The sequence below is a fragment of the Streptomyces sp. NPDC053069 genome (assembly GCF_044546895.1).
Classification (GTDB): Bacteria; Actinomycetota; Actinomycetes; order Streptomycetales; family Streptomycetaceae; genus Streptomyces.
Genome location: NZ_JBITZN010000013.1, coordinates 170,060 through 284,189, shown reverse-complemented (window position 1 = coordinate 284,189; position 114,130 = coordinate 170,060). Strand labels below are relative to the sequence as shown.

Sequence of the window (114,130 nt, the reverse complement as noted above, 5' to 3'; positions counted from 1 at the left end):
ACACCTCCCTCAACGGCACGGGAGCCCTGTCCGTTGCGCACCCCGACCTCACACCGCCCCCGTCACTCGATCAGTGGCCGCACTGAAAACGCTCACTGACGGGAAAGTCCTCCAGGACCAGAGTGCCGTCGTGATACAGCCGGGTACGCGTCACCATGGCCCGAGGCTAGTGTCTTACACCCCTGTCATGCCGCTTCGCCCCGATTTCAGCGCGGCAGGTTCATCGACAGCAGCCACCCTCTGTGGGGGCCTTACGTCAAAGCCCGCGACATCCGGAGCTCCGACCGACGAGCATCGGGTGCCGGTCCGAAGGCAGGGATGTGGGTACCCGGCTGCCGCATCGCATCCGGCGTGCACCGCCCGACCGGATGCGGCCCGTCAGCCGGGAAGGACACACCGAGACCATGACCACGCACACCCCGCCCCGTCGCCCGCCTCCCCCCGCAGGCGGCAGTGATTTCGCCCGCCTGTCGAAGAAGATCGCCGAGGCCGGCCTGATGAACAGGCGACCCGGCTACTACACCGTCCGGTCCATCGCCGTGGCCGTCGCCTACGCCGGGGGCTGGAGCGCGTTCGTCGTCATCGGCGCCGGCTGGTGGACCCTGGCGGTCGCCGCGTTCCTCGCCGTGATGTTCGGGCAGGTGGCTCTGCTCGCCCACGACGTCGCGCACCGCCAGGTCTTCCGCCGGCGCCGGCCCAGCGAGACGGCCGGCCGCATCGCCAGGGCCGCGATCGGGATGGGCTACGGATGGTGGCAGGACAAACACACCCGCCACCACGCCAACCCCAACCACGAGGACCTCGACCCCGACATCGCCCCGGACCTGCTGGTGTGGTCCCAGGACCAGGCCCGTGCCGCGACCGGACTGCCGAGGATCATCGGCCGTCGGCAGGCGTTCCTCTTCTTTCCCCTGCTCCTGCTCGAAGGGGTCAACCTTCATGTCTCCAGCGCGCGAGCACTGGGCAACCGCACCCTGAAGAACCGCGCCCTGGACGGCACGCTGCTCTACGGGCACACCGCCGCCTACCTGACCGCACTGTTCCTCGTCCTCCAATGGCGATCGCGTTCCTGGCCGTCAACCAGGGCCTGTTCGGCCTCTACCTCGGCTGCCTCTTCGCCCCCAACTACAAGGGCATGCCGACCCTGACCGGCAACGACCGCCCCGACTTCCTGCGCCGTCAGGTCCTCACCGCACGCAACGTACGCGGCAGCTGGTTCACCGACCTCGCCCTGGGCGGCCTGAACCACCAGATCGAACACCACCTGTTCCCCAGCATGCCCAGCCCCCACCTGCGCAGGGCCCGGCCCCTCGTCCGCCACTACTGCCAGGACTTGGGAGTCGACTATCTGGAAACCGGACTGATCGCCTCCTGCCGGCAAGCACTCGCCAGTCTCCACCGAGCAGGAGCGCCACGGCGAGCCCGTATCAGCAGCGCCCGAGCATGACGCACCGGCGCCGACGGTAGATGATCTCGCCGCCCTGTCTGAACCAGGAGGCAATCCCGTCGAACCGCTTGCACGAGTCGGCAGCTGTAACGCATCCAGATGCCCTTGCCGTACTCCAGCGCCTTTTCCCGGTGCCCGGCTGAAGTGATCCGGTGAGACCCAGCGGCTGGAACAGCCCCGTCGGCTTCCCGGCGCGGCTGCGTCGTCTTACGGCTCCCCTCCCAGATGGGCGCAATCGCAAATCCAGCGTCCCGCGAGCATCGCAGGAGCGCGCACTGTGTGCGGAGCCGAACGCGGTCATGCGCGCAAGCACAGTCGAGATCACGGCGAAGCCCCGCCGGAGCGCTCCGGCGGGGCTTCGTCTCATGGCTCCGAGCAGAAGCCCCGTCGGGGGATGGTTCCCGGAAGGGCTTCACTGCTTCGCCCTCTCACACACCGCTGTCACGAACTGAGCGGACACCCGCGAACCATAGGGACCTGACCTGCAATTTTGTGCGCGCCCCGGAGCGGCTGGACACCCATGGACGATCGTTACGACCTGTGGCGGGTCGTGCCGAGGGACGGTCCCAGGACCAGGACCGGGGCGCCTTCCGGTCCGTCGAAGCCGTGTTCCAGGAGTTCAGTCGTCGTCGTGCTCACCCGTTCACGCTCGCACATCTCACGAGCGGAGCGGACAGCGGGGGCGCCCCGGCAGGAACCTGGGCGCCCCCGGCGTCAGGGGCGGACGGAGCGCTGACGTCCCTGGTCAGAGGGTATGAGGGAGACACGCGAAGGGAGTTCGGGACCGTACCGCCCGGCGGCTGGGGGCCGGCTGCGCGGCGAGCACCTCAGCGCCCGCGCCCTTCGAAGCGGTAGCCCATGCCGGGCTCGGTGATCAGATAGCGGGGGTGGGAGGGGTCCGTCTCCAGCTTGCGGCGCAACTGCGCCATGTAGACGCGCAGGTAGTTGGTCTTGTTGCGCTGCGAGACGCCCCACACCTCCTGCAGCAGGTGCTTCTGCGTGATCAGCCGGCCGGGGTGGGTCACCAGGATCTCCAGCAGATGCCACTCGGTCGGGGTGAGCCGTACGTCCCGCCCGTGGCGTACTGCCTTCTTGGCGAGCAGGTCGATGCTGAAGTCCGCCGTCTCGACCAGCGTCGACTCCGACACGAGCGGTGTGTCCTCGGTACGGCGGACGGCGGCCCGCAGCCGGGCCAGCAACTCGTCCATGCTGAACGGCTTGGTGACGTAGTCGTCGGCACCCGCATCGAGCGCGGCCACCTTCTCGTCGGACCCCTGCCGCGCGGACAGGACCATGACCGGGGCACGGGTCCAGCCGCGCAGTGCCTTGAGGACGTCGATGCCGTCCATGTCGGGCAGGCCGAGGTCGAGCAGGACCACGTCGGGCCGGCGCGCGGCGGCGAGCCGGAGGGCCGTGGCACCGTCGGGGGCGGCGTCCACGCCGTAGTGACGTGCCTGCAAGTTGATGACGAGGGCCCGCACGAGCTGCGGGTCGTCCTCCACCACGAGCACCCTGGTCATGGCGTGTGCCTCTCCTGTCATGCATAAGGCGGTCACGTGCGCGTCACAAGGTCCTTGAGCGCGATGTTGAGCTCCAGGACGTTCACGCGGGGTTCGCCCATGAAGCCGAGGGTGCGGCCGGTGGTGTGGTCCTTGACCAGCTTCTGCACGGCGGAGACGGACAGGCCGTTCCTCACGGCGACCCGGTGGACCTGAAGGTCCGCGTAGGCCGGGGAGATGTCCGGGTCCAGGCCGGAGCCGGAGGAGGTGACGGCGTCGGCGGGGACCCGGGACGGCTCGACCGTGTAGCCGGGTACGGAATTGTCCTTGACCACCTCGGCCTTCGCCTGCTCGACGGAGCCGACGAGCTTCTTGCTGTCGGCGGACAGGTTGGTGGCGCCGGACAGGATCAGCCTGTACTGCGTGTTGAGGCTGTTCGTACCGAGGCCGTCGGCCGGGCGGGGCTGGAAGTACGCGAGGTCGTACCCCTGTTGGCCGATCAGGGACGAGCCGGCGACCCTGCCGTCCGCCTTGATCTCCGAGCCGTTCGCCCGGTCGGCGAAGAGCGCCTGGGCCACACCTGTGACGGCCAGCGGATAGATGACGCCGGTGAGCACGGTCAGCACCAGCAGTGCCCTGAGGCCCGCGCCCAGCAACCGGACTGCGTTCGCAAGGGAGTTGTTCATGGTGGACTTCACCCGATCCCGGGGATGAGCGAGATGAGCAGGTCGATGATCTTGATGCCGATGAAGGGTGCGACCAGGCCGCCGATGCCGTAGATCCCGAGGTTGCGGCGGAGCATCCTGTCGGCGCTCATCGGCCGGTACCGCACACCCTTCAGGGACAGCGGCACCAGCGCGATGATGATCAGCGCGTTGAAGACGACGGCCGACAGGATCGCGGAGTCGGGCGAGGACAGGTGCATGATGTTCAGCTTGTCCAGGCCCGGGTGGACCGCCGCGAACAGCGCCGGGATGATCGCGAAGTACTTCGCGACGTCATTGGCGATGGAGAACGTCGTCAGCGCACCCCGGGTGATGAGGAGTTGCTTGCCGATCTCGACGATCTCGATCAGCTTGGTCGGGTTGGAGTCGAGGTCGACCATGTTGCCGGCCTCCTTGGCGGCCGACGTACCGGTGTTCATCGCCACGCCGACGTCCGCCTGGGCGAGGGCCGGGGCGTCGTTGGTGCCGTCACCGGTCATCGCGACCAGCTTGCCGCCCGCCTGCTCCCGCTTGATGAGGGCCATCTTGTCCTCGGGCGTGGCCTCGGCGAGGAAGTCGTCGACGCCCGCCTCCTCGGCGATCGCCTTCGCGGTCAGCGGGTTGTCACCCGTGATCATGACCGTTTTGATGCCCATGCGGCGCAGCTCCTCGAACCGCTCCCGCATGCCCTGCTTGACGACGTCCTTGAGGTGGACGACACCCAGCACCCGGGCGCCCCTGTCGTCGTGCACGGCGACCAGCAGCGGGGTGCCGCCCGCCGCCGAGATGCGGTTGGCTGTCGCGTCCGCGTCCTTGGCGACCGTGCCGCCCCGCTCCTCCACCCAGGCGAGGACGGAAGCAGTTGCACCCTTGCGGATCTTCCGGCCGTCGACGTCCACACCCGACATGCGGGTCTGGGCGGTGAACTCGATCCACTCGGCGCCGACCAGCTCGCCCTGGTGGCGCTCGCGCAGCCCGTACTTCTCCTTGGCGAGGACGACGACGGAACGGCCCTCGGGGGTCTCGTCGGCCAGCGAGGACAGCTGGGCCGCGTCGGCCACCTCCGCCTCGGTGGTGCCCTTGACCGGCACGAACTCGGCGGCCTGGCGGTTGCCGAGCGTGATGGTGCCCGTCTTGTCCAGCAGCAGGGTCGACACGTCACCGGCGGCCTCGACCGCACGCCCGGACATGGCCAGCACATTGCGCTGCACCAGCCGGTCCATGCCCGCGATACCGATCGCGGACAGCAGGGCGCCGATCGTGGTCGGGATCAGGCAGACCAGCAGGGCGACGAGCACGACCATGGTCAGGTGCGTGCCCGCGTAGGTCGCGAACGGCGGCAGGGTGGCGCAGGCCAGCAGGAAGACGATGGTCAGCGAAGCGAGCAGGATGTTCAGCGCGATCTCGTTGGGCGTCTTCTGCCGGGCGGCGCCCTCGACCAGGTTGATCATCCGGTCGATGAAGGTCTCGCCCGGCTTCGTCGTGATCCTGATGACGATCCGGTCGGACAGGACCTTCGTACCGCCCGTGACGGCGCAACGGTCACCGCCGGACTCCCGGATCACCGGAGCGGACTCACCCGTGATCGCCGACTCGTCCACCGAGGCGACACCCTCGACGACGTCACCGTCACCGGGAATGACATCGCCGGCCTCGCAGACCACCAGGTCGCCGATCCGCAGATCGGTGCCGGGAACCCGCTCTTCGAAGTCCCCGGTGATCCGGCGGGCGACCGTGTCGGTCCTGGCCTTGCGCAGGGTGTCCGCCTGCGCCTTGCCCCGGCCCTCGGCGACCGCCTCGGCGAGGTTGGCGAAGAGCACGGTCAGCCACAGCCAGACACTGATCGTCCAGCCGAACCAGTCGGTCGGGTCCTTGGCGGAGAAGACGGTGGTCAGGACCGAGCCGATCCACACCACGAACATCACGGGCGACTTGGCCATCACCCGCGGGTCGAGCTTGCGGAAGGCTTCCGGCAGGGACCTGACCAGCTGCTCGGGATCGAAGAGACCCGCTCCGACCCGGCCTTCGGCGGGCCTGTGCCCGGTGGGTGCGTCCTGGTGGGGCGCAAGGGTGGGGGTGGACATGGAGTCCTCGTGGTTTTCCGTTCGGGTGGTCATCACGCCAGTCCTTCGGCGAGCGGCCCCAGCGCGAGGGCCGGGAAGTACGTGAGACCGGTGATGATCAGGATCGCGCCGACCAGCAGGCCGGCGAACAGCGGTTTCTCGGTGCGCAGGGTGCCCGCGGTGACCGGGATCGGCCTCTGCCCGGCGAGCGAACCGGCCAGGGCCAGGACGAACACCATCGGCAGGAAGCGGCCGAGCAGCATCGCGAGTCCGGTCATGGTGTTGAACCAGTCGGTGTTCGCGTTCAGGCCGGCGAAGGCGGAGCCGTTGTTGTTCGACGCCGAGGTGAAGGCGTACAGCACCTCGGAGAACCCGTGCGCACCCGAGTTGAGCATCGAGTGCGGCGGGGTCGGCAGCGCCATCGAGGCCGCGGAGAAGACCAGCACCAGCGCCGGGGTGACCAGGATGTAGCAGGCGGCCAGCTTCATCTCCCGGCCGCCGATCTTCTTGCCCAGGTACTCGGGCGTACGGCCCACCATCAGGCCGGCGATGAACACCGCGATGACCGCCATGATCAGCATGCCGTAGAGGCCGGAGCCGGTGCCGCCGGGCGCGATCTCGCCCAGCATCATGCCGAGCATCGCGATCCCGCCGCCCAGGCCGGTGAAGGACGAGTGGAAGGAGTCCACCGCACCCGTCGAGGTGAGCGTCGTCGACGTCGCGAAGATCGACGAGGAGCCGACCCCGAAGCGGACCTCCTTGCCCTCCATCGCCCCGCCCGCGATCTGCAGCGCCGGGCCGTGGTGCGCGAACTCGGTCCACATCATCAGCGCGGTGAAGCCCAGCCAGATCGTGCCCATCGTGGCGAGGATCGCGTACCCCTGCTTCACCGAGCCGACCATCACGCCGAAGGTGCGGGTCAGCGAGACCGGGATCACCAGGATCAGGAAGATCTCCAGGAGGTTGGTGAACGGGGTCGGGTTCTCGAAGGGGTGGGCGGAGTTGGCGTTGAAGATGCCGCCGCCGTTCGTGCCCAGCTCCTTGACGGCCTCCGTCGAGGCGACCGCGCCGCCGTTCCACTGCTGGGCACCGCCCGTGAACTGCCCGACCTCATGGATGCCGGAGAAGTTCTGGACCACCCCGCACGCCACCAGTACGACGGCGGCGATCGCGGCGCCCGGCACCAGGATCCTCAGCGTGCCGCGCACCAAGTCGGACCAGAAGTTGCCGAGTTCGCCGCCGCGCGAGCAGGCGAACCCGCGCACCAGCGCCACGGCCACCGCCATGCCCACGGCCGCCGACACGAAGTTCTGCACGGCCAGACCGGCGACCTGGACGACATGCCCGATCGTCTGCTCACCGTAGTACGACTGCCAGTTGGTGTTGGTCACGAACGACACGGCCGTGTTGAACGACTGCGCCGGGCCGACCGAGGAGAAGCCGAGCGAACCGGGCAGCACGCCCTGGAGCCGCTGGAGGAGGTAGAGGAAGAGGACGCTGAGGGCGGAGAAGGCCAGCACACCGCGCAGGTACGCGGGCCAGGTCATCTCGGCGTCAGGGTTGGCACCGATGGCCCGGTGGATCCACTTCTCCACCCGCAGGTGCTTCTTCGAGGAGTAGACCTTGGCCATGTAGTTGCCGAGGGGGATGTGGGCGAGCGCCAGTGCGCCCATGAGGGCGAGCAGCTGGAGGAAGCCCGCGACTTCTGGACTCATGTGCTGTTCTCAGAACCTCTCCGGGAAGATCAGGGCGAGGACGAGATAGCCCAGCAGGGCGACGGCCACGACCAGGCCGGTGATGTTCTCGGCGGTCACAGCTTCGTCACCCCCTTGGCGACGAGGGCCACCAGCGCGAAACCCGCGAGCACGGTGACGACGAAGGCCAGATCGGCCATCGTGAACTCCTGGAGTGAGGTTCGGTGGAAACGGACGGTTAGAGAAAACCGCCTGTCCGGCCGGATCCGGTCGTCGTTGACGGCTCTCTTACGGCGGCCCGTACGGCTTTGACGGGACCCTTACGGCTCACGGCAGCCGGAAGCGCAGCCGGCAGATCACCGCGTCCGTCTCCCGGCGCACGGCATGGGCGACGACGGCACCCCGCTGGTTCTGCAGCAGCCGCTGCCACAGCCGTTCGGGCTCGGTCTCCGGGATCAGCACGGTGATCCGCGTGCCCGGCTCGGTGGCGGCCACCTCACGCACATAGGCGGCGATCGGACGGCCCAGACTGCGCCGCTCGGCGGCCAGCCGCACCAGCTCCACCCCCGGGTCCCACTCCGCCCAGGCCCGCTCCAGGGCGCACAGATGGGCCCGGTCCTCGGGGTCCGGGTAGCCCACGGTCACGGCCCGCACCTCGTCGCCGAGCGAGCCGGCCGCGGTCAGCGCCTCCGAGGTCAGCCGGGACAGGGACGACACCGGAACGACCACCAGCGAGCGTTCCCGGTGCGGGGCCTGCGGTATCCGGCCGAGGCCGAGCCGCTCACCGATCCGGCCATAGGCGCGGTGCACGGTCTCGAAGGCGACGACCAGCACCGGCAGCGCGATCACGATCAGCCACGCGCCCTCCTCGAACTTGCTCGCGGTCACGACCACGGTCGCGACACCGGTGAGCAGCGCGCCGAAGCCGTTGAGCAGCGCCTTCCCGCGCCACCTCCGCCCCCGTGCCCGACGCCAGTGCCGGACCATCCCGGTCTGCGCGATCGTGAAGCCGACGAAGACACCGACGGCGAACATCGGCACCAGGGTGTTGGTGTCACCGCCGGAGAAGACCAGCAGCGCGGCCGAGACCACCGCGAGCGCGAGGACGCCGTGCCGGTGGACCTGACGGTCGGCCTTCAGGGCGAAGACGTGCGGCGCGTAGTTGTCGCGGGCGAGCAGCTTCAGCAGGACCGGCAGCCCGCCGAAGGAGGTGTTCGCGGACAGCGCCAGCAGGATCATCGTCGCGAACTGGATGACGTAGAACGCCCCGTTGTGGCCGAGCGAGGCGTCCGCGAGCTGCGCGAGGACCGTGACGCCCTCGACCGGCTGCAGGTGGAAGCGGCCGATCAGCACCGACAGACCGATGAGCATCGGAGCGAGTACGGCACCGAGGCCGACCTCCGCGCGCTGGGCCCGGCGGACCCGCGGCACCCGGAAGGACGGAACGGCGTTCGCGATGGCCTCGACGCCGGTGAGTGCGGCACAGCCGGAAGCGAAGGCCTTCAGCAGGAGCAGGGCGCCCACGGCGGAGGCGTTGTCCGCGACGGCCGAGGCGTGCCCGGCCGCCGTCACCGTGCTCACCGGATGCGAACGGAACAGGCCGACGGCGACGAGGACGAGGACCGAGCCGACGAACACGGCCGTCGGCACGATGAACACCCGCGCCGACTCCGCGATCCCGCGCAGATTGACGCCGGTGATCAGCGCGAGCACCACGAGGCACAGCCACAGCCGGTCGTCGTACAGAGCGGGGAAGGCGGAAGTCAGGGCCGCCACGCCCGCCGTCACGGCGACGGCGACGTTGAGGACGTAGTCCAGCACCAGCGAGGCGGCGGCCACCAGACTCGTGCGCGCCCCCAGATGCGTCCTCGCCACGGCGTAGGAGCCGCCGCCGTCCGGGAAGGCCGCGATCACCTGCCGGTACGACGCCACCAGCACGGCCAGCAGGGCGGTGATGGCCAGCGTCACCGGCATCGTGAAGCCGAGGCCGTGGGCGCCCGCGCCGGCCAGCACGAGCACGATCGCTTCCGGGCCGTACGCCACCGAAGCCATCGCGTCCAGCGACAGCGCCGCGAGGCCCGTGATCGCGGTCAGGCGGTGGGGTTCGCCGGCATCAGGGGGCTCCTCGCCGGCGGGGACGGCATCCGGCTCGGCGGTCAGGACGGGCATGGGCGCGTGCTCCTTCTTGCTCCGGCTTCTTTCGCCGGCTTCTTGGTCCGAGCGCGCACGAGGGCTGACGTGTGCACGGATGCACTCAGGTTCTGACCGATTCCGACTGCATCCGGCTGTTCCTTGCGGCATCTTCGCACCCAGCCTGCGGATTCTGACGGGACCTTGACGGGCTCTCGGGTGCCGCGGGGCGGCTTCTCGGCGGCGGCCCGGACGACCTTGACACTGTCTTGACGTGGTCCGGGCCGCTAGGGTGAGAGCAGGTGTGCCGGGAAGTCTGGTCGGCCGGGGGCCAGGGTGGCTTCCGCTCTCCCAGGGGGACGGCATGCGCAGCGTCGGTACGGTTCTCGCCCTCGTGGTCCTCGCCACGATGGTCGCCACCTTCGCGCGCCGGTGGCGCATTCCCGCTCCCTCCCTGCTGGTGGTCGCCGGCCTGGCCGTGGCACTGCTGCCGGGCACCCCGCAGATCGAGATCAGCCCGCAGATCATCGGACTCGTGGTGCTGCCGCCCCTGCTGTACGCGAGCGCCGAGGACATGCCGTGGCGGGAGCTGCGGGCGGTGTGGAAACCGGTCGGTGTCCTCGCGATCGGTCTGGTCCTGGCCTCGGCGGCCGCCGTAGGGGCGGTGGCGGCGTTCGTGACTCCCCTGTCGTGGCAGATGGCATTCGTGCTCGGGGCCGTGCTGGCCAGCACCGACCCGGTGGCGGTCACCGCGCTCGGCCGCCGGCTCGCCCTGCCGCCCCGGGTACAGGTCCTGGTGCAGGCGGAGAGCCTCTTCAACGACGCGACCTCGCTGGTGCTGGTCCGGGTGGCGGCCGGTATCGCGGTGGCCTCGACGGCTGCCCACTGGAGTGCGGCGGGCGGCCAGTTCCTGCTGCTGGCCGGCGGTGGCACGGTGATCGGGACGGCGGTGGCCGGGGTGATCACCCTGATCCGGCGCCGCACCGAGGATCCGGTGCTGGAGACGGTGATCGCGCTGGTCACCCCGTACGCCGCCTATCTGCTGGCGGAAGTCGCGCACACCTCCGGTGTCACCTCGTGCGTGGTCGCCGGAGTGGTCCTGGGCGGCCGGGGCGACCGGCTCACCAACGCCCGTATCCGGCTCCAGCTGCACGCCGTGTACGGCACGGTGGTGTTCCTGCTGGAAAGCGTGGTGTTCAGCCTCATAGGGCTGGCGCTGCCCGCGCAGGTGCGGGCGCTGGCCGACGGCGACCGGACCTGGCCGCTGTACGCCCTCGCGGTCGCCGCCACGCTCATCGCCGTACGCCTGCTGTGGCTGGCGCCGCTGTCCGCGGTCGTGCAGCGCGAGGGCGGCCTCAGCCGTGGGAACTGGCGGCTGCCGATGGTGCTCACCTGGGCCGGCACCCGCGGGGTGATGCCGCTGGCCGCCGCCCTGTCCATCCCCGAGGTCACCGGGAACGGCACCCCGCTCGCCGACCGCCCGCTGGTGCTGGTCCTGACCACCTCGGTCGTGGTCGTCACCCTGGTCGGGCAGGGCTTCACCCTGGCCCCGGTCGTGCGCGCCTCCGGCATCGCCCTGGAGCCCGCCCACACCGCACGCGAGGAGGCCCGGGCCCGCGCCCACCTCGCACACGCCGGCCTGGCCCGACTGGAGGAACTCGCGGAGCTCGAGGTCGTACCCGACGTCGTTCTCGACCGGCTCCGCCGCGGCCTGACCGCCCGCCTCGACGACGCCCGCGACCGCCTGGCCGGGAGCGAGGGCACCGACGGCGCGGCCGCCGAGTCCGCCGACCTGGTCTACCGCCAGCTGCGGCGCGACCTGATCGCCGTCGAGGCGGGGGAACTCCAGCGGCTCTACGACGCCCACGCCATCAGCGACACCACCCGCCGCAGGCTGCAGCGCGCACTGGACCTGGAGGAGGCCCGGCTGACGGACGCCTAGGGCGTGCGGGCGTTGACACACCCCCGACCGTGCGGGCGGTTGACGCACTCGACGGGTGACGGGTGCTGCCGGATGCCGCGCCTGCGCAGGTGGCCGCGGACGGCGCGGGCCCGGCCGACGGCGTGGCCGGCCGGTTCGGCGTGGCGGGTCGGTTCGGCGGGCCGGAAGTGCGCCGGGCCCTACCGCTGGGCGGCGGCCGCGGCGGTGCGCTCCTCGCCTCTGCGGCGTGCCCGCTTGCCGTACAGCACCGTCCACAGGATGAGGCTGCCGAGGACGCCGTAGATCAGGACCGGGCTCAGGGCCACCATGGTGTCGATGCTCAGCGCGGAGGCCAGCGCAACGCGGACCACCGCCTCGGCGCAGTAGGCCACACCCCAGACCGCCGTCATCGTCCGCACGGTGGTGCGAAAGCCTTCGAACTCCCAGAGGCCGTTCCACCACGAGGTGCTCGCGGCGCTGCCGTCGGTGGCGAACTTGCGGCCGAAGTAGAACATGAGCGGTCGCGGCGCCAGCAGCGTCACCAGGCACAGCAGGCCGAAGAGCCCGGTGATGACCGAGTCCTTGACCAGCAGGGCCCGGGCCGAGTGGGCGCCGACGAGTGAGACGACAGCCGTGATGACCAGGAACACCAGGGTCACGATGGCGAACTCGTCGAGGCGGCGCCGCCAGGCAAGGTGCACGGCGCTGTCGAGCACCGGCCAGGCACCGCTCGCCAGCAGCGCGGCGAACTCGCTCCACCCCTGATCGCGCAGGGCGTTGTAGGTGAGGATCGGCGCCGCGACGTTCAGCGCGATGGTGAGGAACCAGCCGACCAGGGCACTGCCCCGGGACCGGGCGGGCGGCAGCGGGCGGTCCTCCGTCTGTGCCGCCCGCGCTTCCGACGTTATTGGCATGCCCATGGCATCCTGAGCAGACATGTATCCCCCGAAGTTCTTGCTGATGAAAGCGGTCGCCTCACGATGGGGCGGTGTGCGGCAGTGAGACAGAACAAAAGCCACCGTCAGCTCGGCACACCCCGCCGGGCGTGATCATTCACGAACAAGATCCGTTTTGGCAAGCGCCGGCGCCACCCGGTCCGGGGCGGCCGTTCGCCGGCAGGGAGGTGACCGCGCCCCTGGTTCCCGGTCAGGTGGCGTCCGGTGTGCCGAGGCCCGTCAGCGCGCCCACCGGGTCGAGGTCCGGGGTGCCGCGGGGCCACCAGTCGTCGTGGCCTGGCTCCGACTCGTAGGCGTACCACAGGCCGTCACGGCCCAGGCGGAGCTGGACATGGCCGCGCGGGTGCGTGAGGCGGTTGCGCCAGGGGCGGAACGCCGGCAGGTCGGCGGCGAGCAGCAACGGGCGGGCCCGGTCGAAGCGGCCGGCCGGCGGATCCCACGGCTCCTCCAGCACGGCCAGGCCCGCGAGCCCGCCCTGCCGCCAGGCGGCGACGGCACGCGCGAGGTCGGCCGGGGTGCGGCCTGCGGCCGCGGCGAGCGCGGCATAGAGGGTGCGGGTGGTGGCGGTGAGGCCGGAACCGGGGCGGGCGGCGGCCAGGCGCACCGCGTCCTGCCACAGCGTCAGCTCGCCCACCGGGTCACGTCCGGTGCCGAGCAGCGCATGGGCGCGGGCGGCGGCGTCGGTCGCCAGCTGGTCCAGCGCGAAGGGGTCCGGGCCGCCGGGTGCCGCCGGATACACCGGTGGCTGCTCGGGGTGCGGGGGTGCCGGCAACGGCGGCGGCAGCGGCGGGAGTGCGCGCGGAGCCAGGACATCGGTGGCCCGTACCCCGGGCAGGGACTGCGGCTGCCGCTCCTGGGCGGCGCGGGCCGCGCGGGCGGCGCTGCGCCGGGAGAGCGCGTCGAGCAGGTCCTTCTCACCCCGGCCCCGCAGCAGGAGCAGCACGAACGGGTCGGCGTCGAGCAGCCGTGCCGTCTGGTAGCAGAGCGCCGCCGCGTGCTTGCAGGGGTGCCCGGAGTCGGGGCAGCTGCACCGCGGGACGAGGTCACCGGGGCCGGGCAGCAGGGGAACCCCGCAGTCGGCGAGCGAGTGCGGCAGCTCCTTGTCGAGCAGTGCGGCGATGTGTCCCGGCCGGTCGGCGGCCACCTCCAGGAACCGCGCCCAGTCCTCGTCCTCCAGCGTCCGGACCCGCACCTGGACCCGGTACGGCCGGGGGCGGCTCCCGCGCACGTACGCCAGCACGAGCCCCGGGGTGACGGTGATCGCGTCCACGTGGCCCTGGTCCGCGTATCCGCGTCCGCGGGCCAGCCGCTTGGGATCCAACGCGCCCTGCTCCAGCGCCTCCACCCAGGCGTTGCCCCACCAGGTCGCCGCGAACGGCACCTCCCCGGCCCCGGCCTCACGCGCCCCGAACGCCGCGAAGGTGCGCCGCAGCTCGGTGTCGCGGTGGGGGCTGGCCATGGTGGGCGGCACGTGGGGGGAAGCGGGGGTGGAGCGGCTGGGCGTCGTGGGGTGCGGGGCGGTGGAGGGCGGGGCCGTCGGGTGCGGGGCGGTGGAAGACGGGGTCGTAGCGGGCAGGGTCGTAGTGGGCGGGGTGGCGGGATGCGGAGTCGTCAGGTGCGGGGTGGCGGGGGTGGCTGTCGCAGGAGGCGTGTGCGGGGTGGCCGACTCGGTGGCCGTGGGGTCCCCGGCGGGGGCGGCAGGCGTGCGGCGCGGCTCGGTGGAGTCGGTGAGCGGTGAGTGCGGCGACGCGGTCGACGCAGGCGTGCGGCGCGGCTCGGCGGAGTCGGTGTTCCCGGTGGTGTCGCCGGCTCCGACCGTGCTTGTGTCGTCCTCCGGGGTGTCCGACCACGTCGGCATCCGGAAGGCGTTCGCCAGGTAGTGCCGCATGTCCTGGGCGGCTTTGAGCCGGGCGGCCCGGGAGGCGGCGTCCGGCCCCGACCCGGCGCTCGGCACCGGCGAGCCGGGGTTTCCCGTGGCGCGTGTCTGGTGTCGGACCCGCGGCTCCGCCACCCGCGTACCCTGTCGCGCGGCCTCGTCCGCTTCCGCACGCAGCGCCTCGCGCCGGGCCGTACGCAGCGCTTCCCGAGCGACGTCGGCGGGGCGTCCGCCCGCCGAGCCCTCGGCACGGGCCTGCGGCACCGTCCCGACACCGTCCGGGGCGTCGTCCTGACGGGGGCTGCTCGCGCCGGCCGGCGCGGAAGCGGCGGTGGGGGAAGCGGAGGCCGGCTGTACCTCGTCGTCGCCCCGGCTCGGGGGCACCGCAGCAGCCGTCGGAGCTTCGCGCTCGTTCCGCCGCGCGGACACCGCGGCCCGGAGTGCCGCGCGCGCCGCGTCGCCGGGCCTCGGGCCGGTGGTCGCGGGGCGTCCCGGCGCCACCTCGCCCGGCACATCCGTAGCCCCCGCCGCGCCGGAGACGGTGGTCGCGGAGGCGTCCCCCGCTCGCCCGACGGCCCCCGACGAAGCTCCCGTCACTGGCGCCGCAGCACCCTCCGAAGCACCCACTGCTCGCCCGACGGCACCCACCGAAACAGCAGCCACTCGCTCAACAGCACGGTCGGAAACACCGGCCACCGGGCCAACAGCCCCCTCCGGCCCCTCCGACGCATGGGGCCCGGCCTGGAAAGACCCCTCCGAGGCGCCCGGTCCGCAGTGACCGCCCCGCTCGGCCGCGCCCGGACCGGCCTGAACCGAACCGCCGCTCACGCCGGGCCCGTGCTGAACTGCCGTCGACGACGCGTCCGGTGTGCCACCGGCCCGTTCCGCGGGCTCGGTCGCGGCCTGTTGCCGTGCTGCCCGCAGGGCGCGGCGGGCGGCGTCGCCGGGGCGGGGGGCGGGGGCTGTCATGCGGTCCTCCGCAGGGAGACGAGGTCGGACAGCTCGCGGTCGGTCAGTTCGGTGAGGGCCGCCTCGCCGGAGCCGAGGATGGCGTCGGCCAGGGCACGCTTGGCGGCGAGCATCTCGGCGATGCGGTCCTCGACCGTGCCCTCGGTGACCAGGCGGTGGACCTGGACCGGCTGGGTCTGGCCGATGCGGTACGCGCGGTCGGTGGCCTGTTCCTCGACGGCCGGGTTCCACCAGCGGTCGAAGTGGACGACATGGCCCGCGCGGGTGAGGTTCAGGCCGGTGCCCGCTGCCTTGAGGGAGAGGACGAGGACCGGGGTCTCGCCGTCCTGGAAGCGGTCGACCATGCGCTCGCGCTCGGGGACCGGTGTGCCGCCGTGCAGGAGGTCGACCGGGATCGCCCGGGCGGACAGGTGGGCGGTGATGAGGCGGGCCATGCCGACGTACTGGGTGAAGACGAGCGCCGAGCCGTCCTCGGCGAGGACGGTGTCCAACAGCTCGTCCAGCAGGGCGAGTTTGCCGGAGCGGGCCACGAGCCGGTCGGGGTGTGTCTCCTCCTTCAGGTACAGCGCCGGGTGGTCGCAGATCTGCTTCAGCGCGCCCAGCAGCTTCAGGACCAGGCCCCGGCGGGCGATGCCCTCGGCCGTCTCGATGGTGAGCATCGACTCGCGCACCACCGCCTCGTACAGCGCGGCCTGTTCACGGGTGAGCGGCACCGGGTGGTCCGTCTCGGTCTTGGGCGGCAGTTCGGGGACGATGCCGGGGTCGGACTTCTTGCGGCGCAGGAGGAACGGCCGCACCAGGCGGGCCAGGCGCTCGACCGCCGCCGGGTTCTCGTCGGCCTCGCCGTTCTCCACCGCTCGCGCGTGCCGGGCGCGGAAGGACTTCAGCGGGCCGAGGAGTCCCGGGGTGGTCCAGTCGAGCAGGGCCCACAGTTCGGAGAGGTTGTTCTCGACCGGGGTGCCGGTCAGCGCCACGCGCGCGGGGGCCGGGATGGTGCGCAGGGCCCTGGCGGTCGCGGAGTACGGGTTCTTCACGTGCTGGGCCTCGTCGGCGACGACCATGCCCCAGGTCTGTTCGGCCAGGCGGGCCGCGGTGGAGCGCATGGTGCCGTACGTGGTGAGGACGAAGCCGCCGTCCAGGCCGTCCAGGGTGCGTTCGGGGCCGTGGAAGCGGCGGACGGGCACACCGGGCGCGAACCGGGTGATCTCCCGCTGCCAGTTGCCGAGCAGGGAGGCCGGGCAGACCACGAGGGTCGGTTCGGTGCGGGCCCGCTTCAGGTGCAGGGCGATGAGGGTGACGGTCTTGCCGAGGCCCATGTCGTCGGCGAGGCAGCCGCCCAGGCCGAGGGAGGTCATCAGGTCCAGCCAGGCCAGACCGCGCAGTTGGTAGTCACGGAGGGTGGCGGCGAGGCCGGCGGGCGGCTCGGCGGGGCGCAGGCCCGCGGTGAGCCGGTCACGGAGGGCGGCCAGCGCACCGACCGGGACGGCCTCGACGGTCTCGCCGTCGACGTCGGCGGTGCCGGTGAGCGCGACGGACAGCGCGTCGACCGGGTCGAGCAGGCCCAGTTCGCGTTTGCGGGCCTTGCGGACGAGGGCCGGGTCGACCAGCACCCAGCGGTCCCGCAGTCGTACGACCGGACGGTGGGCCTCGGCGAGGGCGTCCATCTCGGCTTCGCTGAGCGGGTCCCCGCCCAGCGCCAGCTGCCAGCGGAACCGGAGCAGGTCCTCGCTCTCGAAGAAGCCGGTGCCGTCGGTCGCCGAGCCGGGCGCCGGGCGGACCACCGCGGTGGCCGTGAGGTCGCGGGCGAGGTCCCGGGGCCAGTGCACGGCGACCCCGGCTGCGGCCAGCCGGGTGGCCGCCACACCGAGCAGGTCGCCGAGCTCGTCCTCCGAGAGGGCGAGGACGTCGGGCACGTCCTGTTCTGCGAGCCGGTCCAGCGGCGGCCACACGCGTGCCGCGCGCCGCACGGCGAGGGCGGCGTCCACGCGCGCGCGGGGCCCGAACGCCGTGTCGGCCTCCCCTGCCCACAGGGCCGTCGCGTCGGCCACCAGGGTGGGGTCGGCGAGGCTGTGCACCTGCACGATGGCGGCGCCGGCGTTTCTCAGGTCGGTCGTCTGGGGGGTGTCGTCGCTCGCGCCGGCGTCGAAGACGTCGTACGCCGACAGATCCAGGCGGAGCGAGATGCGTACGCCCGCGTCCATGCCGGCGGCGACCTCGGCCGCCCACTCATGAGCCTGCGGCAGCGCCACCGGCTCCGGGGCGGCGAAGGGCCGCCCGCAGGTGAACGGGGCGGCCGGGGTGCGGGGCAGGGTGTCGGCGACCGCGTCCAGGAAGTGACGGACGAGCGCCTCCGGCTCGGGCAGCCGCAGCGGCCCCGGGTCCGGGAGGGGTACCGCATGGCCCTCGGGGGGAAGAGCCGCGGCGATCGCGCGGGCGTGGGCGATGTCGTCCGGCTCCAGCGGGCCGGCCCGCCAGGCGTCGTGCCCACCCGGGGTCAGGCCCGGCAGCAGGCGGCCGCGCGCGACCAGCCGCAGCGCGTGCAGCGCGGCGGCGCCCCAGCAGGCCGTGGCCGGATGGGCGGCCGGGTCGCGCCGGGCCCGGACCAGCAGCGGCAGGGCCTCGGTGAGCGGCAGGGTCAGCGCGGGTACCTGCCGGCGGCGCACACCGGCGCCGTGGCGTCGTACGACCGTGAGCTCGGCGGTGCCGCCCTCGACGGAGCCGCCGTCGGGGTCCCAGAAGGCGATGCGGCCCTCGCGCGGGAGGGGCGCGGGCAGATAGACGGAGGGGAGGCGCACCGGGGCCGGGTTCCCGGCCGGGCCGGAACCCCGCGTGCGGTCGGCCACCGCGGCCGTGCCGCCGTACATCCGTTCTGTCATACGTCCTGCCACCTCCCGCCCGTGTGTCGGATCAGATGTCTTCGACTCTACGGGCGGGGTCTGACAATCGGCCCCGGGCACCGGCCGGGGCCGGTGTTCACGGCACCGTGCGGGAGACGACGTAGACCATCGGGTTCTTCGGGTCGGACAGGTTCACCACGACGTCCTGGGTCGGCGCCGGGTTCTTCTGCTCATGGGTCAGTCCCCACCAGGGGCCGGGTCCGGTGAAGTGCCAGCCGCTGACCTTCTGGTCGCGGGTGCCGATGGCGATGTCGCCCTTCTTCAGCCGGTCCCGGCGGGTGCCCATGGTCTGCAGGAAGCTGTCCAGGCCGGCGGCGTTGGTGCGGAACTGCGCGTAGAGCCGGCTGGTCTTCCAGTTGTTCGTCTCGTAGGAGGCGGTGGCATCGGCCGGGTGCGGCACGGGCACCTGGTAGAGACGGCACTGCACCTTCGACGGCGCGCCCGGGGTCAGGCCGGTCGCCGAGTACTTCGCCTCCTTGTCCTTGCCGCTGTCGCGGCTCAGGTTGGCGGAGATCACCAGGTAGCGCGCGGGCACGCCGATCAGCAGGCCGATGATCAGCAGGGTGAGCGCGCGGCGCCGGGCCCTGTGCCGGGGGGTCTCGGCGGTGCGGTGCGGCTGGTCCGGCGGGGCGGCCTGGCGGGGCAGCGACGCGGTCATGCGGTGTCCCGGTCGCGCCGGGCCTGGGCGTACCGCTCGTAGCGCTCGTAGCGCTCCACCCGGCGGCGCTTGGCCCGGCGGAACCGGCGGGCGACCAGCCGGGCCAGATCGGCGGCGCCGACCATGCCGGCCTCGGGGCCGAGCTGGGCGCGGGTGATGCGGGCCTCGGGGCGGTAGCCCCGGCCGGTGAGATGGCGCTTGAAGGCGTCTCTGGCCGGGCCGATGAGCAGGTCGTCGGCGGCCGAGACGCCGCCGCCGATGACGAAGCAGGAGGGGTCGAGGGCGGCGGCGAGGTTGGCGATGCCGACGCCGAGCCACTGGCCGATGTCCTGGAGCAGTTCCACGCACATGGCGTCGCCCTCGCGGGCCAGCTCGGTGATCGTCGGGCCGGTGATGTCGTCGATGTTGCCCTTGACGTGTTCGATGATCCCGTAGGCCACCGGCGAGTCGGCGGCGGCCAGCTCCTTGGCCTCGCGGACGAGAGCGTTCCCGGAGCTGTACTGCTCCCAGCAGCCGCGGTTGCCGCACGGGCACCGGTGCCCTCCGGGGACGACCTGCATATGGCCGAACTCGCCGGCGACCCCGAACTTGCCGCGCTTGACCTGGCCGTCCTCCAGGATGGCGCCGCCGATGCCGGTGCCGAGCGTGATCATGACGAGGTGGTCCTCGCCCCTCCCTGCGCCGAAGCGCCACTCCGCCCAGGCGGCCGTGTTGGCGTCGTTGTCCACGAGGACCGGCACGGAGAGGCGGCCGCTCAGCCGGTCGCGCAGCGGTTCGTTGCGCCAGGACAGGTGGGGGGCGAACAGCACGCGGTTGCGGTCGGCGTCGACCCAGCCGGCCGCGCCGATGCCGACCGCGTGCACGTCGTGCCGGTCGGACAGGTCCAGGACCAGTTCGACGATGGTGTCCTCGACGACCTTCGGGCTCTTGGACTTGTCCGGGGTCTCCGTGCGGAGCTTCTCCAGGATGTTGCCGTCGGCGTCCACGACGCCCGCCATGACCTTGGTGCCGCCGATGTCGATGCCGACCGTGGGCACCCGGGGTGCGGTCAGGTGGGAGCGGCGTTCCCTGGTCCCGACCGTACGGAGGACCGGGGCTCGGCGGGAGCCGATGGGGGCGGTGAGGTCGCGGTAGGTGCTCATCGTTTGTCGATTCTGCCTCACCGCTGATGTGGGTGACGTACGGGACAGGGGGAGGGGAAGGCGCGAGCGTCGCCGGGTGCGGCATGCGTCGCGGTCACTCGCGCACTGCCCCGCGCCCCTCAACCTCGCTGCAGTTCATGGACCAGAGCGTCCAGGTCGGCTCCGCCCGCCATCTGCTTGGTCAGCTCGTCCAGTGTTGTTTCGTCCCGTGTGCAATTCCCCACCATGGTGCCCCTTCGCAGCAGCACGAACCTGTCCCCCACCAGGTGTGCGTGGTGCGGATTGTGGGTGATCAAGACAACGCCCAGGCCCTCGTCACGTGCCGCGGCCACATATTTCAGGACCACACCGGACTGCTTCACCCCCAGCGCCGCCGTCGGCTCGTCCAGGACCAGGACCTTCGCGCCGAAGTGGACGGCGCGGGCGATCGCCACGCACTGGCGTTCGCCGCCGGAGAGGGTACCGATGGGCTGGTCGACGTCGCGGAGGTCGATGCCCATGCGGAGCAGTGCCTCGCGGGTGGTGCGGCGCATGAGGTCGGTGTCCAGGCGCTTGAAGGGGCCGACGCCCTTGCGGGGCTCGGAGCCCAGGAAGAAGTTGCGCCAGACCGGCATCAGCGGGACGACGGCCAGGTCCTGGTAGACGGTGGCGATGCCCCGGTCCAGGGCCTCGCGCGGGGAGGTGAGGCGGGTCTCCTCGCCCTCGATGCGCAGGGTGCCGCCGTCGTGGCGGTGCAGGCCCGCAATGATCTTGATCAGGGTCGACTTGCCCGCGCCGTTGTCACCCAGGACGCAGGTGATCTCGCCCGCGTGGACCTCCAGGGAGACGCCTTCCAGGGCGCGGACGGTGCCGTAGCGCTTGCTGACGTCGGTCAGCTCCACGAGTGTCACTTGCTCGCCTCCGCGCGCTTGCGGACCCAGGCGTTGAGCAGGGTCGCGAGGAGCAGCATCGCTCCGAGGAAGAACTTGAACCAGTCGGGGTTCCACTCGGCGAAGACGATGCCCTTGCTGGTCATGCCGAACAGGAGGGCGCCCACGGCGGAGCCGATCGCGCTGCCGTAGCCGCCGGTGATCAGGCAGCCGCCGATGACGGCCGCGATGATGTAGATCAGCTCGTTGCCGACGCCCTCGCCGGACTGGACGGCGTCGAAGGAGAAGAGCAGGTGCTGGCCGGAGATCCAGGCGCCGAAGGCCACGCCCATATAGAGGGCGATCTTGGTTCTGGCGACCGGGACGCCGACGGCGCGGGCCGCGTCCTCGTTGCCGCCGACGGCGAAGATCCAGTTGCCGGCTCGGGTGCGCAGCAGGATCCAGGAGGCGAGGGCGACCAGGCCCAGCCACCACAGGATGGTGACCTTGAAGTCGACGCCGCCGAGGGTGAGGGCCGAGGCGAAGACGGCGTGGGCGCTCGGGAAGCCCTCCATGTCGGCGATGGTCTTGGTGGAGACCGTGCCGTCGATCAGCTTGGTGAAGCCGAGGTTCATGCCGGTCAGCATCAGGAAGGTGCCCAGCGTGACGATGAAGCTGGGCAGTTTCGTGCGGGTGAGCAGGAAGCCGTTGAAGGCGCCGACGGCCAGCGTCACGAGGAGGGACACGCCGGCGCCGACCCAGGTGTTCGCCGTCATCTGGTAGCTGAACATCGACGAGATCAGCGCGGACGACGTCACCAGGACGCCGGCCGACAGGTCGAACTCGCCGCCGATCATCAGCAGGGCCACGGGTACGGCCATGATGCCGATGGTCGAGGAGGCGTACAGGACCGTGCTGAGGCTGGCGGCGCGCAGGAAGCCGTCGGCTGCGAAGGCGAAGAAGACGAAGACGGCGAGTGCGCCGACCACCGAGCCCAGTTCGGGCCGGGAGAGCAGTCTTCTCAGCGGCGAGGTCTGCAGAATCCTTTCATCAGCGGATGTGCTCATCGGGTGCCCCGCTCGGTGTACGCGGCCAGCGCGGAGGCCTGGTCCTTGGTGATGATCTGCGGGCCGGTCAGGACCGGCTTGCCGCCGCCGAGGACGTCGCCGTTGTACTTGTAGGCCCACAGCAGGTCGACCGCCTCGTAGCCCTGGAGGTACGGCTGCTGGTCCACGGCGAAGCCGAGGGTGCCGCCCTTCAGGGAGGCAGCGACCTTGGCATTGAGGTCGAAGGTGTCGATCTCGGCCTTGCTGCCGGCGTCGGCCTTGGCCTTCACGGCGGTGTCCGCGTACGGCGCGCCGAGGGTGACGACGGAGTCGACGGAGCCGTCGGCCTGGAGCCTGGCCTCGATGGCGGACTGGACGTCGGGCATGTTGGTGCCGTTGACGTAGAGCTTCTGCAGCGTGCCGTGGAAGGTCTTGGCGATGCCGTCGCAGCGCTGTTCGTGGCCGACGTTGCCCTGCTCGTGCAGCACGCACAGGGCCTTCTTCTTCCCGCGCCCGTTCAGTTCGTCGCCGACGGCCTCGCCGGCGATCGTCTCGTCCTGCCCGATGTGGGTGAGGGCGCCGAAGGCCTTGGACTCGGCGGAGCCGGAGTTCACGGTGATGACCGGGATGCCGGCCTTCTCGGCGCGGGCCACCGCGGCCTTCATGGCGTCCGGCTTGGCGAGGGTGACGATGATGCCGTCGACCTTCTTGTCGACCGCCGCGTCCACCAGCTGCGCCTGCTGCTGGGCCTCGTCGTCGTGCGAGTAGAGGAAGTTGATGTTGTCCTTGACGGCGGCCTGCTTGGCGCCGCTCTGCACGATGTCCCAGAAGGTGTCGCCGTCTCCCGAGTGGGTGATCATCGCGAAGGTCCAGCGCGGGGTGTTCACCGCCGCCCTCCCCTGGGCCGCGGCGGCCTTGCGGGCGTCCTCGGCCCGCTTGCCTCCGGTGCTGCTGCAGGCCCCCAGGGACACCGAAAGTGCCCCTGTCAGCGCGATGACCGCCCAGATCCGAAACCGTGCCACGAGGCAGTGCCCCTTCTTGCTGTGTTCTTGCTCCGACGGACGAGAGGGACCGCCGATGGCCTCGGCAGCCCCAAACGCTCCAGTATCGAACACAGGTAACACTCATGACGCGGCAGGGAGCGCCCACCCCGTCCGATTGTCCGGACATTGCGACGAGCAGCGGGGTGCCGTCAGGGCCGGACGAGCAGCTGGAACTCGAAGGAGTAGCGCGTCGGGCGGTAGGTGTGGTCGCCGAACTCGACCGCGCGGCCGGTGTCGTCGAAGGTGGTGCGCTGCATGGTGAGCAGCGGGGCGCCCTCGGTCTCGCCGAGCCGCTCGGCCTCGGCGGCCGTGGCCCCGCGGGCGCCGATGGACTGGCGGGCGCTGTGCAGGGTGATGCCGGCGGAACGCATCAGCCGGTACAGGCCGGTGGCCTCCAGCTGGCCGGTGTCGAGGTCCAGCAGGCCGGGCGGGAGGTGGTTGACGAGGTACGCCATCGGCTCGCCGTGCGCGAGGCGCAGCCGCTCGATGCGGTGCACGTCGCTGCCCTCGGGGACGCCGAGCGCGGCGGCGACGGCGGCGGAGGCCGGCAGGACGCTGTTGACCAGGACCTTGGTCGCGGGGCGCTGGCCGGCCGCCTCCAGGTCGTCGTAGAGGCTGCTCAGCTCCAGCGGGCGCTTGACCTGGCTGTGCACCACCTGCGTACCGACACCGCGGCGGCGCACGAGGAGTCCCTTGTCGACCAGGGACTGGATGGCCTGGCGGACGGTCGGCCGGGACAGGCCGAGCCGTGCGGCCAGCTCGATCTCGTTGCCCAGCAGGCTGCCCGGGGTGAGGCTGCCGTGCTCGATGGCGGCCTCCAGCTGCTGGGAGAGCTGGAAGTACAGCGGCACCGGGGAGCTACGGTCCACGCGGAGGTCGAGCGACACGGTCGGGTCCACATCTGGTTTCGGCACGAGCCCGAGCGTAGCCCCGTGATCGGTTGACGGGAAGTTGTGTAGTCCGATTGTCAGGACATACGCATTGACAGGGTGCGGTCTCGGCCCTCACTTTGTTTCCATGCGCATCGGGGTCATCGGTACGGGCCGCATCGGCACCCTTCACGCGAGAACGCTCAGCCGCCACCGCGAAGTCGGATCGCTGATCCTGACGGACGCGGATCCGGCGCGGGCGCAGGCGCTGGCGCACCGGCTGGGCGAGACGGCGGCGCCGGGGGTGGACGAGATCTTCACATGGGGCGTGGACGCGGTGGTGATCACCACGGCGACGGCGGCCCATGCCGAACTGATCGGCCGGGCAGCCCGCTCGGGCCTGCCGGTGTTCTGCGAGAAGCCCATCGCGCTCGATCTGCCGGGCACGCTGCAGGCGCTCACCGAGGTGGAGGCGGCCAGGACGGTCCTGCAGATGGGGTTCCAGCGGCGCTTCGACGCGGGATACGCCGGCGCCCGCGAGGCCGTGCGCGCGGGACGGCTCGGCCGGCTGCACACCGTGCGCGCGATGACCTGCGACCAGTCCCCTCCCCCGGCCGAGTGGCTGCCGCTGTCCGGCGGGCTGTTCCGGGACACGCTGATCCACGACTTCGACGTGCTGCGCTGGGTGACGGGCCGCGAGGTGGCCGAGGTGTACGCCACCGGCTCGGACGGCGGCCCCGCCATGTTCCGCGAGGCCGGTGACGTGGACACCGGCGCGGTGCTGCTCACGCTGGACGACGGCACGCTCGCCACGGCGACGGCGACCCGGCTGAACGGCGCGGGCTACGACGTGCGCATGGAGCTGGCCGGGGAGCGGGACACGGTCGTGGTGGGGCTGGACGACCGTACGCCGCTCGCGTCCACCGAGCCGACCGGGCCGCCGCCCGCGGACAAGCCGTGGACCGGCTTCCTGGAACGGTTCGGGCCCGCGTACGAGGCGGAGCTGAACGCCTTCGTGGACGTGATCCGCGGCGAGCGGACCAATCCGTGCGACGGCCACGAGGCCCTGCAGGCCCTGCGGATCGCCGAGGCCTGCGAGGTCTCCCGGCGGGAGCGGCACCCGGTGCCCCTCACCGACATCCCGGACCGCCCACGCCCGTCCGACGGCTGACCACGACACGCCCACCGGCCGAGCGACGGCCGAGCGACGGCCCCGTGACGACGGCCACCACGCGAGCGGCCCCGGGCCACGCTGTGCCGGGGCGGAGCGGTGGCCGGCAGGTGCTTGCTGCAGGGACAACGCGTGGCGCGCGGGCTCAGTGACCGTCCTCCTCCAGGAGTCCGGCGTCGTAGGCGAGCAGCGCGATCTGCACGCGGTTGTCGAGGCCGAGTTTGGCGAGGATGCGGGAGACATGCGTCTTGACGGTGGCCACGCTCATGAACAGTTCGGCGGCGATCGCCGCGTTGGCGAGGCCGCGGCCGACGGCGACGGCGACCTCGCGTTCGCGGTCGTTGAGGGCGGCGAGCCGGTCACGCGCGCGTGCCTGGCGTGCGTCGGCGGCGCCGCCGGCCGCGTGCCGCATCAACTGCCGGGTGACGGCGGGCGACAGGACGGGGTCGCCGGCCGCGACCCGGCGCACGGCGTCGACGATCTCGGCGGGCGGGGTGTCCTTCAGGACGAATCCGGCGGCGCCCGCGCGCAGGGCGTGCAGCACCTGCTCGTCGGCGTGGAAGGTGGTGAGCACCACGACCTGCGGGGCATCGGCCCGTGCGCGCAGCCGCTCGGTCGCGGTGAGCCCGTCCACCGAGGGCATCCGCAGGTCCATGAGGACGACGTCCGGCCGGGTGCGCACGGCGAGTTCCTCGGCCTGGGCGCCGTCCGCGGCCTCCCCGACGATCTCGATGTCCTCGGCCCCGCCGATCATCAGGGCCAGTGCGGCGCGTACGAGCGGGTCGTCGTCGACGAGGAGGAGTCTGATCGGTGTCATGGGCCTTACGTAATCACGGTGCGGGCGGCGCATGGAGGCCCTGCCGGCGGACGACGGCATCGTCAGGACGTGGGTCCTGTCCGGGCCCATGGCAGCCAGGCCCGTACCGCGAACCCTCCGTCGGACGTGGTGCCGTGCTCCAGCCGGCCGCCGGCCAGGCTCGCGCGTTCGGTGAGGCCGATCAGGCCCTGCCCGGAGCCGGGGACGGGCGCGGGCTCGGTGGTGGGCGGCGGGTTGGTGACGGCCAGGGTGAGTCCGTCGCCGGGCGTGCCGGTGAGGCTGAGGGCGACCTCGGCGCCGGGGGCGTGTTTGCGGGCGTTGGTCAGGGCCTCCTGGGCGATGCGGTAGGCGGTGCGGCCGACGGAGGCGGGGACGGCGGCCGGGTCGGCGACGCGGTGGTCGAGGGTGACCTTCATGCCCGCATCGCGGCACTCGGCGACGAGGGCGTCCAGCGCGGCCAGCGTCGGGCGCCGCTCGCCGGCCGTCTCCTCGGACTCGCCGGCCCGCAGCACGCCGATGATCTCCCGCAGGTCCTGCAGCGCCTCGTGCGCGCTCTCCCGGATCACTCCGGCGGCCCGGGTGATCTCCTCGCGCGGTGCGTCCGGCCGGAACTCCAGGGCGCCCGCGTGCACGCTGAGCAGGGTGAGCCGGTGGGCGAGGACGTCGTGCATCTCGCGGGCGATGGCCTCGCGGGCCAGGCGCTGGGCCTGCTCGGCGCGCAGCCGTGCCTCGGTCTCCGCCCGGTGGGCCCGGTCCCTGAGGCTCAGCATCAGCATCCGCTTGGAGCGGACGAACATGCCCCAGCCGATGATCGACACGGTGAGCAGCGTGGTGAACGCGACCGTTCCGGCGTAGGGCAGGTCGGGGTCGGGCCGCAGCCAGTAGAAGAGCGGGACCAGCGCGAGGTCGACGCCGCCGATCCAGGCCACATAGCGGAAGGGCCGGTGCACGGCGAGCGTGAACGTGGCGACCATCGCCGCGCCGCCCGCGGTGTTCGACAGCAGGCCGACCGGGACCAGCGCGGCGGCGAGCCCGACCGGCCACCGGCGCCGCAGCCAGACCGCCGCACAGGCGACGGCGCCGAGCGCCTGGTCGAGGACGGCGAGGGAGTACGGCAGACCGGGTTCGTCGGACACGGACTGCGCGGCCGCCAGAGCGAGGACGGCGGCCAGCAGGAAGCACGAGAAGTCGACGACCCAGTCGCGCGCGGTGCGCCGCGGCCGCCGGCCGGAGGCGCGGGCGTCCGGGTCCAACTCGTACACCAGGGCCGAGGGAAACAGCCAGCGGCGGCCTGCGAACCCCTGTGTCACCCGTATCGGTTCGTCCTTGCTCACGGTCGCCAAATCTACGCAGGATCGGCCGCGGGAACCCTGCCGTGTGCCGGATCAGCGACCAAAGTCGCACGCGTGTGGACTTTCGGTGGCGTGACGCGGCGGAGCGGTCCTGTGGCGCCTCGACGCTCGCCCCGTGGCCGGCGTGGGGGCAGGTCGCGGGGCGGGCGTCGGGGCGGTGAACGGGACCGGTCGGCTCAGCAGCCGAAGTCGATCAGGGCGAACGTGGCGTAGTGGTCGGAGGTGTAGTAGTCCTCCTGGGACTCCTCACCGGTGACGATGCGCCGGGCACCGCGCGTCGGGGAACCGGGGGTGACCACCGTGTACTCGTGGTAGTAGCCGGACTGCTCGCTCGGCAGGACGCCTTCCTTGTTGGAGAAGACGGTGCCGTCCTGCGCGTACGGGTAGGGGCCGCCCTGGTCGATCAGGTCCAGGGTGTGGTGGGCCTGCGAGGGCAGGGCGCCGTAGCAGATGCTGCCGACCGACGCGGCGGCGGCGTCCGCCGTGGTGGCGGAGACGGTGCCGCCCACGAGGAGGGCGGACAGGAGGGCTGCTGCGGCGCCGATACGAGTGGCGCGTGGGGGGAATCTCATGCCTTCATGATGACGCGCGTAGATGTTGGCATGTCAACGACAAAGTTGAAAATTTTCCCGTCAAGTCCGAGGAGTTTTCGCGAAGTTAACCTGCCGCCCGGCGTCCCCACGCGGTCCCCGCAAGCACCAGCGCGCCACCCACGAGCCCCGGCGCGCCGAGCCGTTCCCCGCCGAGGGCGATACCGGCAGCGGCGGCCCACAGCGGCTCGGTGCCGAGCAGCAGTCCGACCCGGGACGGGGAGGTACGGCGGACCGCCCACATCTGCACGAAGAAGGCGAACACCGTGCACAGCCCCGACAGGAACAGCAGCCCGGCCCATTCCCGCGGGCCGAAGTGCGCCGCCGCCGTCCAGGGCGCAGGGCCACCGGAGACGGCGGACAGGAGGGCGAACACGGCGACGGACGCGCCGAGCTGGACCGTGGTGAGCGGCAGCGCGTCGGCGCCCTGTACGGCGCTGATCCGGGACATGGCGAGCACATGCAGCGTGCGGGCCAGCGCGGCGAGCAGCATCAGCAGGTCGCCGGTGCCCGGCCGGGTGAAGCCGCCGCCCTGGGTGAGCAGCACGACGCCCAGCACGGACAGCAGCGCCGCGCCGAGGAAGCCGGGGGCGGGCCGGGTGCGGGTGACGGCGGCCTCGGCGAGCGGGGTGAAGACCATGGTGAGGCTGATGATGAGGCCCGCGTTGGTCGCCGAGGTGTGCACCACCCCGTAGGTCTCCAGCAGGAAGATCCCGCTGAGGATCAGCCCCAGAAGGCAGGCGCCGCGCCACTGGGCGCCGGTGAGCGCGCGCAGCGCCCGACGGCCGGCCACCGCCAGGACGGGCACGGCGAGCGCGAAACGCAGGACCAGCACGGCGAGCACCGTACGGGCCGTGGTGATGTCCTTGGCCGCCAGGTAGCTGGCGCCCCAGCAGACCGCGACGAGCAGCACGGGCAGGTCGGTGTGCCAGGCGCGACGGGGCGCGGCGTCCCGCCGCCGGATTCCCGTCGTCCGCCCGGAGGGCGGGCCCGGCGGCGTCCGGTGGGTGCGATCGCAAGGCGCCGGAGCGCCTTCGTGACGGAGCCACGTGGGCGGTTCGGCAACGCGGCGAGCGGGCGTGCCGGACGCCGCCGGGCAGGCGGGTATCCGGCGACGGGGCGCGAGGGCGGCTCCCGGTGCGGCGATCGACGACATGGGTGCGGGTCTCCCGGTCTCCGGAGGGGGTGCGGAGACGTCGGCGGCTCGCACGGGGCGCGATCACCGTACCGGCGGGGACGAGCTCGGCCTACGGGTTTTCCGGGAGCTCGTAGGAGCCGTACCGCGGCCTCCCGGCCGGGTCGTAGGACTGGATGGAGACACCGGCGGCGGTGACGCGTCCGGCGGTGTGCGTGAAGGCGGTCGGTACGGCGCCCTCGGCGAACAGGCGGAGGCCGGTGCCGAGCACCACCGGGAAGGTGACCAGGTGGAGGGTGTCGACGAGCCCGAGGTCGAGCAGGGAGCGGACCAGGGCGCCGCTGCCGTGCACCTGGAGCTCGCCGTCGGTGCGCTCCTTGAGGGCGGTGACCTCCTTGGCGAGGTCGCCGCCGATCACGGTGGTGCCGGACCAGCCGGGGTCGGTGAGGGTGGACGAGGGGACGTACTTCGGCAGGGCGTTCAGCCTGGCGGCGATCGGGTCGGCGGGATCGGTCACCTTCGGCCAGTACGACGCGAAGATCTCGTACGTACGGCGGCCGAGCAGGAACGCGCCCGCGCGCTCGAAGACCTCGGTGACGAACCGGCCGAAGTCGTCGTCGCCGTACGTGAAGCTCCAGCCGCCGTGCTCGAAGCCGCCCCGGGTGTCCTCCTGGGGGCCGCCGGGCGCCTGGTACACGCCGTCGAGGGTGATGAAGACGGTGGAGACGAGCTTGCCCATGGCGGGTGCCTTCTTTCCGGGTGCGGGGTCCGTGTCATCGGCTCAGACCCCGCACGCACCCGTAACTCATCGGTTCAGCCGGCGTTGGTGGAGAACAGGCCGCCCGTCGGGCCCTGCTTGTCGCCGCCCTGGGCCTTCTTCAGGGCGTTGGCGAGGGACTCGATGGTGAGGGACTGCAGGATCACCCGGCCGTTGCCCTCCAAGGTGGCCAGGGACAGGCCCTCGCCGCCGAACACGGCGTTCATGATCCCCTGGCGGTTGAGGCCGCCGACGCGCTGGACGCCGTACTGGATGCCCTCCTCGAAGGCGACCACACAGCCGGTGTCCACCTCGATACGGCCGCCGAAGTCCGCCGGGTTGAGGTCGATGAAGTTGCCCGCGCCGGCGATGATCACCGTGCCGTACCCGGTGAACTTCTCCAGGATGAAGCCCTCGCCGCCGCTCATGCCCGTGCGGCCGCCGGCGAAGGCGATGCCGAAGTCGACGGTGGACTCCGCGGCCACGAAGGCGTCCTTCTCGGCGAACCACGCGCGGGTGCCGTCGAGTTCCAGGGCCCGCATCTCGCCCGGGAGCACGCCGGCGAAGCCGACCGTGCCCTCGCCGCCCTGGGAGGTGAAGTACTGGAACGCCAGGGACTCGCCCGCGAGCATGCGCTGGCCCACCTGCATGGCGGTGCCCATGGCCTGGCGCAGCAGACCGCCCATGCCGCCGCCCCCGCCGCTCTGCCCCTGCTGCCCGCCGTTCCCGGATGGTCCGGACAGCCGCGTCTCCATGGTCACGTTCGTGGTCTTGAACAGGAACTTTCCGGCCTCGCAGTACACGGTCTGGCCGGGCTGCAGGTTGACGACCGCCATCTGCATGGCGTTGCCGACGATCTCTTGCTGAAGGGTCACGCGAGAAGAACGCGCAAGCCGGACCCATAAATTCCAGGGAGCCGCGAACTGGGTCCGTACGGGTGACACGCGGGGCGCTCCGGTGCTGTCCGGGCCGGGGCGCCCCGCGCGCACAGGGGGTGGGGTCAGCCGCCCAGTTCCTGGTGCCGGGCGGCGAGGCCCGTCGCGCCCTGTTCGGTCAGGGAACCGTACAGGCGCAGGCGGGAGATGCCGCCGTCGGGAAAGATGTCGATCCGCGCGTGCGTGCCGACGGCCGGCTCGGGGAGCACGAAGCGGTGGTTGGTGTCGGGCTGCAGGCGGGTGCGCGGAAGGATCTCCGCCCAGTCGCCGTTCTCGCCGTCCTTCACGGACACCGACGCCCAGCCGGCGCTGTTGCCCTTCAGGTATGCGGTGTCGATCTCGATCGCGCGGATCCGGGACTGGGCGGCCAGCCCGTAGCGGATCCAGTCGTTGCCCTGGTCACGGCGGCGGCGGGTTTCCCAGCCGTCGTCCATCTTGCGGGAGCGGCCGGGCTGGATGGTGTTGGTGGCCGGGGAGTAGAAGAGGTTGGAGGCGTCCTCGACCCGGCCGCCGTTCTCCAGGGCGACCACGTCGAAGGTGCCGAGGACCGCCAGCCACTCGGGGTCGGGGACGACCTCGCCGTACACGCGCAGCCGGGCGATGCCGCCGTCGGGGTGCTGGTTGACCCGGAGGTGCGTGAAGCGCTGCTCCACCGATACGGAGAAACCATTCGCCGCGTGGCCGCCCACCGCCGTGCGCGGGACGATCGTCGTCCACTTCACGTCGTCGCCCAGCAGCTCCTCCGGAGACGGCGAGCCGGGTACGGAGGTGGCCTCGATCGAGACCGCCTGCGGGTAGTTGCCGCGGAAGTGGGCGGTGTCGACGACGATCCCGCGGATCACCCCGGGCGCGCCGAGGCGGACCAGCGCCCAGTCGTGGTCCTCGGCGGTCGGCCACGGGTGCTCGGCGGAGACTCCACGCCGGCGGCGGGTCTCCCAGCCGTCCATGACCTTGCCCTTGTGCCCGAAGTGCTCGGGGTCGAACTCGGCGGGCTCGGGCACCAGCAGGTTCTCCCGCTGGGCGAAGAACTCGTCGTTGGCGGCGATGACACCGGCGCCGAGCTGCCGGTCGGCGAGGTTGGCGTACTGGGTGAAGGGGAAATCGGCGGTGCGGTAGTCCGCGTACGGGTCGCCGCCTCCGTAGGGGTTCGCGTCGCCGGTGTAACTCGGTATCGCCGTCACGGTGATCAGGGGTTCCTTTCTGGGCGTCGGCCGGGTGCGGAGGTGGCTCACCGGGGGCGGCTGAGCAGCGTGCCCTTCGGCTCGCTGAACTCGCCGTCCGCGACGATGCGTTCGCCGCGCAGCCAGGTGGACTTCACGACGCCGTACAGGGTCTTGCCGGCGTACGCGGTGACCCGGTTGCGGTGCTGGAGACCGGCCGGGTCGACGGTGAAGGTCTCGTCCGGGGCGAGGACGGCGAAGTCGGCGTCGCGGCCGGGGGCGATCGCGCCCTTGGCGGCCTCCAGGCCGGCCAGGGCGGCCGTCCGCGTGGACATCCAGCGGACGACGTCCTCCAGGCCGTGACCCCGCCTACGGGCCTCGGTCCATACGGCGGACAGGCTGAGCTGGAGGCCGGAGATGCCGCCCCAGGCGGTGGCGAAGTCGTCGGTCTTCAGGTCCGCGGTGGAGGGCGAGTGGTCGGTGACGACACAGTCGACGGTGCCGTCGGCCAGCGCCTCCCAGAGCAGGTCCTGGTTGGCGGCCTCGCGGATGGGCGGGCAGCACTTGAACTCGCTGGCGCCGTCGGGGACTTCCTCGGCGGTCAGGGTGAGGTAGTGCGGGCAGGTCTCCACGGTGATCTGCACGCCCTCGGCGCGCGCGGCGCGGATCAGCGGCAGCGCGTCACTGGAGGACAGGTGCAGGACATGCACGCGCGCGTGGAGGCGGCGGGCCTGCGCGACGAGGTTCGCGATGGCCGTGTCCTCGGCGTCGCGCGGGCGGGAGGCGAGGAAGTCGGCGTACCTGGGGCCGCCGTGCTGCGGGGCGGCGGCGAGGTGGTGCGGGTCCTCGGCGTGCACGATCAGCAGGCCGCCGAAGCCGGCGATCTCCGCCAGGGACTGGGCCAGCTGGTCCTGGTCGAGGTGCGGGAACTCGTCCACGCCGGACGGGGACAGGAACGCCTTGAAGCCGAAGACACCGGCGTCGTGCAGCGGGCGCAGGTCCTTGACGTTGTCCGGCAGGGCGCCGCCCCAGAATCCGACGTCGATGTGCGCCTTGTCGGCGGCCACCTCCTGCTTGACCCGCAGGTTCTCGACGGTCGTGGTCGGCGGGAGGGAGTTGAGCGGCATGTCGATCAGCGTGGTGATGCCGCCGGCCGCCGCCGCGCGGGTGGCGGTCCAGAAGCCCTCCCACTCGGTGCGGCCAGGGTCGTTGACGTGCACGTGGGTGTCGACCAGGCCGGGCAGCAGGACGTGGTCGCCGAAGTCCTCCAGCCGCGCCCCGGCCGGGACCTGGGCGTCGTACGGCAGGACGGCCGTGATCTTCCCGGCGGACACGGTGACCGCGGCGGCCCGTGTCCCCTCCGGAGTGATGACGCGCGTCGAGCGCAGGACCAGTTCAGCGTCGGACACCCGAACCCCTCTCTGTATCGCCGTTTTACGCCCAGGAAACGGGATTTACACCCACGAAACGGATTTCAACGTTCTGTTGAAGGAGTCTTCACTCCCGCTCCCCCGCCGTCAAGGGGCACACTTCCGGGCAGCGCGCGGCCGCACACACTCTGGACTTTTCCACAAAGCGGAATTAGAATTCCAGCAAGCAGAACGTAGCTATGTACGAGCAGGGAGTCAACCGGCCGCCGGGTAGGCTTCTGCCCTCCTGTCAGCCCCGAAAGGAACGCGCCGTGCCGACGTCCAGCGCCAGCACCAACGACTCCGCCAAGTCCTCCGCCGGCGGGGTCCAGTCCCTCGAGCGCGCCTTCGACCTGCTGGAGCGGATGGCGGACGCCGGCGGCGAGGTCGGCCTGAGCGAGCTGTCCGCGACCAGCGGGCTGCCGCTGCCGACCATCCACCGGCTGATGCGCACGCTGGTCGCCTGCGGATACGTCCGCCAGCAGCCGAACCGGCGGTACGCGCTCGGCCCGCGCCTGATCCGGCTCGGCGAGTCGGCGTCCCGGCTGCTCGGCACGTGGGCGCGGCCCTACCTCGCGCGACTGGTCGAGGAGACCGGCGAGACCGCGAACATGGCGCTGCTGGACGGCGACGAGATCGTGTACGTGGCGCAGGTGCCGTCGAAGCATTCGATGCGGATGTTCACGGAAGTGGGCCGACGGGTCCTTCCTCACTCGACCGGTGTCGGCAAGGCACTCCTCGCCGGTGTGCCGGACGACGAGGTGCGGGCGCTGCTGTCCCGTACGGGGATGCCCGCCGCGACGGAGAAGACCATCACCACGCCGGACGGGTTCCTGGCGGCGCTGGAGGACGTACGGCGGGCCGGTTACGCCGTCGACGACAACGAGCAGGAGATAGGAGTCCGGTGCCTGGCGGTGTCGGTGCCGGAGTCTCCGACGGCCGCGGCGATCTCCATCTCCGGGCCTGCCGGGCGGGTCACCGAGGAGGCGACCGAAAAGATCGTGCCGGTGCTGCAGCAAGTGGCTCGGGAACTCGCCCAGGCCCTCGCGAGTTCGGGCGCCTGAAGCACCTGAGGGGCGCAGGGGACTGCGCGACGTACCGCGAGGGGCCCGCAGCCGCCGAACGCGCGTCGCGGCTTGTCGCGCCCACGCGGCGGAGCCGCATGTCGACACAGCTCCGCGCCCCTGGGGAACCGCACTCAGCTCCGCTGTGTCGGCCCCCCGAACAGATCCACCGCCTGACGCACCTCCCCCAGCCCCCTGGCCAGGGCACTCACCGAGCCGATGGCGCCGGCGATCAGTAACAGGGAGCTGCGCAGGCGCGGAATCTCCGGCGCACCGCCGGAGGCCATCGCCGCCAGCGCCGCCAGTTCGTCCTCGGCTATGGCGCGGTCGGGGAACTCGGAGGGGAGCGCGGCGAGTTCGCGGCGCAGCCGGGACACCGCGGTTCGCAGTTCCGCCACTCTCGGGTCCTCGCCGCTGCCGGTCACTGGCCTCTGCCCCAAGCTCCGCAACACAGCCCTCCCCCCCACACTCCGTCGTGCGCGGGCCAGTAAACGCCACCGCGTCCGGGAGCGCCACCGCGCGGACCGAAATTCAGCCCAAGGGAATCGGGCCGTCGTCCCTCGCGTCAGGTATGCAGGACGCATGACGGACAAGCATCGCGAGGAGGTCGCCGGGCTGCTGCTCGCCGCCGGCGGGGGCAGACGGCTCGGCGGGCGTCCCAAGGCGCTGCTGGAGCACCGGGGGCGCCCGCTGGTCGAGCACGCGGCCGGGGTGCTGCGCGCGGCCGGGTGCGCACGCGTGCACGTCGTCCTGGGCGCTCGCGCCGACGACGTACGGGCGCGTGCCGACCTGACCGGCTGTGTGCTCGTGGACAACCCCGACTGGGCCGGGGGCATGGGCTCCTCCCTGCGGGCGGGGCTGGCCTCACTCGCCGGTACGGGGGTGCACGCGGCCCTGGTGAGCCTCGTCGACCAGCCGGGCATCGGACCGGCGGCCATGGCGCGGGTACTCGGTGCGTACGAGGACGAGAAATCGCTGGTCTCGGCCGCTTACGACGGGACGCGCGGGCATCCGGTGCTGTTCGGCGCGGCCCACTGGCCGGGCATCGCGGCGACGGCCACCGGGGATCGCGGAGCCCGCGCCTACCTTCAGGAGCACGCCGGGCAGATCCGGCTCGTGGAGTGCGCGGACGTGGCCGAGCCGTACGACATCGACATCGAGGCCGACCTGCGCCACCTTGAGTGAAGGGGGTGGCACTGGGCGCCACCTTTCCTCGACTCAGAGAATCTCGACATCAACAAACCATTGAAGTTCCACAATGAGGAAACTACTATCCACTGTTCAGAAGCGCCTGACCGCACAGCGGGCGCTGTTTGCCCTATAAGTGCCACTAGGCACCCGGTGCCACCGCTGAAGGAAGTGACAGCTCATGTCCGCACCAGCGCCGTCCCCGCTGGCCATCGTCGACGCCGAGCCCCTGCCCCGGCAGGAAGAGGTCCTCACGGACGCGGCGCTCGCCTTCGTGGCGGAGCTGCACCGGCGGTTCACCCCGCGCCGTGACGCACTCCTCGCCCGCCGGGCCGAGCGCCGCGCCGAGATCGCCCGCACCTCCACGCTCGACTTCCTGCCCGAGACGGCCGCGATCCGCGCGGACGACTCCTGGCAGGTCGCCCCGGCCCCGCCCGCGCTGAACGACCGGCGCGTCGAGATCACCGGCCCGACCGACCGCAAGATGACCATCAACGCGCTCAACTCGGGCGCGAAGGTCTGGCTCGCCGACTTCGAGGACGCCTCCGCGCCCACCTGGGAGAACGTGGTCCTCGGCCAGATCAACCTGATCGACGCCTACACCAGGAACATCGACTTCACCGACCCGAAGTCCGGCAAGTCCTACGCCCTGCGCCCGAACGAGGAACTGGCGACCGTCGTCATGCGCCCGCGCGGCTGGCACCTGAACGAGCGGCACCTCGTCGACGCCGACGGCCGCGCCGTCCCCGGCGCCTTCGTCGACTTCGGCCTCTACTTCTTCCACAACGCCCAGCGGCTGCTGGACCTCGGCAAGGGCCCGTACTTCTACCTGCCCAAGACCGAGTCGCACCTCGAAGCCCGGCTGTGGAACGACGTGTTCGTCTTCGCGCAGGACTACGTCGGCATCCCGCAGGGGACCGTCCGCGCCACCGTCCTGATCGAGACGATCACGGCCGCGTACGAGATGGAGGAGATCCTCTACGAACTCCGCGAGCACGCCGCCGGGTTGAACGCGGGCCGCTGGGACTACCTGTTCTCCATCGTCAAGAACTTCCGTGACGGCGGCGCCCGGTTCGTCCTGCCGGACCGCAACGCGGTCACGATGACCGCCCCGTTCATGCGGGCGTACACCGAACTGCTCGTCCGCACCTGCCACAAGCGCGGCGCGCACGCCATCGGCGGCATGGCGGCGTTCATCCCGTCCCGCCGGGACGCGGAGGTCAACAAGATCGCCTTCGAGAAGGTCCGCGCCGACAAGGACCGCGAGGCGAACGACGGCTTCGACGGCTCCTGGGTCGCCCACCCCGACCTGGTCCCGATCGCCATGGAGTCCTTCGACAAGGTCCTCGGCGACAAGCCGAACCAGAAGGACCGGCTGCGCGAGGACGTGCACGTCGAGGCGGCCGACCTGATCGCGATCGACTCGCTGGACGCGAAGCCGACGTACGCCGGTCTGGTCAACGCCGTCCAGGTCGGCATCCGGTACATCGAGGCCTGGCTGCGCGGGCTCGGCGCGGTCGCCATCTTCAACCTGATGGAGGACGCGGCCACCGCCGAGATCTCCCGCTCCCAGATCTGGCAGTGGATCAACGCGGGCGTCGAGTTCGAGAACGGCGACAAGGCCACGCCCGAACTGGCCCGCAAGGTCGCCGCCGAGGAACTGGACGCCATCCGCAAGGAGATCGGCGAGGAGGCCTTCGCGGCCGGCCACTGGCAGGAGGCGCACGACCTGCTGCTGACGGTCTCCCTGGACGAGGATTACGCCGACTTCCTGACCCTGCCGGCGTACGAGCAGCTCAAGGGCTGACACCCCGGCCGCACAGGCGCACCGAGCGGCTCCGGACGGCGTCCGGGGCCGCTCGCGCACCTTCAGCCCAGGTGCGCCGACCAGTCCTGTTCCGCCGCCGGCTTGCCGTGCAGGTCGGGGACGCGCTTGAGCCAGTCCGGGCGGCCCGCCTGCGTCTTCTCGGCGCGGGCGGCCTCCTCGGCCGCGAGCTGTGCACGGCTCGGGAAGTCCGTGGGCAGCCACTCCGGCGAGCGGCGGACCCGGGCGAGGAGGTAGTCGACGTAGGCGGCGCGGACGTCGTCGGGCGTGGCGAAGCCGGCGTCCTCGGCCAGCCAGGCGTCCGGGACCTCGGCGACGATGCCGCGCAGCAGCTCCTCGGTCACCCGTGGCGCGAGTTCGGCGTCCGCGGCGCGGACATCGGGGCCGTAGTGGCCGAGGGCGTGGTGGCGGAAGTCGTACCTCTTGCCCGGCGTCGTGGTGTCCCAGCGGTGGTGGAAGACGAGGGCGGCGCCGTGGTCGATGAGCCACAGGCGCGGCGGCGTGGTGCCGAGTGTCGGCCAGACCATGAGGTTGGAGCTGTGGACCGTGCGGTCCACGTTGACGGTCAGTGCGTCCAGCCAGACGATGCGGCCGGCCTCCAGCGGGTCCACGGGGAAGGACTGCGCGATCCGAGGGGTGAAGTCCCGGGCGCCCGGCAGGTAGTCCATGCCGAGGTTCACGCCCGCGCTCGCGCCGTGCAGCTCGCGCACCTCCTGGTGCGGTTCGCCGGCGGCGATGGCGGGGTCGAAGTGGACGAGGACCAGCTCGGGGAAGCGCAGTCCGAGCGCGCGGGCGAGTTCGCCGACGATCACCTCGGCGACCAGCGCCTTGTGTCCCTGTGCCGAGCCGGTGAACTTGACGACGTACGTGCCGTCGTCGTCGGCCTCGACGACTCCCGGGACGGAGCCGCCCGACCGCAGCGGGGTCACGTATCGAACAGCAGTCACGTCGCGCAGCACACCAGCCACCCTAAAGCAGGGCGGCCGGGTGACATCCCTCACACCGGCGTCGGCGACTAAGCAGGCCGGGTAGTAGATGCCACCCGTGGGACAAAGAGGACTTGTCCGTCTTGCCACAGATTCGTTGCCGCTCCCGAGCGAGCTCCCGCCACCCGCCCAATGGCTTCCCCTATTCCTCGCCGGGCGCGCATGTCTGACGAGGCGACAGCAGCGAGCAAACGTCGCGGATGCGAAGTCGGCATCTCTCCGCCCGCCTGGCAAGACCCGCCCCACCCTACGAGGCGGGGTAGTAGAAGAGGCCTTTGCGCTCTCTGTGAGGCCGTCCTGAGAATGACCGCTCGGCGATCACCGAGTGAGGTTCACGCATGGGTAAGCACCGCAGGACGCAGCACTACCGGCGGATAGTCATCGCCGCCGTCACCATCGGCGCCGTCGGCGTACCGTCCGTCGCCCTGGCCTGTTCCACCTGGCCGTACGGCCCGGAGGACCCGTCCCAGGCCGCCGTGGCGACCGCGCCCCCGCAGCAGTGGCAGCACCCCCACCGGCATCACCACCATCACCACCGCAACGGGCACCACACCGGTACGCCGTCGGCCGCGGCGCCGCACACGCCCCGGGCCACCGCTCACCCGAGCGCCACGTCGAAGGCCGCCACCCCCAGGCCGGCGACGACCCCCGCTCCCCACTCCACCCCCGCCGCGTCCACGGCCCCGGCCGCGCCGAGCACCCCGAAGGCCACGCCGAGCACGCCCCAGGCCTCCGCCACGGCGTCCGGGGTCGTCGCGCGCATCGTGCAGCTCGTCAACGCCGAGCGCGCCAAGGCCGGTTGCCGGCCCCTGACGCTGAACACGGCGCTGACCAAGGCCGCGCAGGACCACAGCGCGGACATGGCGGCGCACCAGAACATGTCGCACACCGGGTCCGACGGGTCCGCCCCGGGCGACCGCATCACGGCCGCCGGCTACGACTGGAGCGCCTACGGCGAGAACGTCGCCTACGGTTACAGCACCGCGGACGAGGTCATGGCGGGCTGGATGTCCAGCCCCGGACACCGGGCCAACATCCTCAACTGCTCCTTCCAGCAGATCGGCGTCGGTCTCGCGCAGCCGGGCAGCTACTGGACCCAGGACTTCGGCACGGCCCGGTAGTCGGCAGGCAGGTCAACGCGCCGCCAGCGGGTTCGGCAGGGGCAGGTAGCGGGCGTCCGCGCCGTCCGCGCCGGTCCAGCGCAGCAGCAGGTTGGTCTTGCCGGGCAGGGTGGGCGCGGTGAGCAGGGCGGGGATCTCGGGCAGGCGGTGCCGGGCGAGTTCGCCGCGGGCGGCGGGCCAGGGGTCGAAGCCCGGGTGGTGTTCGGCGAGGGCTGCGGCGATCTCGGTGAGGTGGTTCACCACCAGGCAGTAGACCAGCCGTTCCCAGCCCGCGGCCCTGCTCACGTCCGGCAGCAGCTTGGCGCCCTCGGCGTCCCGGAACAGGGCCTGGACGGGCGTGCCGGCCGCGTCCACGGCGACGAGGGTGTTCTGGAGATGGGCCTCCAGGACGACTCCGTGCTCGTCGAAGGCCCTGAGGGCGGGCGGGACGACCTGCCGCAGATAGGCCTCCCACCAGGCCGCCGGATCGGCCGCACCGGCCAGCGGGCTGCCGTCGAAGCCCTCGGTGAGGCCGGCGGCGAGCAGCGGGGTGGCACCCGGCAGCAGATGGCCGCGCAGACCGTCCCGGACGAGGACGGCCAGCTCCTCGAAGGCGAAGGCGGCCGTGCGGTAGCCGCGGTCGCTCAGCCAGGCCGCGGGCGGGCCCAGCGCCGCGAAGGCCTGCCCGGCGGCCCGGTCGGTGCGGCGCATTCTGCGCAGGTCGTGGCGCCACAGCCGGCGGATGTCGTTGGTGATGCGGACGTCCAGGCTGAACTTCAGGAACACATCGCGCCGCGGCTCGTAGACCGTGCGGATCGCCGCCGTGGGCCAGGTGTCGAAGGCGGTGTCGCCGAGGCGGAGCAGGCGGCCGTCGGCGAAGGCCTCCGCCAGCTCCCGGCCGACCAGGTCCAGCTGCCAGGGATGGGCCGGCAGCAGCCGGTAGCCCGGCGGGGCCGTGCCGAGCGCGTCCAGGGCGCCGGTGTCGCCCTCCTCGGCCACCTGGTCCTCGCGCACCCCGAGCAGCACCAGCGGGAAACGGGCGTGCGCCTCGGGGGCGTAGGGCAGCCAGGACGCGACCGGGCCGCCGCCGCGCGCCTTCGGAGCGGGGTGGCAGGGGTGGCCGGTGATCAGGGACTGCTCGGAGAGCAGATACGGATCCGCGGGCGGCGTCGCCCGGGCGCGGGCCGTGAGCAGCGCGGCGACCGCGTCCCGGCTGTCGATCATCTCGGCGGGCAGGTCGCCGCCCGACAGCCCGGTGTGCCGGCGCAGTTCCTCGGCGACGAGTTTGACCAGTTCGGTGTGGACGACGTGGTGCCAGACCCCGGCCGAGCACACCTCGGGGTCGGTGGGGCGCCGGCCGGGGCGCACGCGCAGCAGCCGCCCGCTCGGCAGCCGGTGCACCCGTGGGTCAGCGGGGTCCGGCTCGGCCACCTCGCGCAGCAGGCAGTTCAGCACCGGAGCGGCCGCATAGGCGTCGGCGCGGCGGCCGACGGCGTCGGTGGGGGGTGTCAGGTCCACGCGATCCGTTCGTTTCGTCGGGGTCGTCGCGCTCAGTATGTCTGTCGTCCCCGACAATCGTCCTGCGTGCAGCGTGCGACCGTCCTGCGTGCAGCGTGCAACCGAGGAGCCGACCGTGCACCGTCCCGCCACCACCGAGGCCCGGGTCGCCGAGGAGCTGGCCGCCGTCCGGCCGGCGCTGCTGCCCCGCTACACGGCGGAGCTGCCGGGCGCCCGCGCCGCCGTGCTGACCCGGCTGTGGCGGGCGCTGGCCCACGAGCCGCTGCCATGGATCACCGGCCGGGCGCACGGTGCGCACGGCCTGGCGCTGCGGCTCGCCGACGGCCGGACGCTGTACGGGCCGCCCGCGGACCCGTACGCCACCAGCGAGTACGTCACCGGCGTCCGCCTGGACCGGGAGCGCCAGGTGGATCCGGCCGCGCTGATGACCGCCCTCGCGGTGCCGCACGGCGCGGCATTCGCCGCCGAACTGGCGGACAGTGTCGCCTCGTTGGCGCTGTCACGGGCCGGCGCGGATCACCCGAAGGAGTGGCCCGCGGGGGTCCCCACGACCGAAGGCTGGGGGAGGGACTGGGAGTGGGAGCAGCGGGTGACCGACGGGCATCCCTACCACCCGGGCTGCCGTTCCCGTCCCGGTTTCTCGGTGGCCGACCAGCTGGCGTACGGCCCGGAGCACAGGCCGGTGGTGGAGCTGGGGACGGTACCGGTGCCGGCGGCGGACTGCCTGGTGAACGGTGACTGGCCGGAGGAACTGCGCGACGGCGGACGGCTGCTGGTGCCCGTGCACCCCTGGCAGGCCGGCCACGTCCTGCAGCGGCCGTACGGCCCCTGGCGCCCGGGGCGTCCCCTGCTGTCCCTGCGCACCCTCGCACTCCCGGGCGGCACGCATGTGAAGACCGCGCTGAGCGCCCGGCTGACGTCCTCCGTGCGGGACATCTCCGCGTACTCGGTCCGGGCCGCCGCGCCGCTGACGGCCCTCGGCGAGGAGCTGGCGGCCCGCACCGACGGTCTGCTGCACCTCACCCGCACGCTGGGCGCGGTCTCGGCCGGATCCCCCGACCTGGCCGCGCTGCTGCGCGAGTCACCCGAGGTGTACACGGGCCCGGGGGAACGGGTCCTGCCGGTGGCCGCGCTCGCCACCACCTGCCTGCCGGACGCGCCCGCCTGGATGGCCGCGTTCACCCGCCTGACCCTGACCGTGGGGCTGCGCCTGCTCGACCTCGGCGTGGCCCTGGAGGCGCACGGCCAGAACCTGCTGGTGATCCTGGCGGCGGACGGCACCCCGCTGCGGCTGGTCTACCGCGACCTGGCCGACATCCGGATCAGCCCGGCCCGCCTGGCCCGGCACGGCATCGTCCCGCCCGCGCTCACCGGGCGCCTGGTCACCGACGACGAGACGGCCCTGCGCCGCAAGCTGTTCGGCTCCCTGGTGGCGGGCGCGCTGGCCGGTACGGCGGGCTCCGGCGCGGCGCTGGGGGCGGCCCTGTCCGCCGCCGTACCGGACCTCGCGGACACCCCCGACCTGCGCGCCCTGCGCGAAGGCCCGCTGCCGGCCAAGGCGTTGACCCTGATGCGCCTGTCCCCCGGGACCCCGGGCGACCAGTGGACGTCCCTGCCGAACCCGCTCGTTTTGGAGCCCGGCCCGTCCGCTCCATAAGATCCGGCGATGATCACAAGACAACGGCTGGCGGCGGGAGTCTGTGCTCTGCTCGCCGCCCTGGCGGCCGGGATCGCGTTGCCCGGCTCAGCCGTCGCCGACGAGACACAGGCGGCCGCCCCGAAGGTCGAACTCGTGCTGGACGTCAGCGGTTCGATGCGGGCGCGGGACATCGACGGCGGCTCCCGGATGGCCGCGGCGAAGCAGGCGTTCAACGAGGTGCTGGACGCGACGCCGCAGGAGGTACAGCTCGGCATACGCACCCTGGGCGCCAACTACCGCGGCAGCGACCGCAAGGAGGGCTGCAAGGACACCGCGCAGCTCTACCCGGTCGGCCCGCTGAACAGGACCGACGCCAAGACGGCGGTGGCCACGCTGCAGCCGACCGGCTGGACGCCGATCGGTCCCGCGCTGCTGAAGGCGGCGGACGATCTGAACGGCGGCGCGGGAAGCCGTCGTATCGTCCTGATCAGCGACGGCGAGGACACCTGCCAGCCGCTCGACCCCTGCGAGGTGGCGCGCGAGATAGCGGCCAAGGGCATCGGGCTGACCATCGACACCCTCGGTCTGGTGCCGGACGCCAAGACCCGCGACCAGCTCAGCTGTATCGCGGACGCGACCGGCGGCACCTACACCGACGTACGGCACAAGGAAGAACTGTCCGACCGGGTCGGGCAGTTGGTGGACCGGGCGGCCGATCCGGTGGTGACTCCGGTGGCCACCGAGGGCGCCGCGCAGTGCGAGAAGGCACCGACGCTGAAGTCGGGGCTGTACACGGACCGTGCGGAGTTCGGGCAGCAGCGCTGGTACAAGGTCGAGGTGGACCCCGGCAAGGAGCTGCGCGCCTCGGTGAGCGTGGCCGACGACCGGGCGGTGAACCCCGACTACGGGCTGCTGCTGCGGGCGGTGACCGTGCAGGGACGGGAGATCGTGCGCGGTGAGGCGGCGGGGACGGGCCGTACGGACGTGATCTCGACGGGTCTGCGCTACCCGAAGCAGGAGAGCGACGACAACGCGCCCGCGGAGACGGTGTGCCTGCAGGTCACCAACTCCTTCTCGGCCGCGGCCGGTGTCAAGACGACACCGGGTCTGCCGCTGGAGCTGACCGTCGACGTCGTGGACGGACCGTCCGGCCATCACGACGTGGCCTCCTTCGGTCTCGGCCGCGGCTGGTGGCTGCTGGGCGCGCTGGTGCTGGCCGGCTTCCTGGCGGGTCTGCTGTGGGGCTGGCTGTCGCGCTGGCGGGTCGCGGTCTGGAGGACGAACTGATGCGGATCACACGTGTGATGGGTGCGGCGCTGCTCGCGCTGGGGCTCGCGGCCGGACCGGCCACGGCCGACTCCTCCCCGTCTCCCGGCGCCTCCGCCGACGGCAAGGCGCCCACTCGGGCGGGCACCTCGTTCCGTACGGCGACGGAGATCCGGCAGGGGCAGCAGGCCACGGCGTCCGGTTCGACGGGTGACTACCTGTACTGGTCGTTCCCCGCGGACACCGGGCAGCGGCCCACCGTCAGGGCGAGCGTGAAGCTGCCTGCGGCGCACGGGGCGCAGACCTGGCAGATCGATGTGTACGACGGACTGCGGCGCCGTCAGGCCTGCCAGTACGGGGCGGCGACCCGTACGGCCGGGCAGGGGACGTCCTCCGTCGCACTGGCCTGTGTGCTGCGGACGGTGCGCGGGTGGTCGGAGCCGTGGGGCAACGACCCGCTGCCGGGTACGTACTACATCCGGCTGACCGTCGTGGACCTCGGCTCCGCCGACCTCGGCAAGCCGGTGAGCGTCGACGTCCGTGCCGACTCCGAGGACATCGGCGGCGCGGCGGCGGTGGACGGCTCGCTGGGCAAGCCGCTGGTTCCCGGCATCGCCGTCAAGTCCGGGGCGGACGGGAAGGGTTCGAAGCCGGCGGTGCTGTCGAGCTTCGGCTCCGACGACGGCTGGTCCTCCGGCTGGTGGTCCGACCGGTGGGTGTGGACCGCGGTCGGGGGTGCGCTGGCGGCTCTCGCCGGGGTCGGCGGGTACGCACTGACCCGGGGGTCCGGGCGGCCGTCCCGGGTGCCGCCGAACGTGTGAGCCCTCGCATCGGAAGGCCCGCCTGCCGGCGGGCCTTCCGTCTGTTCGGCCACCGGCCCACCCCGTGCGGCTGGTTTCACGCCTCCCGCAACGCCTTGGCGAGGGTGCCGTCACCCGTCACCGTCACCCGGCCGTCCCGCACCGCGTCCGGCAGGCTCAACTCGCCACGGGCAACGGCCTCACAGGTCACCGCGTCCAGCTCCAGCCGGGCGTCGGCCTCGCCGGGTGCGGAGCCGTCGCCGTACAGCGGGCCCTCCTCTGCGCCGAGGCGCAGATGGAACTCGCCTTCCGCCAGCCGTACTTCCACGGTCCCCTCCCCCTCCAGGGCCCGCAGCAGGGGCAGCGCGAACCAGTGGGCGCGGACCGCGTCGGTCGGCCGGCGCTCGCCCAGCTCGGTCTCGCCCCAGCTGCCCAGCGCCTGCAGCACGGGGAGCAACTCCCGGCCCCGCTGGGTGAGTTCGTAGACGTAGGCCGCTCCCGGCGGGGGCAGCCGGCGGCGGGTGGTGAGGCCGTCGCGCTCCATGTCCTTCAGCCGGGAGGCGAGCACGTCCGTGCTCACGCCGGGCAGGTCCGCGTGCAGGTCCGTGTAGCGACGGGGCCCGGCCAGCAGCTCCCGGACGATCAGCAGGGTCCAGCGGTCGCCGACGAGGTCGAGGGCGCGGGCTGCGGAGCAGTACTGGTCGTAGCTTCGGCGAGGTGACATGACCCGCAGTCTAGACATGTCATTGGACTTTCCAAGCTCCTACTTGGTAAAACCAAGCAACACGAGTTTCCGGAGGGGCGCATGGAGTTCCGGCAGTCGAACAAGCTCAGCGAGGTCTGTTACGAGATCCGCGGCCCGGTGATCGAACACGCCAACGCGCTGGAGGAGGCCGGGCACAGCGTCCTGCGCCTGAACACCGGCAACCCCGCGGCCTTCGGATTCGAGGCGCCCGAGGAGATCCTCCAGGACATGATCCGGATGCTGCCGCAGGCGCACGGCTACACCGATTCCCGCGGCATCCTCTCCGCCCGCCGGGCGGTCGCCCAGCGCTACCAGACCCTGGGCCTGGAGGTCGGCGTCGACGACGTGTTCCTCGGCAACGGCGTCTCCGAACTGGTCTCCATGGCCGTGACGGCGCTCGTCGAGGACGGCGACGAGATCCTCGTCCCCGCACCGGACTTCCCGCTCTGGACGGCCGCCACCACCCTGGCCGGCGGCAAGGCGGTCCACTACCTGTGCGACGAACAGGCCGACTGGAACCCGGACCTGGCCGACATGGCCTCGAAGATCACGGACCGGACGAAGGCCGTGGTCATCATCAACCCCAACAACCCGACGGGCGCGGTATATCCGAAGGAGGTCGTCGAGGGCATCCTGGACCTGGCCCGCCGGCACGGCCTGATGGTGTTCGCCGACGAGATCTACGACCAGATCCTCTACGACGACGCGGTCCACCACTCGGCCGCCGCCCTCGCCCCCGACCTGGTCGTGCTCACCTTCTGCGGCCTGTCGAAGACGTACCGGGTGGCGGGCTTCCGCTCCGGCTGGCTGGTGGTGACCGGTCCCCGGCAGCACGCGAAGGACTATCTGGAAGGCCTGACCATGCTGGCCTCCATGCGCCTGTGCGCCAACGCCCCCGCCCAGTACGCCATCCAGGCCGCGCTCGGCGGCCGCCAGTCCATCCGCGAACTGACGCTGCCCGGCGGCCGGCTGCACGAGCAGCGGAACGTGGCCTGGGAGAAACTCAACGAGATCCCCGGTGTGTCCTGCGTGAAGCCCAAGGGCGCCCTGTACGCGTTCCCGCGCATCGACCCCAAGGTGCACCCGATCCACGACGACGAGAAGTTCGTCCTCGACCTGCTGCTGCGCGAGAAGATCCAGGTGGTTCAGGGCACCGGCTTCAACTGGCCCTCCCCCGACCACTTCCGCATCCTCACCCTGCCGCACGCGGAGGATCTGGAGGCGGCGATCGGCAGGATCGGGCGGTTCCTCGGCGGGTACCGGCAGTAGCCCGTTTCGCGTATTCGCGCGCCTGTGCGAGGATCGCCCCGCACGAACCGGGGGGATCTTCGCGCCCGACCAGCGCCGCGCAGCCGTTCCCCCGGGCCGGTTTTGACAGACCCGCAGCAGACCAGGGGGAGCACCGTTGTCCTCGTCCAGAAGACCGTCCTCGTCGCGCATACGCCGGACGACCGTCGCCGTGGTGTGCGGCGCGGCCCTCGGGGGCGGGGTCGCGCCCGCGCAGGCCGGGTCCGCCGCGTCGCCGGCGCCTTCCACCGGGCAGGAGGCGCGGCAGGCCGCCCGCTTCTGGACCGCGCAGCGGATGGCGGACGCGGCGCCGCTGGACGGGGACCGGGCACGGCCGGAAGGGCCCGGTCCGGGGGCCGCGGCGGCGGGCCGCCCGCAGGGCACTCTCTTCCAAGGGACCCGTGTCGTCGGGACGTTCTTCGGGTCCGACGGGCCGGGCGGCACGACCTGGCACTGCACGGGCAGTGTGATCGACACCGCGGCACGGAACATCGTGCTCACCGCCGCCCACTGCGCGCTGAGCATGAGGGGCGACTACGTCTTCGTCCCCCGGTTCGTGAAGGGCGCGAGCCCCGACCAGCAGCCGTACGGCATCTTCCACATCCAGCGGGTCTTCACCGACCCCCGGTACGTGCCCGACAAGGGGTCGACGACCACCAAGAAGCCCGCGTCGGACCTGGACACCGCGTTCGCCAGGGTGTCGGCCAACCAGCGCGGCCAGAGCCTGCAGGACGCGGTCGGCGGCGGACTGACCTTCACCCGCGCGAACGGCTACACCCACACGAACGTGACCGTCGTCGGCTACCCCTCCTACGGGCACAACAGCGCCGGGCGCGCCGTCAAGTGCACCGTGCCGACGAAGCAACTGCCCGGCTACCGGCAGATGTCGATGACCTGCGGCGGCTACTACGGCGGCGTGTCCGGCAGCCCGTGGATCACCGACTACCGGGACGACGCGGGCACCGGCCACGTCATCGGCAACCTCGGCGGCTACAACGGCGGCGGCAACGACGCGAACGTCGACTACATCAGCTACGCCCCGGCATTCGGCGCCGACGCGGCCAACCTGCTCGCCCGAGCGGTCGCCAACCAGGACCCGCCCGCCGGTCTGCCCGCGTACCAGGGGCTCCAGCTGCCGGGCGGTGCCGCCCGCTGGCAGAAGGCCGCGCTGATGGCCTCCGCGGACTACACCGGCGACCACCTCGGCGACCTGCTCGTCGTCTGGTCCGACGGCGGGGTCACGCTGTACCCCGGGGACGGCAACGGCGCCTTCGGGGCCGAGAAGCGACTGCTGAAGGCCAACTCCACCTGGACGCACGCCCGGAACATCACCGCCGGTGCCTTCACCGGCGGACGGCCGGGCCTGCTGGTGCGCTGGTCGGACGGAGAGGCCACCCTGTACCCGGATCTCAGCCCTTCCGGAGTGGGCCGCGAGGTGCAGATGGCGAAGCCCAACTCCGTCTGGAAGAACGTCGTACAGCTCACTGCCGGGCAGTTCCACGGGGCCGAGGGCGCGACCGATGTGGTGGCGCGCCGCTCCGACGGCAGTCTGGTCCTCTACACCGCGGTCCGCGCCGGGTCCTTCGGCACGGGCAAGCAGCTCCTCGGGGCGAACGGCACCTGGACCAAGTCCGCGCTGCTCAGCGGCGGCGCCTTGCGGGGCACGGCCGGCGCGGACCTGCTCGTGCGCTGGTCCGACGGCTCGCTCGACAGCTACACCGGTGTCTCGGCCGGCGGGCTCGGCACCCGGTCCCGGCTGCGCGGCCCGAACGGCACCTGGCCGCACGCCCAGGTCATGACCACCGGCGACCTCACCTCCGACCACACGGGCAACGACCTGGTCGTGCGCTGGTCCGACGGCGAGACCACGCTGTACGCGAACAGCGGCGCCAAGGCCCTGGGCACCGAGAACACACTGGTCCCGCCGGGCACCTGAGCCACGGGAATGCCCGGCGCCCGCTGCCCGTTGACGATCCTTGTCGGCGATCAGCGAACAGGGGGAACGACGTATGGCGATCGACGTGCACGGCACGGTGGCGGACGGATTCGAGGGCGTACGCGAGGAGTTCGCGGCGGTGCTCGCCGGGGAACGGGACGATCCGGGCGCACAGCTCGTGGTGTACCGGCGCGGGCGGCGCGTGGTGGACCTGTGGGGCGGCGACGGCATCGACGGGGACTCGCTGACGACCCTGTACTCCATCGCCAAGGGAGCCGCGCACCTCGTCGTCGCGCTCCTGGTGCAGGACGGGGTGCTCGACCTCGACCGGGAAGTCGCCGCGTACTGGCCGGAGTTCGGCGTGCACGGCAAGGACCGGCTGACCCTGGGCGAGCTGCTGGAGCACCGGGCCGGACTCGTCGGTGACGCGGAACAGGCCTTCACCGTGGAGGAGTTGGCCGACGACCGGATCGTCGCGGCCCGCCTGGCGGCGCGCACACCGTTGTGGGAGCCGGGCAGCGCCTGGGGCTATCACGCCTTCGTCATCGGCGCCCTCACCGGTGAGGTGGTGCGCCGGGTGACCGGCCGGTCGATCCAGGAGCTGTACGAGGAGCGGATCCGGGCGCCGTACGGACTCGACTACTACCTGGGGCTGCCCGCGGCGGCCGAGAAGCGCTGGGTGGACGTGCAGCCGCTGGTGCCGACCCCGGAGGAGGCCGCGCTGCTGAAGGAGCGGGCGGCGGCTGCGGACAGCATCCGGGACATCGCCTTCAACGCGCACGGGCCGGCGCCGACCGACCTCGTGGCCTTCGGCAACCACCCCCGGGTGAAGGCGCTCGGGCCGACGTCCTCGGGCGGCGTGGGCAACGCGCGCGGGGTCGCCGGGATGTACGCGGCCGCCATCAGCACCGTGGACGGCAGGCCGCCGCTGCTCACGCCCGCGACGGCGGCCCTGTTCGGCGAGCTGCGCACCCCGGGCGGCCCTGACCTCGTCGTGGGCAGCGAGGACCACTTCGCGCGCGGCTTCGAGCACACCCCCGCGCTGTACCCGGTCCTGGACGCCGGCACCTTCGGGCACAGCGGTGCGACCGGCTCGCTGGGCTTCGCCGACCCGGCGAACGGCATCGCCTACGCCTACACCCGGCGCCGGTTCGCCTTCCCCTCAGGGGTGGGCGCCGCCCCGGAGAACGGCCGTCTGGCCGAGTCGGTCCTGCGGTCGGCCGCCTCCCTGTGACACGGTGCTCACAGGCGAGCGGGAAGGGCGCTGACGTGGGTGACCTCTTTCTCGTCCGGCACGGTGAGACCGAGTGGTCGCGGTCCGGACGGCACACCGGCTGGACCGACGTGCCCCTCACCGAGCACGGGCGGCAGGAGGCGCGCGGGCTGGTGCCGCTGATCCGCTCGCACCGGATCGGGGCGGCGTTCGTCAGCCCCCTGCAGCGGGCCCGGGAGACCGCCGAGCTCATCGGGATCCCGGACGCCCAGGTCGACGCCGACCTGCGCGAGTGGGACTACGGCGGCTACGAGGGCGTGACCACCGTGGAGATCCAGCGGAGCCGGCCGGGCTGGTTCCTCTTCACGGACGGGGTCGCGCCGGGGCCGCCGGAGCATCCCGGCGAGACCCCGGAGCAGGTCGGCGAGCGCGCCGACCGGGTGCTGGCCAAGGCCGACGCCGCCCTCGCCGGCACCGACGGCGCCGTCGTCCTGATCGCCCACGGCCACTTCCTGCGCGTACTGACCGCCCGCCGCCTCGGCCTTTCGCCCCGGCACGGGGCCCTGTTCCAGCTCGCGACGGGAACCCTGTGCCGCCTGGGCACGGAGCACGGGCGGCCGGTGGTGGCGGGGTGGAACATCCGGCCGCAGGAGTAGGCGCCGGATTCGGGCGCCCGGACACAGGCGCCGGACACAGGCGCCGGCCGCGTTGTCGGTCCCGGGCCGTACTCTGCGAAGCGGGCCGTGTGACGGGCGCGGCCCCGGACCGGGGACAGGACCGGAGGGAGTGCGCTGTGAGCCGACCGCCGACCGCCGCGCAGCGGCGTCTGATCGAGGCCGCCGATCCGGTGACCGGACGGCTGCACGGTACGGAGGCGCAACTGACGGCGCTGGTGCAGCGGGGGCTGGCCTTCCGGCATCCCCGGCCGCCGCACGAGCACTTCCTGACCCCGGCGGGACACCGCATACGGGAGGCGGTGCCCAAGACGCAAACGGCACAACCCGCGGCGGGCACCGGGGTGTTCGCGGCGCGGGCCGGCGGTGCGGAAGAGCCGCCCGCGGACGGTCCGGCGCGGCTGCGTGAGGTGCACGGCGCCTGGCAGGGGCTGCTGGAGCTGCGCCGGATGACCAACCCCGACGGCGCGGTGGACCGGCCGTGCGGCTGGGAGCGCACGCACCTGGTGCGGGCGGCGGCGCTGGCCCTGGAGGCGGCCGGGCACCGTCCGGCGAGCAGCAGCACGGACGGCTACCGGGTGCGTGCGACCCCGCAGCCGGAAGCGGTCGCCGTGTACGCGCCGGACGCACAGAGCCTGGCGGCCTGCGCGACCACGCTGGAGCGCGCGGGCTGGCAGCCCGGCGAGTACACCGAACCGCGGACGCGCGTGCGCTATCTGCTCGCCTCGCCGCGCCGGGTGTGAACGGCGTGCCAAGATCGACCGACCGGAGATTCGAACACGAGAAGGGCAAGCAGTGGCCGAACCGTTTTCCGTCCGGGTGACCGTCCGCGGCTACGAGACGGACACCCAGGGACACCTGAACCAGTCCGTGTATCTCAACTACGCGGAGCACGCCCGCTGGTCGCTGCTCCAGGCGGCCGGCATCAGCCAGGCCCGGCTGGTGGGCCGGGGTGTCGGTCCGGTGGCGCTGGAGACGACCATCCGTTTCCGGCGCGAACTGCTCGCCGGTGACGAGGTCGATGTGACCTGTGAGTTCGAGTGGAGCGGCGGCAAGACCTTCCGGATCGTGCAGGAGATACGCAGGACCGACGGCACCCTCGCGGCCGAGGTCAGCGGGGTGGGCGGTCTGCTGGATCTCCAGGAGCGCAAGCTGGTCGCCGACCCGCGCGAGGTGTTCGAGGAGCTGACGACGGACCTCGCCCTGTTCGGCCTGTAGTCCCCGCGTCCCCACCCGTCGAACAGCTCCGGCCGGTCAGCCGCTGGAGGGTGCGTTCACCTGGCGATCGGGGGCGGGAGCGGCGCTGTGACCGAGCCCCGCCTTCGGCTCCCGCCCTCCCGCCGGGCGGTTCAGCCCGCGCCGAAGGCCTCCTTGTGGTCCTCGGCCCACTCCCGGAAGGTCCGGGCCGGCCGGCCCAGCACCTCGGGCACGTCCTCGGTGACCGTCGCGTTGCCGCCGGCACGGACGTACCCGACGCCGGTCAGGATGGCGTCCGCCCGGACCTCGTCGAAGCCCCAGACGGTGCGCAGGAAGTCGCGGGTCTCGTCGGGCGACAGGTTCCGGACCGGGACCGGGCGGCCCAGGATCTGGGCGAGCACGACGGTCTGGCCGGGGACGCTGACGGCCTCGGGCCCGGTCAGAGTGTACGTGCGCCCCGCGTGCCCGGAGTCGACCAGGGCTGCCACCGCGACCTCGGCCACATCACGGGGATCGACGACACCCGACGCCCCCTCCCCGGTCATGTTGGGCACCGGCCCGCCCGCCCGGAGCGGCTCCGCCCAGCTCAGCGTGTTGGAGGCGAACGACGACGGCCGCAGCACCGTCCACTCGGCGCCGCTGTCGCGGACGGCACGCTCGCCGTCCAGGTGCCAGAGCCCGGAGGGGCCGACCGCGGGATCGCCGGTGCCGATGGCGGAGAGCTTCACCAGCCGTCGTACGCCCGCCGCACCGGCCGCCGCGACCAGCGCGGCGTCCTGGCCCTCGTCGGGGCCGGGCGGACGCAGCAGGAAGGCGGCCGTCACACCCTCCAGCGCCGCCTGCAAGGAGGCCGGTTCGCGAAGGTCCCCGCGCACCACCTCCACCCCGGAGGGCACCCGTGCCTTCGCCGGGTCGCGGGTGAGGGCGCGGACCTTCTCCCCGCGCGCTGCCAGCTGTCGTACGACGTCACTGCCGATGGTGCCCGTGGCACCCGTCACCAGAATCATGGGTCCACGGTGGGCCGGCCGAGGGGCCCGGCTCTTGGAAATTCCGGCACGGCCGGGCCGCCCGTCCCACGGCGCCGGGCGCTTACGGTGGAAGGGTGCCGAACACCACCGCCTGGCAGTCCCCCAGGACGCCCGAAGTACTGCGCCCGTGGCTCGCCGCTGTGCGGACCGTGTCCTTCGCCGAGCAGCCCGAGGAGGCGTTCGTCCATCTGCCCGACGCGGTGACCAAGGTGGTGCTGCGGGTGACGGCGGACGGACAGCGTGACGTGCTGGCCGTCGGACCGCGGGTGCGGGCCTCCTACCACGAGGGCAAGGCCGGCATTTCTTGTATGGAGTTGCACCTGGCTCCGGGTACGGCCCGGCCCCTGCTGGGTGTTCCGGCGGCCGCGCTGGTCGGCCGGGTGGTGTCGCTGGACGAGCTGCCGGGCGGGGCGGCGCGCCGGCTCGCGCGCGCGATGCGCCGGCTGCATCCTCGGGAGGCGCTGCCAGGGCTCGCCGAGGTGCTGCCCGGGCTGCTGCCGGACGCCGCGGTTGCGGACCGGACGGCGCTGCTGCGGGCGGGCGTGGCGGCGTTGTCGGTACGGCTGGACCGAGTGCCCGCGCAGGTCCGGGACGTCGCCCGGGAACTGGCCGTCAGTGAGCGTCAGTTGCGCAACCTGTTCGCCGACGGCGTCGGAGTCTCCCCCAAGCACTACGCCCGTATCGACCGCGTCCGTACGGTCGTCACCCGGGCCGGGAGCGCCCGCTGGTCCGAGCTCGCCGCCGCTACGGGCTACTTCGACCAGTCGCACATGACGTCCGACTTCCGAGCCCTGATGGGGGTGCCGCCCAGGTCGTACCTCACCGGCCGGCTGCCTGCGGTCACGCCCTGCCGGGTGGGCCCGCGCACCTGAACGCGGATGCGCGGCCGTGGCCGCTACAGCGGTGCCCGAGCCGTGAACGCCTCGACACGGCCGGACTCGTTCATGTCGCCGAGACTGCCGCATACGACGGCGCGGGGCACGGCCGCAGACGTGCCCCGCGCCGGTTTTCAGTGCGCGGACGTGAGTTCCTGGCCCGCCTCCATGGGATGGGTCACGTCCTCGGCGTCCTTGCCCGTGCCGATGTGGTTGAAGACAAGGTTGAGCAGAACGGCGGTGACGCAGCCGGTCGAGATGCCGGAGTCCAGGACGATCCTCGCGGTCTCGGGGAAGGCGTGGTAGAAGCCCGGCGCGGTGATGGGGATGATGCCGACCGCCAGGGAGACGGCGACGATCAGGATGTTGTTGTCCTTCTCCAGTCCGGCCCGGACCAGGGTCTGGATGCCGCTCGCGGCGACCGAGCCGAACAGGACGACACCGGCACCGCCGAGGACCGGCCGGGGTACGACCGCGATGAGCGAGGCGGCCATCGGGCACAGGCCCATCAGGACCAGGAAGCCGCCGCCCACGGCGACGACGTAGCGGCTGCGGATCTTCGTCATCGCGACGAGGCCGATGTTCTGGGCGAAGGCGCTGCACATGAAGCCGTTGAACAGGGGGCTGAGGGCGGAGCCGAGGGTGTCGGCGCGCAGTCCGGCGGCGATGGTCTTCTCGTCGGCGGGGCGTTCGACGACCTCGCCGAGCGCCAGCATGTCGGCCGTGGACTCCGTCATGGAGACGACCATGACCACGCACATCGACAGGATCGCCGCGATCTGGAACCGCGGTGCGCCGAAGTGGAACGGGACCGGGAAGCCGACGACGTCCGCGTGGGCGACGGGGCTGAAGTCCGTGACGCCGAAGGGTATCGCGATGAGCGTGCCGGTGATCAGGCCGAGCAGGACCGCGATCTGCTTGACGAAACCGCGGGTGAAGCGGCGCAGGACGAGGACGATGGCCAGGGTGATGCCGGCGATGGTGAGGTAGGTCGTCGAACCGTAGTCGCTCGCCCTGGGGTCGGGGCCCTGGGCCCAGCCGAATGCGACGGGGAGCAGTGAGACACCGATCAGGGTGATGACCGAGCCGGTGACGACGGGCGGGAAGAAGCGGATCGCCTTGCTGAAGAAGGGGGCGGCGAGGAAGCCGAGGAGACCGGCGACGATGACCGCGCCGAAGATGACCGGCAGCGCATCGGACTTGTCCTTGGCGGAGGCGACGATCGCCGTCATGGGGGCGACGCCGGCGAAGGTGACGCCGTTGACGAACGGCAGCCGGGCGCCGATCTTCCAGAAGCCGAGGGTCTGCAGGAAGGTGGCGAGCCCGGCGGTGAACAGACAGGCTCCGGTGAGGAAGGTGAGGTCGGTGGCGGAGAGGCCTACGGCCGCGCCGACGATCAGGGGTGGTGCGACGACTCCCGCGTACATGGCGGCCACGTGCTGCAGGCCGCTGGTCGCCATTTTGAGGGCGGGGAGTTTCTCGTCAACAGGATGGGCGGCCACGGCGGCTCCTCCGAGCGGCTGACACGTCGTTGTCGACGCGGGTTTCATGGAGGTGGTGCGTGTGGTCGTGCGGGACCAGGACGGGGTGGAGCTTGAGCGGGCCGAGCGCGGTGACCGTTCCGGGGCGCGTGCTTCCACACGCGCCCCGGAGACGGCTGCCGTGGACCCCGCTCGGGTCCACGGACCCCGGCCGGGAGCCGTCCCTCCCGGCCGGAGCGTTCCGGCGGGCCGCCCGCAGGGGCGACCGCCGCGTCTTCCGGCACGCTGCCCGTGCGGGGCAGCCTGCCAAGTCCTCCGGCGAGCCGGCCGCACAGGGCGACCGCCTGCTCCTCCGACGACCGGCCCGCACACCGGCCGACCGCCTGACCTGTCGACGGCCCGCCCGTACGGGGCGACCACCAGGTCTTCCGACCGACCGCCCACACGGGACGACCGTCCGGTCCTTCGGCGGACCGCCCGTACGGGGCGACCGCCAGGCCCTACGGCCGACCGCCAGGGCTCCCGGCCGCCCGCCCGCACGGGACGGCCGTCCAGACCTTCGGCGGACCGTCCGCACAGGACGACCGTCCAGACCCTCCGGCCGACCGCCCCTACGGGGCGACCGCCAGGTTTGTCGGCGGGGCGGCCGTAGGGGAGGCCGGCCGTCGGAGTGCGTGTGGATCAGGGCTGGGCGGCGATCCGGGCGAGGCGCTGGGCCTCCTGGCGGGTGCTGAGGGCGATGGCGTCCTCGTCGACCGCGACCAGGCGGCCGTTGTCGACGATCTGGCGGCCGTTGACGAAGGATGCCGTGACCGGGGCCGCCGCGCCGAAGACCAGCGCGGTCACCGGGTCCGCGATGGACGCGTGGGCCAGGGTGTCCATCTTCCACAGCACCACGTCCGCCAGCTTGCCCGGCTCCAGCGAGCCGATCTGCTCGGCCCGGCCGAGAACCTGGGCACCGCCGTAGGTGCCGAGCCGCAGCGCCTGGCGGGCGTTGAGCGCGGCCTCGCGGTGGGCGCCGAGGCGGTTGATCAGCAGGGCGTTGCGCAGCTCGGTGTGGAGTTCGCCGGACTCGTTGGAGGCGGTGCCGTCGACGCCGAGCCCGACCGGGACGCCGGACTTCAGCATGTCGGGGACGCGGGCGATACCGGCGGCGAGACGGGCGTTGGAGGACGGGCAGTGGGCGACGCCGGTCCTCGTGCGGGCGAACGCGGCGATGTCGGAGTCGGTCATGTGGACGCAGTGCGCCATCCACACGTCCTCACCGAGCCAGCCCGTGGATTCGAAGTAGTCGGTCGGGCCCATGCCGAACAGCTCGTGGCAGAACTTCTCCTCCTCCACGGTCTCCGAGCCGTGGGTGTGCAGCCGTACGCCGAGCCGGCGGGCCAACTGAGCGCCCTCGCGCATGAGTTCGGTGGAGACGGAGAACGGGGAGCAGGGGGCGACGGCCACCTGGGTCATGGCGTCGAAGGAGGCGTCGTGGTGCTGCTTGACGGTCGCCTCGGTCGCCGCGAGCGCGCCCTCCAGCGTCTCGACGGCGAAGTCCGGCGGCAGTCCGCCGTCCTTCTCACTGCGGTCCATCGAGCCGCGGGCCAGCGTGAAGCGGACGCCCATCTCGGCGGCGGCCCGGATGATCGAGCCGGACAGGTCGCCGGAGCCGTGCGGGAAGACGTAGTGGTGGTCCATGGCGGTGGTGACACCGCCGCGGGCCATCATCGCGAGGGACCCCTGCGCGGCCGCGTAGGTCATCTGCTCGTCGATGCGCGCCCAGGTGGGGTAGAGCGCGACGAGCCAGTTGAACAGGTTGTGGTCGGTGGCCAGACCCCGGGTGATCCACTGGTAGAAGTGGTGGTGGGTGTTGACCAGGCCGGGCGTGGCCAGATGACCGCTCGCGTCGATCCGGCGCACCACGTTCTCCAGGCCTTCGGGGGCCTGGCCCGCGCCGACCGACTCGATGCGGTTGCCGGCGACGACGAGGTACCCGGAGGCGTACTCGGTGTCGTCTGCGTCCACGGTCGCGATCGCGCAGTTCTCGATGACGATGCGCTGGGCTGCCGATGGTGCCATCGTGCTTCCTTGTCTTTCAGTGGCGGGCCCGTGAACAGGGGGAGGGGGAGCGTCCACGGGGAGGGCACGGCAGGACCCTAGGAGGATTTGAGTGCCGGAGCCGGGTGGCGGGTCCGGGTGCCGAGGTGATGGAAGAACAGGTTGAGCAGGACCGCGACGAGCGCCACGGCCACCAGGACGATGGTGGGACAGGGGGCTTCGGCGGGCCCCTGCGCAGGCTGTGCCATGGTGTTCCCTCCGGTGTGGCGTGCCCCCGGCCCGGGCGGGCGGGACCGGGGACACGCGTCCCGCGTCAGAGGTTGGTCATGTCGACCGGGATCTTCGGCTCACAGCCGTCCCGGAGGATGGTCGCCTCGATCAGGCCGTAGGGCCGGTCGGCGGCGTAGTAGACCTCGTTGTCGTTCTTGAGCCCGAAGGGCTCCAGGTCGACCAGGAAGTGGTGCTTGTTCGGCAGCGAGAAGCGGACCTCGTCGATCTCGCTGCGGTTGTTGATGATGCGCGCGCCCATCTGGTACAGCGTCTGCTGCAGGGAGAGGGAGTAGGTCTCGGCGAAGGCCTGGAGCATGTGCTTCTTGACCTGCTCGTAGGACTTCTCCCAGTTGGGCATCTTCTGCTCGTCGTCGGTCCAGTTGAACCGCCAGCGGCCGGAGACCTGGGTGGCCAGGATGCGGTCGTAGGCCTCCTGCAGGGTCGTGTACTTGTCCTTGACGTAACCCCAGAACTCGGAGTTCGTCGAGTTCATCACGACCAGGTCCTTCAGGCCGGAGACGACCTCCCACTTCTCGCCGTCGTAGGTGACCTGGGTGACGCGGATCTCCTGGCCCTTGCGGACGAAGGAGTGCTTGACCTCGTCGGCGCCGATGAACTTGGAGTTGGCGTCGGAGGTCTCGATCCGCTCCCAGGCGTACTCCTCGATCCGGATCCGGGCGCGGTGGATCGGCTCCTGCGAGGTGACGAAGTGGCGGGCGAGGTGGATGCCGAACTGCTCGGCGGACTCGATGCCGTACTCCTTGGCGAACGCGTACACCGTGTTCTTGGTGGTGTCGGTCGGCAGGCAGTTGGCGTTGGAGCCGGAGTAGTGGACCTCCTCCATGTCGCCGCTCAGCGCGACGGAGACGTTGAGGTCCTTGATGTGGTGGGTGGCGCCGTCCCGCGTGATCTTTACGACTCGGTTCTCGGCCTTGCCGTACTGGTTCTGTCCCAGGATGGTCGGCATTAGCTAGCTCCCTCGGTAAACGGAGTAGCCGAACGGGTTGAGCAGCAGCGGTACGTGGTAGTGCTCCCCCGGTACGACGGCGAACGTGATCGCCACCTCCGGGAAGAACACGGCCGGTCCGCTGTCCCGATTCGCGGGGGCGTCCTGCTGCGCATCGGCTTGCTTCTTCTCGAAATACGGCTCCACCGCGAAGTCGAGCCGTACGTGTGTGGTCCCCTCCGGCAGGGCCGGCAGGTCCTTGCACCGGCCGTCGGCGTCGGTCGCGGAGCCGCCGAGCGCCTGCCAGTCGCCTTTGCGCCCGGAGCGGGCGGCGAGCTGGACGGCGACGCCCTCGGCGGGGCGGCCGATCGAGGTGTCCAGGATGTGGGTGGACACGGAGGCGGTGGTGCTGGTGCTCATGGTGTCAGGCGTCCTCTTCGACGAGTCGGGCCAGTCGGATGCGGTTGATCCTGCCCAGCTCGGTGCGGACGATCTCCCGCTCCTGCTCCGGCGCATTCCCGATCCGCTCCTTGACCGCGTCCCGCATCTGCTCGCCGGTCCGGCCGGTGGCGCAGATGAGGAACACATGGCCGAACTTCTCCTGGTAGGCCAGGTTCAGTTCGAGCATCTCGGCCTTGAGCTCCTCCGAGGCGCCGGCCATGCCGCGCTGCTCGCGGGCGGAGGTCGGGTCGCCGGGCTTGGGCCGCCCGATCGGCGGGTGCCCGGCCATCGCCTCTTCGAGGTCCGCGGTGCTGAGCTCGGCCATGGCGGCGTCACTGGCGGCGTAGAGCTCCTCAGCGGTGGCGTAGGGGCGGGCGGCGAGCAGTCGCCGGGCCCACTCGGTGGAGGCGCACGCCTCGTGGAGGGCGGCGAGGGCCGCGCGCTCCTCCAGAGCGTTGAACCGGGCCAGGCCCGGGGGCGTGGAAGTCGAAGTCACGGGAGCCTCCGTGGCCGGATTCGGCCTTCGTGCTGAACGGGCTGCGAACAGCTAACGCCCTCCGAAACACGACGTCAACACTTTGTTGAAAATTCGGGGTAACGGCGCGGATTCCGTAGCGCCCGCCTGCCCCGGCGCCGTCAGCGCCCGCTCAGGCGCCCTTCTCCCGGTTGAGGTAGTTGTAGACGGTGAAGCGGCTCACCCCGAGCGCGCCGGCCACGGTCTCCACGCCGTGCCGCACGGCGAAGGCGCCACGGGCCTCGAGTATCCGTACGATCTCCTGCTTGGACTTGCGGTCCAGGTCGGCCAGCGGCATGCCGCGCCTGCGCTCCATGGCGGCCAGGATGTGGTCGAGGGAGTCGGCCAGCTGGGGCAGGCGTACGGCGACGACGTCGACGCCCTGCCAGGCGAGGACGACGTCCTCGGGGCCGGCCTCGTCCGGCGGGAGCATCTCCCCGCCCATGGCGTCGACCAGCGGTTTCACGGCCGTGATGAAGGGCTCGTCCCCGGTGCCGGTCATTCGCCCGCTCCGATCACGTTGACCTGCAGCGAGATCCGGGTGGCACCGGCCTGCAGGGTCTTGCGCAGCAGCGCGTCCACGGCGGTCAGCACCGCGTCGGCGCCGCCCTCGGCCGTGTTGCCGAACGGACCGACGTCCACCGCGTCCAGCTCCGCCGCCTCGATCACCTCGCGGGCCGCCAGCGCGTGCGCGGGCGCCTCGTCCAGGTCGAAGGGCTCGGTCGTGAACTCCACTCTCAGTCGCACTGTGCCCCCATGGCATCTGCTCCGGCCCGCGCGTTCCGCCAGGTCCGCGGCGACGGGGACCGGACCGCCCCGGCCGCCTGGGGAGACCTTAACGGAGATGTGTGCCGACCCGGCCTTGCCAGAGGGTCCGGTTTCCCGCCGTCTTCCTGCGATCTTCCCGCGACGGACGCACCGCCCGCCCGCGTAGAGCAGCAGAGCAGCAGAGAACGCGAGCGGCAGCAGACGCAGACCACAGGGAGGGGACCGCGAGGTGCGCACATGGGGCAGAGGTGTGTTCAGAGGTGCCGGCAGAACGGCGATCGCGGCGGCGACGATGGCCGCGCTGACCGCGTCGCAGGCGCCGGGGGCGGTGTCGGCCGAGGCCGCGGAGCCCGCGCGGAAGGCGGCACCCGTCGAGCACGGCCGCAGCGTGTCCGGTGACACCCCCTACCGCACGGATCTTCCTCCGCTGCGGACCCGCGAGAAGGCCTCGGCGCAGGAGGTGACGGGCGGCGTCCTCCCCGCGACCGTCTATGCCGCGTACCGGCGTGCCGAAGCCGAGCTGGCGCGCACCGCGCCGGGCTGCGGGCTGCGCTGGCAGCTGCTGGCCGCGATCGGCCAGGTGGAGTCCGGGCAGGCCCGGGGCGGCCGGGTGACCCCGGACGGTACGACCGTGACGCCCGTCCTCGGCCCCCGGCTGACCGGCGGCGCCTTCGCCGTCGTGACGGACACCGACGGCGGCGCGTACGACGGGGACCCGGTGTACGACCGGGCGGTCGGCCCGATGCAGTTCATCCCGTCGACCTGGGGCCGCTGGGGCGCGGACGGCAACGGCGACGGACACGCGGACCCGGACAACGTCTACGACGCGGCACTCGCCGCCGGCCGCTACCTGTGTGCGGACGGCCGGGATCTGTCGGACCCCGCCGACCTGGACCGGGCGATCCTCGGCTACAACCACTCGGAGGCCTATCTGCGCACGGTCAGGGCCTGGTACGCGTACTACCTGACCGGACACCGCGTGGTTCCGGACGCGGCCGCCGAGTCCCGGGACCGGCCCAGGCCGTCCCGCCCGAAGACGCCGAAGACCTCGGAGACACCGAAGGCCTCGCCGAAGCCGTCGGACGGCCGGAAGCCGGGCCCCGGGCCTTCGCGCACGCCGTCCACACCGCCCGCCGCACCCTCCCCCGCCCCGTCCCGTACGGCCGGCGCCCCCAAGGAGTCCCGGACCCCGCCGGTCCCCGCTCCGGAACCGACCCTCACCCTGCCCGGCGGCGGTGTGCTGCCCGGCACGGGGCCGCTGACCACCGGCAACAGCTGGAACACGATGGGCGTCTCCCCCTCCACAACCGCGGATACCCGGCGGTAATGTCGCCACCCGCCGGATGTACAGGACCGGTGGGTGAGCGCGAAGGGGCCCTCATGGCGACGGACATGCCCGCGGAGACGGAAGCCGCCGACGAGCGCTGGCAGCGCATGTGGAGCCACCGCGAGCAGTTGCTCAAGGTGGCCCGGCGCCGCTCGATGAGCCGGGAGGACGCCGAGGACGCCGTGCACGAGGCGATGCTGCGGGCCGCCGAGCGCCCGGACCTCGACGACGAGCGGCTCGGCGCCTGGCTGACGACGGTGACGATGCGGCTGTGCGTCGACCGGTACCGGCAGGTCAATCGCGAGGCCGAGGTCGGCAGCCGCCCCACGCTCGTCGCGCCGGGCCCGGTGCCCGTCGAGGAGGCGGTGTGCGACCGGGCCGAGGCGAAGTGGCTCGCCGTGCGCAGCGGGGAGCTGCCCGCCCGGCAGGCGGAGGCGCTGCGGCTGAAGTCCGAGGACCTGGACGTGAGCCAGGTCGCCGTGCGGATGGGGCTCAGCTACCGGACCGTCGAGTCGCTGCTCGCCCGGGCCCGGCGCACGCTGCGCGCCTCGCTGGCCGCGACGCTCGGCCTCGTGCTGTTCCTCGTCGGGCGCGGGCGGCCGCGCGGGGGCGGGAAGGTGCAGGCCGTGGCGGTCACCTCGACGGCGGCGACGCTGGCGGCGGCGGGCTTCGTGCTGCCGTACGCGCTGGACGGGGGCGGTGGCGCGGCGGCTCCGGCGCCGCAGCCGGCGGTGTCCAGCGGGGCGCGGGCCACCGGCAGCACCGGCAGCACCGGGCAGCCGCGCGCTCCCCGGACACCCGGGCCGTCGGCGGCCCCGGCTCGGGCGGGGACCCGACCGCCCTCCGGCACGGCCGTCCTGCCGCTCTCCGTGCCGCCTCTGCCGAAGGTCTCCTCCCCTTCACTTCCCCAGCTGCCGACGCAGTCCGCGGTGCCGTCGGTGCCGCCGCTCCCTTCGGCGCCGCACCTCGGGTCCGTTTCCCTCCCCGTTCCCACGCCGAGCGTGCCGTCCCCGAGCGTGCCTTCCGTGAAGCTGCCGTAGCAGGTCGAGCCGCCGTAGCACGCCGTACACACATCCGAAGAAAACTTCGCGGTCGCCGCGACGGACGCCCCGCCCCTCCCCGTAGAGCAGATGTCGGAGCTGCTCCACGGGCGAAGGGTGGAACCGGATGGGTGTCGAGATCTGTGTGGAAGGGCTGACCAAGTCCTTCGGTCACCAGGTCATCTGGCAGGACGTCTCGCTGACGCTGCCCGCCGGGGAGGTCTCGGTACTGCTCGGCCCCTCGGGGACGGGCAAGTCGGTGTTCCTCAAGACGCTCGTGGGGCTGCTGAAGCCGGAGCGCGGCTCGGTGAAGGTCGCGGGCCGGGACATCACCCGCTTGCGTGAGCGCGACCTGTACGAGGTCCGGAAGCTGTTCGGGGTGCTGTTCCAGGACGGCGCGCTGTTCGGCTCGATGAACCTGTACGACAACATCGCCTTCCCGCTGCGCGAGCACACCCGCAGGTCCGAGAGCGAGATCAAGCGGATCGTCCTGGAGAAGATGGACATGGTCGGGCTGATCGGCGCCGAGCAGAAGCTGCCCGGCGAGATATCCGGCGGGATGCGCAAGCGGGCCGGGCTCGCCCGCGCCCTGGTGCTCGACCCGGAGATCATCCTGTTCGACGAGCCGGACTCGGGCCTGGACCCGGTCCGCGTGGCCTACCTCAACCAGCTCATCGTCGACCTCAACGCACAGATCGACGCGACGTTCCTGATCGTCACCCATGACATCGCCTCGGCCCGCCAGGTCCCGGACAACATCGGGCTGCTCTTCCGGCGCGAGCTGGTGATGTTCGGGCCCCGCGAGCAGCTGCTGACCAGTGACGAGCCGGTCGTACGGCAGTTCCTGAACGGCCGGATGCAGGGGCCGATCGGGATGGCGGAGGAGAAGGACGCGGCCCAGGTCGAGCAGGAGCTGGCCCAGATCGGCGAGGGTCCGCCGGCACAGGAGCTGACTCCCCGTCTGCTGCCGAGCCCGGGCATCACCCGCCCACCCCGCTGGGAGGCGATCGCCCGACGGGAGGCCGAGCTGCACGGTACGGGGGTGACGGGCCTGTGAGCCTTTCCCCGACGGGCGCGCTCCGGCACTCGGGCAATCTGTTCGCGATGGCGCTGGACGTCGTCCGGACGCTGCCCCGACGCCCTTTTCAGGCACGGGAGTTCATCCAGCAGGCGTGGTTCGTCGCGAGCGTCACGATCCTGCCGACGGCGCTGGTCTCGATCCCCTTCGGGGCGGTCATCGCGCTGCAGATCGGCAGCCTCACCCGGCAGCTGGGCGCGCAGTCGTTCTCCGGTGCCGCGTCCGTGCTGGCCGTGCTGCGCGAGGCCTCACCGATCGTCACCGCGCTGCTGATCGCGGGCGCGGGCGGCACGGCGATCTGCGCGGACCTCGGGGCGCGCAAGATCCGCGACGAGATCGACGCGATGCAGGTGCTCGGCATCGACCCGATCCACCGGCTCGTCGTACCGCGTGTGCTCGCGTCGATGGTCGTGGCCGTCCTCCTCAACGGCCTCGTCTCGGTCGTCGGCGTCGCGGGCGGCTATTTCTTCAACGTCGTCCTTCAGCACGGCACACCCGGCGCCTACCTGGCGTCCTTCACCACCCTCGCCCAGCTGTCCGACCTGTGGGCGGCCGAGATCAAGGCGCTGGTGTTCGGGGCGATCGCGGCGATCGTCGCCTCGTACAAGGGACTGACCGCGAAGGGCGGTCCGAAGGGTGTCGGCGATGCCGTCAACCAGTCCGTGGTGATCACCTTCATGTTGCTGTTCGTGACCAACTTCGTGATGACCGCGGTGTACTTCCAGGTCGTCCCGCAGAGGGGGTAACCGATGAGACTTCTCGACCGCCCCTTGCGCTCCCTCGAAGAGCTGGGCACCCAACTCTCCTTCTACGGCCGTTCGCTGGCGTGGACGGGCCGCACCCTGCGCCGCTACAAGAAGGAGATCCTGCGGCTGCTCGCCGAGGTCAGCTTCGGGCGCGGTGCGCTCGCCGTCGTCGGCGGCACGGTCGGTGTGATCGCCTTCCTGTCCTTCTTCACCGGCACGGAGGTCGGCCTCCAGGGCTACGCGGCCCTCAACCAGCTCGGCACCTCCAACTTCGTGGCGTTCCTGTCGGCGTACTTCAACACCCGGGAGATCGCCCCGCTGGTGGCCGGGCTCGCCCTGTCCGCGACGGTCGGCGCCGGGTTCACCGCGCAGCTCGGCGCGATGCGGATCAGCGAGGAGACCGACGCGCTGGAGGTGATGGGCGTCCCGTCGCTGCCGTTCCTGGTGACGACCCGGATGATCGCCGGCTTCGTCGCGGTGATCCCGCTGTACGTGATCGGGCTGCTGTCCTCGTATCTCGCCGCCCGCACCATCACGACCGGCTACTACGGGCAGTCGACCGGCACGTACGACCACTACTTCCACCAGTACCTGCCGCCGGTGGACGTGCTCTGGTCCTTCGGCAAGGTGATCGTCTTCGCGGTGCTGATCATCCTGGTGCACTGCTACTACGGCTACCACGCGAGCGGCGGCCCGGCGGGCGTCGGCGTCGCGGTGGGCCGGGCGGTACGGACGTCGATCGTCGCCGTCAACGTCCTGGACTTCTTCCTGAGCCTCGCGATCTGGGGCGCCAACACGACCGTACGGATCGCGGGGTGAACCGGTGAGAACACTGAGACTCAGGCTGTACGGCATCGCGTTCCTCGCCGTGCTCGCGCTGCTGCTGTCCCTCGCGGTGGCCGTCTACCAGCAGGCGTTCACCACCGTCGTACCGATCACCCTGCAGGCCGGCACCCTCGGCAACCAGCTCGATCCGCGCGCCGACGTCAAGCTGCGCGGGGTGCTGGTCGGCGAGGTGCGCGAGGTGCACGCCGACGGCACGAAGGCCACGCTCGACATCGCGCTCAAGCCCCAGTACGTCACGGACATCCCCTCCGACGTGCGGGCCCGGCTGCTGCCGAAGACGCTGTTCGGCGAGAAGTACGTCGACCTCGTGGCGCCGACGCGGTCCTCGGCCCGGCCCATCCGCGCCGGGGACGTCATCACCCAGGACCGTACGAAGACCGGCATCGAGGTGCAGCAGCTGATGAACGATCTGCTGCCGCTGCTGCGGACCGTCCGGCCGGGTGAACTGAACGCCACGCTCTCGGCGTTCGCCACCGCGCTGGAGGGCCGCGGCGACCGGATCGGCGGCAACCTCACCCGGGTCGAGGGCTATCTGCGCCGCCTCAACCCGCACCTGCCCTCGCTCAAGGAGGACATCTCGCGGTTCGCGGACGTCGCCGAGGTGTACGGCGACGCGGCACCCGACCTGATGCGGATCCTGCGCAACACGGTCACCACCAGCCGCACGATCGTTCAGAAGCAGGACCAACTGGCTGCAGGGCTCCGCTCGACCGCCGCGGTGGCGGGCACGGCGAACGGCTTCCTCGCCGAGAACGGCGACCGGCTGATCACCCTGGGCCGCGTCTCCCGCCCCACGCTGGAGCTGTTCGCCCGTTACTCCCCCGAGTACCCCTGCCTGTTCCAGGGCCTGGCCCGGCAGGAGAAGGCGTCCGAGGACGCGTTCCGGGGCGGGGAGATGCGGATCACCCTTGAGGTCGTCCGGCCGCAGGGGGCGTACCGGCCCGGTGAGGAGCCGGTGTACGGCGAGCGGTCGGGCCCCGACTGCCGTGGCCTGCCGCATCCGCAGGTGCCCGGCCCGAAACCCCATCTCGACGACGGTACGTCCGCCCGGAGTCCGGGCGGCGCACTCCCCGGAGGTGTCGACGTGTCCGCCACCGCGGCCGAGCAGCGGGCCGTCGGCTCGCTCGTGGCCCCCGTCCTGGGCGTCCCCGCGGACAAGGTGCCGCCCGTCGCGACCCTGCTGTTCGGGCCGCTCGCGCGCGGAACGGCGGTGAGTGTCGCATGAGCAGGGCAGGAGCCCGGCAGACGGCCGGCCCGCTGATCAAGTTCAGCCTCTTCGCGCTGGTCACGATCACGGCGACGGCGCTGCTCGCCGCCACCATCGTCAACATCTCCTTCACCCCCAAGGACACCTACCACGCGGTGTTCAGCGACGTGACCGGCCTGGAGAGCGGCGACGACATCCGGGTGGCCGGAGTGCGGGTCGGACAGGTCGAGGACATCCGGATCAAGGACCGGACCCTGGCCGAGGTCACCTTCACCGTCACCTCCGGCCGGCCGCTGACCGCGGTCACCCGTGCGGTCGTCCGCTACCGCAATCTGGTCGGGCAGCGGTACATCGCGCTGACCGAGGGCGCCGGCGACGGCACCAGGCGGCTGCGGCCCGGCGGCACCATCCCGCTGTCCCGGACCCAGCCCGCGCTGGACCTCAACGCCCTGCTGAACGGCTTCAAGCCGCTGTTCGCCGCGCTCAGCCCGAGCGACGTCAACCAGCTGGCCACCGAGATCATCAGGACCCTGCAGGGCGAGGGCGGCACGGTGAACAGCCTGCTCACGCACACGGCCTCGCTCACCACCACCCTCGCCGACCGCGACCAGCTGATCGGCTCGGTGATCGACAACCTCAACACCGTGCTGGAGACGCTCGACAAGCGCGGCTCCCGCTTCTCCGATCTGCTCACGCAGCTGCGCCGGGTGGTCTCGGGGCTGTCCGCCGACCGCAAGCCCATCGGGGAGTCCCTGGCGAGCATCGGTGACCTCGCGGACGTCACCTCGGGGCTGCTGAAGGACGCGCGCCCGCCGCTGAAGGACGACATCGCCGGGCTCGGTGACGTCACCGGAACGCTGAACAAGAACGAGACCACCGTGGAGGGCGTCCTGAAGCGGCTGCCGAACAAGCTCGACAAGCTGACCGGGACGGCGTCCTACGGCTCCTGGTTCAACTTCTACCTCTGCGACTTCGACGGCCGGATCGTGCTGCCGAAGACGAAGCAGGTCCTCACACCGGAGCTGCACGTGGCACGGGCGAGGTGTGGCGGATGAGTCTGCGTGTCGTACGAAAGCGTCGTCCGGAGCCCCTGGTGAAGGTGCGCGTCCTGCCGCCGAAGCTGCCGAGCCTGCCGACGCTCCCCCGGCCGCCGAAGCGCACGGCCCGCCCCGAACCCCTGGTGAAGGTGCGCGTCCTGCCGCCGAAGCTGCCGAGCCTGCCGGCCCTGCCCCGGCCGCCGAAGCGCACGGCCCGCCCCGAACCACTGGTGAAGGTGCACGTCCTGCCGCCCGGGCTGCCCCGGATCCGGCTCGCGCGCCCGCGCCTGAAGCCGTTCCGTGAGCGCAATCCGGTCGTGGTCGGCGCGGTCGGCCTGACCGTCCTCGCCCTGCTCACGGTCGCCGCCTTCAACGCCGACAGCCTGCCGCTGATCGGCGGCGGCGACACCTACAGCGCGGACTTCTCCGAGGCGGGCGGGCTCAAGCCGGGCGACGAGGTGCGGATCGCCGGGGTCAAGGTCGGCAAGGTCGAGGACGTCGGCCTGGCCGGCGACCACGTCAAGGTCACCTTCAAGGTGAAGGGCGACCCGGCGTTCGGCACCGACACGGGCGCGTCGATCCGGGTCAGGACGATCCTCGGCGCGAAATACCTGGCCCTGCACCCGAAGGGCCCGGGCCGGTTGCGGCCGGGCAGCGAGATCCCGCTCCGGCGGACCGTGTCGGCGTACGACGTCGTGCAGGCCTTCAGCGACCTGACCACCACCACCGAGGAGGTCGACACGGACCGGCTCGCGAAGGCGCTGGACACGATCTCCGTCACCTTCCAGGACTCGCCCGCGGAGGTACGGGCGTCGATCAAGGGGCTGTCGCGGATCTCCCGGACGGTCGCCTCCCGTGACAAGGCGCTGCGCGGGCTCCTCGACCACGCGAACGGAGTCACCAAGGTGCTGGCCGGCCACTCGAAGGACTTTACGGCGCTGGTGAAGGACGGCGACGCGCTGTTCCAGGAGATCGGCAGGCGGAGTGCGGCGATCCACCAGCTGCTCAAGAGTTCCGCGCTGCTGGGCATCGAGCTGTCCGGCCTGGTCGACGACAACCGCAAGGAGATCGGGCCCGCCCTGAAGAACCTCAACACCTTCGTGAAGATGCTCGAACGCAACCAGGCGAGCCTCGACCGCAGCGTCCAGCTGCTCGCCCCCTATGTGCGGCTGTTCACCAACACCCTCGGCAACGGCCGGTGGTTCGACTCCTACGTCCAGAACCTGGTCGCCGCCCCGGTCACGCCGCGGACGGGAGGCACCCGATGATCCGCAGACTCCTGGCCCTGTTCACCGCGCTCGCCGTCGTCGTGGCGCTCGCCGTGGTGCTGTGGCCGCACTCCGACACCGTGCGGGTCACCGCCTACTTCCCGCGCACCGTCGGCATCTACCCCGGCTCCGACGTCCGCGTCCTCGGCGTCCGCATCGGCGAGGTCGAGAAGATCACGCCGCAGGGCGGCCGGGTCCGCGTGGAGCTGGCGTACGACCGGGGCCGCAAGGTTCCGGCCGACGCGCAGGCCGCCATCGTCAACTCCTCGGTGGTCAGCGACCGTTATGTGCAGCTGCTGCCGGTGTACCGCAAGGGCGCGGTCCTGCGGGACGGCGACGTCATCCCCGAGTCCCGTACGGCCGTCCCCGTCGAGCTGGACCGGATCTTCGACAGCCTGCACACCACCGCCGAGGCGCTCGGCCCGAACGGCGCCAACAAGAAGGGCTCGCTGTCCCGGCTGCTCGGGGTGAGCGCGGACAACCTCCAGGGGCAGGGCAAGAACCTCAACCAGACGGTCGAGGACCTCTCCCAGGCGGTCACCACGCTGTCCGACGGGCGCGGCGACCTGTTCGGGACCGTGCGGAACCTGCAGGTGTTCACGGCCGCGCTGGCGGCGGACGACAGCAGCGTGCGGTCGTTCGACACCGACCTCGCCGACGTGGCCGGGCAGCTCGCCGGGGAGCGCAAGGATCTCGCGGCCGCGCTGAAGTACCTGGCCGTGGCGCTCGGTGACGTGTCCGGCTTCGTGAAGGGCAACAAGAAGGCGCTGACCTCGGACGTCAAGGGCCTGGCGAAGATCACCCGGGTCCTCGTCACCCAACGGGCCGCACTGGAGGAGCTGTTGACCGTCGCCCCCGCGGGCCTGTCGAACCTGCAGAACGCCTACAACCCGGCCGCCGGCACCCTCGACACCCGCAACAACCCCCAGACCCCGCAGGACCCGGCGTCCCTGCTCTGCTCGATCCTGAAGACGACCGGGGACGACCACGACGGCTGTGCGGGGCTGAAGAAGCTCTTCGGCTCCCTGCCCGAGCTGCCCTCGGCCCCGGCGGGCACGGGCACGGTCGACAAGACCCTCGGCGGAATCCTGGGGGCACGGGCATGAGCGTGCAGCGCAAGGCGCGGGCGGCCGCCTGGACAGCGGTCGGCTCGCTGCTGCTGACCGGCTGCGAGTTCAACGGCTGGTACGACGTCCCGCTTCCCGGCGGCGCCGCCTCGGACGGCCACGCCTACCACGTCACCGTCGAGTTCCGGGACGTACTGGACCTGGTGCCGCAGTCGGCGGTGAAGGTCAACAACGTCACGGTGGGCACGGTCGAGAAGGTGCAGCTGGACGGCTGGCACGCGCGGGTACGGCTGCGGATCGCCGACTCCGTGAAGCTGCCCGGCAACGCGGTCGCCGACCTGAGGCAGACCAGCATGCTCGGCGAGAAGTACGTGGCCCTGTCCGCGCCGACCGGCACCGCACCCGTGGGACGGCTCCGCGACGGCGACCGCATCCCGCTCTCCCGCAGCGGCCGCAACCCGGAGGTCGAGGAGGTGCTGTCCGCCCTGTCCGCGCTGCTCAACGGCGGCGGGGTGGCCCAGCTGAAGACGATCACCGTCGAGCTGAACAAGGCCCTGAACGGCCGGGAGGACCGGGTCAGGTCCCTGCTGAAGCAGCTCGACACGTTCCTCGGCGGGCTCGACGGGCAGCGCGCGGAGATCGTACGCGCGCTCAAGGGCGTCGACCGGCTGGCGAAGCGGCTGAAGAAGGAGAAGAAGACGATCGCCCAGGCCGTCGACACCATGCCGCCCGCCCTGAAGGCCCTGGCCGACCAGCGCCGGGACCTGACGAAGATGCTCACCGCGCTGTCCGGGCTCGGCAAGACCGGCACCAAGGTGGTGAACGCCTCCCGGGACGACACCGTCGCCAACCTCAAGAAGCTGCAGCCGATCCTCCAGCAGCTGAACAAGGCGGGGGACGACCTGCCCGACTCCCTCGAAATCCTGACCACTTACCCCTTCCCGCGCAACGCCGCCGACGCCGTCAAGGGCGACTACGTCAACCTGAAGATCACCGCCGACCTCGACCTGGCCGGCCTCTACGGCAACGTCAGCGACAAGCCGGGCAAGGGCAGGAAGTCCCCGACACCCAAGCCCCCGGGCCTTCCCGGCATTCCCACCCCCACCCCCCTGCCGTCCCTGCCGGACATCCCGTCTCCACCGGCTCCCCCGTCCCTGCCCGGCACCCCGTCCGTGCCTCCCGCGCCCTCGAAGCCTTCCGACGGCAGCACCCTGCTGTGCCCGCCGGTGTGCACCGCGGCCTACGGCGACGCGGACGGCTCACGTCACCTCCCGCCCGGGATCGATCTCGGCCTCGCCGAGCTGATGCTGAAGGGGATACTGCCGTGATCACACGTACGGTCAGGGCCCAGCTGCTCGCCTTCGCGACCGTCACCGCCCTCGGGGTGTCGTACGTCGGCGCCCGGTACACGGGCCTGGTCGACGACGTCCTGCACCGCGGGTACACCGTGCGCGCCGACTTCGCCGAGTCCGGGGGCGTCTTCCCCGGCGCCGAGGTCACCTACCGCGGTGTGCCGGTGGGCCGCGTGGGCGATCTGCGGCTGACCGGCTCCGGGGTGTCGGTGGCGCTGAAGATCGAGGACGGCGCCCCGAGGATCCCGGCCGACACGCTGGCGGTGATCGCCGACCGGTCGGCGGTGGGCGAGCAGTACGTCGACCTCCAGCCGCGGGAGACGGGCGGGCCGTACCTGATGGACGGCAGCCCGATCCCGCGCAGCCGCACCCGGACCCCGCTGCCGGTCACCGACCTGGTCCTCAGCCTCGACCGGCTGGTCAACTCGGTCGGCAAGAACGACCTGCGGGTCACCGTCGACGAGCTGGGCAAGGCCTTCGCCGGCACGGGACCCAACCTGAGCCGTCTGGTGGACTCCGGCAACGCGCTCGTGGAGTCGGCGTCCGCGTCGCTCCCGGAGACGACCTCGCTGATCGAGGACTCCCGGAAGGTGCTCAGGACGCAGGCCGAACAGGGCTCGGCCATCAAGTCGTTCTCCCGCGATCTGGCCGAGCTCACCGCGCAGCTGAAGTCGAGCGACGGGGATCTGCGCCGGCTGATCGGCAATACGGCGCCCGCCGCGCAGGAGGTCGACTCCCTGCTGAAGTCCACGCGGCCGCATGTGCCGGTCCTGCTGGCCAACCTCGTCAGCGGCGGCCAGATCACCGTGGCCCGGCTGCCCGGCGTGGAGCAGGCCCTGGTCACCCTCCCGATCAACGTGGCGGGCAGCTACACGGTCGTCCCCGGCGACGGCACCTTCCACTTCGGGCTGACCGTGAACGCCGACGACCCGCCCGCGTGCACCCGGGGCTACGGCACCCCACGGCGCGATCCCGCCGACACCGGCACGCGCCCGGCGAACACCCGCGCGCACTGCACGGCACCGCGTGGCGGCCCGACCTCGGTGCGTGGTGCGCAGAACGCCCCCGGCGCGCCGCATGGTCCGGCCGGCGCGGACCGGGCCGCGTTCGTGGCCCCCTACGACCCGGAGACCGGCACCGTGACCGGCCCGGACGGCACGCCCGTCGAGATCGGCTCGACGGGCGGCGAACAGACCGTGTTCGGAAAGGAGTCGTGGCAATGGCTGCTCGTGGGACCGATGGCATGAGAGGGGGGCGCATGCGGCTGCTGTCGGCGGGGCTCGTCGCCGCGACCGTACTGACGTCCGTGCTGGGTGTCTGGCTGGGCCTGAAGCTGGCCGACCAGCGCGCGGCGGAACAGCGCCGTCAGGACATCCTGGCGGCGGCCCGCCAGTCGGCGCTGAACTTCACCTCCCTCGACTACCGGCACTACGACCGGGACAGCCGCACCGTGCTGAAAGGCGCCACCGGCGACTTCAGGAAACAGTTCGCCGCGCAGACCGCGCAGCTGACGAAGCTCGTCGCGCAGAACAGGTCGGTGTCCGAGGGGCAGGTCCTGGAAGCGGGCATCGTGCGCTCCGGCGAGCACTCCGCCCGGGTCCTGGTCGTGGCCGACAGCAAGGTGACCAACACCGCCGCGCCCGAGGGCCAGGCGCGCACCTACCGGCTCCAGCTGGATCTCGTGCGTGTGGGCGGCCGCTGGCTGACCTCCGACGTCGCGTTCGTCGGCTGACCCGTGAGGCCATCTGTGAGGAGAGACACCGTGGCGAACCCGACCACCCGTACTCGCGGCACCGGCTCCCCGGCCCGCCGCACCCTGACCGCGGCCGCCCGCGCGGCGGCCAAGCGCGCCGGGCGCCCGGTGCGCCCCGAGCCCGGCGCCCTCGGGGCGGAGGAGACGCCCGCCGGCCGCACCCTGCTCATCGATCCCCCGGCGAACGGCTGGGAGGACCCGCCGGAGCCCGAGCCGTCCGAGGTGTCCGAGCCGCCGGAGGCCAAGTCGCCCGAGGCGTCCGAGTCGTCCGAGGAGCCGGAGGCCGAGGCGCCCGAGTCGTCCGAGGAGGAGCCGGAGGAGGGCGCGCCCGGGCGCCGGATCGGGCGGCGGGTGCTCGCCGCGGTGCTCGGCGTCGTCCTCGTGGCGGCCCTGGCCGTGGCCGCCGTCCTCGGATGGCAGTACCGGCAGGGGCGACAGGCGGAACAGGCCCGCGGCGAGGCCGTCGCGGCGGCGCGGAGGGCGGCGCCGGTGGTGCTGTCGTACGACTACCGGCACCTGGACCGGGACTTCGCCCGGGCCCGCGCGCTGCTGACCGGGCACTTCCGCGACCAGTACGGCAAGACCACGCAGACGGTGGTCGCGCCGACCGCGACGAAGTACCACGGCGTGGTGAAGGCGACCGTGGCCGCACCCGGCGACGGCGGCGCCCCGGCGGTCTCCGTCGTGTCAGCAGGGCCGGACAAGGCCGTCGTCCTGCTCTTCGTCAACCAGGTCACCGAGAGCACACAGGTCCCCGAGCCCCGGCTGGACCTGAACCGGGTGCGGATGACGCTCGCCCGCACCGCCGACGGCTGGAAGGTGAGCGGCGTCGACGCCCTCTGACCAGGCCTCTCTCAGTGCCCTCGCGCAGTACGCGCGGGGGCACTTTTTCGTGGGCTCTCTTGACAGTCCTCCCCCCTCCCAGGCAGTCTTCCATTAAGCAGAAACCAACTTCCGCAATATGGAATTACAGGGAAGGGAGCGCCGCCCCCGTGGGATTTGCAGACCAGCGCTTCAACGTCAACCTGTCGATCCTCTTCACGGAACTCCCGCTCCTGGAGCGCCCCGCGGCCGCCGCCGCGGCGGGCTTCACGGCGGTCGAGCTGTGGTGGCCCTGGGTCGACTCCGCCACCCCCGAGCAGACTGAGCTCGATGCCCTGAAGAAGGCGATCGAGGACGCGGGCGTCCAGCTCACGGGGCTGAACTTCTACGCCGGACAGCTGCCGGGCCCGGACCGCGGCGCCCTGTCGATCCCGGGCGAGGAGTCGGAGAAGTTCCGCGCCAACATCGACGTGGCCGCCGGCTTCGCCGCCTCCCTCGGCTGCACGGCGCTCAACGCGCTGTACGGCAACCGCGTCGAGGGCGTGGACCCGGCCGAGCAGGACGCGCTCGCCCTGGAGAACCTCGTCCTCGCGGCGCGGGCGGCCGACCGGATCGGCGCCGTCCTGCTGATCGAGGCGCTGAACCAGCCCGAGTCGCCGCTGTACCCGCTGGTGAGCGCGCCCGCCGCCATCGGGATCGTGGACAAGGTCAACGAGGCGACGGGCCTCGGGAACGCCAAGTTCCTGATGGACCTGTACCACCTGTCCATGAACGGCGAGGACCTGCCCTCGGTCATCGAGCAGTACGCGGCGAAGACCGGTCACGTCCAGATCGCCGACAACCCCGGCCGCGGCGCCCCCGGGACGGGCTCGCTCCCTCTGGAGGAGCTGCTCGACCAGCTCAAGAAGGCCGGTTACGACGGCTGGGTCGGCCTGGAGTACAAGGCCGGCGACCGCCCGAGCGCCGAGGCCTTCGGCTGGCTCCCGCGTGAAGCGCGCGCCGCGCGCTGACCCCCCTGACTTTGCACAGCAGTTGAGAGAGGCACCCCCATCATGAGCAACCTTCCCAAGATCGCGTGGATCGGCCTCGGCATCATGGGCTCCCCCATGTCCGAGAACCTGATCAAGGCGGGTTACCAGGTCACCGGCTTCACCCTGGAGCAGGAGAAGCTGGACCGGCTGGCCGCGGCCGGCGGCACGGCCGCCTCCTCCATCGCCGAGGCCGTGCGCGACGCCGACGTGGTCATCACGATGGTGCCCGCGTCCCCGCAGGTGGAGGCCATCGCCTACGGCCCGGACGGGATCCTGGAGAACGCCAAGCAGGGCGCCCTGCTGATCGACATGTCCTCGATCACCCCGCAGACCTCCGTCGACCTGGCCGCTGCCGCCAAGGACAAGGGCATCCGGGTGCTGGACGCCCCGGTGTCCGGCGGTGAGGCCGGCGCCATCGAGGCCGTACTGTCGATCATGGTCGGTGGCGAGCAGGCCGACTTCGACCAGGCCAAGCCGATCCTTGAGGCGCTGGGCAAGACCATCGTGCTGTGCGGCCCGCACGGCTCCGGCCAGACCGTGAAGGCGGCCAACCAGCTGATCGTCGCCGTGAACATCCAGGCCTGCGCCGAGGCCGTGGTCTTCCTGGAGAAGTCGGGCGTGGACCTGGCTGCCGCGCTGGACGTCCTCAACGGCGGCCTGGCCGGCTCGACCGTGCTGACGCGGAAGAAGGACAACTTCCTCAACCGCGACTTCAAGCCGGGCTTCCGCATCGACCTGCACCACAAGGACATGGGCATCGTCACGGACGCCGCCCGCAACGTCGGGGCCGCCCTGCCGGTCGGTGCCGTGGTCGCCCAGCTGGTCGCCTCGCTGCGCGCCCAGGGTGACGGCGGCCTGGACCACTCGGCCCTGCTGCGCGCCGTGGAGCGCCTCTCCGGCGCCCAGGTCTGACCGCCCCTCCAGACTTCCGGGCCGCGGCGCCGCTGACACCTGTCCTGTCGCGCCCAGGCGGCGCCGCGGTCCGGAATCAACTTCAACAAACTGTTGACGCTCAGATCGCCCTACTTCTAGGCTCCACAAAGCGGAAGAAGATTTCCGCTGCCACCCGCACGGAAGGTCCACGATGTCGAAGCGCGTGCTCACGGCGCGAACTCTCACTACGGAGTCCGGCGCCCCGGTCGCAGACAACCAGAATTCCGCCTCGGCCGGCGTAGGCGGCCCGCTCCTGATCCAGGACCAGCACCTCCTGGAGAAGCTCGCCCGCTTCAACCGCGAGCGGATCCCGGAGCGCGTGGTGCACGCCCGTGGTTCCGGCGCGTACGGCCACTTCGAGGTGACGGACGACGTCACCGGCTTCACCCACGCCGACTTCCTGAGCGAGATCGGCAAGCGCACCGAGGTGTTCCTGCGCTTCTCCACGGTCGCCGACTCCCTCGGCGGCGCGGACGCCGTCCGTGACCCGCGCGGCTTCGCCGTGAAGTTCTACACCGAGGAGGGCAACTACGACCTCGTCGGCAACAACACCCCGGTGTTCTTCATCAAGGACCCGATCAAGTTCCCCGACTTCATCCACTCGCAGAAGCGCGACCCGTTCACGGGCCGTCAGGAGCCGGACAACGTCTGGGACTTCTGGGCGCACGCCCCCGAGGCCACGCACCAGGTGACCTGGCTGATGGGCGACCGCGGCATCCCGGCGTCGTACCGCCACATGAACGGCTACGGTTCGCACACCTACCAGTGGACGAACGCTGCGGGCGAGGCCTTCTTCGTCAAGTACCACTTCAAGACGAACCAGGGCATCCGCTCCCTGAGCAGCGAGCAGGCCGCGGAGCTCGCGGGCAAGGACCCCAACTCCCACCAGACGGACCTGCTCCAGGCCATCGAGCGGGGTGTGCACCCGTCCTGGACGCTGTACGTCCAGATCATGCCCGCGGCCGAGGCGGCGGACTACCGCTTCAACCCGTTCGACCTGACCAAGGTGTGGCCGCACAAGGACTACCCGCTGCAGCGCGTGGGCCGCCTGGTGCTGGACCGCAACCCGGACAACGTCTTCGCCGAGGTCGAGCAGGCCGCGTTCTCCCCGAACAACTTCGTGCCCGGCATCGGGCCCTCCCCCGACAAGATGCTGCAGGGCCGCCTGTTCGCCTACGCGGACGCGCACCGCTACCGCCTGGGCGTCAACCACACCCTGCTCGCCGTGAACGCCCCCAAGGCGGTCCCGGGCGGCGCCCAGAACTACGGCCGCGACGGCTTCATGGCGGTCAACGGCCAGGGCCGCGGCGCCAAGAACTACGAGCCGAACTCCTACGACGGCCCGGTGGAGACCGGCCGCCCGCTGTCCGCCCCGCTGGCGGTCTCGGGCCACACGGGCACCCACGAGGCTCCGCTGCACACCAAGGACGACGACTTCTTCCAGGCGGGCGAGCTGTACCGGCTGATGTCCGCGGAGGAGAAGTCCCGTCTGATCGCGAACATCGCCGGTGGCCTCTCGCAGGTCTCCCGCGACGACGTGATCGAGAAGAACCTGGCCCACTTCCACGCCGCCGACCCCGAGTACGGCAAGCGCGTGGAGGAGGCGGTCCGCGCCCTGCGCGAGGACTGAGACCAGTAACCCGCAGGCAGCGTGCGGGATCCGACGGGAGGTCAGGATCCTCGCACGCGGCCCGCGCGGCACGCCGGACGGCCCGGATGAGGGGTGGCCGTACGGCGGCCGGCGCGGGCAGGGCGAGGACCGTGGCGGCGTGCGAGCCAGTGCGGTGGTGAAGGACCGAGTCCCCTTCTCGACCAGAGGGAAGGGGCCCCGGCTCCGTCGCATCCGCCGCGGTCCCACCCAGTCCCCTTCTCGGGGCCACATGCTCCGTCCGGCGGCGCGAACGACCTGTCGCGCCCAGCCTCGCGCCGTCGGACGGTCACCACACGGACACGAAGCGCTCCCCCGGCCAGGGGGAGCGCTTCGCGCTGTCCGGGCCCCACGTGCGGGCCGGACGCGCGGGCCCGGCGTGCGGGCCGGCCGTATCCGCCGCACGCTGAACACATGGGCAATACGCAGTACCCGCACATCGTGGTCCACTCCCCGGCCCTGGACGGGTCCCGGCGGGTCACCGAGGGAGACGTGACGCTGGGGATCGCCTCGCATCTGGACGATGTCGTGGAGATCCTGCGGCTGGCCGATCTCGACCGGATCGAGGTCGAGGAGAGCGATCTCATCGAGTGGCAGGGCGGCGGACCCGACGACTGGCCCGGGCTGTCGGAGCACGAGCTGTAGCAGCCGGCCGTACGGCAGCGGTCGTAGGCGGGCTACGCCATCCTCAAATGAACCTCTGAAGACCGCGCTTGAGGCTTCAACCGGCCCCGCGGTAGGGCAGATTACGTGCATCAGGGGCCCGCCGGCACGGGGGCGGCGGGCCCCGCACGGGGGAGCACGACGGGGGATGCCACGGGGGACGCGAAAGGGCGGCCCGTCCTTCTGGACGGGCCGCCCTTGGTGTGCCTGGCGGTGTCAGACCTTCAGCGGCTTGATCGACGTCGGCGCGTGGCCGGGCTCGGTGGCCAGCTCCTCGAACTCGGAGATGTCACTGATGTCCATGGTGCGGCTCATCGAGATGTTGGTGATCCGCTCCAGGATCGCCTCCACGACGACCGGCACCCGGTACTCCGCGGCCAGCTTCTTCGCCTGCTCGAACGCGGCACCCAGCTGGTCCGGCTCGGTGACCCGGATCGCCTTGCAGCCCAGGCCCTCGGCGACCCTGACGTGGTCCACGCCGTAGACGCCGATCTCCGGAGCGTTGATGTTCTCGAACTCCAGGTTGACCTGGAAGTTGATGTCCAGGCCGATCTGCGCCTGCCGGATCAGGCCCAGGTAGGCGTTGTTCACCAGGACGTGGACGTACGGGATCCTGTGCTGGGCGGCGACCGCCAGCTCCTCGATCAGGAACTGGAAGTCGTAGTCGCCGGAGAGCGCGACCACCGGGGAGTCCGGGTCGGCCTTGGCGACACCGATCGCGGCCGGGATGGTCCAGCCGAGCGGGCCCGCCTGGCCGCAGTTGATCCAGTGCCGCGGCTTGTAGACGTGCAGCATCTGCGCGCCGGCGATCTGGGAGAGGCCGATGGTGGTGACGTACCGGGTGTCCGGGCCGAAGGCCTTGTTCATCTCCTCGTACACGCGCTGCGGCTTCATGGGCACGTTGTCGAAGTGCGTACGGCGCAGCAGGGTGGCCTTGCGCTCCTGCGTCGAGGCGACCCAGTCGGCGCGGTCGGGGAGCTTGCCCTCCGCCTTCAGCTCCTTCGCCACCTCGACGAACAGCTCCAGCGCGGCCTTGGCGTCGGAGACGACACCGTAGTCCGGCGGGAAGATCTTGCCGATCTGCGTGGGCTCGATGTCGACGTGGACGAACTTCCGCTCGCCCCGGTAGACGTCGAGCTTGTAGCCGGTGTGGCGGTTGGCCCAGCGGTTGCCGATGCCGAGGACGAAGTCGGACTCCAGGAAGTTGGCGTTGCCGTACCGGTGCGAGGTCTGCACGCCGACCATGCCGGCGTTCAGCTCGTGGTCGTCGGACAGCACGCCCCAGCCCATCAGGGTCGGGACGACCGGGGTCTGGGTCAGCTCGGCGAACTCGACGAGCAGCTCGGTGGCGTCGGCGCCGATGATGCCCCCACCGGCGACAATGAGCGGGCGCTCCGACTCCAGAAGAAAGGAGATCGCCTTCTCGATCTGGGCGCGGGTCGCGGCCGGCTTGTAGACCGGCAGCGGCTCGTACGTCTCCGGGTCGAACTCGATCTCGGTGAGCTGGACGTCGATCGGCAGGTCGATCAGGACCGGCCCGGGACGGCCGGAGCGCATCAGGTGGAAGGCCTGCTGGAACACGCCCGGGACCTGCGCGGCCTCCAGGACGGTGACCGCCATTTTCGTGACCGGCTTGGCGATCGAGGCGATGTCGACGGCCTGGAAGTCCTCCTTGTGGATCACGTTGGTGGGCGCCTGGCCCGTGATGCACAGGATCGGAATGGAGTCACCGATGGCCGAGTACAGGCCGGTGATCATGTCGGTGCCGGCCGGCCCGGAGGTGCCGATGCAGACGCCGATGTTGCCCGGCCTGGTACGGGTGTAGCCCTCGGCCATGTGCGAGGCACCCTCGACGTGTCGGGCGAGGGTGTGATGGATGCCGCCACCCTCCTTGAGCGCCTTGTAGAACGGGTTGATCGCCGCGCCCGGCACACCGAAGGCGTCGGTGACGCCCTCGCGCTTGAGGATCTCAACTGCCGCGCGGGCAGCGGTCATACGAGCCATCGAGTACTCCTGCTTCGGCTGTCGGATGCGTACTCCCGTCGCGCCCCGCGGTGAGCACAGTCTTCAGCGTGGTCAATTCCGCATTACGGAATTTAACTTCTACTATCTGGAAGTAATGTAGGGGGGTGGACGAATGTCGTCAAGAGACGGAAAGACCTGGCAAGCGGCGGACAAGCAGCGGGCGACAGGAGGACGATGGGTCCGCTGTCCCGACGCGACGCCTGGGAGTGGGCCATGCCCGAGAGCGTGCCGGTGCGCTGCCCGGCCTGCCGGCGCGAGCACGTCTACACCGCACCGGTGTATCCGTGTGCGTGCGGCGCCCCCACCGCCCCACGGCTGGATCCGACCGCCGAACCGGTCGTGGCGGCGCACCGCGCCTGGGACGACGAGTGGATCGCGATGCCGTGTGCGGCCTGCGGGCGCCGGAGCCAGTGGCCGCACCCGGAACTGGGCTGCTCGTGCGGCACGGTGCTGCGCATTCCGGTGGCCAGGACACCTCCGCCGGGCGGCGGTATGCCGTCGACGGACAGCGGTATGCCGTCGACGACCGACGACATGCCACCGACGGCGGCCGGCACACCGTCGACAGACAGTGGCACACCGTCGGCAGACGGCGGTATGCAGTCGACAGACAACGGTATGCCGTCGGCGGACGGCGGCATCCCATCGGCAGACGGCGGTATCCCGTCGCCGGTGAGCCGGCCCGATGGCTCCCCCGGCCGCCCCGCCTTCCAGCCGCGCGCCATCCGCACCGCGCGTGACGCCGTCACGGTCGCCGCGCTCTACCTGCGCTGGCTCGGCTACCGTGACATCCGCCGCGCCGACCAGCGGCCCCCGAACGGCATCGGGCTCGCCGCCCACGGACTTCTCGCACAGGTGGACCCGACCGTGCGCCCGGCGGCGCCACGGGACGTGGAGTGCCTGTGGCTGACGGCGATGACGGAGTCCGCAGACTGTGTGTACTTCACCCTCGCCGGATACACCGACGACGCCCGCACCCGCGCGGACTCCCTGGGCATCCCCCTGTTCGTCCTGGACCTCGCGGGCGTCCCGCAGCCGGTGAACGACCACGCCGACACGCTGAGCGCCGAGGGAGCACCGGAACCGGGCCCCCGGCCCCGGGACCGGCGCGGCTGACCGTCCCCAGGGCCGCCCTGCCACCGCGAACGGATCGGCCTCAGGTCGGACGAGGGCGGCGGGTTCTCTCCACCGGCCGGTCGATGCGCCGGCCCCGCGCGGCTGCCTAACGTGCAGGTCGAACATCAGGCAAGGAGAGGAAAGACATGCGTTTACGCCGCAGGAGGGTGACCGCGGTCGCGGCGTCCGTACTGGCCACGATGGTGCTCGGCGTCCCCGCGCACGCGTCGGCGCCGACCGCGCCGCGCATCGACTGGCAGCGCTGCCAGGGGGCCGTCCGTACCGACGCGGTGCGGTGCGGACAGGTCTCCGTACCGCTCGACTGGTCCCGGCCCGCCGCGTCCGCCCGGACCACCGTCGCGGTCGCACGGCTGCCGGCGGCCGACCCGGAGCACCGTCTCGGCACGCTCATGTTCAATCCCGGTGGTCCGGGCGAGGGGGAGGTCGGCTATCTGCTCTCCCGGCAGGCCCGCCGGCAGTACTTCCCCGAGGCCCTGCGCGACCGCTTCGACATCGTCGCCGTCGAGCCGCGTGGCACCGGCGTCAATCCGCCGCTGAACTGCCCGTTGCCGGTCGACCACACGGTGAGCAGGTTCCCCGCCGACCGGCCGGCCGCCGCCGCACTGGTCACCAGCAACCGGCGGATGGGAACCGTCTGTGCCCGGCGGGGCGGACCGGTGTTCCCGCACCTGGACACCGCAAGCGTCGCCCGGGACATGGACACGGTACGCGCGGCGCTGGGCGAGTCGAGGATCAGCTTCCTCGGGGTGTCCTACGGCACCATGGTGGCGCAGAGCTACGCCGAGCGGTTCCCTTCGCGGGTGCGTGCGATGGTGCTGGACGGCGTGGTCGACCGGTCGCTGTCCTGGCGGCGGCTGGCGCGCGTCGACGCGGCCGCCGTACAGGACGGTGTCCGCAGGTTCGCCCGCTGGTCGGACCGGGACGACCGCAGCGCGCTGCACGGCCGGGACGTCACCGGTTTCCTGGCCTCGCTGCTGCGTCGCGCCGACCACGGCGGGATCAAGGACGGCGGCCGGCCGGTGCGCGCGGAGGAGATCGCTCAGGCGGTGAACGCCGGTCTCCAGTCGCCGTCGCTGTACGCACCGCTGGCCACCGCACTCGACAGGGCGGACGCCGACGGGGACATGGCACCGCTCGTCTTCCTCACTCCTGGCCACACCGGTGAGTACGGTCTGTACCGCTCGATCGTCTGCCAGGACGTGCCCGGCCCCGAGGATCCCGGCGCCGCGCTGCCGGCCGCGGTGCCCGTGATGCGTGCCGCCGGCCCCGCTCTGCGCGGCTACTCCGAGTTCTGGGACATCGCCAGCGGCTGCGCGGGCTGGCCGGTGGGATCCGCCTGGACGCCGCACGCGTGGCGGGTGCCCGCGCACTTCCCGGCGGTGCTCCTGCTCTCCGGCACGCACGACGTGGCGACACCCCCGGCGTTCGCCGACGGGGTGCGGCGCGCACTGCCGTCGAGCAGGCTGCTGCGCTGGGACGGTGACGGCCACACGGCCTGGCTGAACAGCCCCGTCACGGTGGACGCGGCGGTCGGCTACCTCACCACCCTGCGCATGCCCGACGGGGCGCGCTGAACCGGGCCCCGACGGCCGGTCACGGACCTTCGACGGGTCCCGGTCGAGTGTGCCGCCGACAGCGCGCTCCTCCGGGACCCGTCCCCGAGCATCTACCGGATGCTCGCTCGCGGCCGTTTCACACCTCGTACTTCTCCCGCAGTTCGACCTTGCGCACCTTTCCGGACACCGTCATCGGGAAGGAGTCGAGGATCTGGAGCCTGCTGGGGATCTTGTAGTGCGCGAGCCGGCCCTGGCAGAAGGCGCGCAGCTCCTCCAGGGTGAGCGGGTCGGCGGTGTCGTGCGGGATGACACAGGCGAGCACTTCCTCGCCGTACGTCTCGTGCGGCACCCCGACGACCTGGACGTCCCTGATCTTCGGGTGGGCGTAGAGGAACTCCTCGATCTCGCGCGGGTAGATGTTCTCGCCGCCCCGGATGATCATGTCCTTGATGCGGCCGACGATCTCGACGTACCCGTCCTCGCGCATCACCGCCAGGTCACCGGTGTGCATCCAGCGGCCCGCGTCGACGGCTTCGGCGGTCTTCTCCGGCTCGTTCCAGTAGCCGAGCATCACGCTGTAGCCGCGGGTGCACAGCTCCCCTGCCGTGCCGCGCGGCCGGGTGACTCCGGTGGCCGGGTCGACGATCTTGACCTCCAGGTGCGGCAGGACGCGGCCGACGGTGCCGGTGCGGTGCTCCAGGTCGTCGTCCCTGCCAGTCTGCAGCGACACCGGTGACGTCTCGGTCATGCCGTAGCAGATGGAGACCTCCTCCATGTGCATCTCGGAGACGACCCGTTTCATCACCTCCACCGGGCACGGCGAGCCCGCCATGATGCCGGTGCGCAGCGAGGAGAGGTCGTACGTCGCGAAGTCCGGGAGGTTCAGCTCCGCGATGAACATCGTCGGCACGCCGTACAGGGACGTACAGCGCTCCTGCTGCACCGCTTCCAGGGTGGCCCTCGGCTCGAAGGACGGAGCCGGGATCACCATGCAGGCGCCGTGCGAGGTGGCGGCCAGATTGCCCATCACCATGCCGAAGCAGTGGTAGAAGGGGACGGGGATGCAGATTCTGTCCTGCTCGCTGTAGGCGATCAACTCCCCTACGAAGTAACCGTTGTTGAGGATGTTGTGGTGGGAGAGGGTGGCGCCCTTCGGGAAACCGGTGGTGCCCGAGGTGTACTGGATGTTGATCGGGTCGTCGCAGGACAGTTCCTCGTACGGGGCGTCACCGGTGCCCCGACCGAGGAGCGCCTCCCAGCTCGGGTCGCCGATGTACACGACCTCGCGCAATGCGGGGCATCGGCCCCGCACTTGCTCGACCATCGCCCGGTAGTCGCTGGTCTTGTGGCTCAGGGAGGAGAACAGCAGCGAAACCCCGGCCTGGCCGAGCACGTACTCGACCTCGTGGGTGCGGTAGGCCGGGTTGATGTTCACCATGATCGCGCCGATGCGGGCGGTGGCGTACTGGACCAGGACCCACTCCGGGCAGTTGACCGCCCAGATGCCCACCCGGTCGCCCTTGGCGATCCCGGTCGCGACCAGCGCCTGTGCCAGTTCCTCGACCGCGGAGCCGAATTCGGCGTAGGTCCAGCGCCGCCCCGACACCACGTCGACCAGTGCCTCGCGGTCGGGCCAGGCGGCGACGGCCCGGTCGAGGCTGGCGCCGATGGTGTCGCCGAGCAGGGCGGTGGAACCGGTTCCGTGCGTGTACGACAGCTCAGTGGTCACCGGAAGTCCTCCTCGCGGTACTCGTTGTCCGAGCCCTGGGCCGTCGCCTCGCGCAGTTCGATCCGGCGGATCTTGCCGGAGACGGTCTTGGGCAGCGGGCCGAACTCCAGCCGGCGGATGCGCTTGTAGGGGGCGAGTACCTGGCGGGAGTGCTCGAAGACGACCTTCGCGGTGTCGGGGCCGGGCTCGAAGCCCTCGGCGAGGACGACGTAGGCCTTCGGTACGGCGAGCCGCAGCTCGTCCGGGGCGGGCACGACGGCGGCCTCGGCCACCGCCTCGTGCTCCAGCAGTGCGCTCTCCAGCTCGAACGGGCTGATCTTGTAGTCACTGGCTTTGAACACGTCGTCAGCCCGACCGACATAAAAGACATATCCGTCTTCGTCTCGGCGTCCGATGTCCCCGGTGCGGTAGTACCCGCCCGCCATCGCCTCCGCCGTGCGGTCCGGGTCGCCGTGGTAGCCGGTCATCAGGCCGACCGGGCGTTCGGACAGGTCGAGGGCGATCTCGCCCTCGACGGCGCCGGGTGCGCCGGAGACCGGGTCGAGGAGTTCCACGCGGTAGCCGGGGCTCGGGCGGCCCATGGAGCCGGTCTTCAGCACCTGACCGGGGCTGTTGGAGACCTGTACGGCGGTCTCGGTCTGCCCGAAGCCGTCCCGGATGGTGACCCCCCACGCCCGCCGGACCTGTTCGATGACCTCGGGGTTGAGCGGCTCGCCGGCGGCGACGACCTCGCGGGGCGGGGTGCGCAGCTGGCTCAGGTCGGCCTGGATGAGCATGCGCCACACGGTCGGCGGTGCGCAGAAGGTGGTGACCTCGGCCCGGTCCATCTCGGCCATCAGCCGGGCAGCGTCGAAGCGGGTGTAGTTGAAGAGGAAGACGGTCGCCTCGGCGTTCCACGGCGCGAACAGGTTGGACCAGGCGTGCTTGGCCCAGCCGGGCGAGGAGATGTTCAGGTGGACGTCGCCGGGCCGGAGCCCGATCCAGTACATGGTCGCCAGGTGCCCGATGGGGTAGGAGGTGTGGGTGTGCTCGACGAGCTTGGGGCGGGCGGTCGTACCGGAGGTGAAGTAGAGCATCAGCGGGTCGTCGGCCAGGGTGGGGCCGTCGGGGAGGAACTCGGCGGGGGCGGTGTACGCGTCCTCGTACGGCTCCCAGCCCTCCTCGGGCAGCCCGCCGACGGCGATCCGGGTGTAGGCGCCGGGCACCTCGGCGAACTTGGCGGTGTCCTCGGCCCGCACGATCACATGTTTCACCCGGCCCCGCTCCACGCGGTCGCGCAGGTCGGCGGGGCCGAGCAGCGGGGTGGCCGGGATGACCACCGCGCGCAGCTTCATCGCGGCCAGCGCGGTCTCCCACAGTTCGGCCTGGTTGCCGAGCATGACGAGGATCCGGTCCTCCGCGGCGACGCCCCGCTCGTGCAGCCACCGGGCGACCCGGTTCGACCGTTCGGACATCTCCGCGAAGGACAGCCGCGTCTCGCCGCCGTCCTCCTCGACGATGTGCAGCGCGGTCCTCTCGTTCCCGGCGGCGATCACGTCGAACCAGTCCAGCGCCCAGTTGAAGTGCTGTGGCCGGGGCCAGGCGAAGCCGTCGTAGGCGGTGGCGTAGTCCTCGCGGTGCGCCAGCAGAAAGTCCCGGGCGCTGCGGAACAGCTCCGTCGCCGTCGTCATCGTGTCCTCCTTGCGTGCCGGACCATTGCCGGGCGGCTCTCTGGCATCGTCTAATCCGTGATGCAGGTCTCACTACCCCCGAACGGGGGTGGGGGTGCCAGAAGGAGCGGACAGGTGACGGCAGACGCGGCGGGGACGGTGGAGATCGGCGGCGCGCTGGCCCGGCTGCGGCGGGTGACCGGACTTCCCGTTGCCTTCGGCGGCCTTGTCGATTCCGGCCGGCCGCAGATCCGGATCAGCGAGCTGAGCGGCACGACGACGGGCGCCCTGCGCTCGCTCGCGGTGACCTCCGGCAACGGGCTCGGCGGCAAGGCGGTGGCGCTCGCCCGGCCGTGCGCGGTGACGGACTACTCCAGTTCCCGGCAGATCAGCCATGAGTACGACGTCCCGGTGGCCGCGGAGGGCATCCGCTCGGTCGTCGCCGTGCCGGTGGTGGTGCGGCGCCGGGTGCGCGGGGTGCTCTACGGCGCGCTGCGCTCGGCCCAGCCGCTCGGTGACCGCACGCTGGGCGCGGTGATGGCCGTGGCGCGGGACGTGGAGCAGGCGCTGGTGGTGCGGGACGAGGCGCGGGGGCTGCTGGCGGCGGCCCGGCCGGAGCCCGCCGGCGCCGGGCGGGGTGCCGTCCGGGAGCAGGTGCGCGAGGCGCACGCGGCGCTGCGCGCGCTCGCGCCGCGGATCGCCGATCCGGAGCTGCGGGCGGAGCTGCTGGCCGCGTGCGGCCTGCTGGCCGCGCCGCGGACGGCCGGGGGCACGACTCTGGCGCCGCGCGAACTGGACGTGCTGTCCTGGGTGGCGGCGGGGGCGACGAACGCGGCGGTGGCCGAGCGGCTGGGCCTGCGCCCGGAGACGGTCAAGGGCTATCTGCGCTCGGCGATGCGGAAGCTGGGCGCACACACCCGAGGGGAGGCGGTGACCGCGGCGCGCAGGGCGGGGCTGCTGCCGTGATGCGAGGCGGTGAGGAAACCTGTCCATTCAAGCGCAGACGCCTTGAATTTCCTTGTGCTTACCTTCTGTTATTTCCCTCACCACAGCTTCCGTCCGAATTTCCAGCATCGTTGCCTAGCATTGGCCCGGACACGACACACGAGGGGAGCGGTGACCGTGCGACGGGACTTCCAGGAGCCTGCCAGGTGCCGCTCCGACCTGGTCATCGGCCGCGAGGACCTGTTCGCCGGCGCCCGTGAGCAACTCGCCTCGGGCGGCAGTGTGCTGCTCCACGGTCCCGCCGGAATAGGGAAATCCACCGTCCTGCGGGCATTGGCCGAGGAATACGGCGCCACCGCCCGCACCGTCCTGCGCTGCTCCGCCACCGAGTCCGAATCCCATCTTCCCTTCCTGGCCCTCGCCGACCTGTTCGGCCTGGTCCTCGACGACGTCTCCCCCCGGCTGCCCGTCGCCCAGCGCACGGCCCTGGAGTCGGCGCTCACCGGCCGCGGCGAGTCCAGCCTGCAGCGCGACGGTCTCGCCCTGCGCCTCGCGGTGCTCTCCGCGCTGCGCGCGCTGGCCGCGCGGGGCGGTGTCCTCGTCGTCGCCGACGACCTGCAGTGGCTGGACCCGGCCAGCGCCGAGCTGCTCGGCTTCGCCGCCCGGCGTCTGGAGGGCACCCCGGTGCAGCTGCTGTGCGCGGTGCGCACCGAGGGTCAGGAGAGCCGGGAGTACGACGGGCATCTGCGGTCCTGCCCGCCGGGCACCCTCGCGGTCCGGCTCGGTCCGCTCTCCCGCAGCCAGGTCGCCCAGCTGCTGGACCACCGCGGCCACGGCGCCCTGCCCCGCTCCACGGTCCGCGAGATCCACCGCACCAGCGGCGGCAACCCGCTGTTCGCCCTGGAGCTCGGCCGCGCCCTCGCCGACAGCCCCACGCCGCCCCGGCCGGGCGAGCCGCTGCCGGTGCCGACCAGCCTGCGCGCCCTGGTGCTCAGCCGCCTGGACATGCTCTCCGTCGAGGCCCGCCGCACCCTGCTGGTGGCCAGCGCCGGTGCCCGGCCCACTCCGGCGCTGCTGCACGCGGCCGGCCGGACCAACGCCGAGGCCGAGTGCGCCCAGGCCGCCGAACTCGGGCTGCTGGCCACCGAGCCGGACGCCCCGGCCGTACGGTTCGCGCACCCGCTGATATCGGCCGCGCTGTACGCGGAGGCGCCCGCGCACGAGCGGCGCGCCGCGCACGCGGCCCTGTCCACGGCCGCCTCCGACCCGATCGAACGGGCCCGGCATCTGGCCCTCGCCACCACCGGCACCGATCCGGAGGTCGCCGCCCGGCTCGCCGAGGCCGCCGCCCTGGCCCGGGACCGCGGTGCCCCCTCGGTCGCCGCCCACCTGGGGCTGCTGGCCGCCCGGCACACGCCCGCCGACGGGACGCCCAGTCAGGAGGAGCGCCGGCTGCAGGCCGCCGAGGACGCGATCACCGCGGGGGAGATCGACCTGGCCCGGGACATCGCCCGGGAGGTGCTGGCCCGGGCGACGGTGCCCGCCGACCGGGTCCGCGCCTGGATCATCGTCATCGACAGCGCCGGCCACACCATGGCCGAGGTCGACGCCGTCTTCCCGCAGGCCCTCGCCGACGCCGGCGACGACCCCCGGCTGCTGGCCCTGGTGCACTACCAGCTGGCCTGGCGGACGCTGATCGTGGAGGGCGACTTCACCGGGGCGCGTGAGGCCGCCGCGCACGCCGCCGAGCTGGCCGCCCTCGGCAGGGACCGGCGCACCGAACTGCTGTCGCTGGCCTTCCAGGCGCAGAGCGAGACCCTGATGGGCCACCCGGAGGCGCCCCGGACCATCCAGCGTGCCCTGCGGGAGCCGCAGGATCCGAGGGTGGCGTGGCACCACAACGGGGCGGCCAGCGCCCGGTTCCGCTGGCTGGTCATGAGTGACCAGCTGGCCGAGGCCCGGGCGACGGTCACCGCGCTGCTGCGCGAGGTGCGCCGGCGCGGCTCGGTGGAGTCCGAGGTGCACTTCCTGCGCGGCCTCGCCGAGACCGAACTGCGCGCCGGGCACTGCGGGCGCGCCCTGGAGCTGGCCCGTGAGAGCCTGCGCCTGGCCCGGGACTCGGGGATCGGCGAGACCGCCTCGGCGATGCTCACCTCGCTCGCGGAGGCCTCCGGCGGCGATGTCGACCGGGCTCTCGCCCTCGCCCGGGAGGCGGTGGCGCACGCCGAGGAGGACGGCGACCAGATGTACCTCTCCCGGGCGCTGGGCGCGCTCGGGTACGCCCAGTTGGTGGCCGGGGACCCGGCGGGCACGGTCCGCTCGCTGCGCCGGGTGCGGACGCTGGAGCTGGGGCTCGGCATCACCGACCCGGCGCGCGGGCGCTGGCAGGGGGATTTCGCCGAGGCGCTGGTCCGGATCGGTGAACCGGCCGAGGCGCAGCACGTCATCGACGCGAGCCGCGAGCACGCCCTCAGGCTCGGCCGGGAGAGCGTCCTCGCCGTCCTGGACCGCTCCGAGGCCCTGGTGCGGGCCGCGCAGGGTGATGTGGAGGCGGCGGTGGCCCAGCTGACGTCCGCTCAGGACCGGCTCGGCAAGCTCGGCTACGGCCTGGAGGAGGCGCGGGCCGCGTTCGCGCTGGCCCGGCTGCGGGGCAGACGACGCCCGGCCGAGGGGGCGCGCCCGTGGCAGGAGCCGCTGGGCGGCGCGGAAGCCGCGAACACCGAGCACGGCCGGGTTCCCGCCCCGGGCCTGGGCTCCGCCAAGGCCCGGACGAGCACGGGCTCGACGGCGTACGACGAGGCCACCCGGATGTTCCGCCGCTGCCGGGCGCTGCCCTGGCTGCGCCAGGTGGACGAGTCCCTCACCACGCCCGAGCCGCAGCCGGCCCTTCCCGCGCCGGACGCCCTGGACGCGCTGGCGGTGCTGGCCGCGATGGAGCGTCAGGTGGCCGCGCTGGTGATGGAGGGTGCCACCAACCGGGAGATCGCCGCCCGACTGTTCATCAGCGTCAAGACGGTGGAGGCGACCCTGACCCGGGTCTACCGCAAGCTGGGGATCCGCTCGCGCGTGGACATCGTCCGATTGGCGGCGGCTCGCGGGCGCGCCGAGCACGGCCCTAGTTAACTGAACCGGACCGAGGGTTTTCCCTCACCCAACCCCCTAGGGGGTTCCCTCATTGGGAGCCGAGGGCTCCGGGTCCTAGCGTAGTGGGCGTGCCGCTCGCCCGGGCACACGGGGTCGGTCCCTCCCCCAGCTCTCGGCCACGCCCGAGCAGGGGGTGCCCCCACCCCGTGCTCCACCACCCGTGCGACCCCCCACCGGTGCAACCCCCACTGAGGAGACTCATGTTCGGGCCCAGACGTGCCAGAAAGACCGCCGCGGTTTCGGTGGTCACCGCCGCCGCCGCGGCGAGTGCGCTGTTCGCCTCCCCCACGGCGAGCGCCGCCCCGCAGCCCATCGTCGGCGGTACGACCACCACGACGACGGCGTACCCGTTCGTCATGCAGATCACCGACGCGTCCGGCAACCAGTTCTGCGGCGGCACGCTCGTGGCCGCCACCAAGGTCGTGACGGCGGCGCACTGCATGGCCGGCGAGTCCGCGCGCAACGTCCGCGTGGTCGGCGGCCGGACCTTTCTCAACGGCACCGACGGCACGGTCAGCAAGGTCAGCAAGATCTGGGTCAACCCGGACTACACCGACGCCACCAAGGGCGACGACGTGGCCGTACTGACCCTGTCGACGTCGATGCCGTACACCCCGGCCTCGTACGTCTCCTCCTCCCAGACGAGCGTGTACGCGGCCGGCACCCAGGCCCGCATCCTCGGCTGGGGCACCACCTCGGAGAACGGCAGCTCCTCCAACCAGCTGCGGACCGCGACCGTCCCGGTCGTGTCCGACTCCAGCTGCAGTTCCTCCTACGGTTCGGACTACGTCAAGTCCGACATGGTGTGCGCCGGATACAGCTCCGGCGGCGTAGACACCTGCCAGGGCGACAGCGGCGGTCCCCTGCTCATCGGGGGCGTCCTGGCAGGGATCACTTCCTGGGGCGAGGGGTGCGCGGAGGCCGGTTACCCGGGTGTGTACACCCGGCTGACCACCTTCGCGGACCTGGTGACCGCGCAGGTCCACTCCTAGCCCCGCAGACGTCCCGAGCACCCCTCGGGAAGATGCCAGGGGGGCGTTGCGAGCCACCACGAGCGGCCCGCAACGCCCCCCTCTCCACGTTCACCCCCGTGCAACGCGGGGGCTACTTGTCGGCCGTGAGCTTCCCGGCCGCGCCCCAGCTGTCCGCCGGGACCTCGTGGATCCACACCTGCACGGTCTCCGCCGGGATCCGGTACGCGTCGACGAAGGCGTCGGTGACCCGCTTGACCAGCTCCCGCTTCAGCTCGACATCGCGGGGACCCTGCTGGATGGTGACGATCGGCATGACTGAACTCCTTTGACCGGTGTTCCGTTTCGGTGGGTCCAGTCCATCGCGGCGCACGTCGGCGACCAAGAAGCAGTCCGCGACCGCAGTGATCAGCTCTGGTGATCGCCGCAGGCCGACAGCAGTTTCTCCAGGTGCGGGGAGGGGGCGGCGGCGGACACCGCGAGACCGGTCGCCAGGGCCAGTCCGGGCGCGCGGAAGGCGACGTACGCCACCCTGGGCGTGGCCAGCACGCGCGCGTGTGAGGCGTAGACGACCGTCCACAGGGGGCGGGCGCCAATGGTGGCGAGGGTGTCGTGCAGCGTGCCCCCGGCCGGTCCGGGCACCGGCTCGAACCCGGCCGCATGGCAGGCGCCGACGACCAGGTCGACCAGGGCGGGGTTGTTCCGGCGCGGGGTCAGGGCGAGGGGCAGCCCGGCGAGGTCCGCGAGGTCGATCTCGTCCCGCGCCGCGAGCGGATGCGTGGCCGGCAGCGCGGCCACCAGCGGATCGGACCACAGCGGCACCACCCGTACGCCGGGCGGGGGTTCGGCCGAACGCACGAACGCGGCGTCCAGCCGGCCCGCCGCGACCCGGGCGAACCGTTCGTCGGCCGGCAGGGAGATCAGCTCCACCGGCACTTCGGGCGCCCGCTCGGCGAACGCGGCCAGCACCCGGTCCAGATGCGCGCCGAGCCCGGTGCTGGTGCCGAGGCGCAGCACGGCGGGTGCCGCCACGGCGGCGCGTGCCTTCTCCGCCGCCGCGAGCACCGCCCGTGCCTCGGGCAGCAGCCGTTCGCCCGCCCCGGTCAGCCGCACCCGGCGCGGCGAGCGGTCGAACAGCTCGGCGCCCAGCTCCCGCTCCAGCCGCTGCATCTGCTGGCTGACCGCCGACTGCACGATGTGCAGCCGCTCGGCGGCCCGCCCGAAGTGCAGCTCCTCGGCCACGGCGACGAAATAGCTGAGCTGACGGAGTTCCATGGGCTGACTGTAGAGGGGCGGCGACACGGGCCTCTACGCCGGGCGAGCCGGGCCGGCGTCCGGGGAGGGGCCGAGCGCACTGAGCGGGAGCGCGCGGGGGTGGTGGTGTCTCCCGGCGGCCGCTGCGCCCGTTCTGCATCAAGCTGCGCCTACGACTGCGTTTCACCCGGGCGCCGGCCGCGGGGCCGTGGATATCCTGCTTCTCCTCTGCCCCGGGTTTCTCCGGGTCCTGGCCCCGGTGGGTGATCAGGCGTACGCAGGCTCGACGGAGAGGCGTCCGATGTCCGAGCGAGAAAGCGGCAGGAACGGCGGGCGCAGATCCGTTTGGCGCCGCGCCCTCACCCCGCCCCAGCCTCCCGTCGCCGAGGCGCCCGCACCCGCCCCGCCCGCGGCGGACGGCGCCGAGCCGTCGAGCATCGTCCAGGCGGCGCTGTACCGCGACGGCGTCCGCGTCTCCTCCCCCGCCACGCTCGCCGAGACCTACCGCGAACTGCGCGAGCAGCCCTCGGGCATGGCCTGGATCGGCCTGGCCCGCCCCACCGGCGCCGATCTGCGGTCGCTGGCCGCCGAGTTCGGGCTGCACCCCCTCGCGGTGGAGGACGCGATGGAGGCGCACCAGCGGCCCAAGCTGGAACGGTACGGCGACACCCTGTTCGTCGTCCTGCGCGCCGCCCGCTATCTGGACGCACCGGAGGAGGTCGACTTCGGCGAGCTGCACGTGTTCGTCGGCCCGGACTTCGTCATCACCGTCCGGCACGGCGCGGCCCCGGACCTGTCGGCGGCCCGCCGCCGTATGGAGGACACCCCCGACCTGCTCAAGCTCGGCCCGGAAGCGGTCCTGTACGCGATCCTCGACGCCGTCGTCGACGGCTACGCCCCAGTGGTCTCCGGGGTGCAGAACGACATCGACGAGATCGAGACCGAGGTGTTCCGCGGCGACCCCGAGGTGTCCCGCCGTATCTACGAACTCTCCCGCGAGATGGTCGAGTTCCAGCGCGCCACCCGCCCGCTCGTCGGCATGCTGCACGCCCTGATGGCCGGCTTCGCCAAGTACGGGACGGACGAGGAACTCCAGCGCTATCTGCGGGACGTCGCCGACCACGTCACCCACATCAGTGAACGCGTCGACGCCTTCCGGCAGGCCCTCACCGAGATCCTCACGGTCAACGCGACACTGGTCACGCAGCAGCAGAACGCGGAGATGCGGGCGCTGGCGGAGGCGGGTTTCGAGCAGAACGAGGAGGTCAAGAAGATCTCGTCGTGGGCGGCCATCCTCTTCGCTCCGACCCTGGTCGGCACGATCTACGGCATGAACTTCGCGCGCATGCCCGAACTGCACTGGGCGTTCGGCTATCCCTTCGCGATCGGCCTGATGGCCGTGGTGTGCACGGCGCTGTACGTGGTCTTCAAACGGCGGGACTGGCTGTAGAGCACCGCCGGGAGTCGTCCCGCCCCGCGCGACACGCCACGACGAACCCGCACCCGGCGACGACGATGCCCCCGACGGCGCCGGACCGCAGGCTCCCTTCAAGCCCGGCGCAGCCTCAGCGCGGCCAGCACCTCCGCGTCCGTCAGCTGCTCGAAGTCCTCGTACCACTGCCCGACGGCGGTGAACGCGGCCGGCCGGTGCGGGCACAGGATCGTGTCGGCCTCGTCGGCGAGCCGGTCGAGGGAGTCCGGGGCGCCGACGGGGACGGCCAGGACGAGGTGCGCGGGCCGGCGGCGCCGGACGTGACGCAGGGCCGCGCGGGCGGTGGCGCCGGTGGCGAGCCCGTCGTCGACCACGATCACCGTGCGGCCCGCCGGGTCCGGAGCCGGGCGGTCGCCGCGGTAGCGCTCCTCACGGCGGCGCAATTCCTTCCGCTCGCGCTCGACCACCGGGGCCATGGATTCCTCGGTCAGGCCGAGCCGGTCCAGGGTCCCGGCGTTGAACAGGGGCGGGTCGTCCCCGACCAGCGCCCCGACGGCGAACTCCTGGTGGTGCGGGGCGCCGATCTTGCGCACGATGAGCACGTCGAGCGGGGCGCCGAGCGCGCGGGCGATGGGCTCGGCGACGGCGATGCCGCCGCGCGGCAGGGCGAGGACGAGGGGGTCGGTGAGGGCGCCCTGTTCCCGCAGGTCGCTCAGCAGTCCGGCGAGTTCCCGCCCGGCTTCGGCACGGTCCCGGAAGCGCATGGCTCGTCCTCCTCCGCGGTGCCTCTCCTTCCATGGTGCTCCTGGTCGGGCAACCGGGTCGGATATCCGCGGGCAGGTGCACGACATTCGCACACCAGATCTATACACCGAGTGTATAGTCCACGCATGCCTCATTCGACCGACACGTTCCCGACGCCGAAGCACGCGACCAGAAAGACGCGCGCAACCGTCCGGAGGTTCCGTCCGGGCGTGCTCGCGTCGGCCGCCCTCGGCCTCGCGCTCACGCTGTCCGGCTGCGCCCAGGCCGACACGACAGCACCGAGCACCGTACGGGCCGAGGCCGCGCACGGGGCGCCGGCGAAGTTCGGGACCGTCGACTGCCGCGAGGCCAAGTGCATCGCGCTCACCTTCGACGCCGGACCGAGCGAGAACTCGGCGCGGCTGCTCGACATCCTCAAGGAGAAGAAGGTCCCGGCCACCTTCTTCCTGCTCGGCAAGAACCACATGGAGAAGTACCCGGAGCTGGTCAAGCGGATGGCCGCCGAGGGCCACGAGGTCGCGAGCCACACCTGGGACCACAAGATCCTCACGCGGATACCGGAGGCGCAGATACGCGAGGAGCTGAAGCGGCCGAACGAGGCGATCGAGCGGCTGACCGGGCGCAAGCCCACGCTGATGCGCCCGCCGCAGGGCCGTACGGACTCCCGTGTGCACCGGATCGCCAAGGAGCAGGGCCTGGCGGAGGTGCTGTGGAGCGTGACCGCCAAGGACTACACGACCAGCGACTCGGCGCTCATCACCCGGCGCGTCCTCGCCCAGTCGTCCCGCGACGGGATCATCCTGCTGCACGACATCTACCCGGGCACCGTACCCGCCGTGCCGGGCGTCATCGACGCGCTCAAGGAGCGCGGCTACGTCTTTGTGACGGTGCCTCAGCTGCTGGCGCCCGGCAGGGCGGAACCGGGCGAGGTGTACCATCCCTGACCGCTCGTCCGGCCGGGTGAGGCGGGGGCGAACGCGCAGGTGCCGGGCGGCCATTGCCTACGATCGTGCCGTGCCGACCTTCTCCTTCGCCCGCACGGCCCCGCTCCCGCTCGACGAGGCGTGGCGCCGGCTCACCACCTGGCCCCGCCACGCCGACGCGGTCCCGCTGACCCGGGTCCGGGTGCTCACTCCGGAGCCCACCGGCGTGGGCACCCGCTTCGTGGCCCGCTCGGGCCTCGGCCCGCTGGCCGTCGACGACGTCATGGAGGTGACGGTCTGGCGCCCGCCCGCCGACGGCGAGGCCGGTCTGTGCCGCCTGGAGAAGAGCGGCCGGGTGGTGCGGGGCTGGGCGGAGATCGAAGTGGGGCCGGGGCCCGGAGGTCGCAGCCGGGTGGTGTGGCGGGAGGAGCTTCGGGTGCGTTTCCTGCCGCGTGCCGTCGACGGCGTACTGGAACGCGCGGCGCGCGTGATCTTCGGCCGAGCGGTCAACCGCCTGCTTAGGCGGTCGTAGGCGCCGTGAGGGGCGCGGGGCTGACTCTCTCCGCGGCCCGGCGCGATGGGGCCCCCGGGGTCGGTACCGCGTCGTGCGTTCAGGCCACCGACCCGAACCGTGCCGCCGGCCGGGACGCCGTCTCGCGGTGGATGGGGGTGTGCGCGCCGGTGAGGGAAACCCCGCTGCCGCCCCGCCGGTCGGCGACGATCTCGGCGCCGATCGACAGGGCCGTCTCCTCGGGCGTACGGGCCCCGAGGTCGAGCCCGATCGGGGAGCGCAGCCGGGCCAGCTCCAGCTCGGTGACGCCGACTTCCCGCAGCCGCTCGTTGCGCTCCAGGTGGGTGCGGCGGGAGCCCATCGCGCCGACGTAGGCGACCGGCAGCCGCAGCGCCAGCCTCAGCAGGGGGACGTCGAACTTGACGTCGTGGGTGAGGACGCACAGGACGGTACGGCCGTCGGTCTCGGTGCGCTCCAGGTACCGGTGGGGCCACTCGACGACGATCTCGTCGGCCTCCGGGAAGCGGGTGCGCGTCGCGAACACCGGGCGGGCGTCGCACACCGTGACGTGGTAACCGAGGAACTTGCCGACGCGGGTCAGTGCGGAGGCGAAGTCGATCGCGCCGAACACGATCATCCGGGGTGCGGGGACGGAGGTCTCGACCAGGACCGTGAGCGGGGCACCGCAGCGCGAGCCCTGCTCGCCGATCTCCAGGGTGCCGGTGCGGCCCGCGTCCAGGAAGGCGCCGGCCTCGGCGGCGACGGTGCCGTCCAGCTCGGGATGGCTCCCGAAGCCGCCGTCGTACGACCCGTCGGGGCGCACGAGGAGGGCCCGGCCCCGCAGCAGGGCCGGTCCCTCCACGATCCGCGCGACCGCCGCCGCCTCCCCACGGGCGGCGGCGGCCAGCGCGGCGGCGACCACCGGCCGGGCGGGACCGTCCGCCCGGACCGGCGTGACGAGGACGTCGATGATGCCGCCACAGGTCAGGCCGACGGCGAAGGCGTCCTCGTCGCTGTACCCGAAGCGCTCCAGGACGGTCTCGCCGTCCTGGAGCGCCTGCCGGCACAGCTCGTACACGGCCCCTTCCACGCACCCGCCGGAGACCGAACCGATGGCCGTGCCCTCGGCGTCCACCGCGAGGGCGGCGCCGGGCTGGCGCGGAGCGCTGCCGCCGACGGCCACCACGGTGGCGACGGCGAAGTCACGGCCCTGCTCGACCCACCGGTTCAGCTCCTCGGCGATGTCCAGCATCTGTCGGTCTCCTCACGGGGTGTTGCTCAGTGGGGCGGGGGCGGCCGGCTAGTGCACGCCGAGCCAGCCCTCGATCGGATGAAGGGCGAAGTAGATCAGGAAGACGGCGGTCAGACCCCACATGAAGGCGCCGATCTCGCGGGCCTTGCCCTGGGCGGTCTTGATGGCCGTGTAGGAGATGACACCGGCCGCGACACCGCTGGTGATGGTGTACGTGAACGGCATCAGGACGACGGTGAGGAAGACCGGGATCGCGGTGGCGCGGTCGGCCCAGTCCACGTGCCGGGCGTTCATCAGCATCATGGCGCCGATGACGACCAGGGCGGCGGAGGCGACCTCCTGCGGGACGATCGCGGTGACCGGGGTGAAGAACAGACAGGCCGCGAAGAACAGGCCGGTGACCACGGAGGCGAGACCCGTGCGGGCGCCCTCCCCGACACCGGTGGCGGACTCGATGAAGACCGTCTGGCCCGAGCCGCCCGCCACACCGCCGATCGCACCGCCGGCGCCGTCGATGAACAGCGCCTTGGACAGGCCCGGCATACGGCCCTTGTCGTCGGCCAGTTCGGCCTCGGTGCCGACGCCGATGATGGTGGCCATCGCGTCGAAGAACCCGGCGAGGACGAGGGTGAAGACGATCATGCCGATCGTCATCGCGCCGACCTTGCCCCAGCCGCCGAACTCCACGTGCCCGAAGAGCGAGAAGTCGGGCATCGAGACCGCGCCGCCGTGCAGTTCGGGGGCGCCGTTGGCCCACTGCTTGGGGTCGATGACACCGAGGCCGTTGAGGACGGCGGCGACGATCGTGCCGGTGATGATGCCGATCAGGATGGCGCCGGGGATGTTGCGCGCCTGGAGCATGAAGATCAGCAGCAGGGTTCCGGCGAAGAGCAGCACCGGCCAGCCGGCGAGCTGGCCCGCCGGGCCGAGCGTGACCGGGGTGGCCACGCCCTTGTGCACGAAGCCGGACTTGTAGAGGCCGATGAGGGCGATGAACAGGCCGATGCCCATCGTGATGCCGTGCTTGAGCGCGAGCGGGATCGCGTTCATGATCATCTCACGCAGGCCGGTGACGACCAGCAGCATGATGACGACGCCGTACATCACACACATGCCCATGGCCTGCGGCCACGTCATGTTGGGGGCGACCTGGGAGGACAGGACGCCGGAGACGGAGAGACCGGCGGCGAGCGCGAGGGGCACCTTGCCGACGAAACCCATCAGCAGCGTGGTGAAGGCCGCCGCGAACGCGGTCGCGGTGATCAGTGCCTTCTGGCCGAGGGTGTCCCCCGCCGCGTCCTTGCCGGACAGGATCAGGGGGTTGAGCAGGAGGATGTAGGCCATCGCCATGAAGGTGGTGATGCCGCCGCGGACCTCTCGCGAGACCGTGGACCCTCTCTTGGTTATGTGGAAGTACCGGTCGAGCCAGGATCGCCCTGCCGGGACGCGGGTGCCTTCACCCGCGTCGTCGGCTGCGGTCCTGGGCTCCACTGACTGCTGGGTCATGGTGCCATCTCCCAAGGTTCACAGGGGCACCCGTACAACCTCCTCGGGCCGTACGGGATTTGGGAATGGACGACCCGGGGGACGGCCCGAGACGAACAAAGGGTGGTACTTCAAGGACCGCGAGCGGTGCGGAACTCAAAGGGGGGTTCCTCCGGGCGGCGCGGCGGAGTGTGTGACGTTCCCTGCGCCGCCCGGAGAGCTCTTGGGTGTTACGCGGTTCCCGTGAGGTGCTCGGGCCGCACCGGAGTGCGGTCGAGCTCCAGCCCGGTCGCGTTCCGGATCGCCGCGAGGACGGCCGGGGTGGACGACAGGGTCGGGGCCTCGCCGATGCCACGGAGCCCGTAGGGGGCGTGGTCGTCGGCGAGTTCGAGCACGTCGACCGGGATGGTCGGCGTGTCGAGGATGGTGGGGATCAGGTAGTCCGTGAAGGAGGGGTTCCTGACCTTCGCGGTCTTCGGGTCGACGATGATCTCCTCCATCACCGCCACGCCCAGGCCCTGGGTCGTACCACCCTGGATCTGGCCGACGACGGAGAGCGGGTTGAGCGCCTTGCCGACGTCCTGGGCGCAGGCCAGCTCGATGACCTTGACCAGGCCGAGCTCGGTGTCGACCTCGACCACGGCGCGGTGCGCGGCGAAGGAGTACTGGACGTGCCCGTTGCCCTGGCCGGTGCGCAGGTCGAAGGCCTCGGTCGGCCGGTGCCGCCATTCCTCCTCGACCTCGACGACCTCGTCCTCCAGGACGTCGGCCAGGTCGCCGAGGACCTCGCCGCCGTCGGTGACGACCTTGCCGCCCTCCAGCAGGAGCTCGGCGGTCGCCCAGGCGGGGTGGTAGGAGCCGAACTTGCGGCGCCCGATCTCCAGGACCTTCTCGCGGACGATCTCGCAGGCGTTCTTCACGGCACCGCCGGTGACGTACGTCTGCCGGGAGGCCGAGGTCGAGCCGGCGGAGCCGACCTGCGTGTCGGCGGGGTGGATGGTCACCTGGGTGACGCCGAGCTCGGTGCGGGCGATCTGCGCGTGGACGGTGACACCGCCCTGCCCGACCTCCGCCATCGCGGTGTGCACGGTGGCCACGGGCTCGCCGCCGATGACCTCCATGCGCACCTTGGCGGTGGAGTAGTCGTCGAAGCCCTCGGAGAAGCCGACGTTCTTGATGCCGACCGCGTAACCGATGCCGCGTACGACGCCTTCGCCGTGCGTGGTGTTGGACAGACCACCGGGCAGCTGCCGTACGTCGGCGCCCTCGCTGGACTCCCACTGGCGCTCCGGCGGCAGCGGCATCGACTTGACGCGGCGCAGCAGTTCGGCGACCGGGGCCGGGGAGTCGACCGGCTGCCCGGTCGGCATGATGGTCCCCTGCTCCATCGCGTTCAGCTGCCGGAACTCCACCGGGTCCATGCCCAGCTTCTTCGCCAGCTTGTCCATCTGCGCCTCGTAGGCGAAGCACGCCTGGACCGCGCCGAAGCCGCGCATGGCGCCGCAGGGCGGGTTGTTGGTGTAGAGGGCGATGGCCTCGATGTCGACGTCGTCGATCACGTACGGGCCGACCGACAGGGAGGAGGCGTTTCCCACGACCGCCGGTGAGGCGGAGGCGTAGGCGCCGCCGTCCAGGACGATCCTGCACTTCATGTGCGTGAGCTTGCCGTCCTTGGTGGCGCCGTGCTCGTAGTGGAGCTTCGCCGGGTGGCGGTGGACGTGCCCGAAGAAGGACTCGAACCGGTTGTAGACGATCTTGACGGGCTTGCCGGTGCGCAGCGCCAGCAGACAGGCGTGGATCTGCATCGACAGGTCCTCGCGGCCGCCGAACGCGCCGCCGACGCCGGCCAGCGTCATGCGCACCTTCTCCTCGGGCAGGCCGAGGACGGGCGCGATCTGGCGCAGGTCGGAGTGGAGCCACTGGGTGGCGATGTAGAGGTGGACGCCGCCGTCCTCCTCGGGCACGGCGAGGCCGGACTCGGGGCCGAGGAAGGCCTGGTCCTGCATGCCGAAGGTGTACTCGCCCTCGACGATCACGTCGGCCCGCCTGCGGGCTTCCGCCACGTCGCCGCGGATGATCGGCTGGCGGTGCACGATGTTCGGGTGCGGGACATGGCCGATGTGGTGGTCGTCGCGGCCCTCGTGGACGAGGATCGCATCCGGGGCGAGGGCCGACTTCTCGTCGGTGATCACCGGCAGTTCGCGGTAGTCGACCTTGATCTTGGCGGCGGCGCGGCGGGCCGTCTCCGGGTGGTCGGCGGCGACGAGCGCGACCGGCTCGCCGTGGTGGCGGACCTTGCCGTGGGCCAGGACCGGGGTGTCCTGGATCTCCAGGCCGTAGTTCTTCACCTCGGTGGGCAGGTCGTCGTACGTCAGAACGGCGTAGACGCCCGGCGTGGCCAGCGCCTCGGAGGTGTCGATCGAGACGATCTCGGCGTGGGCGACGGTGGAGCGCAGGATCTGGCCCCACAGCATGTCCTCGTGCCACATGTCGGACGAGTACGCGAACTCGCCGGTGACCTTGAGGGTGCCGTCCGGACGGAGCGTGGACTCGCCGATGCCGCCCTTGGTCTGCGAGACCTGCGTGATCTTCGTAGGGGCGCCGTTGGCGGGCATGTCAGACCTCCTCGGACTGACGGGCGGCCGCCAGGCGAACCGCGTCCATGATCTTCTCGTAGCCCGTGCAGCGGCACAGGTTGCCCGACAGCGCCTCGCGGATGTCCGCGTCGGACGGGTTCGGGTTGCGCTCCAGGAGTTCGTCGGAGGCGACGAGCAGACCCGGGGTGCAGAAGCCGCACTGGACGGCGCCGGCGTCGATGAACGCCTGCTGGACGGGGCTGAGTCCGCTGCCCTCGCCGGTCTGGGAGTCGGTGCCCTTGGCCTCCCTCCCCCAGGCTTCGCCCGGGGGGACCCCCAGCTGGGCGTCCTGCAGCGAGGTGCCGCAGGCGCCGGTGGCGCAGCCGCCGCGCTCCTCGCGCTGCTTGGCGTAGTCCGCGAGGCCCTCGACGGTCACCACGTCACGGCCCTCGACCTGGCCGGCCGCGACCAGGCAGGAACACACCGGCACGCCGTCCAGACGCACGGTGCAGGAGCCGCACTCACCCTGTTCACAGGCGTTCTTCGAACCCGGCAGGCCGAGGCGCTCGCGCAGGACGTACAGCAGGGACTCGCCCTCCCACACGTCGTCGGCCTCCTGCGGACGTCCGTTGACGGTGAAGTTGACGCGCATTACGCAGCTCCCTCGGTGGTGCGGTGGTTGCCGCGGTACGACTCCCAGGTCCAGGTGAGCGTCCGGCGGGCCATGACGCCGACGGCGTGGCGGCGGTAGCTCGCGGTGCCCCGGACGTCGTCGATCGGGTTGCAGGCGCCGGAGCACAGCTCCGCGAACTGCTTGGCGACCGACGGGGTGATGATCTTTCCGTTGTCCCAGAAGCCGCCCTCTTCGAGCGCCGCGTTCAGGAACTCCTCGGCGGCCTTGGCCCGCACGGGTGTGGGCGCGGCGGAGCCGATGCCGGTCCGGACCGTACGGGTCTCGGGGTGCAGGGCGAGGCCGAAGGCGCACACGGCGATGACCATGGCATTGCGGGTGCCGACCTTCGAGTACTGCTGCGGGCCGTCGGCCTTCTTGACGTGCACGGCGCGGATCAGCTCGTCGGGCTGGAGCGCGTTGCGCTTGACGCCGGTGTAGAACTCGTCGATCGGGATGAGGCGGGTGCCGCGGGCCGCCGACTCCACCTCGACCTCGGCGCCGGCCGCGAGCAGGGCCGGGTGGGCGTCACCGGCGGGCGAGGCCGTGCCGAGGTTGCCGCCGACGCCGCCGCGGTTGCGGATCTGCGGGGAGGCGACCGTGTGCGAGGCGAGGGCGAGGCCCGGCAGCTCGGCACGGAGGTTCTGCATGATGTCGGTGTACGGGACGGAGGCACCGAGCCGTACGCTCTCCTCGCCGACCTCCCACTCGTAGAGGTCGCCGATGCGGTTGAGGTCGAGCAGGTACTCGGGCCGGCGGTGGTCGAAGTTGATCTCGACCATCACATCGGTGCCACCCGCAATCGGCACAGCGGTGGGGTGCTCGGCCTTCGCGGCGAGCGCCTCCTCCCAGCTGGCGGGGCGAAGGAAGTCCATGACCGGCTCTCTTCTTGGTCTCATGGGTCGTACAGATTGAGCCAATCCGTGTGCGGCGGTCCCGGCTCGTTCATGTGTTGTTAACGCGCATTGGACTCAGTACACCGCCCGGTACTCCGGGACGGTCAGTCACCGAAACCATGAAGGAGTTGGCTGGCCACGCCAGGCATCTTGTAGATTCGTATGAACGGAGGTCATCGGCAACCTCTCCGATTTCCTGGGGAAACACAGGAAACAGTGCAGAGACCTCGGAGAGTGCCCTGTGCGGCCCGTGCCGGGCCCTTATCCCGTCACCCTCCAAGATCCATCGTAGGTTTCGAGACAAAGAACGGCGGCGACGAGATGCGGCTGCGCGCACTTCTGGACACCGATGCGCTGGGCCTGCGGCTGCTCGGCGGCGAGGAGGAGCTGGACCGGTCGGTGCGCGGGGTCATGACCACCGACCTGCGCGACCCGAGCCGCTACCTCTCCGGGGGCGAGCTGGTGCTGACCGGCCTGGCCTGGCGCCGGGACTCGGGCGACTCCGAGCCGTTCGTACGGATCCTGGTGCAGGCCGGGGTGGCGGCGCTCGCGGCCGGCGAGGCGGAGCTCGGCGACATCCCGGACGACCTGGTGCTGGCCTGCGCCAGGCACCGGCTGCCGCTGTTCGCCGTGCACGAGTCGGTGGCCTTCGCCACGATCACCGAGCACGTCGTACGGCAGGTCTCCGGCGAGCGCGCCGGGGACCTGGCGGCCGTCGTGGACCGGCACCGGCGGATGATGACCTCGGGCCCGGCGGGCGGCGGCCCGGACGTGGTCCTGGACCTGCTGGGCTCCGACCTGGACCTGCGCGCCTGGGTGCTCTCCCCCACCGGCCGGCTGATCGCCGGCTCCAAGGTGGCGGGCCCTGCGCTGCCCGCGGAGACCTGCGCGAAGCTCGCCGCCGAGCATCTGGCGGCCACCCGCACCGGCCGGCGCGGCCCGCACCGGGTCCTGCTGGGCGGCACGACGTACTCGCTGTTCCCGATCCGCTCCTCGGGCCGCTCCCCGCAGGCCGCCCGCGATGTGCGCGAGACGGTGCTGTCGGACTGGCTGCTGGCCGTCGACGCGGACGCCGGGGACTGGCCCGAGGAGCGCCTGGACCTGCTGCAGGGCGTGACCCAGCTGATCGCGGTCGAGCGCGACCGCCGGGACGCGGCGCGCACGGTGCGGCGCCGGCTCGCCCAGGAGGTGCTGGAGCTGGTGCAGACGGGTGCCGCGCCGGCCGAGATCGCGGCCCGCCTCCGGGTGGCCGCGCCGGTGCTGCTGCCCGGGCTCGGGGCGGCCCCGCACTGGCAGGTGGTGGTGGCCCGCGTGGAGTGGGACGGCGGGGAGGTCGAGGGCGGCCCGGTCGCCCAGTCGCTGCTGGAGGAGGTGCTGGTCGACCCGCTGGCCACCGGCCCCGAGCCCTCGGACCGGATCGCCGTCGCGCACACGGGCGACGAGGCCATCGCGCTCGTCCCGCTCCCGGCGGTCTCCGCCGAGCACGACGGCTCGGAGACCGGTCTGCTGGCCGACTCCCTGCTGCAGTCGGTGCGCGAGACGCTGTCGGCGGGCCTGGACGACGACGGGCGGCTCACCCTCGGCGTCAGCGCGGCCGTGCATTCGGCGGAGGGCCTGCGCGGCGCCCTGGAGGAGGCCCGGCACGCCCGCCGGGTGGCGGCGGCCCGCCCCGGCCGGGTCTGCGCGGCCGGGCACCAGGAGCTGGCCTCGCACGTCCTGCTGCTCCCGTTCGTCCCCGACGACGTCCGTCGCGCCTTCACGGCCCGCCTGCTGGACCCGCTGAAGGACTACGACCGCCGCCACCGGGCCGAGCTCATCCCCACCCTGGAGGCGTTCCTGGACTGCGACGGCTCCTGGACCCGCTGTGCCACCCGGCTGCACCTGCACGTCAACACGCTGCGCTACCGGGTCGGCCGGATCGAGCAGTTGACGGGACGGGACCTGTCGCGGCTGGAGGACAAGCTGGACTTCTTCCTTGCCCTGCGGATGAGCTGAGGTCAGCGGGGGCGCACACCGGCCAAACCCGTCACGCCCTCGCCCACGACTTTGTGAAATCTTTCACCCACCCTCTTGGCCCGGCCCGTCGATTGGTGCTGGAATGCCGCCACCACTCAACAGCTCGATGGCGTGCTCGGGGAGGGCAACGTGGCGCATACCGCCATGTCTGGTAACGGAACGACCCCAGGTGACGATCCGCTCCAGACCGCGGTATGGCGGCTGCGCTCGCGGGCCTGCTGGGCGGACGCGGCGGCCCTGCTGCCGCCCGACACCCCCGCCACGGCCCTGCAGCGGGCCGTACTGCTGGTCGAACGGTGCCTGTACACCGAGCGGGGCTGGGAGGAGGCGGAGGACGCCCTGCGGACGGCGGAGGCGCTCGCGCACACCGACGAGGAGCGGGGGGCCGCCGCGTGCGAACGGGGCCAACTCGCCTACACGGCAACGCTGCACGGGGTGCGGGACCGTGCGGACGAGGCGCGGGCCGCGCTGGGGCGGGCGGCGGCGCTGATCCCTCCGGGGGCGCCGGACCGCGCCCTGCTGGACTTCCGCCGGGGCCTGATCGCCGAGAACCTGACCCGCTCCGCACAGGCGGCTCGCGCCGCCTACCGCCGGGCGCACGCGGGCGCTGCCGCGCACGCGGACCCGCTGCTGCTGTCCTTCACCTGGCGCCACCTTGCCGGACTCGCGCTGCGGGAGGGCGAGTTGGCCGAGGCGCGGCACGGGTTCGCCGAATCGCTCCGGATCCGCGAGGAGTTGGGCTACCTGGTGGGTACGGCCCCGGCGCTGGCCTCGCTGGCCGACGCGGAGTCCGAGCCGGAGGCGTCCCGCCTCCGCGAGGAGGCCCGGCGCCTGTTCCGGTTGCTCGGGGGTGTACCGACATGGCTGGCACGGCAGTTGTCCCCGCCGGCACCGGGGGTGGCCACGGCATAGGGGCGGACGGTTACGGCACAGGGGCGCGGGGCCGTGTTCGACATGCGGCGCCGCCGCGCGGGCGCGAGCGACCACGACGGACCCGCACCCGGGAGACGGGCCTCAACCCCTACGGTGCTCGCCGTACCGGCTCAGCACGCGCCCGCGAAGTGTTCCTCCACCAGCCCCCGGACGACATCCAGATCACGGGAGACCAGCGCTTCCAGCAGAGCCATGTGCTCCGCCGCGTCCGCCACCAGGTCCGCCCGCCCGTGCCGTACGGGGCCCCCGACCAGCGGCCACTGCGACCGCCGGTGCAGATCCGACGCGATGCGGACCAGCTGCTCGTTGCCCGACAGGGCGAGCAGCGCCTGGTGGAAGGCCCGGTCGGACTCGGCGTACGTCGCCGGACAGCCGGAGGCCGCCGCCCGTACGGTCTCCTCCGCGAGCGGACGCAGCTCGGCCCACCGCTCGGCCGGCACGGTCCGGGCGAGCCGCAGCATCACCGGTACCTCGATGAGCGCCCGCACCTCCGCCAGCTCGGCCAGCTCCCGCGCCCCCCGCTCCACGACCCGGAAGCCCCGGTTGGGCACGACCTCGACGGCACCCTCCAGGGCGAGCTGCTGCATGGCCTCGCGCACGGGCGTGGCCGAGACACCGAACCGTTCACCGAGCACCGGCGCCGAGTGGACCTCGCCCGGCTTGAGCTCCCCGGTGACCAGAGCGGTCCGCAGTGCGTCCAGGATCTGACCGCGCACCGAGGAGCGCTGCACCGCAGGCCGCGGTCCGGGAATCGGCCGCTCACTGTGGGTGTGCTCGCCGCGTGCGGCGGGCAGGGCGGTGTCCCGCTCGCGACAGCCGTCCGGGCCGTCCGCCGCGCGCGCCTGCGCGGGCACCCGGGCGGCGCCGGACGCCGGGCGCTGCGGTGTCCCCGCGCCGGCCACGCCCTGTGCGCTGTGCTTCACGGGTCCTCCTGGCGGGGTTGTCGGCACTTGGGTCATTGACGGCGGGTTGTCGTTTGTCCGTCAAGCACCTTAGGCGCCCGAGGCGGGAGTTCCAATTCTCCAGAAGTCAGCAAGGCAAGCCTTACCTAAATGTGAACCGGGGTGGATGATTCACCCCTTCCTCATCCGTCACGGAAACTGTCCGCGGAACCACGCGTCCGGGTACTCTTATTCGAACTCAACGCCCGTCTGTCACGCGGTAGTTCGAGCAGAACGCCGTCCTGGGCATCCCTCTCGCCCCTCCTTGGCGGCCTCTTGCCCCGAAACCCCCTGAGGGCCCTCGGGAGTGGGCCACTATGGCGGGCGTTACGCCCTATCCCAATGCAAGGGACCCCTGATGAGACTGACCGACATATCGCTGAACTGGCTGCTTCCTGGCGCCGTACTGCTCCTGGGGATGCTGGCGGCGGTGGCGGTGCTCGCGCGCGGCAAGCGCTCCTCCGGGGAGAACGCGAGCGCGGACGACTCGTGGGAGCGCAGCGAGGAGCGCCGCAGACGCAAGGAGGCCATCTACGGCACGGCCTCGTATGTGCTCCTGTTCTGCTGTGCGGCGGTCGCCGCCGCCCTGTCCTTCCACGGCCTGGTCGGCTTCGGCGAACAGAACCTGGGGCTGACCGACGGCTGGCAGTACCTGGTGCCGTTCGGCCTGGACGGCGCGGCGATGTTCTGCTCCGTCCTCGCGGTGCGCGAGGCCAGCCACGGTGACGCGGCCCTCGGCTCCCGGATCCTCGTGTGGCTGTTCGCCGCCGCCGCGGCCTGGTTCAACTGGGTGCACGCGCCCCGGGGCGCCGGGCACGCGGGCGCCCCGCAGTTCTTCTCCGGTATGTCGCTGTCGGCGGCCGTCCTGTTCGACCGCGCGCTGAAGCAGACCCGACGGGCCGCGCTGCGCGAGCAGGGCCTGGTGCCGCGTCCGCTGCCGCAGATCCGTATCGTCCGCTGGCTGCGGGCCCCCCGCGAGACCTACCGGGCCTGGTCGCTGATGCTCCTGGAGGGCGTGCGCAGCCTGGACGAAGCCGTGGAGGAGGTCCGCGAGGACAAGCGGCAGAAGGAGGAGACGCGGCAGCGTCGGCGCGATCAGCAGCGCATCGAGCGGGCCCAGCTGAGGGCCATCAGCCGGGGCCACCGCGGCTTCGTCGGCCGTGGCGCCCGGCAGGTCGAGGTGCAGGCGGTGGAGCGTGGCCCCGCCCAGGCGACCGCGGAGCCTGCCATATCCACCGCGGAACAACTGCCCGTACGCCCCCGTCCCTCCCTGCAGCCGGTCCGCAGCGGGTCCGCTGAGCAGGTGACCGTCGACCTCACCGCCGAGGACGACACCATGGCCCTGCCGCGCCTGGACTCCCTGGAGCGCAAGCTGAAGGACCTGGAGCAGCAGTTCGGCTAGGGGCTGTCGTTTGGACCCCGCGACGCCGGGATGATCCGAACGACACCCCCCAGCTCAGTCACTCCGACGCGCCGGGGGCTCACCACACGGGTCACGCCCCCGGCGCGTCCCGGCAGTGGCGGCGCCGGGAAGCCGACGCAACCGCAGCGCCCGAGAGACGGGGCCCTGTCGATGTGCGGGCCCGCTGCGATGAGGTCCCCGGGTTCGAGCGCGGCCGGGAACGTGCGGGAGCGGGCTGCCGCCATGGACCGCACCCGGTGAGCCGGCCTTCCCGTGGAGCGTCACGCCGCCTCGGCGCCCAGTTCGAACCACACCGACTTGCCCACCCCGTGCCGGCGTACGCCCCAGGCATCCGCGAGGGACTGCACCAGCAGCAGGCCGCGCCCGTGGGTGTCGTCGTCCGTGTCCGGGCCTCTCAGCTCCGGTCTGCGGGCCAGGAAGTCCCGTACCTCCACGCGCAGTCCGCCCGGCTCGACCACGGCCGTGAGGACCGCGTCGTCGTCGGTGTGGACGAGCGCGTTGGTGACCAGTTCGCTGGTGAGCAGTTCGGCGATCTCCGAGCGGCCCGGTTTTCCCCAGTGCCGCAGCAGCTCACGCAACTCCCGGCGGGCCTCGGGCACCGCCCTGAGATCCGCCCGCCCCAGCCTGCGCCGGAGCCGGTGCGCGTGTTCCGTGGTGGTGTCGGTCTCTTCCCCCGTCGTCGCCGAGGAGCCCCCGACGACCGCGGGACCGCCCCCTCGTGCCTGACTCTTCATGACCCCCGCCCGCACGCCGCTGGACCCTGCCCCTCCTGGTCGAACACGTTCACGGGGGATGCTTGCCCAGCACGAACCCGGGCAGTCCTGGCAGATGCCCGATGACCGGAGGTTCGGCCACGGCCGTACGGGGTCCGGACCGCCCGCCGGGCCGCGCCGCACCCGCCTCGCCGGCCTCCCGTACGGCGCTGGGCGCCACGGACGCCCCGGGACAGCAAGGCAGATGCGTCCGGCACCGGCCGGCGGCACACCGTCACACGCCGTGAAAGTGGCCGAAATCCGCTCCTCTTCGGGCGGGTTCAGGGCCGCGGTACGTTGCGCAGGCCGCCGGCGGGCCACTGGCCATGCACCCATGGATGCACGGGGCAAACGGTCATGCCTCCCACACGGCCGCCGCCGTCCGGTCGTCGGCGTAGCCCTTCACCCGCACCTGGGCGTCGGCGAGGAACGCGGCGAGCCCCGGCGGGGTACGGCCGGACCAGCGGCGGGCCAGATAGGCGCAGAGGGCGGCCTCGCCGCGCAGCGGGTCGGCGAGGCCCGCGGTGCACATCACCAGCGCATCACCCGGGCGGGCTACCGAGGCACGGAACCGGAACGGCTCGCGCGGCGGCTCCGGCGCCGGCTCGTACGGGCTCGGCGGGGTCGGGATGCCGAGATCCATGGTGAGCCGGTCGCCCTCGGGCGTCTCGGCAAACGTTTTCGCGGACCTTTCCGATGGGGAGCCGAAGCCTGCGGCGGGCGCACCGCTGTTGTCGTCGGGCGTGACGCCCGGCTCGATGTCCTGCCACTCCCCGTCCCGCAGCCGGAACAGCCCGCCGTCGCCGACGCCGAAGAACACACGCGTACGGCAGTCGGGGTCGGCGGGCAGCAGCAGACAGCGCAGGCCGGCCGTGTACTCCTCCGGATCGACGCCCTGTTCCACCGCGCTCGCCCGGAGCTTGCCGAGACTGCGGTCGGTCAGCCGGTGCAGGCCCGCCTTCAGGTCGCCACGCCGGGCGGCCCGGATGTCCGCCACGAGCCGGTGATGGCTGCGGCCCACGGCGCGCCCGATCCACCGGCACGCCTCGGCCGCCGCGAGATGCGCGACCGGCGTGCCCCGCACCCCGGTCGCCATCGCGACCAGCAGCAGCGCGTGCTCCCCCGTCCCGAACCGGGCGGTCAGCAGCGAGTCCCGCCGCGGCTCGCCCCGGTACCGCGCCGAGTCCCCCCGCAACGACACGGCCCGCAACGCACACGCCCCGTACCGGGCCCCGTCCAGCACAGTGTCCGCCACCAACTCCCCCAGCCCCTCGGGATCGGCGACCGGCAGCGCGGTCGGCTCGGGGTCGTAGGTGGGCGGCCCGGAGCCGACGTAGTCGAGGGAAGAGGGGGGCGGCGGCGGGGCGATGGGTGAGGGGGCGGGCAGGGTGAGCCCGGACGGGTCGGAGGTGGTGTCGGCAGGGGGCGCGTGCGGAGACGAGAGGAGCACCGGCCAGTCCTGCGGTTCGGGGGGCGAGGCGGGCGCCGGGAGGTCCTGTGGCTCAGGGGGCGGGGCGGGCGCCGGGAGACTCTGCGGCCCAGTGGGCGGGGCGGTCTCGGGCGCGTCCTGCGCGGACCAGTCGGCCGGCGGGGCGGCGGGCGAGGCGGGAGCCCGGTTGTGCCCGGTGCGTCCGGCAGGCGGCGAGGAGGGCGCGGACGGAGCTTCCGGCTCAGGGGGCGGGGCGGTCTCGGGCGCGTCCTCCGCGTGCCGACCGGTGAGCGGGTCGGCGAGTGGGACAGGGGCCTGATCCTGCGCGGTGTGTTCGCAGGGCGCCGGGAGATCCTGCGGCCCGGACGGCGCGGGCGGAGCCTGTGGGGGCCGGGCGTTGGGTGAGGTGGCGGATGCCGTCAGGGTCTGCGCCGGGGGTTCCGTGGGGGGTTGGCCGTGGGTCGGCCGGGGCGGTTCCTGGTGGGCCGGGGGCGGTTCCCAGGGAGTGCGTGGGGGCGGCAGTGTGGTCCGGCCGGGAGGCGTGCTCCCCGAAGTGTCCCCCCGGTCCGGCGCGTCGGCGCCGGTGACCGCGTCGGCGGCGGTGCCGCCCCGCGTGCCCGGTCCCGGCTCGCGCGGCGCTGCCGTGCCCGGCCGGCCCGTCAGCGTGCGCTTCGCGGAGGCGAACCGGTCGTCCAGGGAATCGGCCGCGGCCGTGGGTCCGGTGTCCTCGGTGGAGTCGTCGTACAGCTGTCCCCACCAGTCGTCCTCAGGACGGGCGGGCCTTCCCCCCTGCTGGCTCATGCCGCTCATTGTCCACCGCACGGGCCGTATGAAAACGGGTCATCGGGAAAATCCGGCGCACCGGCCGCGTCGTACGGCGCGTCGAGTGAGGGGGTGAACAGCCGTACGGCAAGCGGCAGATGACGGCGGGCGACCACCGGGGCGCCCGGGCCGGCGGGGGCTCGCCGCCCGGGATGGCGCTCGGTGCGAGGCGATGGCCTCGCCGCGCGGACGATGCGCTCGGGCTCGGATCCCGCGTCCTTGCGGACCGCGCCGAAAGACCCCCCAGCCACTGCTCACCGGAGTCCGGCGCCCGGAACACGAAGCCGGAAACCGGTATCACCGCGGTACGCCGGCGAGCGCCCGGTGGACCGTGTCGGCGATCGCTGCCATCCCGGTGTCGTTGAAGTGGAGATGGTCGCCGGGGTCGTAGGCGGGCAGCAGGCGGGTCGGGTCGGCGGGGTCGCGCAGGGCGGCGTCGGCGTCGGCGACCGCGTCGAAGGCGCCGCCGGTGCGGATGAACGCGTTCACCTGCTGCCGTACCGCCTCGCGGGCGTCGGTGTACGCGGAAAACCCCCGGTACGGCGTGAGGGTGACGCCGATGACCCGGACGCCCCGGGCGTGGGCGCGGGCCACGAGCGTGCGGTAGGCGTCGGCGTACGCGGTGACGTCGTCGGCCGTCGGTGTGCCCTTGATGTCGTTGATGCCCTCCAGGACGACCAGGACCCGTACCCCGGACCGGTCCAGGGCGTCGGCGTCCAGGCGGGCGAGGGCGCTCGGGCCGGCGCCGTCGTGCAGCAGACGGTTACCGGCGATACCGGCGTTGAGGACGCCGAGCCGGCCCGCGCGCACCTGTTCGGCGAGCCGGTCGGGCCAGCGGTGGTTGGTGTCGGGGGTGGAACCGTTTCCGTCCGTGAGGGAGTCGCCGAACGCGACGATGCTGCCCGCGCCGCCGAGGACGTCGACACCGGTGGCGTAGTACCAGCGGCTGATGGCGGTCGTGTAGGCGGTGCCGTTCTCGTCGGTGGCCCGCCCCGCCCCGGCCGGGGCCACGTAGCTGGTCTGCAGCGCCGTCTGGTGGTAGGTCGCGGGGCCGCTGTCGCCGGGGGTGTACACGGTGACGAGAAGGTCGGCCGCGGCCGGGACGGACAGCGGCACCGGATCGGTGACGATGTCCTGGCCGGGCGGGACGGCGACGGTCGCGGCACCCTGGAAGGTGGCGGTGCGCAGGGTGCCCGGTACGGCGTTCGGACCGGCCGCGCGCAACGCGACGGTGACCGCGCCGAGTTGCAGGGGCGCGGTACCGAAACGGTTGCTGAGCCGGATGCGCACGGCCGTGCCGCCGACGCTCAGATGGACGACGTTGCGGACGGCTGCGCCGGGCAGTGCGGCAGCGGTGCCCGACGGCGCGGTCTCCCAGCTGCCGGTCCAGGGCGGCGGCGCCGGCTCCGCGACGGCCGGCGCCGCCGTGCCGGGCAGTACCGCCAACAACAGCACCGCTAGGGCCCGTCGGACCTCGGCCATCTCCGCACCCGTCCTTCCCCGTGACTCGTCGGAGCAGACCGTGCCACACGGCCGGGCCGTGTCACCGCACCTTCGACGGCGGTCCACCCGCTCGGCGCAACGGGCTTCGGCCGGCTGTCCCAGGGGGCGGAGCCGATGCGCGGGGGCACGGGCGTGCGTGCTGGGCGATCGTCATCCCCGGATGCAGCGAGGCGGAGCACACGAATCCGGCGTCGCAGCATCTGCGCGCACGGCCACCGCCGACTCACACGCCACCGCCGGCCCGGAGGTCGGCTAGCGCACCGCCGGCTGGTCGCGTTCGGCGGAGTTCATGAAGTCCAGCATCAGGCGGTTGGCCTGTTCCGCGTGGTCGATCTGCGGTCCGTGGCCGGTGCGGGAGATGATCTCGGCCCTGGCGCCGGGGACCAGGCGGGGAACGCGTTCGGCCTGCCGGTCCGGGTGCACCAAGAGACTGCGCCTGCCCAGCATCAGGTACAACGGCGTGCGGATGGTGGCCAGTTCGGCATCGGTCAGGGGCTGCGGCGCGGGCCGGCGGATGCGGTAGGCGCGCACTCCGGCCCTGACCATGGCGCGCAGCTCCGGCACGACCAGGACCGGCTGCTCCAGCCAGGACGCGAGACGGGGCCGGAACCGCTTGGGGGCGAAGGTCGCGAACAGGCTGACGAAGATCCACACGAAGAAACGCAGCCCCACCTTCTCCAGGCCGCCGGGGTCGAGCAGCGTGACCGAGGCCAGGCGTCCCGGTCCGCGGTGGGCCTGGTTCAGCGCGAGCCACCCGCCGTACGAGGAGCCGACCAGGTGCACCCGGTCCAGCCCCAGCCCGGCGAGTGTCTCGTCCAGCCACCGCGCGGCGTCCTCGGGCTCGTGGACGGGTGCGCGCTGCACGCTGCGGCCGGGGTCGCCGGGGGTGTCGATCGCGTAGACGGGCCGTTCGGCGCTGAGGGCGGGGGTGTTGGGGTACCACATGGCGGAGCAGGAGCCGGCGCCGTGGACGAGGACGACGGGGGTGCGCTCACGGGCGGCCGGGTCCTCGGGGTCGTAACGGTAGACGTGCGTGGTCCCGTACGACGTCTCCACGTCCTCCTCCCAGGACGCGGGCGCACCCAGCGCGTAGACGGCGTCGCAGGCCGCGAAGTAGCGCTCGCGCCAGGCGTCGCTGACGTAGCGGCCGATGTCGGGCTGGGGACGGGCACTTGCGGGCTCGGGCACGGCCACCTCCGGGCAGACGGTCTGGAACGGCTTCGACGTCGTTCGACGTCCGTCGACGTTTTTTGTGATACGAACGTACCACGTTGGTGGTACGGCTGTATCATCAACCGGGAGAGGCGGAGATCACGGAGCGCAGAGCGGAGAGGGACGATGCCCAAGCGTGTGGATCACGCGGAACGGCGGACCGAGATCGCGGAGGCCCTGATCCGGGCCGCCGGGCGGCTCGGCCTGCATGCCGTGGGGATGCGCGACGTGGCGGCCGAGGCCGGTGTGTCACTTCGGCTGGTGCAGTACTACTTCGAGTCCAAGGAGAAGCTGCTGCTCTTCGGACTGCGCCATCTGGCAGGGAAGTTCGGGGAGCGGGTGGCCGCCCGGGTCCGCGCGGCCGGCGACGATCCGGGGCCACGCACGGTCATCGAGGCGCTCCTGTCGGCGGCTCTGCCGGTCGACGAGGAGAGCCGCGTCTTCCACCACCTCTACACCTCGTACG

General features: G+C 72.2%; 97 protein-coding genes and 2 pseudogenes (1 of these 99 only partly in view). 46 read left to right on the top strand and 53 right to left on the bottom strand.

Annotated features, from left to right (window positions below; all coding sequences use genetic code 11):
• The first annotated feature begins 404 nt into the window (after positions 1–404).
• A pseudogene (locus ACIGXP_RS28670) lies at positions 405–1,447 on the top strand (fatty acid desaturase family protein).
• 540 nt (positions 1,448–1,987) lie between these two features.
• Here the strand turns inward: ACIGXP_RS28670 and ACIGXP_RS28665 are convergent.
• The 7 genes and pseudogenes from ACIGXP_RS28665 to ACIGXP_RS28635 all read right to left on the bottom strand — a co-directional run.
• Positions 1,988–2,104 (bottom strand): annotated as a pseudogene (locus ACIGXP_RS28665) (3-oxoadipate enol-lactone hydrolase); the annotation flags it as partial.
• Between the two features lie 170 nt (positions 2,105–2,274).
• Complete coding sequence (locus ACIGXP_RS28660) at positions 2,275–2,967, bottom strand: response regulator (RefSeq protein WP_399773058.1); 693 nt, start codon at positions 2,965–2,967, stop codon at positions 2,275–2,277.
• A 32-nt stretch (positions 2,968–2,999) separates the two neighbouring features.
• On the bottom strand, positions 3,000–3,632 hold the full coding sequence (locus tag ACIGXP_RS28655; protein ID WP_399773055.1) for a potassium-transporting ATPase subunit C: 633 nt from the start codon (positions 3,630–3,632) through the stop codon (positions 3,000–3,002).
• Between the two features lie 8 nt (positions 3,633–3,640).
• On the bottom strand, positions 3,641–5,767 hold the full coding sequence (gene kdpB / locus ACIGXP_RS28650; RefSeq protein WP_399773053.1) for a potassium-transporting ATPase subunit KdpB: 2,127 nt from the start codon (positions 5,765–5,767) through the stop codon (positions 3,641–3,643).
• Positions 5,767–7,428: a potassium-transporting ATPase subunit KdpA gene (kdpA, locus tag ACIGXP_RS28645; RefSeq protein WP_399773049.1), complete on the bottom strand. Its 1,662-nt coding sequence runs from the start codon at positions 7,426–7,428 to the stop codon at positions 5,767–5,769. Before kdpA ends, kdpB begins: the two co-directional genes overlap by 1 nt.
• 9 nt (positions 7,429–7,437) lie before the next feature.
• The gene (kdpF, locus tag ACIGXP_RS28640; RefSeq protein ID WP_175435521.1) at positions 7,438–7,527 is read right to left on the bottom strand and encodes a K(+)-transporting ATPase subunit F; all 90 of its coding nucleotides are present in this window, start codon (positions 7,525–7,527) and stop codon (positions 7,438–7,440) included.
• A gap of 207 nt (positions 7,528–7,734) precedes the next feature.
• Complete coding sequence (locus ACIGXP_RS28635) at positions 7,735–9,576, bottom strand: APC family permease (protein WP_399773045.1); 1,842 nt, start codon at positions 9,574–9,576, stop codon at positions 7,735–7,737.
• Between the two features lie 325 nt (positions 9,577–9,901).
• Here ACIGXP_RS28635 and ACIGXP_RS28630 point away from each other — a divergent pair, with 325 nt between their 5' ends.
• Positions 9,902–11,479 carry a Na+/H+ antiporter gene (locus ACIGXP_RS28630; protein ID WP_399773042.1) on the top strand — a complete coding sequence of 526 codons (1,578 nt, stop codon included), beginning with the start codon at positions 9,902–9,904 and terminating at the stop codon, positions 11,477–11,479.
• Between the two features lie 179 nt (positions 11,480–11,658).
• Here ACIGXP_RS28630 and ACIGXP_RS28625 read toward each other — a convergent pair whose 3' ends face one another.
• The 9 genes from ACIGXP_RS28625 to ACIGXP_RS28585 all read right to left on the bottom strand — a co-directional run bounded on the left by ACIGXP_RS28625 (position 11,659) and on the right by ACIGXP_RS28585 (position 23,780).
• Positions 11,659–12,396 carry a VC0807 family protein gene (locus tag ACIGXP_RS28625; protein ID WP_399773038.1) on the bottom strand — a complete coding sequence of 246 codons (738 nt, stop codon included), beginning with the start codon at positions 12,394–12,396 and terminating at the stop codon, positions 11,659–11,661.
• A 208-nt stretch (positions 12,397–12,604) separates the two neighbouring features.
• Positions 12,605–14,887 (bottom strand): SWIM zinc finger family protein, encoded by a 2,283-nt coding sequence (locus tag ACIGXP_RS28620; RefSeq protein ID WP_399773036.1) that lies wholly within the window; start codon positions 14,885–14,887, stop codon positions 12,605–12,607.
• Positions 14,888–15,255: 368 nt separating this feature from the next.
• The gene (locus tag ACIGXP_RS28615; protein ID WP_399773083.1) at positions 15,256–18,123 is read right to left on the bottom strand and encodes an SNF2-related protein; all 2,868 of its coding nucleotides are present in this window, start codon (positions 18,121–18,123) and stop codon (positions 15,256–15,258) included.
• Between the two features lie 109 nt (positions 18,124–18,232).
• On the bottom strand, positions 18,233–18,814 hold the full coding sequence (locus tag ACIGXP_RS28610) for a sugar kinase (protein WP_363216572.1): 582 nt from the start codon (positions 18,812–18,814) through the stop codon (positions 18,233–18,235).
• A complete protein-coding gene (locus ACIGXP_RS28605; RefSeq protein ID WP_363216573.1) occupies positions 18,811–19,956 on the bottom strand; it encodes an ROK family glucokinase in 1,146 nt (381 codons plus the stop codon). Before ACIGXP_RS28605 ends, ACIGXP_RS28610 begins: the two co-directional genes overlap by 4 nt.
• 119 nt (positions 19,957–20,075) lie before the next feature.
• A complete protein-coding gene (locus ACIGXP_RS28600; protein WP_399773032.1) occupies positions 20,076–20,846 on the bottom strand; it encodes an ATP-binding cassette domain-containing protein in 771 nt (256 codons plus the stop codon).
• On the bottom strand, positions 20,843–21,871 hold the full coding sequence (locus tag ACIGXP_RS28595; RefSeq protein WP_399773030.1) for an ABC transporter permease: 1,029 nt from the start codon (positions 21,869–21,871) through the stop codon (positions 20,843–20,845). Before ACIGXP_RS28595 ends, ACIGXP_RS28600 begins: the two co-directional genes overlap by 4 nt.
• Positions 21,868–22,872: a sugar ABC transporter substrate-binding protein gene (locus tag ACIGXP_RS28590; RefSeq protein WP_399773028.1), complete on the bottom strand. Its 1,005-nt coding sequence runs from the start codon at positions 22,870–22,872 to the stop codon at positions 21,868–21,870. The genes ACIGXP_RS28595 and ACIGXP_RS28590 overlap by 4 nt, the downstream gene beginning before the upstream one ends.
• Positions 22,873–23,042: 170 nt before the next feature.
• Positions 23,043–23,780 carry a GntR family transcriptional regulator gene (locus ACIGXP_RS28585; RefSeq protein WP_363216605.1) on the bottom strand — a complete coding sequence of 246 codons (738 nt, stop codon included), beginning with the start codon at positions 23,778–23,780 and terminating at the stop codon, positions 23,043–23,045.
• 130 nt (positions 23,781–23,910) lie between these two features.
• On the opposite strand from ACIGXP_RS28585, the gene ACIGXP_RS28580 reads away from it, so the two are divergent.
• Positions 23,911–24,933, top strand: coding sequence for a Gfo/Idh/MocA family oxidoreductase (locus ACIGXP_RS28580; protein ID WP_399773025.1), 1,023 nt, complete (start codon positions 23,911–23,913; stop codon positions 24,931–24,933).
• Between the two features lie 145 nt (positions 24,934–25,078).
• Here the strand turns inward: ACIGXP_RS28580 and ACIGXP_RS28575 are convergent, their stop codons facing one another.
• From ACIGXP_RS28575 to allB, 8 genes are all read right to left on the bottom strand, one after another.
• Positions 25,079–25,750 (bottom strand): response regulator transcription factor, encoded by a 672-nt coding sequence (locus ACIGXP_RS28575; protein WP_363216578.1) that lies wholly within the window; start codon positions 25,748–25,750, stop codon positions 25,079–25,081.
• A gap of 62 nt (positions 25,751–25,812) precedes the next feature.
• Entirely contained in the window at positions 25,813–27,084 is a 1,272-nt protein-coding gene (locus tag ACIGXP_RS28570; RefSeq protein WP_399773021.1) for a sensor histidine kinase, read from the bottom strand.
• Positions 27,085–27,278: 194 nt separating this feature from the next.
• The gene (locus ACIGXP_RS28565; protein WP_399773019.1) at positions 27,279–27,674 is read right to left on the bottom strand and encodes a ribonuclease domain-containing protein; all 396 of its coding nucleotides are present in this window, start codon (positions 27,672–27,674) and stop codon (positions 27,279–27,281) included.
• A gap of 85 nt (positions 27,675–27,759) precedes the next feature.
• Positions 27,760–28,656 carry a DMT family transporter gene (locus tag ACIGXP_RS28560; protein WP_399773080.1) on the bottom strand — a complete coding sequence of 299 codons (897 nt, stop codon included), beginning with the start codon at positions 28,654–28,656 and terminating at the stop codon, positions 27,760–27,762.
• A gap of 283 nt (positions 28,657–28,939) precedes the next feature.
• Positions 28,940–29,566, bottom strand: coding sequence for a dihydrofolate reductase family protein (locus ACIGXP_RS28555; protein WP_399773017.1), 627 nt, complete (start codon positions 29,564–29,566; stop codon positions 28,940–28,942).
• A gap of 74 nt (positions 29,567–29,640) precedes the next feature.
• A complete protein-coding gene (locus ACIGXP_RS28550) occupies positions 29,641–30,459 on the bottom strand; it encodes an AIM24 family protein (protein ID WP_363216582.1) in 819 nt (272 codons plus the stop codon).
• 125 nt (positions 30,460–30,584) lie between these two features.
• Positions 30,585–31,700 (bottom strand): allantoicase, encoded by a 1,116-nt coding sequence (gene alc, locus ACIGXP_RS28545; protein ID WP_399773014.1) that lies wholly within the window; start codon positions 31,698–31,700, stop codon positions 30,585–30,587.
• A gap of 47 nt (positions 31,701–31,747) precedes the next feature.
• Positions 31,748–33,088 carry an allantoinase AllB gene (gene allB, locus ACIGXP_RS28540; protein ID WP_399773012.1) on the bottom strand — a complete coding sequence of 447 codons (1,341 nt, stop codon included), beginning with the start codon at positions 33,086–33,088 and terminating at the stop codon, positions 31,748–31,750.
• Between the two features lie 272 nt (positions 33,089–33,360).
• Between allB and ACIGXP_RS28535 the strand changes: the two genes are divergently transcribed.
• Positions 33,361–34,152: an IclR family transcriptional regulator gene (locus ACIGXP_RS28535; RefSeq protein WP_363216585.1), complete on the top strand. Its 792-nt coding sequence runs from the start codon at positions 33,361–33,363 to the stop codon at positions 34,150–34,152.
• Between the two features lie 134 nt (positions 34,153–34,286).
• On the opposite strand, the gene ACIGXP_RS28530 is transcribed toward ACIGXP_RS28535, so the two are convergent.
• Positions 34,287–34,604, bottom strand: coding sequence for a DUF5955 family protein (locus tag ACIGXP_RS28530; protein WP_399773008.1), 318 nt, complete (start codon positions 34,602–34,604; stop codon positions 34,287–34,289).
• 130 nt (positions 34,605–34,734) lie between these two features.
• Between ACIGXP_RS28530 and ACIGXP_RS28525 the strand changes: the two genes are divergently transcribed.
• Positions 34,735–35,337: an NTP transferase domain-containing protein gene (locus ACIGXP_RS28525; RefSeq protein ID WP_399773005.1), complete on the top strand. Its 603-nt coding sequence runs from the start codon at positions 34,735–34,737 to the stop codon at positions 35,335–35,337.
• 184 nt (positions 35,338–35,521) lie between these two features.
• The gene (aceB, locus tag ACIGXP_RS28520; RefSeq protein ID WP_399773003.1) at positions 35,522–37,147 is read left to right on the top strand and encodes a malate synthase A; all 1,626 of its coding nucleotides are present in this window, start codon (positions 35,522–35,524) and stop codon (positions 37,145–37,147) included.
• A 62-nt stretch (positions 37,148–37,209) separates the two neighbouring features.
• Here the strand turns inward: aceB and ACIGXP_RS28515 are convergent, their stop codons facing one another.
• Positions 37,210–38,124, bottom strand: a complete 915-nt coding sequence (locus tag ACIGXP_RS28515; protein WP_363216589.1) for a HipA family kinase — start codon at positions 38,122–38,124, stop codon at positions 37,210–37,212.
• 365 nt (positions 38,125–38,489) lie between these two features.
• On the opposite strand from ACIGXP_RS28515, the gene ACIGXP_RS28510 reads away from it, so the two are divergent.
• On the top strand, positions 38,490–39,272 hold the full coding sequence (locus ACIGXP_RS28510) for a CAP domain-containing protein (RefSeq protein ID WP_399773000.1): 783 nt from the start codon (positions 38,490–38,492) through the stop codon (positions 39,270–39,272).
• Between the two features lie 12 nt (positions 39,273–39,284).
• Here the strand turns inward: ACIGXP_RS28510 and ACIGXP_RS28505 are convergent, their stop codons facing one another.
• Positions 39,285–40,769, bottom strand: a complete 1,485-nt coding sequence (locus tag ACIGXP_RS28505; RefSeq protein ID WP_399772998.1) for an IucA/IucC family protein — start codon at positions 40,767–40,769, stop codon at positions 39,285–39,287.
• Between the two features lie 115 nt (positions 40,770–40,884).
• Between ACIGXP_RS28505 and ACIGXP_RS28500 the strand changes: the two genes are divergently transcribed.
• The 3 genes from ACIGXP_RS28500 to ACIGXP_RS28490 are packed head-to-tail and all read left to right on the top strand — an operon-like array spanning position 40,885 to position 44,495.
• Positions 40,885–42,426, top strand: a complete 1,542-nt coding sequence (locus tag ACIGXP_RS28500) for an IucA/IucC family protein (RefSeq protein ID WP_399772995.1) — start codon at positions 40,885–40,887, stop codon at positions 42,424–42,426.
• A gap of 9 nt (positions 42,427–42,435) precedes the next feature.
• A complete protein-coding gene (locus tag ACIGXP_RS28495; RefSeq protein WP_399772992.1) occupies positions 42,436–43,695 on the top strand; it encodes a VWA domain-containing protein in 1,260 nt (419 codons plus the stop codon).
• Positions 43,695–44,495, top strand: a complete 801-nt coding sequence (locus ACIGXP_RS28490; protein WP_399772990.1) for a hypothetical protein — start codon at positions 43,695–43,697, stop codon at positions 44,493–44,495. The genes ACIGXP_RS28495 and ACIGXP_RS28490 overlap by 1 nt, the downstream gene beginning before the upstream one ends.
• A gap of 76 nt (positions 44,496–44,571) precedes the next feature.
• Here ACIGXP_RS28490 and ACIGXP_RS28485 read toward each other — a convergent pair whose 3' ends face one another.
• Entirely contained in the window at positions 44,572–45,198 is a 627-nt protein-coding gene (locus tag ACIGXP_RS28485) for a winged helix-turn-helix transcriptional regulator (protein ID WP_399772988.1), read from the bottom strand.
• A gap of 81 nt (positions 45,199–45,279) precedes the next feature.
• On the opposite strand from ACIGXP_RS28485, the gene ACIGXP_RS28480 reads away from it, so the two are divergent.
• The 6 genes from ACIGXP_RS28480 to ACIGXP_RS28455 all read left to right on the top strand — a co-directional run bounded on the left by ACIGXP_RS28480 (position 45,280) and on the right by ACIGXP_RS28455 (position 51,547).
• Positions 45,280–46,488, top strand: coding sequence for a pyridoxal phosphate-dependent aminotransferase (locus tag ACIGXP_RS28480; protein ID WP_363216596.1), 1,209 nt, complete (start codon positions 45,280–45,282; stop codon positions 46,486–46,488).
• Positions 46,489–46,624: 136 nt separating this feature from the next.
• Positions 46,625–48,442: a trypsin-like serine peptidase gene (locus ACIGXP_RS28475; RefSeq protein ID WP_399772986.1), complete on the top strand. Its 1,818-nt coding sequence runs from the start codon at positions 46,625–46,627 to the stop codon at positions 48,440–48,442.
• A 73-nt stretch (positions 48,443–48,515) separates the two neighbouring features.
• Positions 48,516–49,676 carry a serine hydrolase domain-containing protein gene (locus tag ACIGXP_RS28470; RefSeq protein WP_399772983.1) on the top strand — a complete coding sequence of 387 codons (1,161 nt, stop codon included), beginning with the start codon at positions 48,516–48,518 and terminating at the stop codon, positions 49,674–49,676.
• Positions 49,677–49,711: 35 nt separating this feature from the next.
• Entirely contained in the window at positions 49,712–50,311 is a 600-nt protein-coding gene (locus ACIGXP_RS28465; protein ID WP_363216599.1) for a histidine phosphatase family protein, read from the top strand.
• Between the two features lie 137 nt (positions 50,312–50,448).
• The gene (locus ACIGXP_RS28460) at positions 50,449–51,072 is read left to right on the top strand and encodes a hypothetical protein (protein ID WP_399772979.1); all 624 of its coding nucleotides are present in this window, start codon (positions 50,449–50,451) and stop codon (positions 51,070–51,072) included.
• A gap of 52 nt (positions 51,073–51,124) precedes the next feature.
• Positions 51,125–51,547, top strand: coding sequence for an acyl-CoA thioesterase (locus tag ACIGXP_RS28455; protein WP_363216601.1), 423 nt, complete (start codon positions 51,125–51,127; stop codon positions 51,545–51,547).
• A 131-nt stretch (positions 51,548–51,678) separates the two neighbouring features.
• Here ACIGXP_RS28455 and ACIGXP_RS28450 read toward each other — a convergent pair whose 3' ends face one another.
• On the bottom strand, positions 51,679–52,533 hold the full coding sequence (locus ACIGXP_RS28450; protein ID WP_399772976.1) for an NAD(P)H-binding protein: 855 nt from the start codon (positions 52,531–52,533) through the stop codon (positions 51,679–51,681).
• A gap of 95 nt (positions 52,534–52,628) precedes the next feature.
• On the opposite strand from ACIGXP_RS28450, the gene ACIGXP_RS28445 reads away from it, so the two are divergent.
• Positions 52,629–53,426 carry a helix-turn-helix domain-containing protein gene (locus ACIGXP_RS28445; RefSeq protein WP_399772974.1) on the top strand — a complete coding sequence of 266 codons (798 nt, stop codon included), beginning with the start codon at positions 52,629–52,631 and terminating at the stop codon, positions 53,424–53,426.
• A gap of 137 nt (positions 53,427–53,563) precedes the next feature.
• Here the strand turns inward: ACIGXP_RS28445 and ACIGXP_RS28440 are convergent, their stop codons facing one another.
• The 8 genes from ACIGXP_RS28440 to ACIGXP_RS28405 all read right to left on the bottom strand — a co-directional run bounded on the left by ACIGXP_RS28440 (position 53,564) and on the right by ACIGXP_RS28405 (position 59,874).
• A complete protein-coding gene (locus tag ACIGXP_RS28440) occupies positions 53,564–54,931 on the bottom strand; it encodes a nucleobase:cation symporter-2 family protein (protein ID WP_399772972.1) in 1,368 nt (455 codons plus the stop codon).
• A gap of 660 nt (positions 54,932–55,591) precedes the next feature.
• Complete coding sequence (locus ACIGXP_RS28435) at positions 55,592–56,977, bottom strand: 8-oxoguanine deaminase (RefSeq protein ID WP_399772969.1); 1,386 nt, start codon at positions 56,975–56,977, stop codon at positions 55,592–55,594.
• Positions 56,978–57,054: 77 nt separating this feature from the next.
• Positions 57,055–57,204, bottom strand: a complete 150-nt coding sequence (locus ACIGXP_RS28430) for a hypothetical protein (RefSeq protein WP_399773086.1) — start codon at positions 57,202–57,204, stop codon at positions 57,055–57,057.
• Between the two features lie 65 nt (positions 57,205–57,269).
• Complete coding sequence (gene pucL / locus ACIGXP_RS28425) at positions 57,270–58,193, bottom strand: factor-independent urate hydroxylase (protein WP_363220195.1); 924 nt, start codon at positions 58,191–58,193, stop codon at positions 57,270–57,272.
• 3 nt (positions 58,194–58,196) lie between these two features.
• Positions 58,197–58,592, bottom strand: coding sequence for a hydroxyisourate hydrolase (gene uraH, locus ACIGXP_RS28420; RefSeq protein WP_363220196.1), 396 nt, complete (start codon positions 58,590–58,592; stop codon positions 58,197–58,199).
• Between the two features lie 4 nt (positions 58,593–58,596).
• Complete coding sequence (gene uraD, locus ACIGXP_RS28415) at positions 58,597–59,109, bottom strand: 2-oxo-4-hydroxy-4-carboxy-5-ureidoimidazoline decarboxylase (RefSeq protein ID WP_363220197.1); 513 nt, start codon at positions 59,107–59,109, stop codon at positions 58,597–58,599.
• A gap of 151 nt (positions 59,110–59,260) precedes the next feature.
• Positions 59,261–59,629 carry a helix-turn-helix domain-containing protein gene (locus tag ACIGXP_RS28410; RefSeq protein WP_363220198.1) on the bottom strand — a complete coding sequence of 123 codons (369 nt, stop codon included), beginning with the start codon at positions 59,627–59,629 and terminating at the stop codon, positions 59,261–59,263.
• Positions 59,626–59,874 carry a hypothetical protein gene (locus tag ACIGXP_RS28405; RefSeq protein WP_363220199.1) on the bottom strand — a complete coding sequence of 83 codons (249 nt, stop codon included), beginning with the start codon at positions 59,872–59,874 and terminating at the stop codon, positions 59,626–59,628. Before ACIGXP_RS28405 ends, ACIGXP_RS28410 begins: the two co-directional genes overlap by 4 nt.
• 271 nt (positions 59,875–60,145) lie before the next feature.
• On the opposite strand from ACIGXP_RS28405, the gene ACIGXP_RS28400 reads away from it, so the two are divergent.
• The 17 genes from ACIGXP_RS28400 to ACIGXP_RS28320 all read left to right on the top strand — a co-directional run bounded on the left by ACIGXP_RS28400 (position 60,146) and on the right by ACIGXP_RS28320 (position 77,695).
• Positions 60,146–61,222: a lytic transglycosylase domain-containing protein gene (locus tag ACIGXP_RS28400; RefSeq protein ID WP_399772964.1), complete on the top strand. Its 1,077-nt coding sequence runs from the start codon at positions 60,146–60,148 to the stop codon at positions 61,220–61,222.
• A 53-nt stretch (positions 61,223–61,275) separates the two neighbouring features.
• Entirely contained in the window at positions 61,276–62,262 is a 987-nt protein-coding gene (locus ACIGXP_RS28395; RefSeq protein ID WP_399772961.1) for a sigma-70 family RNA polymerase sigma factor, read from the top strand.
• A gap of 127 nt (positions 62,263–62,389) precedes the next feature.
• Positions 62,390–63,319 carry an ABC transporter ATP-binding protein gene (locus tag ACIGXP_RS28390; RefSeq protein ID WP_363219477.1) on the top strand — a complete coding sequence of 310 codons (930 nt, stop codon included), beginning with the start codon at positions 62,390–62,392 and terminating at the stop codon, positions 63,317–63,319.
• The gene (locus ACIGXP_RS28385; protein WP_399772958.1) at positions 63,316–64,086 is read left to right on the top strand and encodes an MlaE family ABC transporter permease; all 771 of its coding nucleotides are present in this window, start codon (positions 63,316–63,318) and stop codon (positions 64,084–64,086) included. The genes ACIGXP_RS28390 and ACIGXP_RS28385 overlap by 4 nt, the downstream gene beginning before the upstream one ends.
• Before the next feature lie 3 nt (positions 64,087–64,089).
• Positions 64,090–64,905 (top strand): ABC transporter permease, encoded by an 816-nt coding sequence (locus tag ACIGXP_RS28380; RefSeq protein WP_363219476.1) that lies wholly within the window; start codon positions 64,090–64,092, stop codon positions 64,903–64,905.
• Positions 64,906–64,909: 4 nt separating this feature from the next.
• Positions 64,910–66,157, top strand: coding sequence for an MCE family protein (locus tag ACIGXP_RS28375; protein WP_399772954.1), 1,248 nt, complete (start codon positions 64,910–64,912; stop codon positions 66,155–66,157).
• Positions 66,154–67,194 (top strand): MCE family protein, encoded by a 1,041-nt coding sequence (locus ACIGXP_RS28370; RefSeq protein ID WP_399772952.1) that lies wholly within the window; start codon positions 66,154–66,156, stop codon positions 67,192–67,194. The genes ACIGXP_RS28375 and ACIGXP_RS28370 overlap by 4 nt, the downstream gene beginning before the upstream one ends.
• 239 nt (positions 67,195–67,433) lie before the next feature.
• Positions 67,434–68,444, top strand: coding sequence for an MCE family protein (locus ACIGXP_RS28365; protein ID WP_399773078.1), 1,011 nt, complete (start codon positions 67,434–67,436; stop codon positions 68,442–68,444).
• Positions 68,441–69,550 carry an MCE family protein gene (locus ACIGXP_RS28360; protein WP_399772951.1) on the top strand — a complete coding sequence of 370 codons (1,110 nt, stop codon included), beginning with the start codon at positions 68,441–68,443 and terminating at the stop codon, positions 69,548–69,550. Before ACIGXP_RS28365 ends, ACIGXP_RS28360 begins: the two co-directional genes overlap by 4 nt.
• On the top strand, positions 69,547–70,839 hold the full coding sequence (locus ACIGXP_RS28355; protein ID WP_399772948.1) for an MCE family protein: 1,293 nt from the start codon (positions 69,547–69,549) through the stop codon (positions 70,837–70,839). Before ACIGXP_RS28360 ends, ACIGXP_RS28355 begins: the two co-directional genes overlap by 4 nt.
• Positions 70,836–72,110: an MCE family protein gene (locus ACIGXP_RS28350; RefSeq protein WP_399772945.1), complete on the top strand. Its 1,275-nt coding sequence runs from the start codon at positions 70,836–70,838 to the stop codon at positions 72,108–72,110. The genes ACIGXP_RS28355 and ACIGXP_RS28350 overlap by 4 nt, the downstream gene beginning before the upstream one ends.
• An 11-nt stretch (positions 72,111–72,121) precedes the next feature.
• A complete protein-coding gene (locus ACIGXP_RS28345; RefSeq protein ID WP_399772942.1) occupies positions 72,122–72,595 on the top strand; it encodes a hypothetical protein in 474 nt (157 codons plus the stop codon).
• A gap of 30 nt (positions 72,596–72,625) precedes the next feature.
• Positions 72,626–73,459 carry a hypothetical protein gene (locus ACIGXP_RS28340; protein WP_399772939.1) on the top strand — a complete coding sequence of 278 codons (834 nt, stop codon included), beginning with the start codon at positions 72,626–72,628 and terminating at the stop codon, positions 73,457–73,459.
• A 149-nt stretch (positions 73,460–73,608) separates the two neighbouring features.
• A complete protein-coding gene (locus tag ACIGXP_RS28335; protein ID WP_399772937.1) occupies positions 73,609–74,448 on the top strand; it encodes a TIM barrel protein in 840 nt (279 codons plus the stop codon).
• 42 nt (positions 74,449–74,490) lie between these two features.
• Positions 74,491–75,381, top strand: coding sequence for a 2-hydroxy-3-oxopropionate reductase (locus ACIGXP_RS28330; protein WP_363219465.1), 891 nt, complete (start codon positions 74,491–74,493; stop codon positions 75,379–75,381).
• Positions 75,382–75,553: 172 nt separating this feature from the next.
• A complete protein-coding gene (locus ACIGXP_RS28325) occupies positions 75,554–77,032 on the top strand; it encodes a catalase (protein ID WP_363219464.1) in 1,479 nt (492 codons plus the stop codon).
• A 432-nt stretch (positions 77,033–77,464) separates the two neighbouring features.
• The gene (locus ACIGXP_RS28320) at positions 77,465–77,695 is read left to right on the top strand and encodes a hypothetical protein (RefSeq protein ID WP_055703649.1); all 231 of its coding nucleotides are present in this window, start codon (positions 77,465–77,467) and stop codon (positions 77,693–77,695) included.
• A gap of 234 nt (positions 77,696–77,929) precedes the next feature.
• Here the strand turns inward: ACIGXP_RS28320 and gcl are convergent, their stop codons facing one another.
• A complete protein-coding gene (gcl, locus tag ACIGXP_RS28315) occupies positions 77,930–79,717 on the bottom strand; it encodes a glyoxylate carboligase (protein WP_399772934.1) in 1,788 nt (595 codons plus the stop codon).
• Between the two features lie 360 nt (positions 79,718–80,077).
• On the opposite strand from gcl, the gene ACIGXP_RS28310 reads away from it, so the two are divergent.
• Together ACIGXP_RS28310 and ACIGXP_RS28305 are read left to right on the top strand one after the other, a co-directional pair.
• Positions 80,078–80,854: a hypothetical protein gene (locus ACIGXP_RS28310; RefSeq protein WP_399773076.1), complete on the top strand. Its 777-nt coding sequence runs from the start codon at positions 80,078–80,080 to the stop codon at positions 80,852–80,854.
• Between the two features lie 146 nt (positions 80,855–81,000).
• Positions 81,001–82,449, top strand: a complete 1,449-nt coding sequence (locus tag ACIGXP_RS28305; protein ID WP_399772931.1) for an alpha/beta hydrolase — start codon at positions 81,001–81,003, stop codon at positions 82,447–82,449.
• A gap of 118 nt (positions 82,450–82,567) precedes the next feature.
• Here the strand turns inward: ACIGXP_RS28305 and ACIGXP_RS28300 are convergent, their stop codons facing one another.
• Together ACIGXP_RS28300 and ACIGXP_RS28295 are read right to left on the bottom strand one after the other, a co-directional pair.
• Entirely contained in the window at positions 82,568–84,160 is a 1,593-nt protein-coding gene (locus tag ACIGXP_RS28300; protein WP_399772928.1) for an AMP-binding protein, read from the bottom strand.
• Positions 84,157–85,830, bottom strand: coding sequence for an AMP-binding protein (locus ACIGXP_RS28295; protein ID WP_399772924.1), 1,674 nt, complete (start codon positions 85,828–85,830; stop codon positions 84,157–84,159). The genes ACIGXP_RS28300 and ACIGXP_RS28295 overlap by 4 nt, the downstream gene beginning before the upstream one ends.
• 114 nt (positions 85,831–85,944) lie before the next feature.
• Between ACIGXP_RS28295 and ACIGXP_RS28290 the strand changes: the two genes are divergently transcribed.
• From ACIGXP_RS28290 to ACIGXP_RS28280, 3 genes are all read left to right on the top strand, one after another.
• Complete coding sequence (locus ACIGXP_RS28290) at positions 85,945–86,775, top strand: helix-turn-helix transcriptional regulator (protein ID WP_363219304.1); 831 nt, start codon at positions 85,945–85,947, stop codon at positions 86,773–86,775.
• 150 nt (positions 86,776–86,925) lie between these two features.
• A complete protein-coding gene (locus ACIGXP_RS28285; protein WP_399772921.1) occupies positions 86,926–89,877 on the top strand; it encodes an AAA family ATPase in 2,952 nt (983 codons plus the stop codon).
• Between the two features lie 221 nt (positions 89,878–90,098).
• Positions 90,099–90,890: a S1 family peptidase gene (locus tag ACIGXP_RS28280; RefSeq protein WP_399772918.1), complete on the top strand. Its 792-nt coding sequence runs from the start codon at positions 90,099–90,101 to the stop codon at positions 90,888–90,890.
• Positions 90,891–91,002: 112 nt separating this feature from the next.
• On the opposite strand, the gene dmpI is transcribed toward ACIGXP_RS28280, so the two are convergent.
• Complete coding sequence (dmpI, locus tag ACIGXP_RS28275; RefSeq protein WP_076090755.1) at positions 91,003–91,185, bottom strand: 4-oxalocrotonate tautomerase DmpI; 183 nt, start codon at positions 91,183–91,185, stop codon at positions 91,003–91,005.
• A 92-nt stretch (positions 91,186–91,277) separates the two neighbouring features.
• On the bottom strand, positions 91,278–92,144 hold the full coding sequence (locus tag ACIGXP_RS28270) for a LysR family transcriptional regulator (protein ID WP_363219307.1): 867 nt from the start codon (positions 92,142–92,144) through the stop codon (positions 91,278–91,280).
• 280 nt (positions 92,145–92,424) lie between these two features.
• Between ACIGXP_RS28270 and ACIGXP_RS28265 the strand changes: the two genes are divergently transcribed.
• Positions 92,425–93,573, top strand: a complete 1,149-nt coding sequence (locus tag ACIGXP_RS28265) for a magnesium and cobalt transport protein CorA (protein WP_399772914.1) — start codon at positions 92,425–92,427, stop codon at positions 93,571–93,573.
• Between the two features lie 98 nt (positions 93,574–93,671).
• On the opposite strand, the gene ACIGXP_RS28260 is transcribed toward ACIGXP_RS28265, so the two are convergent.
• Positions 93,672–94,319 (bottom strand): phosphoribosyltransferase, encoded by a 648-nt coding sequence (locus ACIGXP_RS28260; protein ID WP_399772912.1) that lies wholly within the window; start codon positions 94,317–94,319, stop codon positions 93,672–93,674.
• A gap of 126 nt (positions 94,320–94,445) precedes the next feature.
• Here ACIGXP_RS28260 and ACIGXP_RS28255 point away from each other — a divergent pair, with 126 nt between their 5' ends.
• A complete protein-coding gene (locus ACIGXP_RS28255) occupies positions 94,446–95,264 on the top strand; it encodes a polysaccharide deacetylase family protein (protein WP_399772909.1) in 819 nt (272 codons plus the stop codon).
• 70 nt (positions 95,265–95,334) lie between these two features.
• Positions 95,335–95,775: an SRPBCC family protein gene (locus ACIGXP_RS28250; RefSeq protein ID WP_363219311.1), complete on the top strand. Its 441-nt coding sequence runs from the start codon at positions 95,335–95,337 to the stop codon at positions 95,773–95,775.
• A 79-nt stretch (positions 95,776–95,854) separates the two neighbouring features.
• On the opposite strand, the gene ACIGXP_RS28245 is transcribed toward ACIGXP_RS28250, so the two are convergent.
• The 5 genes from ACIGXP_RS28245 to ACIGXP_RS28225 form a co-directional block, all read right to left on the bottom strand.
• Positions 95,855–97,006, bottom strand: a complete 1,152-nt coding sequence (locus ACIGXP_RS28245; protein ID WP_399772906.1) for an XdhC family protein — start codon at positions 97,004–97,006, stop codon at positions 95,855–95,857.
• Between the two features lie 48 nt (positions 97,007–97,054).
• Complete coding sequence (locus ACIGXP_RS28240; protein ID WP_363219814.1) at positions 97,055–98,512, bottom strand: NCS2 family permease; 1,458 nt, start codon at positions 98,510–98,512, stop codon at positions 97,055–97,057.
• Between the two features lie 209 nt (positions 98,513–98,721).
• The gene (locus tag ACIGXP_RS28235; RefSeq protein ID WP_399772903.1) at positions 98,722–101,106 is read right to left on the bottom strand and encodes a xanthine dehydrogenase family protein molybdopterin-binding subunit; all 2,385 of its coding nucleotides are present in this window, start codon (positions 101,104–101,106) and stop codon (positions 98,722–98,724) included.
• A gap of 1 nt (position 101,107) precedes the next feature.
• Complete coding sequence (locus ACIGXP_RS28230) at positions 101,108–101,719, bottom strand: (2Fe-2S)-binding protein (RefSeq protein ID WP_399772899.1); 612 nt, start codon at positions 101,717–101,719, stop codon at positions 101,108–101,110.
• Positions 101,719–102,612 (bottom strand): FAD binding domain-containing protein, encoded by an 894-nt coding sequence (locus ACIGXP_RS28225; RefSeq protein WP_399772896.1) that lies wholly within the window; start codon positions 102,610–102,612, stop codon positions 101,719–101,721. Before ACIGXP_RS28225 ends, ACIGXP_RS28230 begins: the two co-directional genes overlap by 1 nt.
• Before the next feature lie 342 nt (positions 102,613–102,954).
• Between ACIGXP_RS28225 and ACIGXP_RS28220 the strand changes: the two genes are divergently transcribed.
• Both ACIGXP_RS28220 and ACIGXP_RS28215 read left to right on the top strand, forming a co-directional pair.
• On the top strand, positions 102,955–104,628 hold the full coding sequence (locus ACIGXP_RS28220; RefSeq protein ID WP_399772892.1) for a PucR family transcriptional regulator: 1,674 nt from the start codon (positions 102,955–102,957) through the stop codon (positions 104,626–104,628).
• A 165-nt stretch (positions 104,629–104,793) separates the two neighbouring features.
• On the top strand, positions 104,794–105,561 hold the full coding sequence (locus tag ACIGXP_RS28215) for a hypothetical protein (RefSeq protein ID WP_363217630.1): 768 nt from the start codon (positions 104,794–104,796) through the stop codon (positions 105,559–105,561).
• A 131-nt stretch (positions 105,562–105,692) separates the two neighbouring features.
• Here the strand turns inward: ACIGXP_RS28215 and ACIGXP_RS28210 are convergent, their stop codons facing one another.
• The gene (locus ACIGXP_RS28210; protein WP_363217631.1) at positions 105,693–106,505 is read right to left on the bottom strand and encodes a GntR family transcriptional regulator; all 813 of its coding nucleotides are present in this window, start codon (positions 106,503–106,505) and stop codon (positions 105,693–105,695) included.
• 376 nt (positions 106,506–106,881) lie between these two features.
• On the opposite strand from ACIGXP_RS28210, the gene ACIGXP_RS28205 reads away from it, so the two are divergent.
• Entirely contained in the window at positions 106,882–107,925 is a 1,044-nt protein-coding gene (locus ACIGXP_RS28205) for a DUF2637 domain-containing protein (RefSeq protein WP_363217632.1), read from the top strand.
• 281 nt (positions 107,926–108,206) lie between these two features.
• On the opposite strand, the gene ACIGXP_RS28200 is transcribed toward ACIGXP_RS28205, so the two are convergent.
• The 4 genes from ACIGXP_RS28200 to ACIGXP_RS28185 form a co-directional block, all read right to left on the bottom strand.
• The gene (locus ACIGXP_RS28200) at positions 108,207–108,680 is read right to left on the bottom strand and encodes an ATP-binding protein (RefSeq protein WP_399772887.1); all 474 of its coding nucleotides are present in this window, start codon (positions 108,678–108,680) and stop codon (positions 108,207–108,209) included.
• Positions 108,681–109,053: 373 nt separating this feature from the next.
• Complete coding sequence (locus ACIGXP_RS28195; protein WP_399772884.1) at positions 109,054–110,928, bottom strand: protein phosphatase 2C domain-containing protein; 1,875 nt, start codon at positions 110,926–110,928, stop codon at positions 109,054–109,056.
• A gap of 318 nt (positions 110,929–111,246) precedes the next feature.
• Positions 111,247–112,431, bottom strand: a complete 1,185-nt coding sequence (locus tag ACIGXP_RS28190; RefSeq protein WP_399772881.1) for an SGNH/GDSL hydrolase family protein — start codon at positions 112,429–112,431, stop codon at positions 111,247–111,249.
• Between the two features lie 273 nt (positions 112,432–112,704).
• Entirely contained in the window at positions 112,705–113,640 is a 936-nt protein-coding gene (locus ACIGXP_RS28185) for an alpha/beta fold hydrolase (protein ID WP_399772878.1), read from the bottom strand.
• Between the two features lie 150 nt (positions 113,641–113,790).
• On the opposite strand from ACIGXP_RS28185, the gene ACIGXP_RS28180 reads away from it, so the two are divergent.
• Positions 113,791–114,130, top strand: partial view of a TetR/AcrR family transcriptional regulator gene (locus ACIGXP_RS28180; protein ID WP_399772876.1) — the 5' portion only. It continues 275 nt past the right edge of the window; the window shows 340 of its 615 coding nt (coding positions 1–340); the start codon lies at positions 113,791–113,793; its stop codon lies beyond the right edge, outside the window.

Excerpts from the sequence above, each read along its gene's own strand:
- ACIGXP_RS28660 (WP_399773058.1), bottom strand. The coding sequence starts at position 2,967 with ATGACCAGGGTGCTCGTGGTGGAGGACGACCCGCAGCTCGTGCGGGCC.
- ACIGXP_RS28655 (WP_399773055.1), bottom strand. The coding sequence starts at position 3,632 with ATGAACAACTCCCTTGCGAACGCAGTCCGGTTGCTGGGCGCGGGCCTC.
- kdpB (WP_399773053.1), bottom strand. The coding sequence starts at position 5,767 with ATGACCACCCGAACGGAAAACCACGAGGACTCCATGTCCACCCCCACC.
- kdpA (WP_399773049.1), bottom strand. The coding sequence starts at position 7,428 with ATGAGTCCAGAAGTCGCGGGCTTCCTCCAGCTGCTCGCCCTCATGGGC.
- ACIGXP_RS28635 (WP_399773045.1), bottom strand. The coding sequence starts at position 9,576 with ATGCCCGTCCTGACCGCCGAGCCGGATGCCGTCCCCGCCGGCGAGGAG.
- ACIGXP_RS28630 (WP_399773042.1), top strand. The coding sequence starts at position 9,902 with ATGCGCAGCGTCGGTACGGTTCTCGCCCTCGTGGTCCTCGCCACGATG.
- ACIGXP_RS28625 (WP_399773038.1), bottom strand. The coding sequence starts at position 12,396 with ATGTCTGCTCAGGATGCCATGGGCATGCCAATAACGTCGGAAGCGCGG.
- ACIGXP_RS28615 (WP_399773083.1), bottom strand. The coding sequence starts at position 18,123 with ATGTACGGCGGCACGGCCGCGGTGGCCGACCGCACGCGGGGTTCCGGC.
- ACIGXP_RS28610 (WP_363216572.1), bottom strand. The coding sequence starts at position 18,814 with ATGACCGCGTCGCTGCCCCGCCAGGCCGCCCCGCCGGACCAGCCGCAC.
- ACIGXP_RS28605 (WP_363216573.1), bottom strand. The coding sequence starts at position 19,956 with ATGAGCACCTACCGCGACCTCACCGCCCCCATCGGCTCCCGCCGAGCC.
- ACIGXP_RS28595 (WP_399773030.1), bottom strand. The coding sequence starts at position 21,871 with ATGAGCACATCCGCTGATGAAAGGATTCTGCAGACCTCGCCGCTGAGA.
- ACIGXP_RS28580 (WP_399773025.1), top strand. The coding sequence starts at position 23,911 with ATGCGCATCGGGGTCATCGGTACGGGCCGCATCGGCACCCTTCACGCG.
- ACIGXP_RS28575 (WP_363216578.1), bottom strand. The coding sequence starts at position 25,750 with ATGACACCGATCAGACTCCTCCTCGTCGACGACGACCCGCTCGTACGC.
- ACIGXP_RS28565 (WP_399773019.1), bottom strand. The coding sequence starts at position 27,674 with ATGAGATTCCCCCCACGCGCCACTCGTATCGGCGCCGCAGCAGCCCTC.
- ACIGXP_RS28555 (WP_399773017.1), bottom strand. The coding sequence starts at position 29,566 with ATGGGCAAGCTCGTCTCCACCGTCTTCATCACCCTCGACGGCGTGTAC.
- ACIGXP_RS28525 (WP_399773005.1), top strand. The coding sequence starts at position 34,735 with ATGACGGACAAGCATCGCGAGGAGGTCGCCGGGCTGCTGCTCGCCGCC.
- aceB (WP_399773003.1), top strand. The coding sequence starts at position 35,522 with ATGTCCGCACCAGCGCCGTCCCCGCTGGCCATCGTCGACGCCGAGCCC.
- ACIGXP_RS28510 (WP_399773000.1), top strand. The coding sequence starts at position 38,490 with ATGGGTAAGCACCGCAGGACGCAGCACTACCGGCGGATAGTCATCGCC.
- ACIGXP_RS28495 (WP_399772992.1), top strand. The coding sequence starts at position 42,436 with ATGATCACAAGACAACGGCTGGCGGCGGGAGTCTGTGCTCTGCTCGCC.
- ACIGXP_RS28490 (WP_399772990.1), top strand. The coding sequence starts at position 43,695 with ATGCGGATCACACGTGTGATGGGTGCGGCGCTGCTCGCGCTGGGGCTC.
- ACIGXP_RS28485 (WP_399772988.1), bottom strand. The coding sequence starts at position 45,198 with ATGTCACCTCGCCGAAGCTACGACCAGTACTGCTCCGCAGCCCGCGCC.
- ACIGXP_RS28480 (WP_363216596.1), top strand. The coding sequence starts at position 45,280 with ATGGAGTTCCGGCAGTCGAACAAGCTCAGCGAGGTCTGTTACGAGATC.
- ACIGXP_RS28470 (WP_399772983.1), top strand. The coding sequence starts at position 48,516 with ATGGCGATCGACGTGCACGGCACGGTGGCGGACGGATTCGAGGGCGTA.
- ACIGXP_RS28450 (WP_399772976.1), bottom strand. The coding sequence starts at position 52,533 with ATGATTCTGGTGACGGGTGCCACGGGCACCATCGGCAGTGACGTCGTA.
- ACIGXP_RS28435 (WP_399772969.1), bottom strand. The coding sequence starts at position 56,977 with ATGGCACCATCGGCAGCCCAGCGCATCGTCATCGAGAACTGCGCGATC.
- ACIGXP_RS28430 (WP_399773086.1), bottom strand. The coding sequence starts at position 57,204 with ATGGCACAGCCTGCGCAGGGGCCCGCCGAAGCCCCCTGTCCCACCATC.
- pucL (WP_363220195.1), bottom strand. The coding sequence starts at position 58,193 with ATGCCGACCATCCTGGGACAGAACCAGTACGGCAAGGCCGAGAACCGA.
- uraH (WP_363220196.1), bottom strand. The coding sequence starts at position 58,592 with ATGAGCACCAGCACCACCGCCTCCGTGTCCACCCACATCCTGGACACC.
- ACIGXP_RS28410 (WP_363220198.1), bottom strand. The coding sequence starts at position 59,629 with ATGACCGGCACCGGGGACGAGCCCTTCATCACGGCCGTGAAACCGCTG.
- ACIGXP_RS28395 (WP_399772961.1), top strand. The coding sequence starts at position 61,276 with ATGGCGACGGACATGCCCGCGGAGACGGAAGCCGCCGACGAGCGCTGG.
- ACIGXP_RS28390 (WP_363219477.1), top strand. The coding sequence starts at position 62,390 with ATGGGTGTCGAGATCTGTGTGGAAGGGCTGACCAAGTCCTTCGGTCAC.
- ACIGXP_RS28380 (WP_363219476.1), top strand. The coding sequence starts at position 64,090 with ATGAGACTTCTCGACCGCCCCTTGCGCTCCCTCGAAGAGCTGGGCACC.
- ACIGXP_RS28370 (WP_399772952.1), top strand. The coding sequence starts at position 66,154 with ATGAGCAGGGCAGGAGCCCGGCAGACGGCCGGCCCGCTGATCAAGTTC.
- ACIGXP_RS28360 (WP_399772951.1), top strand. The coding sequence starts at position 68,441 with ATGATCCGCAGACTCCTGGCCCTGTTCACCGCGCTCGCCGTCGTCGTG.
- ACIGXP_RS28355 (WP_399772948.1), top strand. The coding sequence starts at position 69,547 with ATGAGCGTGCAGCGCAAGGCGCGGGCGGCCGCCTGGACAGCGGTCGGC.
- ACIGXP_RS28345 (WP_399772942.1), top strand. The coding sequence starts at position 72,122 with ATGCGGCTGCTGTCGGCGGGGCTCGTCGCCGCGACCGTACTGACGTCC.
- ACIGXP_RS28330 (WP_363219465.1), top strand. The coding sequence starts at position 74,491 with ATGAGCAACCTTCCCAAGATCGCGTGGATCGGCCTCGGCATCATGGGC.
- ACIGXP_RS28325 (WP_363219464.1), top strand. The coding sequence starts at position 75,554 with ATGTCGAAGCGCGTGCTCACGGCGCGAACTCTCACTACGGAGTCCGGC.
- ACIGXP_RS28320 (WP_055703649.1), top strand. The coding sequence starts at position 77,465 with ATGGGCAATACGCAGTACCCGCACATCGTGGTCCACTCCCCGGCCCTG.
- gcl (WP_399772934.1), bottom strand. The coding sequence starts at position 79,717 with ATGGCTCGTATGACCGCTGCCCGCGCGGCAGTTGAGATCCTCAAGCGC.
- ACIGXP_RS28305 (WP_399772931.1), top strand. The coding sequence starts at position 81,001 with ATGCGTTTACGCCGCAGGAGGGTGACCGCGGTCGCGGCGTCCGTACTG.
- ACIGXP_RS28295 (WP_399772924.1), bottom strand. The coding sequence starts at position 85,830 with ATGACGACGGCGACGGAGCTGTTCCGCAGCGCCCGGGACTTTCTGCTG.
- ACIGXP_RS28280 (WP_399772918.1), top strand. The coding sequence starts at position 90,099 with ATGTTCGGGCCCAGACGTGCCAGAAAGACCGCCGCGGTTTCGGTGGTC.
- dmpI (WP_076090755.1), bottom strand. The coding sequence starts at position 91,185 with ATGCCGATCGTCACCATCCAGCAGGGTCCCCGCGATGTCGAGCTGAAG.
- ACIGXP_RS28270 (WP_363219307.1), bottom strand. The coding sequence starts at position 92,144 with ATGGAACTCCGTCAGCTCAGCTATTTCGTCGCCGTGGCCGAGGAGCTG.
- ACIGXP_RS28265 (WP_399772914.1), top strand. The coding sequence starts at position 92,425 with ATGTCCGAGCGAGAAAGCGGCAGGAACGGCGGGCGCAGATCCGTTTGG.
- ACIGXP_RS28260 (WP_399772912.1), bottom strand. The coding sequence starts at position 94,319 with ATGCGCTTCCGGGACCGTGCCGAAGCCGGGCGGGAACTCGCCGGACTG.
- ACIGXP_RS28255 (WP_399772909.1), top strand. The coding sequence starts at position 94,446 with ATGCCTCATTCGACCGACACGTTCCCGACGCCGAAGCACGCGACCAGA.
- ACIGXP_RS28245 (WP_399772906.1), bottom strand. The coding sequence starts at position 97,006 with ATGCTGGACATCGCCGAGGAGCTGAACCGGTGGGTCGAGCAGGGCCGT.
- ACIGXP_RS28240 (WP_363219814.1), bottom strand. The coding sequence starts at position 98,512 with ATGACCCAGCAGTCAGTGGAGCCCAGGACCGCAGCCGACGACGCGGGT.
- ACIGXP_RS28235 (WP_399772903.1), bottom strand. The coding sequence starts at position 101,106 with ATGCCCGCCAACGGCGCCCCTACGAAGATCACGCAGGTCTCGCAGACC.
- ACIGXP_RS28230 (WP_399772899.1), bottom strand. The coding sequence starts at position 101,719 with ATGCGCGTCAACTTCACCGTCAACGGACGTCCGCAGGAGGCCGACGAC.
- ACIGXP_RS28225 (WP_399772896.1), bottom strand. The coding sequence starts at position 102,612 with ATGGACTTCCTTCGCCCCGCCAGCTGGGAGGAGGCGCTCGCCGCGAAG.
- ACIGXP_RS28220 (WP_399772892.1), top strand. The coding sequence starts at position 102,955 with ATGCGGCTGCGCGCACTTCTGGACACCGATGCGCTGGGCCTGCGGCTG.
- ACIGXP_RS28215 (WP_363217630.1), top strand. The coding sequence starts at position 104,794 with ATGTCTGGTAACGGAACGACCCCAGGTGACGATCCGCTCCAGACCGCG.
- ACIGXP_RS28205 (WP_363217632.1), top strand. The coding sequence starts at position 106,882 with ATGAGACTGACCGACATATCGCTGAACTGGCTGCTTCCTGGCGCCGTA.
- ACIGXP_RS28200 (WP_399772887.1), bottom strand. The coding sequence starts at position 108,680 with ATGAAGAGTCAGGCACGAGGGGGCGGTCCCGCGGTCGTCGGGGGCTCC.
- ACIGXP_RS28195 (WP_399772884.1), bottom strand. The coding sequence starts at position 110,928 with ATGAGCCAGCAGGGGGGAAGGCCCGCCCGTCCTGAGGACGACTGGTGG.
- ACIGXP_RS28190 (WP_399772881.1), bottom strand. The coding sequence starts at position 112,431 with ATGGCCGAGGTCCGACGGGCCCTAGCGGTGCTGTTGTTGGCGGTACTG.